90 protein-coding genes and 4 tRNA genes are annotated in these 115,343 nt (G+C 64.5%); 52 read left to right on the plus strand and 42 right to left on the minus strand.

Annotation, left to right across the window (positions count from 1 at the left end):
• Window positions 1-163 precede the first annotated feature (163 nt).
• The 4 genes from H6678_11575 (at window position 164) to H6678_11590 (ending at window position 8,742) form a co-directional block, all read left to right on the plus strand.
• Window positions 164-628, plus strand: coding sequence for a hypothetical protein (locus tag H6678_11575; GenBank protein MCB9474442.1), 465 nt, complete (start codon window positions 164-166; stop codon window positions 626-628).
• A 59-nt stretch (window positions 629-687) separates the two neighbouring features.
• Window positions 688-2,262, plus strand: coding sequence for a hypothetical protein (locus H6678_11580; GenBank protein ID MCB9474443.1), 1,575 nt, complete (start codon window positions 688-690; stop codon window positions 2,260-2,262).
• Between the two features lie 925 nt (window positions 2,263-3,187).
• Window positions 3,188-6,244 carry a hypothetical protein gene (locus H6678_11585; GenBank protein ID MCB9474444.1) on the plus strand — a complete coding sequence of 1,019 codons (3,057 nt, stop codon included), beginning with the start codon at window positions 3,188-3,190 and terminating at the stop codon, window positions 6,242-6,244.
• A 200-nt stretch (window positions 6,245-6,444) separates the two neighbouring features.
• Window positions 6,445-8,742 (plus strand): hypothetical protein, encoded by a 2,298-nt coding sequence (locus H6678_11590; GenBank protein ID MCB9474445.1) that lies wholly within the window; start codon window positions 6,445-6,447, stop codon window positions 8,740-8,742.
• 89 nt (window positions 8,743-8,831) lie between these two features.
• Here H6678_11590 and H6678_11595 read toward each other — a convergent pair whose 3' ends face one another.
• Window positions 8,832-9,248 carry a response regulator gene (locus tag H6678_11595; GenBank protein MCB9474446.1) on the minus strand — a complete coding sequence of 139 codons (417 nt, stop codon included), beginning with the start codon at window positions 9,246-9,248 and terminating at the stop codon, window positions 8,832-8,834.
• Between the two features lie 190 nt (window positions 9,249-9,438).
• Between H6678_11595 and H6678_11600 the strand changes: the two genes are divergently transcribed.
• Window positions 9,439-9,975, plus strand: a complete 537-nt coding sequence (locus H6678_11600) for a hypothetical protein (GenBank protein ID MCB9474447.1) — start codon at window positions 9,439-9,441, stop codon at window positions 9,973-9,975.
• Between the two features lie 125 nt (window positions 9,976-10,100).
• Here the strand turns inward: H6678_11600 and H6678_11605 are convergent, their stop codons facing one another.
• Complete coding sequence (locus tag H6678_11605) at window positions 10,101-13,007, minus strand: carboxypeptidase regulatory-like domain-containing protein (GenBank protein MCB9474448.1); 2,907 nt, start codon at window positions 13,005-13,007, stop codon at window positions 10,101-10,103.
• Window positions 13,008-13,698: 691 nt separating this feature from the next.
• On the opposite strand from H6678_11605, the gene H6678_11610 reads away from it, so the two are divergent.
• From H6678_11610 to H6678_11620, 3 genes are all read left to right on the plus strand, one after another.
• Window positions 13,699-14,889, plus strand: coding sequence for a hypothetical protein (locus H6678_11610; protein ID MCB9474449.1), 1,191 nt, complete (start codon window positions 13,699-13,701; stop codon window positions 14,887-14,889).
• A complete protein-coding gene (locus tag H6678_11615) occupies window positions 14,882-15,571 on the plus strand; it encodes a hypothetical protein (GenBank protein MCB9474450.1) in 690 nt (229 codons plus the stop codon). The genes H6678_11610 and H6678_11615 overlap by 8 nt, the downstream gene beginning before the upstream one ends.
• 71 nt (window positions 15,572-15,642) lie before the next feature.
• A complete protein-coding gene (locus H6678_11620; protein ID MCB9474451.1) occupies window positions 15,643-15,924 on the plus strand; it encodes a tetratricopeptide repeat protein in 282 nt (93 codons plus the stop codon).
• A gap of 26 nt (window positions 15,925-15,950) precedes the next feature.
• On the opposite strand, the gene H6678_11625 is transcribed toward H6678_11620, so the two are convergent.
• The 6 genes from H6678_11625 to H6678_11650 form a co-directional block, all read right to left on the minus strand.
• A complete protein-coding gene (locus H6678_11625) occupies window positions 15,951-16,667 on the minus strand; it encodes a pirin family protein (protein MCB9474452.1) in 717 nt (238 codons plus the stop codon).
• Between the two features lie 249 nt (window positions 16,668-16,916).
• Window positions 16,917-17,420, minus strand: coding sequence for a DUF3996 domain-containing protein (locus tag H6678_11630; protein ID MCB9474453.1), 504 nt, complete (start codon window positions 17,418-17,420; stop codon window positions 16,917-16,919).
• 150 nt (window positions 17,421-17,570) lie between these two features.
• Entirely contained in the window at window positions 17,571-18,050 is a 480-nt protein-coding gene (locus H6678_11635; protein MCB9474454.1) for a hypothetical protein, read from the minus strand.
• A gap of 54 nt (window positions 18,051-18,104) precedes the next feature.
• A complete protein-coding gene (locus H6678_11640; GenBank protein MCB9474455.1) occupies window positions 18,105-18,254 on the minus strand; it encodes a lmo0937 family membrane protein in 150 nt (49 codons plus the stop codon).
• Window positions 18,255-18,391: 137 nt separating this feature from the next.
• Complete coding sequence (locus tag H6678_11645; GenBank protein ID MCB9474456.1) at window positions 18,392-19,255, minus strand: OmpA family protein; 864 nt, start codon at window positions 19,253-19,255, stop codon at window positions 18,392-18,394.
• A 42-nt stretch (window positions 19,256-19,297) separates the two neighbouring features.
• A complete protein-coding gene (locus H6678_11650; protein MCB9474457.1) occupies window positions 19,298-19,681 on the minus strand; it encodes a DUF4398 domain-containing protein in 384 nt (127 codons plus the stop codon).
• 256 nt (window positions 19,682-19,937) lie between these two features.
• Between H6678_11650 and H6678_11655 the strand changes: the two genes are divergently transcribed.
• From H6678_11655 to H6678_11670, 4 genes are all read left to right on the plus strand, one after another.
• Window positions 19,938-21,608, plus strand: a complete 1,671-nt coding sequence (locus H6678_11655) for a sigma-54-dependent Fis family transcriptional regulator (protein ID MCB9474458.1) — start codon at window positions 19,938-19,940, stop codon at window positions 21,606-21,608.
• An 892-nt stretch (window positions 21,609-22,500) separates the two neighbouring features.
• Window positions 22,501-23,142: a hypothetical protein gene (locus H6678_11660; protein ID MCB9474459.1), complete on the plus strand. Its 642-nt coding sequence runs from the start codon at window positions 22,501-22,503 to the stop codon at window positions 23,140-23,142.
• A gap of 123 nt (window positions 23,143-23,265) precedes the next feature.
• A complete protein-coding gene (locus H6678_11665) occupies window positions 23,266-23,967 on the plus strand; it encodes an SDR family oxidoreductase (protein ID MCB9474460.1) in 702 nt (233 codons plus the stop codon).
• Between the two features lie 221 nt (window positions 23,968-24,188).
• Entirely contained in the window at window positions 24,189-25,082 is an 894-nt protein-coding gene (locus tag H6678_11670; protein ID MCB9474461.1) for a T9SS type A sorting domain-containing protein, read from the plus strand.
• Between the two features lie 119 nt (window positions 25,083-25,201).
• Here H6678_11670 and H6678_11675 read toward each other — a convergent pair whose 3' ends face one another.
• The 3 genes from H6678_11675 to H6678_11685 all read right to left on the minus strand — a co-directional run bounded on the left by H6678_11675 (window position 25,202) and on the right by H6678_11685 (window position 29,569).
• The gene (locus H6678_11675) at window positions 25,202-27,964 is read right to left on the minus strand and encodes a T9SS type A sorting domain-containing protein (GenBank protein ID MCB9474462.1); all 2,763 of its coding nucleotides are present in this window, start codon (window positions 27,962-27,964) and stop codon (window positions 25,202-25,204) included.
• Window positions 27,965-28,161: 197 nt separating this feature from the next.
• On the minus strand, window positions 28,162-28,386 hold the full coding sequence (locus H6678_11680) for a zinc ribbon domain-containing protein (protein ID MCB9474463.1): 225 nt from the start codon (window positions 28,384-28,386) through the stop codon (window positions 28,162-28,164).
• A gap of 181 nt (window positions 28,387-28,567) precedes the next feature.
• Window positions 28,568-29,569, minus strand: coding sequence for a hypothetical protein (locus H6678_11685; GenBank protein ID MCB9474464.1), 1,002 nt, complete (start codon window positions 29,567-29,569; stop codon window positions 28,568-28,570).
• Between the two features lie 165 nt (window positions 29,570-29,734).
• Here H6678_11685 and H6678_11690 point away from each other — a divergent pair, with 165 nt between their 5' ends.
• Both H6678_11690 and H6678_11695 read left to right on the plus strand, forming a co-directional pair.
• Window positions 29,735-31,558, plus strand: coding sequence for a hypothetical protein (locus H6678_11690; protein MCB9474465.1), 1,824 nt, complete (start codon window positions 29,735-29,737; stop codon window positions 31,556-31,558).
• A 35-nt stretch (window positions 31,559-31,593) separates the two neighbouring features.
• Window positions 31,594-32,253 (plus strand): response regulator transcription factor, encoded by a 660-nt coding sequence (locus tag H6678_11695; GenBank protein ID MCB9474466.1) that lies wholly within the window; start codon window positions 31,594-31,596, stop codon window positions 32,251-32,253.
• Window positions 32,254-32,363: 110 nt separating this feature from the next.
• Here H6678_11695 and H6678_11700 read toward each other — a convergent pair whose 3' ends face one another.
• Window positions 32,364-34,979: a hypothetical protein gene (locus H6678_11700; GenBank protein MCB9474467.1), complete on the minus strand. Its 2,616-nt coding sequence runs from the start codon at window positions 34,977-34,979 to the stop codon at window positions 32,364-32,366.
• A 488-nt stretch (window positions 34,980-35,467) separates the two neighbouring features.
• Between H6678_11700 and H6678_11705 the strand changes: the two genes are divergently transcribed.
• Together H6678_11705 and H6678_11710 are read left to right on the plus strand one after the other, a co-directional pair.
• Window positions 35,468-36,475, plus strand: coding sequence for an NAD(P)-dependent oxidoreductase (locus tag H6678_11705; protein MCB9474468.1), 1,008 nt, complete (start codon window positions 35,468-35,470; stop codon window positions 36,473-36,475).
• Window positions 36,462-37,778 (plus strand): NAD(P)-binding protein, encoded by a 1,317-nt coding sequence (locus H6678_11710; GenBank protein MCB9474469.1) that lies wholly within the window; start codon window positions 36,462-36,464, stop codon window positions 37,776-37,778. The genes H6678_11705 and H6678_11710 overlap by 14 nt, the downstream gene beginning before the upstream one ends.
• Before the next feature lie 34 nt (window positions 37,779-37,812).
• Here the strand turns inward: H6678_11710 and H6678_11715 are convergent, their stop codons facing one another.
• Window positions 37,813-38,481, minus strand: coding sequence for a sugar transferase (locus tag H6678_11715; GenBank protein MCB9474470.1), 669 nt, complete (start codon window positions 38,479-38,481; stop codon window positions 37,813-37,815).
• A gap of 89 nt (window positions 38,482-38,570) precedes the next feature.
• On the opposite strand from H6678_11715, the gene H6678_11720 reads away from it, so the two are divergent.
• The gene (locus H6678_11720) at window positions 38,571-39,368 is read left to right on the plus strand and encodes a class I SAM-dependent methyltransferase (protein ID MCB9474471.1); all 798 of its coding nucleotides are present in this window, start codon (window positions 38,571-38,573) and stop codon (window positions 39,366-39,368) included.
• On the plus strand, window positions 39,361-40,125 hold the full coding sequence (locus tag H6678_11725) for a hypothetical protein (GenBank protein ID MCB9474472.1): 765 nt from the start codon (window positions 39,361-39,363) through the stop codon (window positions 40,123-40,125). Before H6678_11720 ends, H6678_11725 begins: the two co-directional genes overlap by 8 nt.
• Before the next feature lie 16 nt (window positions 40,126-40,141).
• Here the strand turns inward: H6678_11725 and H6678_11730 are convergent, their stop codons facing one another.
• From H6678_11730 to H6678_11765, 8 genes are all read right to left on the minus strand, one after another.
• Window positions 40,142-40,981, minus strand: coding sequence for a glycosyltransferase family 2 protein (locus tag H6678_11730; GenBank protein ID MCB9474473.1), 840 nt, complete (start codon window positions 40,979-40,981; stop codon window positions 40,142-40,144).
• A 116-nt stretch (window positions 40,982-41,097) separates the two neighbouring features.
• Window positions 41,098-41,382, minus strand: a complete 285-nt coding sequence (locus H6678_11735) for a hypothetical protein (GenBank protein ID MCB9474474.1) — start codon at window positions 41,380-41,382, stop codon at window positions 41,098-41,100.
• A 184-nt stretch (window positions 41,383-41,566) separates the two neighbouring features.
• Window positions 41,567-42,805, minus strand: coding sequence for a T9SS type A sorting domain-containing protein (locus H6678_11740; protein ID MCB9474475.1), 1,239 nt, complete (start codon window positions 42,803-42,805; stop codon window positions 41,567-41,569).
• A 362-nt stretch (window positions 42,806-43,167) separates the two neighbouring features.
• Window positions 43,168-44,160 (minus strand): outer membrane beta-barrel protein, encoded by a 993-nt coding sequence (locus H6678_11745; protein ID MCB9474476.1) that lies wholly within the window; start codon window positions 44,158-44,160, stop codon window positions 43,168-43,170.
• A gap of 8 nt (window positions 44,161-44,168) precedes the next feature.
• Entirely contained in the window at window positions 44,169-45,383 is a 1,215-nt protein-coding gene (locus tag H6678_11750) for an ammonium transporter (GenBank protein ID MCB9474477.1), read from the minus strand.
• Window positions 45,384-45,531: 148 nt separating this feature from the next.
• Complete coding sequence (locus tag H6678_11755; GenBank protein MCB9474478.1) at window positions 45,532-46,185, minus strand: response regulator transcription factor; 654 nt, start codon at window positions 46,183-46,185, stop codon at window positions 45,532-45,534.
• Window positions 46,182-47,303, minus strand: coding sequence for a hypothetical protein (locus tag H6678_11760; protein MCB9474479.1), 1,122 nt, complete (start codon window positions 47,301-47,303; stop codon window positions 46,182-46,184). Before H6678_11760 ends, H6678_11755 begins: the two co-directional genes overlap by 4 nt.
• Window positions 47,304-47,454: 151 nt before the next feature.
• On the minus strand, window positions 47,455-50,250 hold the full coding sequence (locus tag H6678_11765) for a S8 family serine peptidase (protein MCB9474480.1): 2,796 nt from the start codon (window positions 50,248-50,250) through the stop codon (window positions 47,455-47,457).
• 307 nt (window positions 50,251-50,557) lie between these two features.
• On the opposite strand from H6678_11765, the gene H6678_11770 reads away from it, so the two are divergent.
• On the plus strand, window positions 50,558-51,691 hold the full coding sequence (locus H6678_11770) for a hypothetical protein (protein MCB9474481.1): 1,134 nt from the start codon (window positions 50,558-50,560) through the stop codon (window positions 51,689-51,691).
• Between the two features lie 87 nt (window positions 51,692-51,778).
• Here the strand turns inward: H6678_11770 and H6678_11775 are convergent, their stop codons facing one another.
• The 5 genes from H6678_11775 to acnA form a co-directional block, all read right to left on the minus strand.
• On the minus strand, window positions 51,779-55,846 hold the full coding sequence (locus H6678_11775; GenBank protein MCB9474482.1) for a tandem-95 repeat protein: 4,068 nt from the start codon (window positions 55,844-55,846) through the stop codon (window positions 51,779-51,781).
• 170 nt (window positions 55,847-56,016) lie between these two features.
• On the minus strand, window positions 56,017-57,420 hold the full coding sequence (locus H6678_11780) for an MFS transporter (protein ID MCB9474483.1): 1,404 nt from the start codon (window positions 57,418-57,420) through the stop codon (window positions 56,017-56,019).
• A gap of 74 nt (window positions 57,421-57,494) precedes the next feature.
• Window positions 57,495-59,624 (minus strand): adenylate/guanylate cyclase domain-containing protein, encoded by a 2,130-nt coding sequence (locus H6678_11785; protein ID MCB9474484.1) that lies wholly within the window; start codon window positions 59,622-59,624, stop codon window positions 57,495-57,497.
• Entirely contained in the window at window positions 59,617-60,381 is a 765-nt protein-coding gene (locus H6678_11790; GenBank protein ID MCB9474485.1) for a FecR domain-containing protein, read from the minus strand. Before H6678_11790 ends, H6678_11785 begins: the two co-directional genes overlap by 8 nt.
• 222 nt (window positions 60,382-60,603) lie before the next feature.
• Window positions 60,604-63,300 (minus strand): aconitate hydratase AcnA, encoded by a 2,697-nt coding sequence (gene acnA, locus H6678_11795; GenBank protein MCB9474486.1) that lies wholly within the window; start codon window positions 63,298-63,300, stop codon window positions 60,604-60,606.
• Between the two features lie 151 nt (window positions 63,301-63,451).
• Here acnA and rlmB point away from each other — a divergent pair, with 151 nt between their 5' ends.
• The 9 genes from rlmB (at window position 63,452) to H6678_11840 (ending at window position 67,246) form a co-directional block, all read left to right on the plus strand.
• Complete coding sequence (gene rlmB, locus H6678_11800; GenBank protein ID MCB9474487.1) at window positions 63,452-64,246, plus strand: 23S rRNA (guanosine(2251)-2'-O)-methyltransferase RlmB; 795 nt, start codon at window positions 63,452-63,454, stop codon at window positions 64,244-64,246.
• Window positions 64,239-65,141: a nucleoside triphosphate pyrophosphohydrolase gene (mazG, locus tag H6678_11805; GenBank protein ID MCB9474488.1), complete on the plus strand. Its 903-nt coding sequence runs from the start codon at window positions 64,239-64,241 to the stop codon at window positions 65,139-65,141. Before rlmB ends, mazG begins: the two co-directional genes overlap by 8 nt.
• Window positions 65,142-65,211: 70 nt before the next feature.
• Window positions 65,212-65,862 (plus strand): hypothetical protein, encoded by a 651-nt coding sequence (locus H6678_11810; GenBank protein ID MCB9474489.1) that lies wholly within the window; start codon window positions 65,212-65,214, stop codon window positions 65,860-65,862.
• 184 nt (window positions 65,863-66,046) lie between these two features.
• A complete protein-coding gene (locus tag H6678_11815) occupies window positions 66,047-66,295 on the plus strand; it encodes a hypothetical protein (protein MCB9474490.1) in 249 nt (82 codons plus the stop codon).
• A gap of 180 nt (window positions 66,296-66,475) precedes the next feature.
• A complete protein-coding gene (locus tag H6678_11820) occupies window positions 66,476-66,760 on the plus strand; it encodes an HU family DNA-binding protein (protein ID MCB9474491.1) in 285 nt (94 codons plus the stop codon).
• Window positions 66,761-66,888: 128 nt separating this feature from the next.
• A tRNA-Pro gene (locus H6678_11825) sits at window positions 66,889-66,962 on the plus strand.
• 34 nt (window positions 66,963-66,996) lie between these two features.
• Window positions 66,997-67,070, plus strand: a tRNA-Arg gene (locus H6678_11830).
• A gap of 11 nt (window positions 67,071-67,081) precedes the next feature.
• Window positions 67,082-67,157 (plus strand) — tRNA-His (locus tag H6678_11835).
• Between the two features lie 17 nt (window positions 67,158-67,174).
• Window positions 67,175-67,246: transfer RNA gene (locus H6678_11840), tRNA-Glu, on the plus strand.
• A 425-nt stretch (window positions 67,247-67,671) separates the two neighbouring features.
• Here the strand turns inward: H6678_11840 and H6678_11845 are convergent.
• Together H6678_11845 and H6678_11850 are read right to left on the minus strand one after the other, a co-directional pair.
• On the minus strand, window positions 67,672-68,568 hold the full coding sequence (locus H6678_11845; protein ID MCB9474492.1) for a hypothetical protein: 897 nt from the start codon (window positions 68,566-68,568) through the stop codon (window positions 67,672-67,674).
• A gap of 443 nt (window positions 68,569-69,011) precedes the next feature.
• Complete coding sequence (locus tag H6678_11850; GenBank protein MCB9474493.1) at window positions 69,012-69,536, minus strand: ferritin family protein; 525 nt, start codon at window positions 69,534-69,536, stop codon at window positions 69,012-69,014.
• A 263-nt stretch (window positions 69,537-69,799) separates the two neighbouring features.
• Here H6678_11850 and hydG point away from each other — a divergent pair, with 263 nt between their 5' ends.
• The 5 genes from hydG (at window position 69,800) to H6678_11875 (ending at window position 76,141) form a co-directional block, all read left to right on the plus strand.
• The gene (gene hydG, locus H6678_11855; protein MCB9474494.1) at window positions 69,800-71,218 is read left to right on the plus strand and encodes a [FeFe] hydrogenase H-cluster radical SAM maturase HydG; all 1,419 of its coding nucleotides are present in this window, start codon (window positions 69,800-69,802) and stop codon (window positions 71,216-71,218) included.
• 10 nt (window positions 71,219-71,228) lie between these two features.
• Complete coding sequence (locus H6678_11860; GenBank protein ID MCB9474495.1) at window positions 71,229-72,650, plus strand: aspartate ammonia-lyase; 1,422 nt, start codon at window positions 71,229-71,231, stop codon at window positions 72,648-72,650.
• Window positions 72,647-73,867 carry a [FeFe] hydrogenase H-cluster maturation GTPase HydF gene (gene hydF / locus H6678_11865; GenBank protein ID MCB9474496.1) on the plus strand — a complete coding sequence of 407 codons (1,221 nt, stop codon included), beginning with the start codon at window positions 72,647-72,649 and terminating at the stop codon, window positions 73,865-73,867. Before H6678_11860 ends, hydF begins: the two co-directional genes overlap by 4 nt.
• Before the next feature lie 161 nt (window positions 73,868-74,028).
• Window positions 74,029-74,739: a cytidylate kinase-like family protein gene (locus H6678_11870; GenBank protein ID MCB9474497.1), complete on the plus strand. Its 711-nt coding sequence runs from the start codon at window positions 74,029-74,031 to the stop codon at window positions 74,737-74,739.
• A 25-nt stretch (window positions 74,740-74,764) separates the two neighbouring features.
• Window positions 74,765-76,141: a tryptophanase gene (locus H6678_11875; protein ID MCB9474498.1), complete on the plus strand. Its 1,377-nt coding sequence runs from the start codon at window positions 74,765-74,767 to the stop codon at window positions 76,139-76,141.
• A 150-nt stretch (window positions 76,142-76,291) separates the two neighbouring features.
• On the opposite strand, the gene H6678_11880 is transcribed toward H6678_11875, so the two are convergent.
• Both H6678_11880 and H6678_11885 read right to left on the minus strand, forming a co-directional pair.
• Window positions 76,292-76,783 carry a hypothetical protein gene (locus H6678_11880; protein ID MCB9474499.1) on the minus strand — a complete coding sequence of 164 codons (492 nt, stop codon included), beginning with the start codon at window positions 76,781-76,783 and terminating at the stop codon, window positions 76,292-76,294.
• Between the two features lie 25 nt (window positions 76,784-76,808).
• A complete protein-coding gene (locus H6678_11885) occupies window positions 76,809-77,213 on the minus strand; it encodes a PepSY domain-containing protein (protein ID MCB9474500.1) in 405 nt (134 codons plus the stop codon).
• Window positions 77,214-77,340: 127 nt separating this feature from the next.
• Between H6678_11885 and H6678_11890 the strand changes: the two genes are divergently transcribed.
• Window positions 77,341-77,991 (plus strand): DUF480 domain-containing protein, encoded by a 651-nt coding sequence (locus tag H6678_11890; protein MCB9474501.1) that lies wholly within the window; start codon window positions 77,341-77,343, stop codon window positions 77,989-77,991.
• Between the two features lie 39 nt (window positions 77,992-78,030).
• Here the strand turns inward: H6678_11890 and mprF are convergent, their stop codons facing one another.
• A complete protein-coding gene (gene mprF / locus H6678_11895) occupies window positions 78,031-80,631 on the minus strand; it encodes a bifunctional lysylphosphatidylglycerol flippase/synthetase MprF (GenBank protein MCB9474502.1) in 2,601 nt (866 codons plus the stop codon).
• A 370-nt stretch (window positions 80,632-81,001) separates the two neighbouring features.
• Here mprF and H6678_11900 point away from each other — a divergent pair, with 370 nt between their 5' ends.
• Window positions 81,002-81,397: a hypothetical protein gene (locus H6678_11900; GenBank protein ID MCB9474503.1), complete on the plus strand. Its 396-nt coding sequence runs from the start codon at window positions 81,002-81,004 to the stop codon at window positions 81,395-81,397.
• A gap of 36 nt (window positions 81,398-81,433) precedes the next feature.
• On the opposite strand, the gene H6678_11905 is transcribed toward H6678_11900, so the two are convergent.
• Window positions 81,434-81,814 carry a DUF302 domain-containing protein gene (locus H6678_11905; GenBank protein ID MCB9474504.1) on the minus strand — a complete coding sequence of 127 codons (381 nt, stop codon included), beginning with the start codon at window positions 81,812-81,814 and terminating at the stop codon, window positions 81,434-81,436.
• 160 nt (window positions 81,815-81,974) lie between these two features.
• Between H6678_11905 and H6678_11910 the strand changes: the two genes are divergently transcribed.
• Both H6678_11910 and rdgB read left to right on the plus strand, forming a co-directional pair.
• Window positions 81,975-82,331 carry a helix-turn-helix transcriptional regulator gene (locus H6678_11910; protein MCB9474505.1) on the plus strand — a complete coding sequence of 119 codons (357 nt, stop codon included), beginning with the start codon at window positions 81,975-81,977 and terminating at the stop codon, window positions 82,329-82,331.
• Window positions 82,332-82,471: 140 nt separating this feature from the next.
• Window positions 82,472-83,113: an RdgB/HAM1 family non-canonical purine NTP pyrophosphatase gene (gene rdgB / locus H6678_11915; protein MCB9474506.1), complete on the plus strand. Its 642-nt coding sequence runs from the start codon at window positions 82,472-82,474 to the stop codon at window positions 83,111-83,113.
• Between the two features lie 6 nt (window positions 83,114-83,119).
• On the opposite strand, the gene H6678_11920 is transcribed toward rdgB, so the two are convergent.
• The 6 genes from H6678_11920 to H6678_11945 form a co-directional block, all read right to left on the minus strand.
• Complete coding sequence (locus tag H6678_11920) at window positions 83,120-84,670, minus strand: hypothetical protein (GenBank protein MCB9474507.1); 1,551 nt, start codon at window positions 84,668-84,670, stop codon at window positions 83,120-83,122.
• Window positions 84,667-85,371: an SDR family NAD(P)-dependent oxidoreductase gene (locus tag H6678_11925; GenBank protein ID MCB9474508.1), complete on the minus strand. Its 705-nt coding sequence runs from the start codon at window positions 85,369-85,371 to the stop codon at window positions 84,667-84,669. The genes H6678_11920 and H6678_11925 overlap by 4 nt, the downstream gene beginning before the upstream one ends.
• Window positions 85,372-85,757: 386 nt before the next feature.
• The gene (locus H6678_11930; GenBank protein MCB9474509.1) at window positions 85,758-85,952 is read right to left on the minus strand and encodes a DUF2892 domain-containing protein; all 195 of its coding nucleotides are present in this window, start codon (window positions 85,950-85,952) and stop codon (window positions 85,758-85,760) included.
• 57 nt (window positions 85,953-86,009) lie between these two features.
• Window positions 86,010-89,276: an efflux RND transporter permease subunit gene (locus H6678_11935; protein ID MCB9474510.1), complete on the minus strand. Its 3,267-nt coding sequence runs from the start codon at window positions 89,274-89,276 to the stop codon at window positions 86,010-86,012.
• Between the two features lie 71 nt (window positions 89,277-89,347).
• Window positions 89,348-90,430 (minus strand): efflux RND transporter periplasmic adaptor subunit, encoded by a 1,083-nt coding sequence (locus H6678_11940; GenBank protein MCB9474511.1) that lies wholly within the window; start codon window positions 90,428-90,430, stop codon window positions 89,348-89,350.
• A gap of 2 nt (window positions 90,431-90,432) precedes the next feature.
• Window positions 90,433-91,785, minus strand: coding sequence for a TolC family protein (locus H6678_11945; protein ID MCB9474512.1), 1,353 nt, complete (start codon window positions 91,783-91,785; stop codon window positions 90,433-90,435).
• A gap of 167 nt (window positions 91,786-91,952) precedes the next feature.
• Here H6678_11945 and H6678_11950 point away from each other — a divergent pair, with 167 nt between their 5' ends.
• The 7 genes from H6678_11950 to H6678_11980 all read left to right on the plus strand — a co-directional run bounded on the left by H6678_11950 (window position 91,953) and on the right by H6678_11980 (window position 97,681).
• Window positions 91,953-92,351 (plus strand): OsmC family protein, encoded by a 399-nt coding sequence (locus H6678_11950; GenBank protein ID MCB9474513.1) that lies wholly within the window; start codon window positions 91,953-91,955, stop codon window positions 92,349-92,351.
• A 92-nt stretch (window positions 92,352-92,443) separates the two neighbouring features.
• Window positions 92,444-92,917 (plus strand): DinB family protein, encoded by a 474-nt coding sequence (locus H6678_11955; GenBank protein MCB9474514.1) that lies wholly within the window; start codon window positions 92,444-92,446, stop codon window positions 92,915-92,917.
• A 17-nt stretch (window positions 92,918-92,934) separates the two neighbouring features.
• Window positions 92,935-93,609, plus strand: a complete 675-nt coding sequence (locus H6678_11960; GenBank protein MCB9474515.1) for a hypothetical protein — start codon at window positions 92,935-92,937, stop codon at window positions 93,607-93,609.
• Window positions 93,610-94,223: 614 nt separating this feature from the next.
• Window positions 94,224-94,439 (plus strand): hypothetical protein, encoded by a 216-nt coding sequence (locus H6678_11965; protein ID MCB9474516.1) that lies wholly within the window; start codon window positions 94,224-94,226, stop codon window positions 94,437-94,439.
• 102 nt (window positions 94,440-94,541) lie between these two features.
• Window positions 94,542-95,858: a hypothetical protein gene (locus H6678_11970; protein ID MCB9474517.1), complete on the plus strand. Its 1,317-nt coding sequence runs from the start codon at window positions 94,542-94,544 to the stop codon at window positions 95,856-95,858.
• Window positions 95,859-95,908: 50 nt separating this feature from the next.
• Window positions 95,909-97,246, plus strand: a complete 1,338-nt coding sequence (locus H6678_11975) for a saccharopine dehydrogenase NADP-binding domain-containing protein (GenBank protein ID MCB9474518.1) — start codon at window positions 95,909-95,911, stop codon at window positions 97,244-97,246.
• A gap of 72 nt (window positions 97,247-97,318) precedes the next feature.
• A complete protein-coding gene (locus H6678_11980; GenBank protein ID MCB9474519.1) occupies window positions 97,319-97,681 on the plus strand; it encodes an MmcQ/YjbR family DNA-binding protein in 363 nt (120 codons plus the stop codon).
• A gap of 1 nt (window position 97,682) precedes the next feature.
• Here H6678_11980 and H6678_11985 read toward each other — a convergent pair whose 3' ends face one another.
• The gene (locus H6678_11985) at window positions 97,683-98,471 is read right to left on the minus strand and encodes a ferredoxin--NADP reductase (protein ID MCB9474520.1); all 789 of its coding nucleotides are present in this window, start codon (window positions 98,469-98,471) and stop codon (window positions 97,683-97,685) included.
• Window positions 98,472-98,514: 43 nt separating this feature from the next.
• Window positions 98,515-99,060, minus strand: a complete 546-nt coding sequence (locus tag H6678_11990; GenBank protein MCB9474521.1) for a NifU family protein — start codon at window positions 99,058-99,060, stop codon at window positions 98,515-98,517.
• A 141-nt stretch (window positions 99,061-99,201) separates the two neighbouring features.
• On the opposite strand from H6678_11990, the gene pepN reads away from it, so the two are divergent.
• The 3 genes from pepN to H6678_12005 all read left to right on the plus strand — a co-directional run bounded on the left by pepN (window position 99,202) and on the right by H6678_12005 (window position 103,822).
• Window positions 99,202-101,841, plus strand: a complete 2,640-nt coding sequence (pepN, locus tag H6678_11995) for an aminopeptidase N (protein MCB9474522.1) — start codon at window positions 99,202-99,204, stop codon at window positions 101,839-101,841.
• 345 nt (window positions 101,842-102,186) lie between these two features.
• Window positions 102,187-103,146, plus strand: a complete 960-nt coding sequence (locus H6678_12000; protein ID MCB9474523.1) for a T9SS type A sorting domain-containing protein — start codon at window positions 102,187-102,189, stop codon at window positions 103,144-103,146.
• A 265-nt stretch (window positions 103,147-103,411) separates the two neighbouring features.
• Window positions 103,412-103,822, plus strand: coding sequence for a hypothetical protein (locus H6678_12005; GenBank protein ID MCB9474524.1), 411 nt, complete (start codon window positions 103,412-103,414; stop codon window positions 103,820-103,822).
• A 36-nt stretch (window positions 103,823-103,858) separates the two neighbouring features.
• Here H6678_12005 and H6678_12010 read toward each other — a convergent pair whose 3' ends face one another.
• Together H6678_12010 and metH are read right to left on the minus strand one after the other, a co-directional pair.
• The gene (locus H6678_12010) at window positions 103,859-104,734 is read right to left on the minus strand and encodes a chemotaxis protein CheW (GenBank protein ID MCB9474525.1); all 876 of its coding nucleotides are present in this window, start codon (window positions 104,732-104,734) and stop codon (window positions 103,859-103,861) included.
• A gap of 86 nt (window positions 104,735-104,820) precedes the next feature.
• Window positions 104,821-108,480, minus strand: coding sequence for a methionine synthase (gene metH, locus H6678_12015; protein ID MCB9474526.1), 3,660 nt, complete (start codon window positions 108,478-108,480; stop codon window positions 104,821-104,823).
• A 152-nt stretch (window positions 108,481-108,632) separates the two neighbouring features.
• Between metH and H6678_12020 the strand changes: the two genes are divergently transcribed.
• From H6678_12020 to H6678_12040, 5 genes are all read left to right on the plus strand, one after another.
• Window positions 108,633-109,424, plus strand: a complete 792-nt coding sequence (locus H6678_12020) for a thymidylate synthase (protein ID MCB9474527.1) — start codon at window positions 108,633-108,635, stop codon at window positions 109,422-109,424.
• 17 nt (window positions 109,425-109,441) lie between these two features.
• Window positions 109,442-109,921 (plus strand): dihydrofolate reductase, encoded by a 480-nt coding sequence (locus tag H6678_12025; protein MCB9474528.1) that lies wholly within the window; start codon window positions 109,442-109,444, stop codon window positions 109,919-109,921.
• Between the two features lie 295 nt (window positions 109,922-110,216).
• Entirely contained in the window at window positions 110,217-111,557 is a 1,341-nt protein-coding gene (gene gdhA, locus H6678_12030) for an NADP-specific glutamate dehydrogenase (GenBank protein MCB9474529.1), read from the plus strand.
• Between the two features lie 164 nt (window positions 111,558-111,721).
• On the plus strand, window positions 111,722-114,661 hold the full coding sequence (locus H6678_12035) for a histidine kinase (GenBank protein MCB9474530.1): 2,940 nt from the start codon (window positions 111,722-111,724) through the stop codon (window positions 114,659-114,661).
• An 84-nt stretch (window positions 114,662-114,745) separates the two neighbouring features.
• Window positions 114,746-115,297: a DUF4256 domain-containing protein gene (locus H6678_12040; GenBank protein ID MCB9474531.1), complete on the plus strand. Its 552-nt coding sequence runs from the start codon at window positions 114,746-114,748 to the stop codon at window positions 115,295-115,297.
• Window positions 115,298-115,343: the final 46 nt, after the last annotated feature.

A 115,343-nucleotide genomic window follows, 5' to 3' on the forward strand; every position in this document is an offset into this window, starting at 1 on the left:
CTGTTGCCCATTGATGGAGATTCACCAAATGGCTGGCCCGGTTCTTGCGATGAACGCGCGCTTGACTTCCGTCCTGGCGCTCTTCCTGATGGCGCTTCATATGAAACAGTGTGTACGGAAGCTGCACTACCAATCGTGCTTCATTTCCAACGGGGAACGATCCATGAAACCATGCATTGCAGCGCTTCTGCTGCTTGCCGCGCAGCTGCCCGGGCTCGCGGCCACGTCGGCCAGCGAACATTTCACCCTGCAGCAATGGGGCCTGGGTGCCGGCAGCAATCCGGCGAACCCGCCAGTCTCAGCCAACTTCCGGCTCGAAGGCTCCGCGCTCGGTATCCTCTCCGGCGCGGACACGGGCAGCGAGACGGCCACCCTGAAGCCCGGCTATTACCTGGGCGTGCTCGATGGGGACATCCTGCCACCCGAGATCGTGTCCATCACCGCGGACGAGTCCACGGTGTCGATCAGCTGGCTGCCCGTGGCTGGCGCGCACTCCTACCGCGTGTATTCCTCCGCCGAAGCCTACAGCGGCTTCAGCCTCGACACCGGCGGCGCTTTCGACGGCACGAGCTGGAGCGCTCCCGCAGCGGTGGGCAAGCGCTTCTTCTATGTGGCAGCCGTGTACTGAGCCCGCTTCCGCGTCACGGCGGACAGAACGCAACAAGAAGATGTGATACAGGAGAAACGATGACTTCCATTCCAATGACGATCCGATGCGCCCTTGGCGCCCTGCTGCTGAACTTTCTTGCCATGGGCGGGGCGCAGGCGGACGCGCTGACAAAGGCGGACGGCCCTCGGCGCAGCCTGCGGCAGGCCGATTCCCAGGCGGCTCCGGCGTCCGACGCGGGCAGCCTGCGCGATGGCGAGCGCACCGGCAACGCGCCCGACCGGGTCGACTTCCAGGGCCGCCTCGCGGACAGCGGCGGGAGTCCCCTGGATTCCACTCTGTCGATCCACTTTTCCCTGTACGACGTGGAGACGGGAGGCACGTCCCTCTGGAATGAAAGCGTGGTCACGGAGGTCGTCGGCGGCCTCTTCCATGTCCTGCTGGGCGCGTACAGCCCTCTCGACGCCTCGCTGTTCTCCGGCCCCAACCGCTGGATCGGCCTGACGGTGGGCGACGATGCGGAGATGACTCCCCGCGTCCGTGTCGGCGCCGTGCCCTACGCGCTGCAGGCGGGTGCCGGCGACAACATGGGCAACCACACGGCCACGCAGAACATCACTCTGGGCAACCGCAGCATCAGCGGTGACGGGGACAACGAGGGCATCTACATCAGCTCGGAAGGCAAAGTCGGCATCAACATCTCCAACCCGTCGACCGAACTGGGCATCTATTCCCTGAATGCGAACCTGCCGGTCGGGATCACCCAGAATGACCTGGGCAGCGGCTATTCCATGGACCTGACGACCTCCGACGAACTTGGTGAGCAGACGACGCGCCTTGTCCTGGATGGCGGCTACCAGCCGGACGTCTCCTTTTACCGGGGAAGCCATGGATCCGAAGAGTCCACCCTGTTCATCGAAGGATCGAACGGCCATGTCGGCATCGGCACCACGAACCCGGACGCGGCCCTGCATGTTCGAGCCGATTCCGTCGGCGACGCATCGGGACTCAGGATCACCCAGGCGGGCTACAACAGCCTGTTCTACCACGACGAGGTCGGCAGCCTGATCATGCGCAAGTTCAACCAGACCGACCAGCTGGTGCTGGGATCGACCGGCAACGTGGGTGTCGGCACGACCACACCGAACACGAAGTTCGAAGTGGCCGGCACGGCCACGGTGGACGCGCTCGCCTTCCCCGATGGCACGGCACTGGCATCGGCCTCCGGGGTGGTGACCCTGGGCAGCGGCAACTTCATCGCGATGAACAGCAGCAGCACGGTGATCACGAACTATGCCTCGGGCCAGGGCGGCAGCTACATGTCCAGCGGCAACGTTCCGCTGGTGGCGGCCCTCCAGTTGCCGCAGGGCGCGACCGTCACCCGGGTCAAGTTGTACGTCTACGACACCTCTGCGCTCAACCTCAGCGCCATCGTTGCCGGGAAGATCCTTGGCACGTCGTCCAGCGTGACTTTGGCAAACCTGACGGTCAACACGTCTTCGGGGCACGGTTCGGCCGAGACCCAGACCATCAACGAACCCTTGGTGGACAATCTGACGCACCAGTATGTCGTCACGGTCCAGCCCAACGGGAACTGGCCGGCCGGTGGGGTCCTGTCCGTCACCGGCGTGACCGTCGAGTGGGAGATGCAATAGGGAGTCGATCGGACCACGCCGGAAATGCCTGCACCCCGGGCACGAGATTCCGGGCGGATTCCGCGTGCCGAAGTGTGGAGGCGGAGCTGGTTCGCCTGGAACACGCATGCGGCTGTTGAAAGCGCGCACAAGGCTTCAGGCGCTGGCGAAAGCCATGCCGGCGAAGAAGCGTCGCTGATGTTCGCGGAAACCCCCGGGCCAGCCGACCATACCCATCAAGATCTGCAGGAGTCGGAAGTCGGACACCCATGGATCATCGATGGGCTGCCCATCGAGGACAGGGGCACCAGCTGTCGCACACGGGACCGCATTCAAGCCCGATGGCTGAGCGGGCTCAGGTTCCTCATCGCGCCACCACGCGTGCGTGGACAGGAGGAGGTGTGGCCGACACGATGGGACGCTGGACAGGCGGACGCGTGCATTGTCTTGCCATCGCATCGACCTGCCTGCGCTCGCCAGAACCGATGCATCCGGCGTGTCCGGCCACAAGATGCTTCCAGATCGGCAGCGGGCGCGTCCCGGTCGTGACTCTGCCATGATTCACGTTCTGGCGGCGATCCAGCAAGGCGGACCATGGCGGAAGCTTCTGTCCTTCGGGAACGAGACGCGTGGCCTGTCTGCCTGCCCATTCTTCCGCCATCCCGCTTGTGAAGGCCCGGTGAAGACCTCTCCCCAATCGTTCAATCCGCCGGATTCTGTTCGCCCGGACGGATGACCCGGTTCGTGCCGGAGTTCTGAAAGCCCTGTTTATCAAAGGGTTGAATTCTGGCAGCCAGCTCGCCGGTCCGCCATTTTCCAGTGGCACGCCCCTTGCAACCACGCGGCGATCGCTTCCGCCACCCAGACGCCATGGGGCGCGCGGGATGAACTCCGACCACTGCCGGCCCGTGTTCCACGCAGCGCCGGACTTCACGAAAGGCAACCGATGCGCAAGCTGCTGCTGCTGGCGAGTCTGGCTCTGGCCGGCCTTGGCTGGGCCACGGGACAGGCGAATGCCGCCGGATCCGAGAAGACGACCACTCAGTGGACCCTTGAAAAGACACAGGACGCGCTGGCCCGCGCGCCGCGCCTGTCGGACGAGCAGCGGGCACGGCAGGAGGCGGCCTTCCGCACTGAGCTGGCCACCAAGCAGGCTCTCAGCCAGGCATTGTCCTCGCCTGAGGTCGTGCCGGAGCTGCGTCCGGGAGCGGGCAAGGACGAGCGCCTCGCGCGCTGGCGCGAGCTGCCCGCGGAGGAGGCCTACGCCCTGTTCAAGGCCAGCGGGGGCGAGCTGCCGGCCGAGCTGGCCGCGCGCTTCAATCAGAGTCTGGTCGCCATGCCCTTCGATGACACACGCCGCCAGGCGGGAGATTCGCCGCTGACGGCCTTCCTGATCGACGGCACGGCCCCGGGCGACAGCTATCAGGATCACGGCGACACCGCGCTGCTCTCGGACTACCTCCATGGTGTGCCGCTGGCTCTCGACAGGGGCTGCATCAAGACCTCGGAATTCGCCGCCAACGACGCCTGGTATGTCTTCACGCTCAGCGAGCCGACCCTGGTCACGGCCAGCACCTGCGCCGCCACCTTGCATTACGACACACGCCTGGGCCTGTTCAGCAGCAACCTGGATCTGGCGGCGGGCCGCGACGACCTCTGTCAGCAGAATTCCCTACTGTCCACGATCAGCTGCTGCCTCGATCCGGGCACCTGGTATCTGGTGGTCGACGGCTTCTCGACCTTCGCCGGCGAGTATGACCTGACGGTGGACTTCGCCGCCTGTCCGCCGCAGGCTCCCGATCTCACCGGCGGACCCGACGCCTTCGGGCATCGCTGGCGTCATTCCCAGGCCGACGACGGCCCCGACTTCCACTGGCTTGACACGTCAGACGGCCCGGTGCTGACGCTGGGCGACGACGGCGTGTCGGCACCGCTGCCGCTGACCGGCGGCGGTCTGACCCGCTTCGATTTCTTTGGATCACTGCCCGGCTCGCTGTACGTCGGTGCCAACGGCCTGCTGAATTTCGACGGCATCAAGATGAGCGTCTTCGAGAACGGACCGCTGCCCGACGACGGGCCCAGCCGTCCGCGCGGCGTGATCTGCCCCTGGTGGGATGATCTGGACCCCTCGGCCGGCGGTCAGGTGACGTACTGGAATCAGCTGGACATAAACGGGCGGATGATCGTCCAATGGACGGATGTGCCGGCCTTCGGCGGCTCGGCACCGATGAGTTTCCAGGCGATCCTGGCGCGTGGTGGTGACATCCTGCTGCAGTACCTCAACCTCGACGAGAACCGGCTGAACAGCGCCACGGTGGGCCTGGATGACCCCAGCGGCACCGACGGCCTGCAGGTTCTGTTCGACGGCAGCGGGGCACCGCTGGGCGACCAGACGGCCCTCCGTTTCACGCCGCCGCGGCCCGACCAGGGCGGCCCGGATCTCTTCGGTCACACCTGGATCACAAGCCGGATGGCGGGGGGGCCGCTGGCGATCCAGCATTCGATGGACGGCGCGGTCACTCTGAGCCTGGGCGATGACGACATGGCGACCGTGAGCCTGCCCTTCGAGTTCCCCTTCTACGGCAACGCCTACACCAGCATGCAGGTCTGCAGCAACGGCTTTCTGGCATTCACGGCGAACAGCTTGGCCTTCTCGTCCAACGAGCCCCTGCCTTCGCCGCAGGGGTACGGTCTTCACAACGCCGTCTACGCCTTCTGGGACGACCTGGTGCCCGATCTGGGCGGCAGCGTGCTCTATCTGGCCGACCCGTCCCACCAGCGCGCGATCGTGCAGTGGAACCAGGCGCGATTCTACTGGAGCCAGACGGAGACCTGCACCGTGCAGGCTGTCCTGCACGCCGATGGCTCCATCGAGCTGCAGTACGTTGACCTGCCCGAGGCGCAGCTGGCCTCCTGCACCATCGGCATCGAGAACCTGGACGGCAGCGATGGCCTGGAAGTGTGCTACAATGGCCGGGGCGTCACGCTGGAGGATGACTTCGCGATCCGGATCGACCTACCGGCGACCCGTCCCACGCGCGGCGAAGGTGCCGGTCATGCCTGGATCAACTCGCTGGATCCGGCGGGCCCCAGCGACCTCTTCGAGGACATCTCCACCACGGGCGTCCAGCTGGCGCTCAATGGAGACGACCAGACCGTGCTGCAGGCCCTGCCCTTCGCCTTTCCCTTCTTCGGCGTTCCGCAGACGCAGCTCTGGGTCTGCACCAATGGCTACCTCAGTTTCAACGATGAGGCGGCCCAGTACTTCAACCAGCCGCTCGGCGACGGGCAGCCGCCGAACAACCTGATCTGCCCGCTGTGGGACGACTTCAACCTGGCGCTGGGCGGCGCCGTGCACTGGCTGGACGATCCGGCGCACCAGCGGGTCATCGTCCAGTGGACCAATGTCCACCACTACGATGGTATCCGCGGGCCCTACACCTTCCAGGCGCAGCTGAAGGCAAGCGGCGACATCGTCTTCGGCTATGGCCTGCTGGACGACACCGGCAGCGCCACCGCGGGCATCGAGAACGCCGACGGCAGCCAGGCGCTGCAGGTGGCCTTCGACGGCGCAGGTGGCCAGCTGGCTCAGGGCGTGACCAACTGGATCACGACCCGTGATCCGCGGCCGGCGCGGATCACCGACCTGGCGATCACGCCCACCGACTTCAGCAACGGGCACGCCCGGGTGCACATGACCTTCACGCCGGTGACGACGACGGTCAACGGCCAACCGCTTGTCGTCGACCATTACCTGATCATCGCCGTGGAGCAGGATCCCTACAACCTTGTCTCACCCTACATCGACATTCTGCCGCCGGATTACATGGACGGCGAGGGCGGCCTGACCTTCGACGCGCTGGGCTGGCTGGCCAGCGCCTGGCTTCACTTGGTCGCGGTGGCGCCCGACGGCAGCCTGGTCGCCAGCACGGGCGAGCTGCCCTGGCGTCACGAGGCCGAAATCCCGGGCACGCGCGGCGATGGACGGCTGTTCCGGCCCTAGAGCCGTCGCGACGCCGGTGTGGACCCGCCACCAGGTTCGCGCCGTGGTCCGCGACAGATGACTGGACCCGAATCACCCACAGGAACCGTCGCTCAGCCCAGCCGTGCGCGACAGTCCCGCAAGCCATAAGCCTGCCGTTCCTCTGCACGGGGTCCGGAGATTGCCCACACCGCGCCAAGGCGCCCACCGGGAGGAAGCAGATGCACGCAGAACCGATTCGTCACCGCTGGAACAGGACCCTGGCCATTCTGGTCCTGACACTGTGCCTGGGATCGCGCGCCGCGGCCTTCGTTCAGGTGGGCCAGCCCACCGGCTTGCAGTACTACCCCTTCAATGGCTGGGTCAACGATGCCCGGATCCAGTTCATCGTGCCGGGCAGCCAGATCGACGCGGAAGGCGAGCTGGTCACTCTGGACCTGCTTTTCACCGAGGCCAGTTCACCGGACTTCACCTTCACCATGAAGCTCCAGGCCCTCCCTCCAGCGGACAGCTTGCTGACGACCCCTTTCTTCCGCCAGGTCAGCGCTGTGCCGGTCTGGACCACCTTCATGGACCCGGCCGCTCCCGGCTGGCTGACCTGCTACGGCTACGAGGGACTGGCGCTGGCGAGGGGAGAGAACCTGCTGGTGGACATCTGCGTGCACAGCGACACCCCGGCCTTCGCGGACAATGTGCTGGCCTCGTGGACGCGCCCCAACTCGACGATTGTGGCACAAGGCACAACCGCCTGCTCGACCTTTCTGGGAACCGCCTCGTCCGAGCTGCCCGTGATACGCCTGTCGGGCCTGCGGCGCCACGTCTCCGGGACCTGGCTTGCCGATTCCGAGATTCTGATTGACGGGGACCTCCTGGTGCCCGCGGGCGAGACCTTGACCATCGAGCCCGGCGTGCAGGTGACCATGGAAGGCTACCACACGCTGGAAGTCGCCGGCGCGCTGGTCGTCAACGGGCTGGAGCAGTCTCCCGTGCTCTTCACGGCGCTCGACGCGGAGCTGGGCTGGGAAGGCATCTTCGGCGATGAGGGCGCGCCCGTTTCCCTGTCACACACCGTGCTGGCCGGAGCCCGCCACCACGAGATCTATTCGGCGAATCCTCCCGGAACCACGACCGGCGCGATCAGAACGGGCGGTTACGCGCCGGTCGTGCTGCGGAACGTCCGCATCGAGGACTGCCATGGCTCGCACCGCCGGGCCTTTCTGGTCGGCAGCTCCGTCGAGGTGGACGGTCTGGTCTTCCAGGACTGCCCGAGCGAGGGGCTGAACGTTCCACTGCTGTTTGTCCATGCCTCCGAACCTTCCGAGATCTCGGGAGTGTCCGTCGAAGGCGAGGTCTCGCTCGACGCGCCGACCTTCGAACTGACGGGGACGATCAGCCTCCATCATTGCGTCCTGCCTGTCACCGGCATGGGCGGCGCCGATTCCGAGTTCAATGGCGACGTCCTGGTGGACTACTGCACGTTCCGTTTCCTTGACGGGCTCGCGAAGCTGAACGTCCACGGCGCCAGCACCATCCGCAACAGCGTGTTTCTGGGGGCCGACGGGCTCAGCCGCATCCAGCCGGTGAACGCGGAGCTGCTCTACCACCACAACCTGATGAACAGCGCGGTTCCAGTGATCGCAGATCCCAATTCCAGCGTGACGCTGGGCCCTGGCAACCTGGTCGGTGAAGCCCTGCTGCTGGCGGGAGAGTGGCAACTGGATCCCGCTTCCCTTGGCGTGGACGCCGCCAGCTCGCTGGACGGTCTTGACCCGGACCTGACGCGCGTCGACATGGGTGCCGTGCCCGCGGACCAGAGCGTGCCCGTGCTGACCACTCTGCAGGATGTGCCGGGCGACCAGGGACGGCGGCTGCAGCTGGCCTGGCAGGCGGGATCGATGGATGTGGCGGCGCTGGGCGAGTACGGCTTCTATTCCGTCTGGCGTCAGGATCTGCTGGCGGCGAACCGCTCCCTGGGCGGTCCCGTGATCCGGGCCCTGGCGCAGCTCGAGACCGTGACTCCTTCGGCGCGCGAGGGGCTGCGCTGGCAGCGCGACGATGGCAGCGTCTGGAGCTTCGTGACGACCGTGCCCGCGATGCGGATTCCGGGCTATGGCTATGTGGCCGCCACGCTGCAGGACTCCTCAGCCACGGGCGCGCACCCGACCAGCCTCAAGGTCGGCTGGCACTGCAGCAGCCATGTCAGCGAGAGCGCCCCGGATTCGGCCAGCAGCGTCGACAACATTCCGCCGGACGCGCCGACCGGCTTCCACGCGGGCCTGCTGGCGGGCTCCGAGCTGCCGCTGCGCTGGAACCCGGTGACGACGGGCACCCTGGACGGCAACAGCTACCCGGAACTGGGGCTCATCGTCTACCAGCTCTACTACGGCAGCGAGCCCGATTTTCCCTGTGACCCCGCCCATCTGGTCGCGCTCAGCACGGAGCCCAGAGCGCTGATGCAGGTGCCGGAAGGTGCGCCAAAGGGCTTCTGGAAGGTGCGCGCACGGGATGCTGCGGAATAGGTCCGCGCCTGCCGCGGCAATGACACACGGGAGGCGTTCCTCCGGCCGGGCCCGAGGTCCAGCCAGGTGCACGGCACGCCGCTGGCGGGTCAGGGGCTCAGCTCATCCGGTCTGGTGTTGGCCGCCAAACTGGCCGGTCCGGGGCCCGGGGCGACGGGGGGCAGATTCTGGATGGCGGCCAGCAGATCGCGGATCCTCAGGGGCTTGCCCAGCACGGTGTCCACTCCCTGGTTGTGCGCCTGCTGCAGGGTGTCCGCCGAGTGCAGGCCAGAGTACAGGATGGTTCCGATGCGGGGCTGCAGGCCCCGGACCGCGCGGATCAGGCTGAGGCCATCCATCCCGGGCAGGTGATAATCCGAGACCAGCAGATCGAAGCGGCGATGTTGACAGACGCCCAGAGCGCTGGCCGGGCTCTTGTGGGAGTCCACCCGATGGCCTTCCGAACGGAGAAAGCGTGCCAGACTGCTCAGGCTTGGCTCGTCGTCATCGACCAGCAGAATTTCCATGATGCTCCCTCAAGGACTGCGGGCGGTCATGCAGCTTGCATGCCAATCGCGGCCAGCTCCGGCCCGGGGGGCATCCCGTTGTCAATCAAGAGCTTGACTCACGGGGCTGCCTGGGTGGCCCCCGCAGGGGCTTTTGAGGAACAGATCCCGCACACAAGAATCTGAGGATTCGCAGAATCCTGAGAGTTGCTTGGCCCGCCCGGTCACGCCACGGTCGGCGCGTACGCTCTTCGAAAGCGAACTCTTCCGCGGCGACCTTCACTTCCCGCTGAACACCGGCTACAGCCGTGTGCCGCCATTGCGCGAACGCCTGTGTGACATCCTTCCCCTGGCCCGGCTGTTTCTTTGCCAGGCCAACGCCCGCTACGGCAAGTCCTTCGCCAGCATCACGCGTGACACGGTGCATCTGCTGGAAGAGCACACCAGGCCGGGCAATGTCCGGGAACTGAAGAGCCAGATCGATTGCATGGTCCTGAAGCACGATGGCCGGCATCTGACTGCCGGCCATCTCGGCCTGACAGTGGAGCGCGAGAACGACCTGGGCCAGCACGACCGGATTGTGCTGGAGCTGCCCGAGGAAGGCCATCCTCTCGAGGACATGCAGGCCACCATCGCGCGCACGGTACTCAAGCGCATCGACGGCAACATCACCAAGGCGGCCCGATCTCTGGATGTCGCCAGGGCCACGCTGAACCGCATGGCCGGACTGCGCAAGTCCGGCGACTGAGGCCGGTCCGGACAGCGCACCGGCGAGATTCCCGCCACACAGGCCCAGAAGAGCGTTGCCTGCCGAATGGCAGGCAACGTCCCTTGGCCTGAGCGTTGTCGATCAGGACTGTTCGTGGGGGGGGATCAGTTTCCGATGGCGGTCACCACGAAGAATCGCTTGCCTCCTGCCAGCGGCGTGCTCCAGCTTTCGCCGTCGAAGCTGCCCGACTGGTCCTCGCTGAATCCGCCATACGGGTTGCTGGAAGACCAGACCCTGTAGCCGGTCGCATCGGTCACCGGGTCCCAGCTCAGCACCGTGTTGCCACCGAAGACCGAGATGCTCAGGTTCACGGGAGCACCGAAGGGCGGGATGAAGGTGAAGCCCGCCAGCATCTCTTCTGAAGCACCCCAGGCATAATCGGCCACCACGCCGGCGCTGTAGGCCTGGCCCGGGTTCAGGTTCTGGAAGAGATGGCCGGTCTGGCTCTGCCCGCTGGTCTGCAGTGCCTGATCCAGGCTGACCGAGTAGGTTGCCGCCGGGCTGCCGCCGTTCTGATAGTTGAGGTAATTGTCCATGTAGAACAGGCCGTCCTCGGCGAAGCCGGGCCTGGATTCCGCCGACAGGTCGTAGGAACCCAGCGAAATCACGGCCTGCTCGCCCGTGTACGCGTCCAGGCTGTAGGGGCCACTGGCCTGCAGCGATCCGTCCTGCCAGTACTGGACCAGATCGTTGTCCAGATCGGCAACGAGCCTGAAGCTGAACCACTGATCCTGGGGATACGCGAGAGTCAGTTCGTTGCCACCGATCATGATGTTGACGGTGCCATTCGCGCGGTAGAAGATCTCGATCGCGAACATGGCTCCCCAGACGCCTTCCCTGATGATTCCATGATGGGCACAGTGTCCGGATGGCACATACAGCGCGGCTTCGAATACGTACGACCCAACGGTAGGATACGGCCAGCCGAAATCGCAGTAGATATCACCCGGGGTTCCGTCCACCGTATCGATCCTGAGGGACTTGGTTCCTTCGAATGCCTGATCCTCGGTGGTGAACGCATTGCTGTTCGGCCACAAGGGGGTATACCAGTATCTGATGTTGGCCGTCACATCCATGCCCGTCTGGAACTGCTCGTGGTCCTGGAAATAGGCGTTCACGGGCAGCGGGTGGTCCCAGCTGGCCGTGCCGTCCGAGGCCACCGACAGCTGGCGCACGGGGTAGCGGTTCTTCTGCAGTTCGATGGTCAGCGAGGTGGTCTGGTTCTGCAGGAACTCCACATCATCCTGGGTCCAGATCTCGTGTCCCAGGGCCCAGACGCTGACCGTGTAGGTGCCGGCTGTCCAGACTTCGCCCGTGTAACTGCTTTCCCAGATGTCGTACTGTGAGACGCTGCTGTTGTTGCCCACCTTGATCTTGACGGTGGACCAGTCGAAGGTCTCGGGAGAGTCCACGACCAGATCCAGATGGATGTACGAGGGCGCGTTCACGCTCAAGAACTCGATGTCCAGCGGGGTGACTTCCTCGGCCACGACCAGGACATTCTGGACGATCACGTCGTAGCAGTTGCTCTGGGATGCCTGGACCTCGTAGGTCCCCGCGGGCAGAATCAGCTGATAGCTGCCGGCGGCCGTTCCATGGGTCACATACTGGGAGTTTCCGTCCGTGGCCGTGATCGTCGCCTGGGTGAAGGGGTCCCAGTTGTAGATCTGGGTCAGCGTGCCCTCGATGAAGCCGGCATTGGGAATCTGCTCGAGAACGAAGTCCTGGCCCTGGATGGTGGCGCCTTCCGCCACGACCACGCCGCTCAGGGTCTGGCTGAGGTAGCCCGGCAGGCTGGCGCTGATGTCATATGTGCCCGCTCCGATGTCCAGCGAATAGAACCCGCTGGCATCGGGGTGGGTCCCCGTGCTGGCCGCCTGGATCAGTACATCCTCGACGGCGCCAAGGTTGCCATTGAGCGTCACCGTGCCTTCCACATGGCCCAGCTCGGGCAGCGCCAGCACGAATGTCCGCGCCTGCCATCCGGTGGTGATGTACGAGCCCATGACCATGCTCTCGTCATCGGAGACCCAGAAGATCATGTCGGAGTACTGATAGTCCTCGGGATGTACGACACCGAACATGTTGAGCCAGTCGTCGGCCTGCATGTAGCCCATTCCGGGCTTGTAGACGTGCCCCCACTGCCCCCCGTTGCCGAAGTCGCGCGTGACGCCCACGACCAGACCGTCGTTGCTCACGTCCGTGCAAGTGATGCTCATCCAGAAGCTGGGATTCTCCGGCTGGACGACCTCATAGGCCGTGGCGTCCGCGTTCCACAGAGCGCCGAAGCCATTCATGTAGCCGGTCATGTGCTGGCCGTTCTGGCTGAAGGCCCAGACTTCGCCGTTGACCCAGTCGGGGGGCGAAGCGACGGTGGTGTGGCTGACGTTCAGATTCTCGTCCACCGTCCACAGGGTCGGCACCCAGGCGCCATCCATGCTCGCCAGCCAGCCCGCCAGCTGTGTGCCGTCCTCACTGACCGCATTGATCCGGCCATCACGGCTGCTGTCTTCAGGAAACAGGTCCAGCACCTGCCAGTTTCCGGAGCCGTCCTGGTACCACATCACGGGCGTGGTGTGGGAGGTGGAAATCCACTGCAGACCGCCCAGCACCGTGCCGGTCGAATTGCAGCACCAGACATTGCTGAAGAAGTTGTCGCTGTTCTGTCCGTAGGACAGGTGGGGCAGCTCGTGGTAGGTGTTGTTCGTATCCCACCAGCAGGGCAGTTCGTGCCCCAGGTTGGTGTCCAGCCTGGAGCCGAAGATCCGGCCATCGTCGCTGATGTCACCGGCTTCGGCGTCCGTGTCGACGGTCACCAGTCCCTCCGCTTCCGTCCAGTAGACGACTCCGCTCCAGGGATAGTAGTAGGCGGCCACCTTCAGGCCATCCGAGGTCACGCCGGCGACATTGGCTCCGCCCAGGTCGAAGGGCACCATTTCGCCGACGGGATAGGCCAGCAGCAGGCCCGGTGTCAGCCACAGTCCCAGCAAGGCAAGCGCATTTCTTCTCACGATAGACTCTCCTTCTCATGCTCCGTGATCAATCATTGATTTCGTTCAGGGGCTGGCCGGTCGCGGCCACTCGGGGGTCGGGGACGCGGGTCCGCCGCCACGTCGCCAGGGATCGGATCCTGGCCGGTGCCGTCCTCGCGCCGCCCACGGCCCGCGGGACCCGGGGGATTGCCCGCAAGGGCATGACCTCGATTGGCGGCGCTGTCCGGTGTGCACGGGACATGACAATTTCCGTACCAACCCGGGTTTCCCCGGCCTGCGGCAGCTATCTGGCTGTTTTCCAAGGGCCAACGATTTCCGAAGGGGCCCCTGCTGCCCGTAGAATTCTTGCAGGTCACAGATTTGTCATCAAAGAACTGAGTCACGTCGAGAATCGGTGCGCCCGGCTGCGGCCCGGCACCCGGGCTGAGGATCGGTTGCCGCCTCCCGTTGACAGGTCGATTCATGACTGGAGTTTTCGGGCAGAATCCGGTGTTTTGCCCGGGGCGAGGCACCAGGGCCGGAGAGGGCAGGACAGTGAACGGGGCGGAGCGTCGCGGCGGCTGTCCCCTTCAGGACGCGTGACGTTGCGGAGGGGTCAGGGATGCTCGAACACGCGGTCAACGTGCTGCGGGCCGACCATGCCGAGAGGTCGGCCGATCTCGGGCGGCAGACGGCCTGTCATTGACAGAGCTTCTCCCTGATCCTGGGAGTGCTGTTCACCTCGCTGAGCTGGGTTCTGTTCTCGCAAGGCGCGGAAACACCGGTCCATCTGCTGCCCTTCGCGGGCCTGATCATCGAAACCGCGGCCCTGATGCTGATCTTCGTCTACAGATCCAGTGAACTGATGCGCAGCTATCTGATGCGCATCGAGGTGCGCTTCAATGCCCTGTTCAGCCCGTCCTGCGCCCGCCATGTCGTGGACGGCCAGACCGGTCCGACCTTGGCGCTGGGCTGCACGCTGTGGCGACAGGCCTGTTCTCGCAGTGGCCGGGGCCGGCATGGCTTCGTCCTCGCCGCGATCGCAGGGGGACTCGTCACCTCGCTGGCATTGGCTGGATTCGTCTTCGCGGGCCTGGCCAGTCCGGTGCTGGGCGAGTCAACCTTCAGAATTCCGCTGGTCCTGCTGCTGGTGGCTCTTCCGCTGGCTGGGGGGCTGCTCTTCGTCCGCTTGCGGCGCGATGTTCTCGAGGAGCGGGCGCACATGCTGGCAGCGTGTCTGGACCTGAGCCTGCTGAAGGCCAGCGAGAATGAGCTGGGTCCTGGGCTGACCGTGTCACTTCTTGAGACCGACCATGCCGAACGCTGCACGGACTTCAGAACCCATGCGGACAGCTACCCGCGGCTGCTGGTGCTGACGCTGATGCTGCTGGCCAGCTCGGCCGGCATCCTGAACCAGTCGGCCGCCAACCGCTGGATTTTCCTGGTGACGCCTCCGATCCTGCTGGCGCTGACTCTGGCAATGGTCCTGGAATTCAGACGGATCAAGCACATCAAGCGCTATCTGGGCAAATGCGAGTCCTGGATGGATTCCATCGCAAGCTCCGCGCTGGAGCCAGTGCACTCGCTGAGCCACAACGGACGCCGCATCGAGTTCCGCATCGGCTTCTTCCGCATCGTGCGCGAGCGCCGGATCGCCAGAACCTCCGGCGCCCTGAAGGGCCTGCCGGCGGGCAACCTGCTGATCGCCAGCGCGGCACTGCTGACGGTCTTCCTCTTGATTGGCTTTTCGGTCCGCCAGGCCCACCTCTGGGCGTGCGAAGTGCTGCCGCAGCAGGCCACACTTGTCACACTCGGCAATCTGATTCTGCTGTCGACCCTGCTGCTGGCGAATGCGGTCATGTTCCTGACGGCGGGCAGAGTGGGCAGGGATCCCGACACCGCGAGCACAGCGGATGAGTGAGCAGATTCCCCGGATCGTCCTGTTGGCACTGGGCTGGACGGTACTTCTTGAAGGTCTCACGGCCTGGTTGCGATTCGGCCGCAGGCTGAGCATGCGCTCGCGGGCCCGGCGTTTCGGGGCGCTGACGGCCGGCATCCGGATCCACCACGCCTTTCCCGCGATGCTGGCGCTGGCCGCGGTCCCCGTGATCTCACCCTCGACCGGGGTCTTCGTGCACCTGTCCGCGTTCCTCTTCGGAGCGATCCTGTCCGATCTGGTGCACCATGTCTTCGTGCTGCGCTGGAGCACGGGGGATCATGAATTCCATCTGCTCGCCGAGGGCAGGTCCCCGACCGACCTGCGGGCGGAACTTGCCGCCTTCAGCGCTTCGGGCGCGTTGGCCTACGGCCTGTTCTGGGGGGCGTTGATCGAAGCGCTGACCGTGTACCTGCGCTTCGGGCTGCAGCTGCAAAGCCAGCGCGAGACGGCCTTTCTTGCGTCGTTCACATGCGGCCTGAGGGTGCATCATGGCTATCTGGGCCTGATGATGATCCTTTGTTCCATCCTGCTTTCGTCCACGGCTTCCTGGAAATCCAACGCGCTGGCCATCGTGGGCTGGGCATTGCTGTCATCCGATCTGGTCCATCATTTTGTCGTGCTGCAGATGCTGACGGGAGATCCTCAGTTCCATCTCACCTACTGACCGACTGTCGCATCCGTCAGGAGTGTTTCAGTTCGGGGTGACCTCTTTCCTTCGAACTGGGCCATGATCCGTTGTCCCTGGGCACGAAGGACAAGGCAGATGGATTGTTTGCCAGGGCACTGGCGATGAAGGAGGATGCACTGGGCAAGGAGGATCCGGATCTGGTGCGCCATTTGAACGATCTGGCCTGCTTCCATCAGGCGCAGGGGGAGTTCGCGGATGCGCAGGAACCTGCCCGCCGTTCGCTGGCTGTCTGTACGAAGATCCATGGAATGTCACACGCGGAAATATTGGAATCCAGGAAGCTGCTGGATCGGTCGCGGGGTGGGCAGGCGAATGCCGAGGACCGTTGAGTGTGTCGGAGGCGGTCGGCTTCCCGTCACGCCACCGATGGAACGGGACCCAGATCAAGCAGCAGGATCTCGCTCAGGTCCAGTGCGCGGAAGGAGATTGCCGGTTCCAGGGCCACACCGATGCTGTCGCCGGAGTCCAGTACCAGGTCGTCCAGAGTGACTTCGCCACGCAGGATGTGCAGCCAGACCACATGGTCGGGTGAGAGGGCGTGGATCAGGTTGCGCCCCACGTCAAGCGTGCTGGCATAGACGTCCGCGGGCTGTCGGATCTGCAGGGAATCCTTGTGTCCATCCGCGGATGCGATCAGCCGCAGCACTCCGCGGCGAGTGGCGAAGGGAAAGCGCTGCTGTTCGCGGCGCGTGCTCAGCTCGGGTCCCGCTGGCTGCATGAAGAGGCGGAGAACCCGCAGTACCGCTGTCGGTGAGGCGTTGCGTTCTGCCAGATTGGTCTGCGCATCGATGCTCATCCGCTGAAATTCGCCGGTCTGGAGTACACCGGTATGTCCGCTTGCGTCCGCCTGCGCCAGAGTCCCTTCGAGGACATGAGTCAGGATCTCGGCTGGCCCGTTGGCCCAGGCGGGCATGCGGGCACCCGGGGCCAGCAGGACTTCGGCAAGTTTCGGCAGCTCGCCCATGCCCAGCGCCAGAAGAGGGGCAAGGCGCCGGGGATCATAACTGTACCAGGAGTTACGGTCGGCAGTGGTTTCGTGATACCGTTGTTCGGCCCGGCGCAGCATCATCATCGGGGAGCTCCTCGCCGGGGTGCGCGGTTCTGCAGCAGGCAGCCTCCGTGTGAACGAACGTGGGCAACGGGAATCGTCTGGTCGGTCCGAAGGGGCACCTCAGGTTCCAGAGGCCCCGGGGTGTTCGGTGCCGGCGATCGTCCGGCTCGAACTGTGATGCTCATGTCGTGCTCCTGGCTGCAACAGCCGGTGCAGGGTCGGGCGCTGCGCGATTGGGGTCATGGATGGCGGCCCGGAAAGGCCCGTGAATCAGCGGAAATAGTAGCGGAAACCGATCGCGCCGTTGACCCCCACATGAGTATCCGGGGCCAGGTCCAGTACCGGCACGATTTCAAGAAAGAACTCCAGCTGGGCCGACGCGGCCAGGTACTCAATCCCGAACGGCACGCGCACTCCGACCGAGGTTCTGTCCGAGTGGTAGCGTTCATCGTGCCAGTAGCGATAGTTGTCGTTGGCCAGCCTGATCCGTCCGCCAATGCCGTAGTAGAACGGCAACTTCCCCGGTTGGACGCCCGGATTGAACCAGCCGAACGTGTGAATCAGGTAGTCCGCGTGAAACTGGAATCGTTCGTGCTCGGACATCGACCAGGCCGCCGCGGCGTCGAAGGCGCGATCGTTGGTGATCCATTTCTTGATGCTGATGCCAGAAGGCTCGCCAAGGATCAGGCCGACGCCCAATCCGTCAACGGCCCGCGCTCCACTGACGGTGGCCAGAACCACCAGGGCAGTCAGCCAGATTGTTTTGGTGCGCATGTCTTCTTCTTTCGTGCTCAGTGCCACGGCTGGTTCGGCCGCTGGCCGGTTGTTGTCGGGTCTGGATCTCAACGCCTGTCGAAAGCCGGACCCCTCGGTGTCGTGATGCTGGTCGTCCAGTGCACACCGCGGGTGTCCAGCCTCCGCTGATCAGGGTTCGATCGTGTCGCTTATCCACTGGCGAGTGGTCTCGAAGGACGTCTTCAATGCATCATACGAGGTGCTGAAGACCTGCTTCAAGTCGTTCCAGGTCGATTCGTTGGCCGCTTCGGCCTCATCCAGCCGTGCTTGTGCCGCAGTCCACTGCGTGCGCACGGCGGCAAGCTGAGTTTTGGCCGCGGCTTTTTCCGCGCCCGTGGTTGCATCCACTTTGGCTTCCAATCGGTCCAGTTCGGTCTGGATCACGGCCAGTTCCTGCTTCATCAGGGCAATGTATTCGGCCTTCCGCGCATAGGTATAGTCCGCCATGGCCACGTCGGCTTCCTTCTGCGCCTGATTGGCCAGTTCCAGTTTGGAAGCCGTGGTCTCGGGGGGCACGGTGACTGCGCCGGGCTTGCTGTCGCCGGACGAGCAGCCCAGCATGAGTGCCAAGGTAATGCCGAGCATCAGTGCTTGAATCGGGTATGTCATCAGGTTCTCCATTGGTGTGTCGGTTGTGTGCGTGACGGACGGACGCTGCATGAATCAGATCACGCGCCGGCCCTGGATCAGCCGCACGATGATCACGACGAGTGCAGCCACCAGCAACACGTGGATGAATCCGCCAAGCGTGTAGGACGTGATCAGTCCCGTGAGCCACAGCAGCATCAGAATGATGGCGAGAGTCATCAACATGCTTTTCTCCCCGGGTGTCCTGGATCAGGATTGCAGTTCGCGGAGCGCTTGCGTCACCGCGCCGCTGCACCGGAAACCCGGTGCAGCGGACATTTCCGCGGTGCTGACCCGCACGCAGGCGCACGTATCACGCAGGATCAGCGCTGGCTTGTGTCCGGGCGCACGATCACGATTTCGACACGCCGATTGTTGGCACGACCTTCGGCGGTGGCGTTGTCGCCCACGGGTCTGGCTTCGCCCATTCCACTGGACTTGATCAGTGCGGAACGATAGCCGCTCTGTACCAGCAGGTCACGCACGCGGTCGGCGCGAGCCTGAGACAGAGTCTGGTTGTAGCTGTCGCTGCCCTGTGAATCGGTGTGCCCTTCGATGAGCAGGTTGCGCTCGGGTGATTCCAGCAGCACGGCCGCCACCTGCTGAAGGCGAGCGGTCGCCGACGGCAGCAGGGTCGACTGGTTGGTGGTGAACAGCACGCTGCCCGTCAGCGAGATCACCATGCCGCGGGCATCTTCATTGACGGCCGCCAGCTTCGCCAGAGCGTCGGCGGCATTCTGTTCGGCTTCGGTGCGGGCACGACGTTCTGCGGCCAGCGCATCACTGTGCTTCGTGGCTGCCTGTTCGGACTTGACCTGGGCCAGATCCTGCTGCGCGGTTCTGGCGATTTCGCTCTGCGAGGCGAGCAGATCCGCCTGGGCATCGGCCTGGTGTTTCTTCGCGACTTCCAGCGACGCAGTCGCTTCGGCGATTTCCGCGCGACGCTGGGCGATGTACGACAGGTCGCGCGTTTCGGCGGACTTGGGATGATCCTTGAATTCCGCTTCGGCTTTCTGCAGTGCTTCCGCGGCCTGATGCAATTCAACGGGCGCCACGTCGGCGGCCTGGCCATTGCTGGCCCTCAGATTCGCACTGCGGGCGTCCGACAGTTCCTGGGGAACGGTCGCCGCACAGCTGCCAAGCAGAGCGGCGCAAGCGACCATGAGCAAGGTCTTCGAGATATGCATGGGAGTCTCCGTGATGATCTGGATGATGAGTGTCGCACAGGATCAGCGAATGATCGGGGCGAGCTTGTTTTCCTGCCGAAGCTGCCTGACCTGTTCGATCGCGGCGCGGGCTTCTTCCTTCTGGGTGGCTTCAGTTGCCAGCAATGCCGCCAGCTCGGCGTCGACGACGACCCGCTGCAGCATGGATTCCGCCAGCTCTTCCTTGCCTCTGGAGGCGAGGCTGCGAGCCTTTTCAAGTTGTTCCCTGGCCAGCTGCAGGTGCAGTGCGGCCTGCGGAACCGAGGAAGCCCCCACAGCTTCCGCGGCGCTGATCGCCGAGGTGGATTTCTCACTGCGCAGCGGTACGCTTGAGCACGCAGCGAGCAGCCCCACCGCCGCGATGATCAGCGCCAATCGACCGAATCCAGCTTTCCACGTGTGTTCCATGATGTCCTCCTGATGGTTGAGTCAGCCTGTTCGGAAACGATGCGGCCGAAGTGCCGCGTCGTCTTGCCAGCCGGGCTCTCGCTTGGTTGCCGAGTGTCGCGGAGGCTGGTGCACTCGTGCATCACATGCATCAATCAGGCCAAGAGCGTCAGCCAAGCTGATCACGCAACAACTGACGAGATTCAGGAGGGATTCCTGCTCATCTTCATTCATATTGACCGCGGTGGTCAATCAATCTGATGGAAAGGGCCGAGCGATGCGTGTCGAGGAGCTGCACCACAAGGAACTCCTCGAGCTGGATCCCGAGGGCGGACTGATTCGTTTCGCAGGCCAGCGTGCGGTGCTGCTTGATGCCACCGCGATGGGGTTGTTGCGCAAGTATCTGGTTGAAAACTTCGGTGAGACAGCCGCCCGCACGGTGCTGACCCAGTTCGGATTCGCCCAGGGCTGGCGCATGGCCGATGCGATGCGGCGCGAATTCACCTGGACCAGCTCACTGGACTGGAGACGCGCCGGCCCACGACTCTGCATGCTGGAAGGCCTCTTCCAGGTGGAGCATGGCAGCGAAGATCCCCGCAGTCGCGATGGGGCCATGCTGCTCTCATCCTACGAAGCCGAACAACACCTTCTGCACTTCGGGCGAGCGGAGTCGCCCGTCTGCTGGACGATCTCCGGCCTGATGAGCGGATACGCCAGCCACATCGAGGGCGAGGAAATCTTCGTGCTTGAGGATCGTTGCCTGGGACGGGGGCAGGCGGGCTGTCACCTGCAGGGGCGCACGCGCGCGGAATGGGGTGACGAACGACGCGATGAACTGACATTCTTCGAGGCGGGGCGGTTGCAGGATTGTCTTGATGTATCGCTGCACCGGGTGACCGAAACCCTCAAGGCCGTGGAACTGAAGCTCAAGGCACGCCATCGGGCGCTGCGCGGTGTCACTCGCCACGTGGTGGAACCTTCGGGAACCGTTGCCAAGAGCAAGCGCATGCTGGAACTGGTCGACCTGGCTCGCCGCGTGGCGAAAGTGGACGCCTCACTTCTGATCACGGGGGAGAGCGGTTCGGGCAAGGAACGCATCGCGCGCCTCGTGCACGAAGAGTCGACCCGTGCCGCGGGCCCCTTCGTGGCCGTCAATTGTGGGGCGATCACCGAAACACTGCTGGAAAGCGAGCTGTTCGGCCATGCGCGCGGCGCCTTCACCGGGGCCAGCTCGGACCGGCCGGGCTTGTTCGAGGCGGCCAACCGCGGAACTCTGCTGCTGGACGAAATCGGCGATGTGTCACCCGGAATGCAGGTCAAACTGCTGCGCGTGTTGCAGGAACGTGAAATCCGCCGTGTGGGCGAGAACCGCAACCGTCCGATCGATGTGCGCATCGTGGCCGCCACCAATCGCGATCTCTCGCTGAGCGTGGCCGATGGCGCATTTCGCCAGGACCTGTACTACCGGCTGCGAGTCGTCGAGTTGCGGGTTCCGGCCCTGCGCGACCGACGCGAGGACATCCTCCCGCTGGCGCGCATTCTGCTGACAGGTGCGGCGACTCGCCTGGGGCGCAAGATCAGTGGACTGTCCCCCGAGGCCGCCGACCTCTTGCTGAGCTACGATTGGCCGGGCAATGTGCGCGAACTGGAGAATACCATCGAGCGCGCCGTCGCCCTGACCCGGGGCACCCGCATCGGCGAAGAGGACCTGCCCGAGGAAATTCACCAGCGTGATTCACTGATTCACGCCTCGCTGGATTCGGTGCGCCCGCTGGCGGATCTGGAGCGCGATTACATTCTCGCCGCGCTCAAGCACAACGAGGGCAACCAGACACGCACGGCCGCCCAATTGCAGATCGGCTCGGCAACCCTCTACCGCAAGCTCAAGAGTTATGGAGTCGGCCCCGGAGCGCAGGATTCCACCACCTCCGATGCCCCGCTGGGCTGAGACTGTCCGGACACACCATGGTTGCAAGAATGCCTGCACCATTGCCCGGTCCGTCGATCCCCTCGATAGCGTGCTGCTGAGCATCGCGGTCGATCTTGCCCGGGCGTCGGCGTGGCTAGAGTGGACACCCGTTCCCGAAGCTGTCGGATCCCAACTCTTCCGTGAGGGCACTCCCGCACCCGCCACGGGTCTGGTGCTGCTCGGTGATACAGATGCCCGGGCCCCCGGAAGCCTGCCCCCGGACCGCGGGTTGCCTCCCGGGTTGCTTCAGTGCGAGCTCCTGCAATCCTCTACCAGTCGCTGGATTTCGACTGTGGCATTGAGATCTTGATTCCATTCCTCCACAGTGAAATGTACGCCCGACAGTGAGCTATGAGTTCGTGTCGGCAAACACCGCCACCAGCTACCACTTGTGTCGGACAGCCGCAGTCGCAACGGCGGGATCAGTGGTCGTCAGACACAGCGACGGGCATCTGATGCCGGGAGTGGTTCATGGTCAGGTCAGCTGCTCACCGCGTTTCGATCCGTTGTGGAGCTCCGAGCCTGGCATTGATTCTGGTTTACGCCTGACTGCTTGGCTCCTGCGCGCTCCGGGGGGCCGGGGCGGAGAATGATGTTGTGAAACACAGCATTGACGGTTCGAGATTCAAGCAGGAGAAGAGTGGCTCATCCCAGGGATCCGATCGGAGATGACACTCATCGAAGGATACCGATGTGGCCATGCGCCAGTCCGACACTTGGGTGAAACTCAGATTGTTCACGGTGTTCGCCACTGCATTCCCGCGCCGGGGGCTTGTTGACACTGTCCGTCAGGGATGCCGTACGAGTGCGGACACGCGCCATGACCTGTCCGGCAGCCGTGATTCGGTACTCAACTCCGGGAGGAATGATCATGCGTCCCTTCAATCGATGGCTCCTGCTGCTGCTCCTGATCTCCACGTCTGCGGAGTGTTCTGTCCTGCTCTATCCTCTGGCGCGTGCTTTCGGGGGTGCCAAGGAGTCGGAACTCAGGGTCAGCCGGGAGGCCTTCTCCTCGCTGAAGACGGAGATCAAGGGAAGTTCGATTCTGGTCTTCGCCCCGCAGACCAGCCGCGTCGGTTCCGCAGCCAATCCAGACACGCTGGCCTGCCTGGCCGCCGTCGCTTTCCTGCAACACGAGCTGTCTCCCCTGGCCCGTGCGGAATGGGAGATCCCCGATATCCCCTTCGAGCCGATGGGACACAACCAGCTGCGCCACGCGAATCGAAGCGATCGCCTGCATGCCAGATGGGTCCGCGAACACTCGTTGAGCGGTGATCGGTTCGTCTTCATCGAGATCCTCAGGAACAAGGCGGCGACCATGGTCATTGGCGGGCAGATCTGCATCGTCGATCGCGCCGGGCGAATTGCCTACTCACGTCATTACAACAGCCACCAGTTCGACCCGACCGTGATGACGAGCACTGTCCGCTTCACGGACTGGATGCTGACGAGATTTCTCGAGGATCTCACGAAGGACGCAACGGAAATCTTTCCCCCCTGGGGCGTGGGTTGACATGGAGGGCCAGCACTGGAATTGCACCTTGAGTTCTCTCAGGGATCGGCTTCGGTCGGGATTCCCTGCGGGATCCAGCTCGGGATTTCTGTACTTCTGGCACACACAACAGAAAGGCAGATCATGACACTGAAGGATTCCGTGATTCTGGTGACCGGGGGCAGCCTCGGTCTGGGCAAGGCGACAGCCAGGGCATTGGTGGCAGCGGGCGCGAAGGTGCTGATCACCGGGCGTGACGCGGCGCGCGTGACCGCGGCGGCTGCCGACTGTGGCGCCACCGCGATCGTGGCCGATGTGAGCCGGGCCGAGGATGTGGAGAAGACCGTGGCCACGATCCGCGAGCGTTTCGGGCGGCTGGATGTGCTGGTGAACAATGCCGGCATCGGCGAGTTCCGCACGCTGGACGCGCTCACCCTCGAGGACTTCGAGCAGGTCTTCCGGGTCAATGTCTTTGGAGCCGCCCTGATGGCCCAGGCCGTGCTGCCTTTCTTTCGCGAGCAGGGGCGCGGCCACATCGTCAACATCGGTTCCACCGCGGCGCTCAACGGTTTCGCCCGCGGCAGCATCTACGCCGCCAGCAAGTTCGCCCTGCGCGCCATGACCCAATGCTGGCAGGCCGAGCTGCGTCGCGAGAACATCCGCGTGATGCTGGTCAATCCGAGCGAAGTGCCCACCGCCTTCGCCAGTGACGACCGCGTCGAGCGCCCCCTGACGGAGAAGAAACTGACCCCGGACGAAATCGCCCACGCGATCCGCAGCGTGCTTGAGATGGACGACCGCGGCATGATTCCCGAACTCAGCGTCTGGGCCACCAATCCCTGGTAGTGGCCGGGCCGGCGCCTGGTGGGGTTTGTCCCGCTGTGCCCCGGAGTCCGGACCCCGGGTGGCACCGGGCCCCGCGATGGACGAGCGGGTGTTTTTTCAGGACCCAGAAAAAGCTTGCCATTCCTGGCCGAGTTCTTGATCCTGTGCAGGCCTTCACAGGGCACAGCAAGATCAACAACACAGCACAACAACACGAGGCATCAAGGGGGAGACCTATGTCAATGGCCAGCATTCTGGGGCGCGCAGCCGTTCTGTGCCTGATCGGCACCACAGCGGCCTTCGCCACCGAAACCATCACGGTCCGCAGCGGCAACGGCAACATCGGGGAATTTGACAGCCAGGTCAGCCGATTGGTCGGCCCCGCGGATACGGGATTTGCCAATCTCTTCACGGCCGCGGATTTTGAATCCGCACGCCAGGGCAACCCGGGCTGCATCATCGCCAACCACGGGGCCTGGATTTCCACCTTGCCCGCCGATCCGCAGGCACGCTGGATTTCCACCAGTTTCGGTGGGGCCGGTGAAGGCGCAACCGCGCTGTATGCGGTGGAATTCACCGTGTCCACCGCGTCCATCGGCAGCAGCCAGCTGGTGCTGCACTATGCGGTGGACAATACCCTCGGGTGGGGTCCGAATGTGGGAGTGTATCTCAACGAACTGCCGGTCGCCGGCAGCAACGGCGGGGGATTCGGGGGGCAGTTCCAGCACACGCTGGATGTCAGCGGCATGCTTCAGCCCGGCTCCAACTGGCTCTACATCAATGCGGTGGATCTGGGCGGGCCCGGTGGTCTGATCTTCAGCGCGCAGTTCGGCATCGAGCCCGGGGCCGCGGCGGCCACCGAAGATCTGCCGCTGGCCTTCGAGCTGGCTCCCAACTGGCCCAACCCCTTCAATCCCTCGACGCGCATCGACTTCAGCCTGGCCGACACCGGGCCGGCGCGCCTGGATGTGTATTCACTGCAGGGCACGCGTGTGGCGCAGCTGGTGAACGGCATGCTCTCCGGCGGCAGCCACAGTGTCACATTCGATGGCACGGGCCTGGCCAGCGGGATCTACATCTACTCCCTCGAGGCCGGCGGCCAGCGGGAGTCGCGCCGCATGCTGCTGGTCAAGTGACACGCTCAGCGGGGGAGTCCAGATCTCGGTGATTCCCCGGACGATGCGCGGAAAAGACACACGGGCGACCGGTACTGCACCGGTCGCCCGTTTCTGTGTCGAGCAGGAAGAAGCCGGGTTTATTTGAGCAGCGTCATCCGCTGGACCTGGCGTCCGGAGCTGGTCTCGAGGACCGCCAGGTAGATGCCCGAGGCGCGTGAGCCGGCCTGCCAGACGAAGGCATGGCTGCCACTGGCCAGCGGGCCCTGCCAGAGGACTTCCTGCAGGCGGCCCTGAAGGTCGTACACGGCCAGGCGGGCCGAGCCGGCGGAACCGGCGCGGATCACGATCCGGGTACTGGGATTGAAGGGATTGGGCACCACGTTGTCCAGGCGCCAGCTGCCGGGAAGCACGGCGGACTCCACGCCCGTGGCCGTCAGGGTCCAGGCGCAGAGCTCACCATTCTCGTTCACCACGAATTCCCCGTCGGCCAGTTGGGCATGGATCACGCTCGCCCCCGCGGGAAGCAGATCCAGCGGAAACTCCAGGCACTGTCCCAGGTCCTGGGGGAAGAGGCTCTGCTGGGCGAAGGGCTCGCCATCGGCCAGCCAGACCAGCTCCAGGTTGTCGCCATCCACATCCTCGGCCAGAATGCCCAGACCGGACAGTTCTTCCGGAGCCAGCTCGGTGTTGCAGTCCAGCCCGCAGGCCTGGAGCAGGGGGCTGTCATTCACCGCACTCACCGTGACCACCAGCGGGTGCACGGCCGCGTCCTCGCCGTAGCCATCGAACGCCAGCAGCTCGAGAGTCTCCTGCCCGTTCCAGTCGGCGCTTGCCGTGAGTTGCAGCTGCTCACCCACGAGCTGGCCCTGCAGGTTCTCGCTGGGGGATATCTGGAGCGTGAAGCGATCCAGGTCCGCGTCGACCAGGCTGCCGGCGAGGGACAGGAACCCTGTGCCGTCCTCCTCGAAGAACAGTTCTTCGGGGGCGTTCCACTGCGGAGCATGGTTGGCCAGTGTGTTGCGCAGGCGCAGGATGCCCATGCTGACATTGGTACTGAACAGCGTGTGTCCGGACATCGCCACCGAACCGATGTAGGCTTCGGGATCGATCCAGCTTTCGTGCCACACGGGTGCCTGGGGGTCGTTGACATCCAGCAGCTGCCAGCGATGATCAGGGGTATGGATCCAGGCCCAGCCATCGGACAGCGCGACCCGCTGCACGGCGGGTGTGCTGGCGCTGCCCAGTACGACCAGCGCATCGGAGCTGAGTGACACCAGCCGACTCTGGCCATTGGCCAGGGCCAGCAGGGCGGTCTCCCCGTCCACGGCCAGGTCCAGGATCGCACTGCCCAGGGCCAGGCCCAGCGGAGGCAGACTGCCATCCTGCGGATCGAGCAGGAACAGGCTGGACGCCTGCCACACCAGCAGACCTTGCGAGCAGGCCGCGAGTCTTGCGACGCCAGCCAGCGGACGCGCCGCCTCCGGCAAGGCCACAGGGGTCTCGGGGATGCTCAGGTTCCAGATCTGGATCGGTCCGGCGGGGTTCACCGCGGCCAGCCAGTTGGAGCCCAGGGCGATGTCGCTGGGCATCTCGTTCAGGTTCAGGTTGGCCAGCAGCGCGGAGGACTCATCATTCTCGACCCGGAACAGGGCCACGTGCTGGCTGTCGGCTGCCGCCAGCAAAGTCCCGGAGGCCGCCAGCAGGGGGGCGCAGGAGAAGCCCGTCAGGCGCTCGCGGGCCGCCAGGGCGTCGGGGCTGTCACCCTGCAGCAGGCGCACCGTGCCGCCCTGGTAGGAAGCGGCCAGCACCGGACCGCAGAGGGCCAGCTCGCGGGCCGTGCCACCCCCGTGATCCACCAGATGTGTCACCTGGGGCGATGAGGGCTGGCTCACGTCCAGGATGGCCAGGTCACGGCTCTGGGAGGAGAGCGCCAGGCGCTGGTTTTCCCAGGAGACCGAGATCGCCAGAATGGGATCGGTGCCCAGCGGCGGCAGGGACTGGATCGCGATGGGATCGCTCACATCCAGCAGCCTCGCGCCGCTGAGATAGTCATTCAGCAACACCAGCGGCTGGTCGGGCGCGGCATTCACCATGTAGCTCATGCTGCCCAGCGGCAGGCTGCCGATGGCCTGGAACTCGCCCGGCTGGCTGATGTCGTAGCTGGTCAGGGTGAGGCCAGCCAGCGAGAACAGAATCGAGTCACGCAGACAGAAACCCTGCAGGTTGGCCGGATCGGTCAGGATCATGCCCAGAGGTTCCGGGTCCAGCGGATTGCCCAGATCAAAGGAAGACAGCCCATACTGGTTGCCTTCGAGGCGACCTTTGACGAACAGGGTCTGGTCGCCGACTTCCAGGTCAAAACAGGGCTGGCCACCGTGGAGTGTGGTCACCAGCGCAGGGGACTGCAGATTGCCGATGTCGTACACATCCACACCATTGTAGGTGGCCAGGTAGAGCGCGTCGTCGTGAACCTTCATGGTGAAGGGGAACCCGCTCCAGTTTTCCAGCACGCCCTGGCGGGGAAAATTGGGGGCCTGGTTGCGCAGCAGCTGCACGGTGCTGAGGGTCTTCACCACCAGCAGGTCCCCGTCCAGGATCAGTTCGCGAATGCCTTCCTCGAACTGGCGGCTGCCCAGCACCTGGTTGTCGCCGTTCGCGAGCAGGAGCCTGACCTCGAGCACCTTGCCACTTCCATAGTAGAGGGTGTCGCCCTGAAGCAGTACCGCCATGCATTCGTCGCGTGCGTACTGCCCGGTGAGGGCAAGATCCGTGTCCCGCAGGGGTCGGGACTCCTCGAGGATCTGAAGGCTCAGTGCCGACGCGGAAGAGGCTCCAAGCAGCAGGCAACAGGACAACAGGCCAAGCGGGGGGGAGATCCGGGTGGGACGGATGCGAAACATGGGACACTCCTTTCTGCAGGCCCTTCATGGCTGAAGGGAGGCTTTCGTCTGTGAAAGCCTGTCCGCAGTATCGGAGGATCGGGAGCTGACTTTGCCGACACCTGTGACAGGTGGCACCTGGTGGGAGTTCGCCGCGGCAAGGAATGGTGTGATGTCCGGAGAGTGGAGCAGAGCGCCCGACGGGCGCCGTCTCAGCCTCAGGAGAATCCGCTGGGACCGCAGGATCCGGAGCCCGAGCTGCCGGACGTGGTGAACATGGGAATGCTGAAGACCCGCTCCACGGGACTGGTCTCCGGAGTGTCCCCGGGATCTTCACCGGCCATGCGGGCCAGCTCGCCCCAGGTGTCCAGGTGCTCGCTCATGGCATGGCTGACTTCCAGCGTGCGGCCGTTTTCCGGGCAGACATAGTCGTATCGAGGCATGACACATCCTGGTTGGGGCCTCTCCCGTCAGAGGCCGCCTACTATATGACTATTCAGTGATTCAGGCAAGTGCTGTCCGTGCGCATCGATCCGCCCGGTCCGGTCAGATATTCCTGCGGGCAGGCAACCGGCCCCGGGCTGGATCGGGCGTGTGCCCGGGGCCGATGACCTGTACCAGGAATCAGTGATACAGTCCGATCGCACGTGCGGCAATGTCGTTGGCCGCCACCCCGGCCCGCAGGATCTCGGTCGTCATCACCTGCCTGTCGGGCTGGATCACATACTGACCCTTCTTGCTGGAAATGGACCCGGATGAACTGAGCGCACTCAACGCGGCACTGAGGGCGTTGGCGAACTCGGGTGAGGCATCCTTCTGCTCGACCAGGACTCCCGCCTCCGGATTCAGCACCTGCCAGATTTCCTTTCCGTAGATCGCACCGCCCGCGTTCTTCGGATTGAGGAACGCGTACGAGGCATTGGCCAGAATCAGTTCCGGGGCCACGCCCGCACTGGCGCTGAGCGACGAGTAGCCGCGCTCGGCACTCAGCTGCAACTGGGCCGGGTCGAAACCCAGAGTGGGCAGCACCAGAGTCGCGGATTTCTGCGCCGCCAGTTTCTTCAGCTTGAAAAGCGGGCCGGTCAGATTGTTCTCGAACACGGGGAAGCCTTCGGGAGCAAAACGCAGGTACTCCTTCTTCGTGATCCCGTCGGTCCACTTGACCGAGGGCTCGCCGAAGTCCTTGTCCGGCGTGTGCAGTTTCATCTTCTGCACGATCGGGTCGTCCTTGACGTCTTCCTGGGTGTAGACGGTCCAGCCCTGGGCGCGCAACTGGGTCACGAAATCGTCGTAGAGCTGGCTGGCCAGCTGGCGGTAGAGCGCACCATCCAGCGGAATGATCGCCTCGGCCGTGGCCTTGACCGTGCTCTGCTCTTTCCCGCGCATGGCCTGCAGGCCCGAGGTCTCGGCTCTGGCCGTGCCTTTGCCATAGGTCAGAACGTCCAGGTACAGAGTGGGCACGATCAGTGCCTCGCCCTTGCTCAGGTACTTGAGATTGATGAACTCGAACTGCTTGTCCGGCTTGTCGAACAGGTCATTGCCTGTCAGGTCCTTCTCGGGATTCTTGGCGCCGGCGAAGGATGCACAGCAGAGCAGGCACAACAGCAGCAAGGATTTGGGTGACATGGGAGCATTCCTTTCGATCGGGTGTTCAGAAGCATTCGAGAGGGCTGGCCCACTCGCTGTTTTCAGCTTTGGCCAAACCTAACTCCCGGGCGATTTCCGCAACATTCGGCAGATGGCGTATTCTGGGCGCGGGCCTCGCTGGCTGGATTCGATACCTTGCCGCGCATGAATCGAAAATCTTCCGGAACCCTGTGGCTGGCATTGACCGGATTCTGTCTGCTGGCCGGGTCCCTTGCCGCACAGCCCTCCCGCCAATTCGTGGATTCCTGCAATGCCCTGGGTGCCGAGCGGATCTTCGCCCGGATCGTGCCCTCGATCCAGCTGTATCGTTCCGTGGTGCAGCAAAGCCGGGAGCTGGGTTATCCTGAAGGCGAGGCCCGGGCACTGGAGAGTCTGGGGCTGGCCCAGCGGCTGGCCGGGCAATTGGACGCCAGTGTGGAGGCGGAACTGCAGGCGATTCGACTGTATGAACAGCTCGAGGATCGCCACGCGCTGGCCCGCATCTGGGGCTCACTGGGTTACGGTCAGAAGCAGCGGGATCTGCCGCGGGCACTGCAGTACATGAGCAACGGAATCCGGATCGCCGAGCAGGATCGGGATTCCCTAGCCTTGGAAGCCCTCTACAACAACTACGGGGTACTGCAGGAAATGCAGGGCGACCTGGACAGCGCACGCGTGTTCTATCAGCGCGCGCTGGACCTGGCCACTCTGCGCCCGGACTCGAGCGGCGTGCCCTTCTGCCTGAATCACCTCGCCGGCCTGGATGCGCTGGCCGGTGACTTCGGCATGGCCCGGGCGCGTCTGACCCGGTCCGACCGCCTGCGCCGGGGTGAATCCGGCCAGTATGGACGCATCGAGAACACGGTACTCTGGGGTGACACCTGGCTGGCCGAAGGCCAGCCGGACTCCGCGCTGGCGCGCTACCGCGAGGCGATCGCCATTCCCGGGGCCAGCGAACAGAAATACCTGATGAGCTACTGCTACGGTAAAATGGCGGAGATCCATGAGCAAAAAGCAGACTATCGCGAAGCGCTGAACAGCCAGCGAGCCTTTCAGGTCTGGCGTGACAGCATGCAGACCCTGGAACGTGACACCCGGATATCTGCCCTCGAACTGGAATTCGAGACCGAGAAGAAGGACCGCCTGCTGGCCGAGAATACTCTGGCGCTTGCCCGGCGCGATCGTCTGCTGGTCAGTCTGGTCAGCCTGCTGTTATTGGGTGTTGTGCTGCTCCTTGTCGGGCTCTGGCAGTTGAAACTCAAGCGTGAGCGACAGCGGCAGGCCCTGGCGTTCAGGGAGCAGACCCGCAGGGCCGAGAATGAGCGCAGACTGGCGGCCGAGCGCCTGAGAATTTCCCGCGAACTGCATGACAACATCGGCTCACAGTTGACCTTTCTCGTGGGCACGCTGGATACCCTGGGGTGGCGCATGCCCGCTGACCCACTCGCGAAACGCCTGAAGGAGCTGAGCACCTATGGGCGTCACACACTGGCGGAACTGCGGGGAACCGTCTGGGCCATGCAGCGGGAACACACCAGTCTGACCCAGGTCCGCGATCGGCTGGCCGAGCTCTTCCAGCGCTCCGACCGTGATGGCCTGACCCGGATCGAGCTGGCCGAGCCGGAGCTGCCGGAGTCGTTGGACGACTGCGAGATCGGCGCGGCTCAGGCGCTGACCCTGCTGCGCGTGGCCCAGGAAGCGGTTTCCAACGCCCTCAGGCACGCGCACGCCACCAGGATCCGACTGGCGCTGGGCAGCGACACCCAAGGCATCTGGCTTGAGGTATGCGACGACGGCAGCGGCTTTGACCCGGGACTCAGCACCCAGGGCAGTGGTCTGATGAGCATGCGCGCGCGCTGCGAGGAACATGGCGGGCAGTTCCGGCTGACCAGCGATGCCGACGGGACCCGGATTCGGTGCGTGTTTCCCATCGTATGGGGCAAGCGGCGTATTGATCGGGAGCGGGCAAGACCGGAAGTTGACCTGTGACGCACTCTGTCGGCAAACAAGCAGAAGGACCCACGGTGAGCCACCCATTGCGCATCGCACTGGCCGAAGACAATTCCAGTCTGGCGGCCCTGATCCTGGAGAAGCTGGCGCTGTTTCCCGAACGGCTGAACTGCCTCTTTCATGCCGCCAATGGAGCCCTGCTGCTGGAGCGCCTGGCCGAGCATGCCGCCGTGGACGTGGTCTTGATGGACATCGAAATGCCCGTGCTGGATGGCATCCAGACCACCGAAAAGCTTGTGGCACGCCACCCGCACATCCGGGTGCTCGTGCTGACCGTCTTCGATGATGAACGCCGCATTTCGGAGGCCGTGCGCGCGGGAGCCGCAGGCTATCTGCTGAAGGACGAACCGCCGGATCGCCTGCTGGAGGCGATCGAAGCGGTGGCCCGCGGCGAGGGCGCCCTCTCGGCGGCCGTGACCGGACGCACCCTGGCGCTGTTGCGTGATCCAACGCGCGTGCCGACCGGGCAGTCTGCCGACACGTCCATCCTGAGCCCGCGCGAACTGGCCGTGCTGGCCCAGTTGGCCACCGGCCTGACCCACCGCGAGATCGCGTCAAACCTGTTCATCGCGCCCGCCACCGTGCGCAAGCACATCGAAAACCTCTACCGCAAGCTGGAGGTCAGCGGCCGGATCCCCGCCATCGACAAGGCCCGCAAGCTGGGCCTGCTCTGAGCTGGATGCCGTCTCCGCGCGTGGAACGTTCTGGATCACAGCAATCGTGGCAAATCCGGTGCTCATTCGATGTGCGGCAGTTCGTTGTGATGCATCCGTGATCGCTGAACTCAGGGTGCCAGAACGCTGGTATAGGGCGGGATCGAGATCCTGACCGATTCGGGGCCGCCGATCGCGTTGACGATGCGCACCTCGTCGAAGCCCGGATGGGACGGCACACGCACGAACTCGGAATCCGGCCGGTTGAGCTGGGAGTTGACGATGGATCCCGGATTCCAGGACTGGAGTTCGGCCCAGAATTGGTTCTGCTCGGCCAGGGTGTAGGAGGGGTAATCCATGTTGCAGGTGTCCTGACCGCGTACCAGGAGGGACTGATTGTCAATCAGCGGCAGGTCCTCGCGGCCGCCGAGATTGCCCTTGTTGCCCCTGAAGCTGAAGCCCGAGTGCTCCGGGGCATCTGGGAGACTGCATTCGGGCAGCGGCCCTCGCAGAGGATAGCCGATGTTGAAATGCTGCTGGGCCAACGAGCTGGAGGCGTGGGGGTCATCGTCCAGATTCCAGATGAAGAGATTGTTGCGAACCGTCAGGTTGGAGAAATCACAGACGGTGGGCATGCCGGTATCAATGGATCCATCGAAGATGCCCAGTTTGAAGGCCGGCAGGTAATGCGTCTTGGTGGGAGTCCGGGCCGGCAGGGAGTGCCCCTGGATGTTGTGGAACACATTGTCGGCGCAGTTCAGATTGCGCATGTTGGGGACATGCCCCGACAAGTTGATGTAGGTCGCGAGCGCGAGGGCGCATGTGACACCATCGACCAGGTTGTCACGGATCTCCGAATAGGACACGCCATCCATCTGGATGCCGATGCCCCCCACGTACCAGTCCTCTCCATGCGAGCGAATCACATGGCCATTGTGGACCCGGTTGCGCAGGATGCTGACATCCTGGGCGTCACTGACCCAGATGCCGCGCCACTCCGAGAAGGTCATCCGCAGGCTGTCCTGGCATTGGTTGTCGACCACGTAGTTGCGGATGTAGGGTTCGAGCGTCACGTCGATGATGTTGTCGTGGATCTCCAGACCCAGCGGAATCTCATTGGGCTCGAGACCGTGTCCCTCGACCAGAATGGCCGTCGCCGCCCGCTGGATCACGTTGTTCGCGATTCGCACATGCCGGGTCCCATCCTCGGACGGGACGACGATCAGGCAGGAGTTCTGGAACAGTGCATTGAAGGTACGTGGAGTGCCCGAAGAATCGCAGCCCCAGCGATCGAGCAGCCGCTGGTAGAGCTCGGGGTCGATGGCGCTGATGATCGTGTTCCCCGATACCTCGGTATTGCTGCTGATCACACGGATGGAAGAATTCAGTGCATCACTGATCAGATTTCCGGATACGATGTGGGCATAGGTTCTCAGGGTCTCCGAGACGCCGCATTGCATGTTGATGGCCATGCCCGCCGAGCGGATCACGCTGTTGTCCGCGATCCGCGAGGATGCGGTACCCGACCCCGTGATCAGAATCGCCGTCTGCTCGTAGAACAGGTTCGTCAGCGCGTTTTCCGCCTGATCATCGTTGACATGGTTCTGATGATACTCGGCGAACAGGTTCTCGATCGCATCGGGATTCCAATGGCCGGCATTGACCTTGCGGATCTCGAATCCGGAGGGCAGCGATACGTCGGCATCGGTCACGCCGAAGTCGGTGATCACATTGTTCAGCACCAGGGCGTTCACGCAATCATTCTGGTAAACCGCGCACTCGGCCACGGCATGGAATCGGCAGTACTGCACCTGCCCTTCCTCGAGGCTGGAGAGCGACACCGCACGCACCATCGACGCGGGCAGATCGGGTGCCAGCTCCCCGACCGGAAGACCTTCGAAATCACAGCCCAGGATCCATGCGGAGCCCAGCCCCAGCTGATTGATGTAGACAGCGTTGGCGAAGAATCCACGGAAGACATTGTTCATCAACGCCAGCTGCCGTGGCACTGCGCCGTATGCATAGATGCCCGTGATCGGCTGAAGTCTTCCCGGAGAGCGCAGCTGCACGGTGAACTGGCAGTTCTGGATCTGGGTACGCCGGAGGCTGGATTCGGTGCTGGTGCCCGAGAAGCGGATCATCTTGATTGATGTCTCCGGGTCCAGGCAATCGAATGTGCAGCCGTTGATCGAGAGTTCCGTGTCGGCGTCCTGGGCATAGATGCCGTTGGCGCTGAACCCGGTGAAATGGCAGTTGAGCACCTGAATCCGGGCGAAGGGATGCACGGCCGCACGGACCAGCAGCCCCACGGGCACCGGAAAGTCGTCACGACCGAAGCCGAGGTTCTTCACCATCAGCACCCGGTTGGCCGGAGCGACCTCCGGGGGCGTGGAGAGGCGCAGCAGCTGACCATCGGGAAACCCGGGCGCGGGGATCAGAGCTCCGATGGAGTGCCCTTCGAAAACCAGGTCCATGTTGAGCTTGCCCACCCGCACATCCACCATTGACTCGATGAGCTCTTCATCCAGGACTTCGATCAGGGCTTTGCTTGCGCCGGCCGGGGCCGTGGCGTAAATCGTGTTGCCTGAATAGGAGTAGGTGAACAGGGAGTTCAGGGTGCCAACGACGGGCGTTCCCAGCGTCTGGCCCATGGAGTTGGTGAATGTGATCCGGGAGAGACTGTGGCCCGGAACCGTGATGAAAATCAGCAGCACAATCAGACTGGCAGTGCGTGTCAGCAGTGTCATGGAGTCTTCCGGATTTGTGTGTGTCTGGTTGGGGACTGCAAGATAGCCCGGTTATCATGATTCGCAAGTCCCACGCTCCCTTCTCGCGGAAGTGACTGTTGAAGACCGTTCAATGGACAAATTTCCGCCCGAATCGATGACAGACAGTTCGATATTCCGGATAATGCTGACCACTGGCATGTGTGTCCCACACGCTGACCGGGAGCGCGGGCTGACTCAAAGTGCGGTGGTCGGAGTCCGGACACGCTGTGAGACGGCGAACTGTCTGTGGAAGTACCGCACGAATCGGCCACGCGAATGTCCGGAGTCGGCAGCGGGGACCTTGGCCCGACCCTGTTGAGCAGTCCCGGCGATCAATCTTCTGGCCTTGCGGTTTCTCTTTTGTCAAAGCGATCAGGATGCGTACCATATGGTCTCGAGTCCCGGCCCCGATTCTTGAGCACGACGGACGGCGGCAGGGCCCCAGTCGCGATCCTGCTGGAGACTGCATGAAGATCAACGACCGTGCATTGGTGACCGGCGGCGCCGGTTTCCTTGGACGCCATCTGAGCCGCGCGCTCGCCGAGGCGGGCTGGCAGGTCACGGTACTCGACGATCTGTCGGCCGAGAGCAGCCGCTTCGATGTGCCCGAACTGGATCACGCGGGCATCGACTGCATTCGGGGATCCACGCTTGACCGGGAACTCTGCCAGTCCCTGGTGAGGTCACACCATGCCATCCTGCATCTGGCCAGCGTGGTGGGCGTGGAGCGGACCATGAGCCAGGTCGTGCCGACCATGCTCAATCTTCAGGGGACCCTCTGTGTGACGGAAGCGCTGTCGCCGTCACAGGTGATCCTCTTCACCTCCTCGGCCGACATCTATGGGCTGCATTCCCGTCTGTACTCGGGACCGATGGAAGAAGAGCAGCTGACGGTCTATGAGCATCCTCTGGTCAACCGCTGGATCTATCCCAAGATCAAGGCGCTCGAAGAAAATCTGATCGCCCTTGCCGCCTGCCGCAGAGTCATCATCCGGGTCTTCAACTGTTATGGCCCCGAGATGGACATTCCCGGCCCGCGCCGCGTGGTGCCCCAGTTCATCGAGAACATTCGCCACCGCGAGCCGATCCGGCTGCACGGTGGCGGCGATCAGATCCGGGCATTCTGTCACTACTCCGACACCATCCGCGGCATTCTGCTGGCGCTCGAGCATGCCCGCAAGGGCTCCGCGGATCAGCCCTGGGTCTTCAACATCGGCGGGGAAGACGGCCTCAGCATCCGCCAGCTCGCGGCCCGGCTGATCCGGATCGCGCAGGAACTGGACTGCCTCGAGTCGGCCCTGCCGATCGTGGAGTGCCCGGACTTCTATTCCTGCGCATTCGACGACACCTGGCACCGCACGCCGGACCTGAGCCGGGCGAAGAAGATTCTGGGCTACCGACCACACGTCGGCCTGGACGAGGGTCTGCGTGCCACGATGATCCAGCAGCTGTCGCTCAGTCATGACATCCACTGATGTCCTGATCGTCGGAACCGGCATCAGTGGGCTGGGTTGCCGCGCGCTTCTGCAGGATCAGCGGGATGTCCTCACGCTCGAGGCGGCCGATCGTCCGGGCGGGTTGACCCGTGTGTTCCGCGTGGGTGAGTTCATCTTCGATTCGGTCGTCCATGTGCTGCGCTTCCGCGATCCCGAACTCTGGCGATTCGCGCAGTTGCTCTGTCCGGACGGCTTTCACCACTTCCCGCGGATCAACCATGTCTGGCAGGCCGGAGTCCAGCTCGACTACCCGTACCAGTATCACGCGGGGCAGTTGCCCGAAGCCATCCGCAAGGCCTGCCTGGAGGGGTACATCCACAACCCCTGGGCGACCGCCCAGGATACCAGGACCTTTCGAGACTGGTTGCTGAAGAACTTCGGTCCCGGTTTCTACGAGCACTTCTTCCACCCGTACAACCTCAAGCTCTACGGGGTGGGGCCTGAATGCCTCGAGGGCGAGAGAATGACCTGGCTGATCCCCGATGGCGATCGCGAGCGGGTGCTGGAAGGCAGCCGAGACACGGTGGCGGCGGGTGCGGCCGGAAGCCAGCTGGCCTATCCCAGAGGCACCCTGGGCATCGAGACGCTCTGCCACGGGGCGGTCGGGCTTGCCGAGTCGCCGATCCTCGTCAACCAGCAGGTGGTCCACCTGGACCTGGCTCAGCGAGTGCTGCAGGTGAGCTCCGGCCAGCGCTATGCCTATCGGGAGCTGGTCAGTTCGATCCCTCTGCCGGGCTTGCTGGCGCTGATTCCGGATCTGGATCACGAGATCGCGGCCCTGGGGCGCAGCCTTAAAGCGGTGCCCCTCCAGGTGGCCGAGGTGGGCATCGAGGGCGAGGAACATGCCCTGGCCGGCCAGTGGAGCTACTTTCCCGACCCCGACATTCCTTTCTATCGGCTGACCCGGCTGGAGCATGTCTCACCCGAGCTGTGCCCGGCCGGGCATTCGGCCTTGCTGCTTGAAAGCTCCGCGGCCCAGCCTCTTGTCAGGGACGAGGTCGAAGGGGCGCTCAGGCGCGTGGGGATGCTGGCCGGCACCCGGGTGGTGCATTACCGTGTCCGCCGGATTCCCGCGGGCTATGTGCTCTTCGAGCCCGGCGTCGTGGCCAGGGTCCGGCGGATTCTTGAGCATCTGCGCGAGAGGCACGTGCATCCGATCGGACGTTATGGACGCTGGGATTACATGGACATCGAAGGCGCGCTGGCCACGGGGCTGGAGACAGCGGCCTTCCTGCGGGGCGGCCAGCTGAGGAGTCTGCTGGGCAGCGTGCCGGGCATGTGATGGGCGCTGTGCTGCGTGCACCCGGCGAGGCGGGTCAGCTCACTCCTCCCAGTCGGAGCATGGCCAGCGGAGTCCGGCAGAGCAGTTTCAGATCGGTGGCCAGGGAGAGGGTGTCCACATACACCAGATCCAGCTCGGCCTTTCGGCGTGACTGGTCGATCGTGCCGAACTCCAGATAGCGTGGCGACAGCTGGCAGAGGCCGGTCAGGCCGGGCCTGACGAGATGGCGACGGGAATAGCCAGGGATCTGGGCGGAAAGCGCACGGGCGATCTCCCATGGCTCGGGGCGCGGCCCGACCAGACTCATCTCACCTCGGAGAACATTGAACAGCTGGGGCAGCTCGTCCAGCCGGAAGCGGCGAAGGAAACGGCCGCAGCGTGTGATCCGTGGATCCGCGTGGTAGGTCCAGCCCTCGAAGAGCGCGCCCGGCGGCGCGCTCACGCCGGCGGTCATGGTGCGCAGCTTGAAGAGAATGAAGCGCCTGCCCTGATGTCCCATCCTGGCCTGGCTGTACAGCACGGGCCGGCCGCTGTCAAGCAGCACCACCAGGCCCAGCAGACACAGCAGGGGCAGCCAGAGCGGCAGGGTCAGCAAGACCAGCAGGCTGTCCAGGGTCCGCTTGCCCCAGTGGAAGTACCAGCCCGAAGGAAGCGGCACGACCTGGGGCGCGGCGTTGGAAAGATCCGATTGATGAACAGCCATGGGGCCCAAGATGACAATTCGTGAGCGGGATGCCAGCGGTGGCATGATCCGTGTCACAGATCCCTCATCCTCTTCAGGAGAATCTCCGCATGGCGAACACCCGCAGTGAAGATGCAGGGGCATTGCGCACCCGGGCCAGTCTGAACGAGACACGGGGCAACCTGGACCTGGGACAGCACCTCCGTTCCCAGCTTGCCCTGAAGCCCACCAGCCGATTGCTGGATCTGGGGTGCGGAACCGGGCATCTGCTGCGTGCCTGCTGTCGGGACCTGGGCGTGGGCGGATGCTGCTGGGCACTTGATCTGTCACGCGAAAGCCTGAATGAGCTGGAACGCACGCTGGTGCCGCAGTTTCCCATGATCAGGCCGCTGGTACTGTCCATGGACCGCCTGGTCGACCCGGCCTGCCAACCGGAGCTCCGCGAGCTGACCCATCTGGTTTCAGCTTATGCGCTGTACTACAGCGAAAACCCCGACGCACTGCTGGACGCACTGCACTCACGGCTGGCGCCCGGTGGACTCCTGCTGGTCGCGGGACCCTGCAAGGGCAACAATCGCGAGTGGTTTCAGCTGCTGGAATCCGCAGGACTGGAGATTCCCGAAGGCATACGTCGGATCACGGAAGAGTTCATGGACCGCCGTCTGCCCGTCGCGGGGCGCAAGCTGTTCGCGACGGTGGAAGAGCACCGCCTGTCGAATCCGGTGGTCATTGGCGATGCCGACAGCCTGCAGGCCTACTGGCGCAGCAACATCTATCATGATCCAGACCGCGATGCGCAGGTCTGCCGCTGCATCCGCGAGCACTTCCGCAGCAACTCCGACTTCACCATCACCAAGCGAATCTCGGTGATCCGAATGATCAAATCCCAAGGAGAACCAGATGGCTGAGGGATTTCCCTGGTTCAGTCCGGACGGCTATCGACGCATTCTTGAACGGGCACTCGAGCTGGGTTATCGGATCCAGTGTTTCCGCGATTTTCTGCCCGGCCGTGATGCGCCCCGACTCCTGTTGCGTCACGATCTGGATCACAGCATCCGCGCGGCCCTTGTCAGTGCCGACACCGAAACCCGATTGGGAGTCTGCTCCACATACTTCGTGCAGGTTGAGTGCAGCTTCTACAATCTGCTTTCGGCGGAAAGCCGCGAGTTGGTTGCCGAACTGGTGTCCGGAGGGCATGAAATCGGTCTTCATTTTTCGGCCGGACGTTATCGTGGGGAACAGGGTGCCAGACGCTGGCGACTGGATCTGGCGCTGCTTGAAGATCTGGCGGGGCATCCGATCCACACCGCCTCACAGCACCTTCCCAGTTCCACCGAACGCTTCGATCCGGGCGACCTGATCAGGCGGGAAGCCTACCGCGAGCCCTTCATGGGAAAGGAAATGGGCTACATTTCCGATTCCCTGATGGCCTGGAGACAGGCCACTCCCCTCGAGTGGATCGAGGAGAGGCGCAGCTTCCAGTTTCTGACTCACCCCTTGACGTGGTCCCATCAGGTCAACGATCTGGACCAGGCTCTGGACCTGGCGGTAGCGGAAGAAGTGCAGCAGCTGCGAGCGGAATTGGCAAGGACACGCACACTGTACCACGACCTGCTGGCCGCACGCGAGCGGCTGGACGCAGAGTTCCGCAGGTCCCGCGGCTGAATCGGGACAGGCCCGCTCAGCCTGGCGAGTCGGTTGGTGGAGCCAGTTTCCGAAAAACCTGGTCGTAGTCCGCCGGGGCGTGTGCCCGCAGTCGCTGCTCTCCTCGCCGCATCACCCCGGCGACGAGCCAGGCAAGAAACCCGCAGCCGGCCTTCGGAGGAGACAGTGCCAGCTCCTCCCGAAGGATCTTCCACTGCAGACGGTACCTGAGCAAGCTCGACCGACTGATGGCACCGGGGCGCTGTCGGTAGCCGTACAGCGAATGGCGAATGCCGCACACGCTGCCACCCGCGGACAGCAGGCGAAGCCAGAGTACGTAGTCCGCTCTGGCTGGCCAATCCGGATACGCCAGGTCAGGATATGCCGCCGCCCTGAGCATCACCGTGGCACTGGCGATGCGATTGATCCGTGTCAGATCCCCATGGACGACACGCTCAGCTGGCAGAATGGGCAGGCTCCAGAGTCCAAGGTCCTCCGAACAGCGATGGTGGCCGGTCTGCGAAAAACTGCAGCCATGGGCGAGCATGTGTTCCAGCTGCAGTTCCAGCTTGCGGGGATGATACACGTCATCGCTGCCCAGGAAGCAGAGAAACTCCCCGCTCGCCAGCGTGATCCCATGGTTCATGGTGGCGGCGGCACCCAGGCGTGAGCCATTGCGTGCCCAGCGCAAGCGGGCATCCCGCCTGGCCCAGGCTTGGGCCAGCTCGGCCGAGCCATCGGTGGAGGCATCATCCACCAGAATCAGTTCCCAGTCCGGGCAAGTCTGAGCCACGACCGAGGCGATGGCCTGCTCCAGAAAGGGCCGAGTGTTGTGAATGGGCATGATCACGCTGATCAGTGGGCGTGATGGCAGCATGGGGCAAGGTGTCCGTTGATTGGCTTCGGCCCGAAACGCGGGAGAAGGCCAGGAACCTTCCCCGGGGGCGTGCATCACATCTGCAGGGTCATCCGGCCTGTATTCCGCGCGCCGGCTCACTCCCCGAGCGTACAGGCAGCTGTCGCAGACCAGCGGGCCGGCATCGCTGCGGCCTTCGTGCACGCCCGTGGTCCCACATCCATCGTGCGCCGTGCGCGACCCCGCAGGTCTGGCAGCAGGATCCGTGCCAGTCCCGGGCCAGAATGTGGATTGTGTTCGCCCTTCACCAGCAGCATGGCCTGCCTCTCGACCGGGTGCCGGTCGGTCCCTCCGGGCATTGCCCGCAGCGGGAGAGCGGCCAGCAGGCTGACCAGAGCCAGCAGTGAGAACGCGGTCGTCATGGGAGTCTCCTGTTGGGGCGCACAAGAGTATCATTCCCGCAAAACGGTTCCAACCGAAAGGATGGATGAAGGAACTCGGCACCACGACAGGAGTGATGTCAGGTGAGAGCCCGGGCAAGGCTCCCGGTGGGCTGTCCGGAGAGAGACCGCCCGGAATGCGGCAGGCATTCCGGGCGGTCGGCGTTCATTTGACGATGGTCATGCGGCGTGTGTCACGCACGCGCTGGTTCACTTCGAGAGAGTAGAAATAGGTTCCGCTGGGCAGCGCACCGGCATCGAAGGAGAAGCCGTGCGGACCCATGGCCTGGGGCCCCCGGTCGATGACGCGCACTTCGCGTCCCAGCAGATCGTGCACGAGGATCCGCACCTGCCCGGCCTGTGCCAGCGAGTAGTCGATGCGGGTGCCGGGATTGAAGGGGTTGGGAAAGTTGCCCAGCAACCTGTAGTCCAGGGGGCCGGCCAGCAGGTGGTCCGCGATGTCGCTGAGATTCTGGATCTCCTCGCGGAAGACACCGCCGCTGCGGGTGCCCACGTAGACATGGGTTGTGGTCATGGCGACACAGGTGATCGGGCCGCCGCTGACACCGCTCATGTCCAGAGGGTTGTAGGTGAAGAAGTCATTCGCCTGATAGCCCGCATCTCCGAAGGCCAGAGCCATGCCGGAGAAGGGATACAGGGCGACCGTGAGAAACACGCCGGGATTCTCGACGAGGGAATACCAGGTGATGCCGTAGTCCGGTGTGGCGATCAGGCCGCCATCGGTGGCCGCCATGATCAGAGTGCCCAGAACAACCACCCGGTGCGCCTGGAGCTCGGCTCCGCTGAGTCCGTCATTGATGTCGGTCCAGCTGGCCATGTTGTCCATGGAAAGAAAGATTCCTGCATCGGTCGCGATCACGCGGGGACTGATCTCGTCGTCATCGTATCCGCTGAGGTCGTTGACGAAGAGCGCATCGCCACTGAGACCATTGTTGAAGGCCGTCCAGGGACCATCTACCTCCGGACCGGCAAAGACCCCCTGCCCTTCGGTGCCCAGAGCCCAGTTGAATTCCTCGCTGTCCGCGCCGAACCAGAAGTAGTTGATCGCGCCGCTTCCCGGGCCGCTGCTGGCGCAGGGGAAGTACTCCTGCTGGTCCTGGGTGAAGTACGCGCCGGAGTCCGTGCTGGCCCAGATCACGCGAGGTCCACCTCCGCCCCTCAGGTCGCGGATGCTCGTATTGCCGATGTTGCCGTTGATCGCGCTCCAGGAGGTGCCATCCTCGCTGCGGAAAATGCCGCTGGCCGTGCCGGCCATCACGGTGTCCTGATAGGCGAAGATCGAACGGACATCCATGCTGCCCAGCCCGGTGTTCACTGCCTGCCAGCTGGCCAGGGCCGGAAGGCTGCCCGCCAGCAGCAGGAAGAGGATCGAGGGTCGTTTCATGCGCACGTTCCTTTCGGTGTGGTGTCGGGAGTCCTGTACCCGACAGAGCGATGGGCTGCCCGCAGGCAGGGTATGCGACAGGACGCTCCCGGGGAGCGCGGAGCAGACGGATCGGGTCTTTGCTGTGGTGTTTGTTCTTTGCCGTGTGGTCCGGTTTATCGGACACTCGCGCCGCGAAGTTCAGGTTCGCGCCAGGGGCGCCTGCAAGGTAGGAACGATCCAGCGGAAGGGCGATCGGCAATCACCCCTCTGGAAAATGGCGTCGGGGCTGCCTGCACAGGAGCAGGAAAGCCGGTCGACCGGGCTGGAGACAGAACACCCGCCCAGCTGGACGGGTGTTCGCAGGTTTCGCTGGCCAGGGGTCAGAAACCGTAGGTCATTTCGGCGGCAATGGCGAAACGGGAGTCGGTGGCCGCGCCGTCCTCGTCCAGCCAGATTTTCTGATCCACGCTGTCCAGGCGGAATTCGAGCACCGCGCCCAGCTTTTCGCCAAGAGTGAATGTGGGAGCGATGGTGAGCGAGCTGCGCGTCACGCCCGAAATGGCGCCGCTGACCGGGTCGATGAAGGCCTCGCCCAGACGCAGCATGTCGGCGTCGTCGAACTGGTCCACCCGCAGGGTCAGGCCCAGTGTCTCATTGATGGTCCAGTGACTCATCAGCAGAAAGCCGGTCCAGCTGCCATCGTTGCCTGCGGCATCGGTGTAGCTGCCCGTGTTGACTTCCAGTCCCAGCAGCCAGGCTCCGTGTTCCCAGCGGGCGTCCAGATCCAGCACCAGCTGGCCATCGTCGCCCGTGACTTCCGGGTCGGCAATCCACGAGAAGCCGCCGGAGAAGTCTCCCAGCTGGCCCCCCAGGCGGCCCGCGAAAGTTTTCTCCATGTCGGTTTCCGTGTTCGCATCCCAGCTGTTGGCCAGTATCAGCACCAGATCCAGCCCGGGGCGCAGCTGCAGATCGGTGCGCGCTCCGGTGAAGTTGGTGGGTAACCCATAGTCGAAGACGAGAGAGTGGCTGTACTGGTACATGTCCGGGGCATCCAGCGATTCGAAGCCAATGGGTGCATTGAAGCGGCCCAGACTGAGGCGGGCGTCCCAGGATCCGGGAAGTCCCAGGGACAGGTATCCCTGTTCCACGGCGGCGGCCCAGCCCCCGGCGCCATCATCGCTGAAGTCCAGATCGGCACGCAGCAGGACACCATCGTCCGACTGGCGCACCAGGTCCAGTTCCACCTGATCGGTACTGAAGGCCAGGGCCCGGGGATCGGCATCGTAGCGCAGGCTGGCGTCCACGAAGCCCGACAGGTCCACCTGGGCCAGGGCACTTCCGGCGCAGAGGCTGAGAAGCAGCAGGTTTCTCATGGTGTCTCCTAGAGGGTGTTGGTTTCGTAGGCCTTTTCGCCGTGCAGGGACTCGTCCAGCAGGCTTTCCTCGACTTCGGTGGTCCGTACCGGAGTGACGAGATTGATCAGCCAGAGCATTCCCCAGGTGAACACGAAGGCGTACACGCTGGAGATCGCGATCGCGGCCAGCTGTTTGCCGAAGAAGGCACTGCCACCGTAAATCAGGCCGTCGGCGCCATTGGGATTCACCACGGTGCTGCCCAGAATGCCCAGCATCACGATGCCCAGGGCACCGCCCATGCCGTGCACGCCCCAGACGTCCAGCGCGTCATCCCAGCCCAGCCGGTTCTTCAGGCCCACGGCCGCGTAACACACCAGGCCGGCCGCCACGCCTATCAGCGCGGCGTGTCCGGTTGAGACGTATGCCGCCGCCGGGGTGATGGTGGCCAGGCCGGCGACCGCGCCGGTCAGCAGGCCCACGAAGCGCGGCTTGCGCGTGGAGGTCCATTCGACGATCAGCCAGGTGATGGCCGCGAAGGAGGCGGCGATGTCCGTGTTGAAGAAGGCCAGGGCCGTGAAACGGTCCACCGCCAGTTCGCTGCCGGCGTTGAATCCGTACCAGCCGAACCAGAGCAGGCCCGTGCCCAGCGCCACCAGCGGAATCGAGTGGGGCTGGGGATCTTCGACCCGGCGCCGACCCACATAGAGCACCGAGGCCAGGGCCGCCATGCCCGCGATGTTGTGTACCGCGATGCCGCCGGCGAAGTCCAGCACGCCCCAACTGGCCAGCAGGCCGCCGCCCCAGATCATGTGCACGAAGGGGAAGTACACCAGCAGCAGCCAGAGCACCAGGAAGATCAGGTAGGCCGGAAAGCGCACCCGGTTGGAGAAGGCGCCCGTGATCAGGGCGGGCGTGATGATCGCGAACATCATCTGGTAGCCCACGAAGACCAGCATCGGGATCGCCCCATTGCCGTATGCCGTGGTGGAGTCGATGCCCTGCAGGAAGGCCATGTCCAGGTTGCCGATGATGCCGCCCTCTCCGCCACTGAAGCAGAGCGAGAAGCCCACCGCGTACCACAGGATGGTGGTCACGCCCATCGAGACGAAGCTCTGGATCATGATGCTGAGCACGTTGCGCCGTCCCACCAGGCCGCCGTAGAAGAAGGCCAGCCCGGGAGTCATCAGCATCACGAGGGAAGTTGCCACGAGCATGAAGCCCGTGTTGCCGGTGTCGAACATCCTCGCTCCTTGGTGATTTCCGGCCCGGGGGGTCCGGGCTCATGGATGCCCCAAGGTCCGGCAGCGCAGCCTGCCTGCCCATCGGGGATTTCCTGAAAGGAGGGGAGGGAATTCCTTGTTGGCGCGTGTCGGCGCGCTGGCGGGGCGGCTAGAGCTGGGTCAGGCCTTCGCGGATGGCGTATTTGGTGAGTTCGGCCACGCTGTGCAGATCCAGCTTGTCCATCAGCTGCTTGCGGTGGCTTTCCACGGTCTTGGCGCTCAGGTTGAGGGTCCCGGCCATCTCGCGCGTGCTGCGGCCTTCGGCCAGCAATTGCAGCACCTGGCGTTCGCGTGCGGTGAGAATCTTCCAGGCTCCCTCTTCCGGGGTCGCCACCGGATGCAAGAGCTCCTCGACCAGCAGGGTGGACACGCCACTGGAAACGGCCTTGTTGCCGCGGTGCACCTCGCGGATCACGCGGGCCAGCTCCTCGAAGCCGGCATCCTTGAGCAGGTAGCCGTCCGCGCCCGCGCGCAGGCTCTCGAGCACGAAGGTGCGCTCGCCGTGCATGCTCAGCATCACGATGCGCAACGCGGGGCAGCATTCCCGCAGACGGCGGGTCAGTTCGATGCCGTTCAGCCCGGGCATCGAGATGTCCAGCAGGGCCAGGTCGGGCGGGTCGGCGCGCAGTGCGTCCAGCGCCTGCAGCCCATCCTCGGCCTCGCCCGTGATCACCACGTCGCTCATGCGCTCCAGCAGCAGCCGCAGACCTGTCCGGAAGAGCCGGTGGTCGTCGGCCATGAAGATCCGGATCAACGCTTTCATGCCGGAGTCTCCTCAAGAGGCACCCGCAGCGTGGCCAGGCAGCCGTGTCCGGGGCGGCTCTCCAGCTCCAGATCGCCACCCAGGTCACGCAGGCGCGTGCGGATGCTGAACAGGCCGAAGGCATCCTGGCGCTGGATGTGGTCGGGGTCGAAACCCTGGCCGTCGTCACGCACGCTGAGCAACAGGTTGCCCGCGTGTGTCGCGAGGCTCAGCTCGACATGTGTCGCCCGTGCGTGTTTCCAGCAATTGGTCAGCAGTTCCTGGGCGGCCTTGAACAGCGACACCCGCACTTCCTCCGAGACACCCGGAACCGGGGTCGTGCGACAGCTGACCGCCAGACCATGGCGCTGCTGGAACTCCTCGGCCAGCCAGTCGCACGCGGGTGCCAGCCCCAGCTCGTAGAGCACGGGGGGGCTCAGGGTGGTGGTGAGGTGGCGTGTGGTGCGGATCGCGCGGTCAACCAGTGCCTGCAGGGGCACCAGCTCGTGATCCAGTCCGCTGAAGACCAGGTTGCCACGGGCTTGCCCCAGCTTGAGCCGGAGCAGGGCCAGGGTCTGGCCCAGTTCATCGTGCAGGTCGCTGGCGATCTGCCGGCGCTCGCGGGCTTCGGTCAGGCACAGCTCACGGGCCAGCCCGCGCAGGCGGGCGTTGGCTTCCTGCAGTTCGCGCGTGCGTTCGCGTACCGTGTCTTCCAGCCAGGCGACCCCGTCCTGGAGAGCGGCTTCCGCTTCCCGGCGCTGGGCCCAGCTGCCCAGCATCTGGGCCAGGGATTGCACCAGCTCCCGCTCTTCGTCCAGAAAGAGCGTGTCCCAGCCGGTGGCCTCGCCATGCCAGCTGCGGATCTCGATGCGGCCTGCGCGCCGAGTCTGGGTTCCGAACCCGGCCGCGAGCAGCGCCCCCTCGTCCCGGTCTCCGGTGCTGCACCAGCGTGTGCCGTCCAGCACGATCCGGGCGGAGGTCTCCAGCGGATACTGCATCGCCTCCGGCAGCAGATCCACGACCGTCTGCAGGATCAGCGCGGGCGACTGCCCGTCATCCTGAAGCAGCAGGGCCGTGCGGTGCAGGGCACGCAGTTCCTTGATCCGTTCCTGCAGTCTGTATTCGAGCGTTTGCGCCATCGTTCTCCCGGTTTCGGCGGCCAACAAGATGTGGACTGCGGAGCTGGGGCGGGCCGACATGGATCAAACCATGCACAAGGGGACGGACTCCCGGATGGATTCCGTCCCCTTGCCTGATTCCTGGAGTCCGGGCCTGGCCGGCACTCCCGGGTCAGTTGAGCGCGATCACCCGGAACAGGCCCACGCCCGCCGTCAGTGCCACGCTGTGCCCGGGTGCGCCCACGGTCGCGATGGGCGTCCAGGGGCCCGTGGGATCCGTGGCACCTTCCACGCGGTACTGCAGGGCGCCGCTCACGGGGCTCCAGCTCAGCAGCAGGTAGTTGGTCTGGTAGGCGATCTGCAGGTCGGTCACGGGGCCCAGCACGGTGGCCGAAGGCAGCAGGCCGGTGGTGAAGAGCAGGGCCAGCCCATCGGCGATGGCGGGATTGCTGGCCGGCAGCGCGCCGCCCGGGTTGCCCACACCATCGGAGCGGCCGTAGAAGTACTGCAGGCCGTCGGTTCCAGTGGGGTCTTCGATGCCCACGGTGGTGTTGTCGGTTTCACCCACGGTCTGGTACTGGAACACGATCGCCCCGTCGCCGCTTTGGGTCGGGTGTGACACGGGATCCAGCAGGATCACCTGGAAGCTCTCGAAATCCGTGGCGGGCGAATACTGGCGAATCGAGTGATACTCGATGATGAACCGTCCGTTGGCCGCGTCGTGCCACCAGGACACGTTGCCGGAGGCGGCCTGCTGGGGACTGAGGTCCTCCCAGAAGGGCGCCAGCACCGCATTGGGATTGTCGGCCAGAGGAATCGCCTGGCCGCGCCATTCGGTGGCACTGCTGGTGCCCAGCGCGATCCAGCCGTTGCCGCAGACCGAGAGGCTCGAGAAGGGCAGTCCGTAGTACGGGAAGTCGAAAGGCAACGCCAGGGGCAGGGTCTGGTCGTCATCGGTGAAGTTCAGCGCCGTGCCCGGACCGCCCTGCTCGGGGTCGATGGGGGTCCAGTCGTACACCACCCGGTTGTGTCCCTGCAGCACCAGCACATGGCCTTCGGAGCCCATGGTGAACACGCTCTCGGTCCAGTCCGCATCGCCGGCATCGAAGGCGCGGTAGCCATGGCCGTCGGCGGCCTGCGGCTCGTGGATCACTCCCGGGGCGCCGCGGCTGACCACCGTGTACTCAGCACCCACGGGCAGCATGAAGGAGAATCCGCCATCCATGCCGGTCAGCTGGGCGGGCAGGGGCACATCCAGCACCTCGACCTCGGCACCCGCGAGCGGCAGTCCGGCGCCGTCCAGCAGAGTCCCGCTGAGCAGGGCGACATCTCCGGGCTGCAGGTCGAAGTTCTGGATCACGGTGCCGTCCTCGGGCAGCACGACCGGCAGACTCAGCGCGGCGTATCCGAAAGCCTCGGCACTCACGGTCCACAGGCCCGGCTGCAGCGCCAGGCTGTAGTGTCCCGCTTCGTCGGTCAGCGTGCCGTGATCGCCGGGCTGGGCCACGACACTGGCTCCGGCCAGAGGGGCACCGCCGTTGGCCGCGCTCACCGTGCCTTCCAGCAGGGCACCGCCGATCTGGGAGATCAGCTGGGCCGCGGAGAACAGGTTCAGCCGGCCTCCGCTGACCGTGATCCCGGCCAGTGCGGGCAGTGGATCGACGCTGTCCATGATGATCTGCTTGAGCTGCAGCGCGCCCGCACCAGGATCGGCTGCGTACGCCGCCGTGAATCCGGGGCCGGCCACGCTGTGCAGGAAGGCCACTGCGCCCGCCAGATGGGGTGTGGCCATCGAGGTGCCGGTGAGGGTGGCCGTGCTGTTGCCCGTATACGTGGAGAGCACGTTCGTGCCCGGTGCGCCCAGATCGATGGTGGTGGCGCCGTAACCCGCCCCGTTGTACTTGGTGTCGGTGCGCGTGGTATTGGTCACCGAAATCAGCCAGGGGCTGGAACAGCTGGTGGGCACATCGCCCTGGGTGTCCACATTGTAGTTGGCATTGGCCGTGGCGGCCGCGCTGAGAATGCCCACGGCGCCCATGGCATCGTAGAGATCATTCCAGATCGGGTAGCTGCCCGAGGCGCAATTGGCCAGGTCCACTCCGAAACTGCTGTTGGTGGAGACCACATTGGCACCGCCGCTGCCGCCACTGGAAATCCAGAGGGTCTTCTGGTCCAGCACGTAGCCATAGCCCACGCTGATCACCGAGGTGCTGCCGCTGCTGGCGGCCACCGCCATCAGTTTCACGTTCCAGTTGATGCCCGTGACCTGGCTGTTGTCATTCCCGCGGGCGCCCACGGTGCCCGCCACGTGGGTGCCGTGTCCGTCGCTGGGGATCGTGCCGTCGTTGCTGTAGCCATCCCAGCCGTTGATGTCATCCACATAGCCGTTGCCGTCATCGTCCACTCCGGGGGTGCCCGATGCTTCGGCCGCGTTGATCCAGAGGTTGGGGGCAATGTTGCTGTGAGTCAGTTCCATGCCGCCGTCGACGATGGCCACCACGATCTGGTTGCCATTGCCATCCAGCCCGCCGGTGCCCAGGTCCCAGGCTTCGGGCATGTCGATATCGGCGTCCACCGTGCCACCCGACTGCCCCGTGTTGTGCATGTCCCACTGGGTGCCGAAGCTGGGGTCATCGGGAAAGGTCTGGCGCTTCTCCAGAATGTGATCGGCCTGGGCCCAGCGCAGACCCGGGCTGCGCTCGAGGTCCAGCAGGGCTTCGCTCACGCTCCACCCGGGTTCCAGGGTCGCCAGCCAGATGTCCAGCCGCGGCACCAGTGGCTTGAGACTGCTGATGCGTGGCTCGTTCAGCAACCAGCGGCCTTCGCTGTCGCTGGCGACATGGTGATCGAAGCGGAGCAGGACCTGTCCCGCCTGACAGGGCGTGGTTCCAGGGCTCCAGGCGAGCAGCGCGGGTGCCAGGGCCAGCAGGCCTCCGGCAATGGTGAGAAAGGACAGAGCCTTGGACATGGACGACTCCTTGGCAGGTACAGGATTGGATGGTTGTTGGTCGGCAACGTGGTTGGGTCTTGCCGGGATTGAAGCTACCAAAGCCACAAGCGTGCCGGTAGCCCGGAATGCGGGTCCGCACGAATTGCGGTCCGGACCGTCAAAAGTCCTTTTTTGGCCATTCCATCCTGACGATACTCCCTGCGTCGATCGTCGCCCGGTGGGATCGGACCAGCGTTTTCATGCACTTGCACTCTCCTGGATGCGCCGGAACGTCCTCGTGGGAAGAGTCGCCAATCAACCTGTTTCACGGAAAAGCGGAGGCTTCATGCAGCCAGAATCGAAAATGATGCGCCCCCTGGGGTGGTTGGCCAGCGCAGGCCTGCTTGCCTTGCTCGTGTGCCCCCGGTCGCAGGCGGCCGAACCGGGCAGTCTGGAGGAAACCCTTGAGACCCTTTCCGCGGATGCGGCGGCCTCCTATCTCTCGCCGATCAGTTCGGCTTTCGGAGCCAACCTCAATTCGGGCTGGTTCCGTCGGGCGCCCCAGGCCAAGAAGCTTGGTTTCAGTTTCGAAGCGGGCATGGTGCTGATGGGATCCTTCTTTCCCACGGACGCCGGCCACTTCTCGGTCAATGGTGATTTCCGGCTGAGCTCTTCGGAGGCCAATTTCCTGCTGGATGAGATGGAGAACCAGCAGGGTGGAGCTTTGCCTTCGTTCGTGCGGGATGCATTGATCGAGGAAATCACCAGCCAGTACACGTCGGTGGGGATTTCGGGAGCCACGGTGATCGGCGCGGCCAGCGACAGCGTGACCATCGCCTTTCCCGGAGCCACCTATTCCGCCTATGGGCTGGATTACGATGTCCCGGCGGCCGCGGTCAAACTGCCCTTCGGTGGCTTTGGCGATCTGGCCGATGTGCCGTTGCTGCCCCTGACCGTGCCCCAGTTCTCGGTGGGCACCTTCTACGGCACCAACTTCACGGTTCGCTGGTTGCCCGCGGTGGAGCTGAGTCCCGAGCTGGGTGACTACAAGTATTCGGGCTTCGGCATCCAGCACAATCCGGCCATCTGGATGGACCGCAAGCTGCCCGTGGATCTGGCGCTCAGCTTCTTCACCCAGAGCATGAAGGTGGGCAACCTCTTCGACTGCAAGGCCACCGCCTTCGGGGTCACGGCCAGCAAGCAATGGGGCTGGCGCTTCCTGAATCTCACGCCCTATGCGGGTTTCCTGCTCGAGTCCGCCGAAATGGGCGTGACCTACGACCTGATGGTGCCGGTACCGGTGAGCGCTCTCTACCCGGATGGCGTGTACACCGAGAAGGTGGACATCACCCTCGAAAGCGAGAACAGCTCGCGCCTGGTGCTGGGCACCAATCTGCGGCTGGGCATCGTCAACTGGAACCTGGACTACAGCCTGGCCAAGTACTCGGGTTTCAGCACGGGCATCTCGCTGGCCTTCTGACCGGCGCGCTGGCGCCTCACAGTCTGGAATCGCACAGGGGGCGTGTCCGCGGACACGCCCCCTTGTTGTGTGAGTCAGCTCCGGGGCTCAGCGCACCAGCAGCATCTTCTGACGCTTGATGCCGTCTTCGGTGGAGAGCACCAGCACGTACATGCCGCTGGCGGAATCGCCGGCGTTCCAGATCATCCGATGGTTGCCCGCGGGCAGCGGCCCGTCCTGCAACACGGCCACGCGCTGGCCGCGCAGGTTGAAGACTTCGGCCCGCAGGCGCATCTCGCGCGGCAGACCGAAGGAGATGGTCGTGCTGGGGTTGAAGGGATTCGGGTGATTGGGCGACAGCTGGAAGCGGTCGGGCAGAGCCGCATCGGCCAGATCGAGGAAGCCCAGGAACCAGCTGCAGTCCACACCGCCGGCGTTGACCACCGTGCTGTCATCGTGCACTTCGGCGTACACCGTGATGTCCTGCGGGTCCTCAATCCAGGGCGTCAGGTCCAGACAGAAAGCTGCGCAATCGGCTGTGCTGTCAAAGGCCTGGGTGCACACCATCTCGTCGTTGACGAACCAGACCACGCTCAGGCTGTCGCCGTCGATGTCGTTCAGCGTGATGCCCGCGCTGGCGAAGGCGGTGGCGAAGGCTTCCAGGTCCTCGATCTCGCCGCAGTCGATGCCGCAGAGACTGTACTCGGGCGCGTCGTTCACGGCCGTGACCAGCAGATCGAAACTGCCCTGGTCACTGCATTCGCCACTGGTGATCGAATAGTTCACGGCCAGGGTGCCATTGAAGTTGGCGGGCACGTTCACCGAGACGTCGTCGGCATTGATCACGTCCCCGTCGGGGTCGATGTAGTGGCTGATCAGTTCGGCACCGGTAATCGTGTACACCATGTCCTCATCGGGCTCGGGCATGCTCACATCCTCGAAGGGAGTGACCAGCACCGGGCAATCGTTCTGGTTCAGCACGGTGATCACGACCCAGGCCAGATCCGACTGGGCCAGACCATCGTCGGCCCGGAAGCTCAGGGAGTCCAGTCCGAAGAAGTCCAGCACGGGCGTGTAGTTTCCGCCGAGGAAACTGCCGTGCTGGGGCATGTCCACGGTGACGAAGGTCAGTTCGTCGCCATCCACGTCGCTGCCGCTGAAGGTGATCGCCAGGGTCGTCTCCTCGGGCGTCTCCAGGACCTGGGAGTCGGCCAGCGGAGCATCGTTCACCGGGTTCACGGTGAAGAAGATCCAGGCGGTCTCCGAATCCAGTTCGCCGTCGTTGGCGTGGTAGGACATGGAGTCACTGCCGAAGAAATCGGGGGCAGGCGTATACGTGCTGCCGGCGAAGAGGCCATGCAGTGGGGCGGTGTCGATCGTGACGGTCAAGGGCGAGCCTTCCACGTCGGCGATCGGCAGGGTCACGTCCAGCGCGGTGTCCTCGTCGGTGTCCAGGCTCAGGCTGCCCGCGGTGGGGGCGTCGTTCACGGCGCTCACGCTCACGTGCAGGGTGTCACTGGCGACCAGGCGCAGGGCGCGGTCGTCGATGGTGAAGGTCAGCGTCTCCTCGCCGGACCAGTTGGCGGGCGCGCCCACCACCACATCGTAGCCCGTGATGTTCACGATCAGATCGGTGGGGGTGGCCACGCTGATCACCAGGCTGTCCATGTCCACGTCGGACATGAAGTCGGTGAAGTCAAGCACCAGCGAATCGTCCTCGGCCATGGTCAGGCTGGCGGGCAGGTCGAGCAGCGGGGCGTCGTTGATCGGCTCGATGTTGACCTGGATGGCCGTCCAGAAGGACCAGACCGTGCCGTCGAAGGCGCGATAGGCGAAGGCATCGAAGCCGTTCCAGTCGGGGAACGGGATGTAGGTATTGCCTTCGACGATTCCATGGGCGGCACCGAAGGTCTCGTAGGTCAGCTCATCGCCGTCCACATCCTCACCTTCCCAGGGAATGGTGGCGGGCGTGTCTTCCGGTGTGTACATGTTGAACTCGCTCACCGTGGGTGGGTCGTTCACCGGCAGCACCGTCAGGGTGAAGGTTTCCGAGGTCTCGAGCAGCTCGGGGTCGGTCAGGGTCACGGTGATGTGCGCCGTGCCGTTCCAGTTGGCCACGGGGCTCAGGGTGAGCCACTGGGACTCACGCAGGGTCAGCCATTCCGCCACGACGCCGCTGGTATCGGAGGAGACGTCGAAGGTCAGACCCGCTTCTTCGGGATCATATCCGGTGACCACGAAACTTGTCTGGGTGTCTTCGTTGGTCTGGCGCGCGCCGATCGGATTCAGGATCGGAGGCTGGTTCTCGAGATCATAGGTGAAGGAGAACACGCTGGTGGCCCAGACCGGAGCGCTGTTGCCGTCGTCGGCCTTGACGGTCCACCAGTAGGTGGCACCGGGCGTGCCGCCCACGGTCACGCTGGTATCGAACAGACCACCTTCCACGGGGCTGGTGGTGACGGACTCGGGATCTTCGGCGACGTATACCGTATAGGTCACGGTGTCTTCAAGGTCGGGGTCCACACTTTCTTCCCAGCTCAGAGTGGCGGGGAAGGCGACCATGGTGGCCTCATCCGCTGGGGCCAGCAGGTCGAAGGCCTGGGGGGCATCGGCGGTGGGGCTGACGGTCACATGGAAACTGATGCTGTCTTCCAGATCGGTGAGGTCGGTCACCGTCACGGTGACGTCCGCCTCGCCATACCAGTCGGCTGCGGGGGTCAGGCTGATCAGGCGTGAGTCGCGCGCGGGCACCAGCTCGACCACCAGATTGGGGTCGCTGCTGGCGAACTGGAACTCCAGCGTGGGTGAATCGGGGTCGGTGGCGCTCACCTCAAGGTCCACGCCGGTGTCCTCGTCAAAGACCTGGTCGTCCACGGCGTCAAGCACTGGCGGCAGATTGCGGGTGAAACTCCAGACGGGGCTGTCGGTCTCGCTCTCGCTGGAGTCGTAGGTGCGCACACCCCAGTACCAGGGGCCCGGGCTGAGGATCTCGTGGTACAGGGTGGTGTCGGAAATCCAGCTGGCCACCTCGTTCTCGACATCCCAGACCGTGTTCTCGTCGGTGGAAAGGAACACGCTGTAGTAGAAGTCGTCCACGGGATCGGGATCGGAGCCCGACTGCCAGAGGAGCTGGGCCGTGGTCACGTTCAGCACGGCCTCGTCCTCGGGCAGCAGCAGGCTGAAAGCGCTGGGCGGATCGTTCACATTGTTGACCGTGAGCAGGAAGGAGCCCTGGTCCGTGTTGCCGTCGCTGTCGGTGACGCTCAAGGTGATGGTCACCTCACCGTAGAAATCCAGACCGGGAATCAGCGTCAGGTTGCAGTCCTGATACTCCACCGGTTCTTCGATCTGCAGCGACACGCGCGGATCGCTTGAACTGGCTTCGAAGTCCAGGAAATCACCGTCCTCGTTGTCGCTGGCGGACACATAGATCTGGAGCGGTGTCTCCTCGAATGTGGACTGGTCGTTCACCGGATTCAGCAGCGGAGGCGTGCCCGGATCGAAGAAGGTGAAACTGAAGGTGCTGTCGGCCCAGACCAGGTGGTCGGCCGTGTCCTCCACGGAGACGGTCCAGTAGTAGGTGACACCCGGATCACCGCTGAAGCTATAACTCAGCAGGTCGATGCCCGAGGACACGGGAAAGCCGTCGAGCCCATCGGGCGAGGTGGCAACGTATACCGTATAGGTCAGGTCCTCCATCTCGAAATCGCTGCTGGCCTGCCAGCTCAACGTCACGGGGCTGGCCTGATCCACGCTGCCGTTGGCCGGGCTCAGCAGATCGAAGCCCATCGGGGGCAGGTTCACCGCATCACAGTGCATGGTGGGAAAGCTGGTCGGTCCCGAGGGCGGATTGGCCGGACCCGGGATGTAGAACACCGTGAAAGGGTTCAGGGTGAGCGTTTCGGTGCTGCACCCATAGTCAATGGTGATCGAATTGATCGGAGCGGCATTGAGAATCTCGTCGTCACGCGTCCAGACCGCGTGGTACATCAGGGGAAAGCCTGAGGGACCACTGAGATCGGCCTCGTAGTCGACGCCCGTGGGAAAACCGATGTTCGCATAGACGTGCGCGGGTGCCGCGCTGCCGGTGAACAGATTCGGATCGAAGTCGATCTGATGTTCGGCGTGGCTCACTCCAGCCAGAGCAAGCAGCAGGGGTATCATCCATTGTTTCATGCTGGACTCCAGGTAACAGGTGGATTTCAGAATCGCGCAATAGTACGAATCGGCAATCAGCGGGGCCACTGGAGCCCGCAAGCAATTGCGAATGCGTGCCTTGCAACTTGCTTCGGCCCGGTTCCGGCCTCTGCCGGCACGGACGCTTCTGCGTCCGGGGTCTCCGGGACTCAATCGCGAACCGACCCTTTCCTGCGGGACGGTTCCTTCTCGAGCGGTCTCCGCCCGATGAGGTCGAATATCAGACCTGCCTGGGGAAGCATGCGTGTCACGCGCCACACCAGCGGTGTGGCCGCCCCATCCGGGATTCCGCTGGAATCCAGCAGGCGGGGCAGCAACAACACGGCGATGGCCAGGCGCACAAGCCCCGAAATCAGGAACAACCAGACCAGCGGACTGGCAACTGTCCAGTGCAGCCCGGCCAGCCCGATCGAGACGGGAAGCCAGTCCCCCAGCCACCCGCCCAGCAGAGCCCCCAGAAACATCGCCAACCCGCTGGCCATGCCGTGCAGGGCCATCAGGACCACCCGGCGTTCGGGCGGGATCAGATCATAGACGAAGTTGCCCGCGCTCAGCGAGTATCCGGCCCAGACCGTGCCGCTGAGAGCCTGGACCATGATCAGGTATATCGGGTGACCAGAAAAAAGCCAGAGCGCGGGCAGCAGCGGCAGCAGGATTCCGGTGCCCAGCAGGATCCTGCGGTTGCCCAGTGAGTCGCTGAGCTGACCCCAGCGGTTGAGGGTCAGAAACTGCACGAACACCGACACGGCACTGACGATCATGAAGGTACGGTAGCTGAATCTCAGGTCGCGCAGCATGAACAGCACGAAGAAGGGCGAGGCGATGCCCACCCCGAACTGCATGGCGGAGAAGAAGAGCGAGAATCGCGCGAAAGGCGAGGACTTGACCCGCTGCCAGAGCTGCCCCAGGGGAGGCAGACGAAGCGCGGCCACCGAGCCGGGCGGGTCATGCATGCGGCTGAGATGCCAGATCGAGATCAGCCGCGCGCTGAGCCCCGAGGCGAAGATCAGCAGAAAGCCGACCGTGGTCAGCTGCCAGCGGGTGAATTGGTCCAGGGTCAAGCCCGAAATGGCCAGGGCGCTGAAACCGGTGATCGAGCAGAGGCGCGTGCGCATGCCGAAATAGCGGCCACGGCGGTCTTCGGGCACCAGGTCGCCCATCAGGCTGCTCCACTGGGGCGAGGCCATGTTCACGCCCCCGAAGTACATCACGGCGCTCAGGATGATCAGGGGCACAGCGTGCGCGGGCAGCAGCAGGGGCAGCAGGGCCATCGGGACCAGTGCAGCGGCCTGCAGACCGGCACCGGTCAGTATGATCACCCGGCGACGACCGGCCCGTCGCCCCAGCCAGGCCCCCAGCAGCTGGCTCAGGCTGCCGAGCAGGGGAGGCAGCGAGGCCAGCAGTCCGATCTGGGAGGCCCCGGCCTGGAAATGCAGTGCCCAGGCCGAGAACCAGCTCTCCGTGCCACCACTGAGCACCGTATACGCCACTCCGTCCTTCACGGAGTGTTGCAGCGAGCGGTCGATGATGGGGTCTTCAGCATGCCGACCCATGGGTTCTCCAGCTGGGAAATGCGAGCGGGCAGGACTCCGGGCGTACAGCGTGTGACGGTCGGATGGAATCGGTCCTACTTGCGGTCCATCTGCCAGGCCCCGTCCCAGTTGGGGCGCGGACTGCCCACCAGAATCCGGCAACGCTGGCGCAGGGTCGCACCGGGGCCGTCAGCCGGCCAATCCTCCACATGGCGTTCGAACAGTGCCAGGGCGCTGGAGAAGTCTCCCTGTTCGTACAGGTCCCAGGCGCGCTGGTAACTGTCCCTGCAGGCGAGATCCGGAAACTGGTGTGGCAGGTAGAGCGCATGGATTTCCACCGGGTCCTGCTTGCCCATCACACGGATCCGGTCCAGCCGCCTGGAGGCGAAGACCCCGCCGGTGGCATCCAGTGTCTGGCGTGAGACCAGGATCCCGGTGCCGTAGGCCTTGGTCAGCCCTTCCAGGCGGCTGGCCAGATTCATGGCATCGCCGATGGCGGTATACGAGAAGCGCAGTTCCGACCCGAAGTTGCCCACCAGAACCGGCCCGGTATGCACGCCGATGCCGATGGCGATATCGGCGAATGCGGTTCCCGCCAGCTCACGCCGCAGTTCCACCAGGCGGAGCTGCATGTCCAGGGCCGCCTGGCAGGCCCGGCGCTCCTGATTCTCCAGAGGCAGGGGGGCACCGAAGATGGCCACCACCGCATCGCCGATGTACTTGTCCAGAGTGCCGCCGTGGTCCAGCAGCACATGGCTCATCGCGGTGAGATAGCGGTTGAGCAGGCCACCCAGCTCCGACGGATTCAGGCCTTCGCTCAACTGGGTGAACGAGCGGATGTCGGAGAACAGCAGGCTCAGGGAGCTGCGCTCGCCGCCCAGCCGGAGACGGTCGGGATGCTCAAGCAGCTCCGTGAGCACGTCGCTGGACACATAGCGCGAGAATGCGTCGGTGATGAAGTGCCGGTCATTCACTTCGCCGCGCAGCCGGAACAGCACCACTCCGCCACCGGCCAGCAGGGCAGCCAGCAAAGGCAGCAACAGCGGCAGCAGCAATCCCTGGCTGCGCAATGCCAGCAGGGCCAGGATCCAGATCGCGGCCAGAACCATGCCCAGCACCAGACTGCCCACCCAGAGACGCTTCTGGGCGAAGCCCGCCCCGGAGATCAGCGCTGGCAGAGCCAGCAGCCAGGCCAGCCCCTGGCCGCCCAGGTGTTTCACCGGGTCCCCGTTGAGCAGGTTGGAGATGGCGGTGGCCTGGATTTCCACTCCGGGGAAGGAGTCTTCAAGCGGGATCGGTTTGAGGTCCAGGCCCGGCAGCGAAGAACCGATCAGCACGAGCTTGTCCTTGAGGTATTCCGGGTCCAGTCGCCCTTCCAGCACATCGTAGAACGAGACGCGCCGGAAGGTCCACGAAGGGCCGCGGTAGTTCAGCACCAGCATGCCTTCCCGGTCCAGCTGCACCGCCAGGCTGTCGCCCGTCCCCGAGAACATCGTCAGCTGTCCCGGGTCCCGGCGGATGCCCAGCTCGGGCCAGCCCAGAGTCTGGGCGGTTGCCGCCAGGGCCAGCGAGGGGTAGACCCCTCCCGCGAATTCAACCAGCAACTGGCTGCGCCGGAACACGCCTCCCGGGTCAGGAGTGCCGTTGACGAAGCCCCAGGCCGCACCCGCCGCCAGCAGTTCGGGCATCCCGCATTCCACCCTGTCCAGAGTCCAGAGTGCGTCTCGAGGTCCTTCGTAGGAGAGGCCCGCATCCTGCCGCAGCTCGTCGGGCATGCGATCCATCGGGTAGAGGAATGCACTGGAATCCGCATTGCTGAACTGGCAGGCCAGCACCACGTTGCCGCACTCCCGGGCCGCGTTCACCAGGGGATTGTCCGCTTCCGGCTCGGGGCTGGGATCAAAGAGCATGTCCAGAACCACCGTGCGGACGCCGGCATCCTTCAATTGGTGGAGCAGAGTCGCCATGCGCTTGCGGGGCCATGAATGGTAGCGTCCCAGCCGGTTGATGCTGCGCTGGTCGATGTCCACGATCAGGATCCGCTGGTCGGATGGGCGGGGATTGGCAGGCAGGGCGCGCCAGAGCAGGTCCTGGAGAGGGGCTTCCCAGTTGCTGAAGAGACGCGAGCTCAGGGGAATCCAGTCAAGCAGCAGGCAGGCCAGCACGGCGGTGGCCGCGATCGCCACCACCCAGCGAGGATGGGTCCAGCGCCCCTTGTCAGTCACGGGGGAGGGTCAGGTCGCGCTCCTCATTCCAGCGGACCCACTCCGATTCCCGGTCCTTGACGCGGTCGATGGTCTGCAGGGTGGCCCGGCCATCGGGGTGTACCACAAGCTGCATGCCTTCGCGGATCTGGATCCACTCCTTCAGGCTCACCGACTTGGGACCCGCCACGGACTTGGGACCGCCCTTGGACTTGGGAGGACCGTTGGAGGCCCTGGGAGCCATCACGGGCGGCGGCACCGCCGAACCGGGGTCGCCATTGACGTCCACCTGGCCTTCGTAGACCCAGACCGAGAGATCGCTGGACTGGCCGGCTTCGGCACGGAAGGTGGTGCCGCGAATCGCCATGACCGCGTTGGAACTGCGGACCCGCACACCGGCACCGCTGAGATTCTTCCAGACCGTGTAGACGCTGCCTTCGATCAGCTGCAGCACACCCTCCAGGAGTCCGTCCTCGGAGGTGTCCAGCTCGGCCAGGCTGATTTCGGTCATCTCATTCAGGCGCTGGACACTTTCCAGCACTTCAAGTTCGGCCCGGCTTTCCTTGCCCGTGCGCAGTTCGAAGTTGCGGGAAAGAGGCATGTTGGCCTGCACCGGAGTCCAGTCGCTCTGACCCTTTTCCCGGTAGTAGACATCGCCCACGGACCAGCTCAGGCGTCCGAAGACCGCCTCATCGGGGGCGGCCAGGGCCGAGGGCAGGACACCCAGTCCCAGCAGGACGAACAGCAGCAGGGCGGTCAGAGCGGACAGCCTGGACATGATGGATTCCCTGGATTGTGACGTGTCGCGACCGGTTGGCGCCCCGGCGGCTGCGGGCCGCTCTGGCACTCGACGTGCCGTGCCAACCTAAGCAGAAAGTGCTGGAATTGGAAGCCGGATCTGCGGGCTCTGCCGGCAGTCCGGCACGCGGAGATGCCGAATGGCAGAAACCGGAGCCCGGCCAGGCCGGACTCCGGTTCCAGAATCGACAGTGGACCTGGCTCACTCCGCCAGGAAGTTGCGCAGCACCGTCTGGAGGATGCCGCCGTTGCGGTAGTAGTCCACTTCCACGGGCGTATCGATGCGGCAGAGGGTCTCGAACTCTCCACTGCCCTTGCCTTCGGCACAGACCCATTTGACGGTGACTTTCTGGCCAGCCTTGAGCTGGTCGGTCAGCGGGATGGTGAAGATTTCGGTGCCGTCGAATCCCAGACTGGCCATGCTCTGGCCGTCGAGGAACTGCAGGGGCAACACGCCCATGCCCACCAGGTTGCTGCGGTGGATGCGTTCGAAACTTTCGGCGATCACGGCGCGCACCCCAAGCAGGAAGGTGCCCTTGGCGGCCCAGTCGCGGCTGCTGCCCGTGCCGTACTCCTTGCCGGCGAAGATCACCAGGGGAGTGCCGCTCTCCTTGTACTTCAGGCTGGCGTCATAGATCGGAATCACCTCGCCGTCGGGGAAGTGTCTGGTCCAACCGCCTTCGGTGCCCGGGGCCAGCAGGTTGCGCAGGCGAATGTTGCCGAAGGTGCCGCGGGTCATCACGCGGTCGTTGCCGCGGCGAGCGCCAAAGCTGTTGAAGTCCTTCTTCGTGACACCGGCGGCCTTGAGGAAACGACCGGCGGGCATTTCCTCGGGAATCGCGCCCGCAGGGCTGATGTGATCGGTGGTCACGCTGTCGCCCAGCCAGGCCAGGGTGCGCGCATTCTCGATCGAGCCGATCGGGGATGTCTCACGCGGCATGTCAAAGAAATCCGGCTCCTGGATGTAGGTCGAGTCCGGGTTCCAGTCGTACAGGTCTCCGCCGCTGACCGGAATCGCGTTCCAGTCGGCGTTGGATGCGCCCACGCCCGAGTAGATCCGGCGGTAGGTCTCGGGGTCCATCGCCTGTCCCAGCAGCTCGTCGATTTCCTTGTTGCTGGGCCAGATGTCCTTGAGAAACACTCCGCGCCCATCGCTGCCGATGCCCAGAGGCTCGGTTGCCAGATCCAGGGACACGCTGCCCGCCAGGGCGTAGGCGACCACCAGCGGAGGACTGGCCAGATAGTTGGCCTTGATCCGGGCGTGGATCCGGCCCTCGAAGTTGCGGTTGCCCGAGAGCACGCCGGCCACCACCACATCGCTGCCCGCCAGTGCGCTTTCAATGGCGTCGGGCAGAGGGCCCGAGTTGCCGATGCATGTGGTACAGCCATAACCGACCACATTGAATCCCAGCTTTTCCAGGTAGGGCAGCAGGCCGGTCTTGCCCAGATAGTCGGTCACCACGCGGCTGCCCGGAGCCAGGCTGGTCTTGACATGGGACGAGACCTTGAGCCCGGCCTCGACGGCCTTCTTGGCCAGCAGGCCCGCGGCCAGCAGCACACCCGGGTTGGAGGTGTTGGTGCAACTGGTGATCGCGGCCAGCACCACGTCGCCGTGTGTCAGATCCTTGCCGCCGGACACGGCGGCCCGGGCTTCCAGGCGCGCACCGTCCAGGCCGAAACCCTGGGTGCCCGCGGGTGCCGAGAGACTCTTGCGGAACTCCTGTGCCACATGATGCAGGCTGACCCGGTCCTGGGGCCGCTTGGGCCCTGCCAGGCTGGGTTCCACGCTGGACAGATCCAGTTCGAGGGTGTCGGTGTACACGGGGTCGATGCTGCCTTCCATGCGGAACAGGTTCTGCTCCTTCATGTAGCGTTCGACACACTGCACCAGTTTTTCCTCGCGGCCCGACTGGCGCAGGTAGCGCAGGGTGCCGGCATCCATGGGGAAGAAGCCCATGGTGGCCCCGTATTCGGGGGCCATGTTGGCCAGAGTGGCGCGGTCGGGCAGGCTCAGGTGATCCAGACCGTCGCCGAAGTACTCGACGAACTTGCCGACCACACCTTTGCGCCGCAGCATCTGGACGGCCCAGAGGGTGATGTCCGTGGCCGTGACACCTTCGCGCGGGATGCCCGTGAAGCGGAAGCCCACCACTTCGGGGATCAGCATGTAGATCGGCTGCCCCAGCATCACCGCTTCGGCTTCGATGCCACCCACGCCCCAGCCCGCGATGCCCAGACCATTGATCATGGTCGTGTGACTGTCGGTGCCCACGCAACTGTCGGGGAAGATCACCGTGCCGCCGCTCTCGGGGCGCTCGAGCACGCCCTTGGCCAGATACTCGAGGTTCACCTGGTGTACGATGCCCACGGCGGGCGGCACGACCTGGAAGTTGGCGAAGGCCTGCTGGCCCCAGCGCAGAAAGCTGTAGCGTTCGAGATTGCGTTCGAACTCGATGGTCGTGTTGGCGGCCAGGGCGCCCGCGTTGCCGAAGTGATCGACCTGGATGCTGTGGTCAATCACCAGGTCCACGGGCACGATCGGGTTGATGCGATTCGGATCGCCGCCCATGCGCTGCATGGCGCTGCGCATGGCGGCCAGGTCGACCACGCAGGGCACGCCGGTGAAGTCCTGCAGGATCACACGGGCCGGGCGGTAGGGAATCTCGGCCGCCTCGGGCCGGGCGGGATTCCAGCCGGCCAGACGCCGCACGTCCTCCTCGCGGATCACGTAGCCATCGCAGTTGCGCAGCACGCTTTCCAGCAGGATGCGGATGGAGTAGGGCAGGCGGCTGACCTGGCCCATGCCGGCACGCTCGAGGGCGTCCAGTCGGTAGATGTAGGCAGGGCCGGAGCCAGTTTCGAAGGTGTCCCGGGCGCCAAGGGTGTTCAATTTCTGCATGAGATCCCCACAGGTATGGTGGCGGTGTTGGTTTCAGTGGGCTTCAATATAATGCAAGCCGGCTGGCCTGTGGATCGGCAGTGCGCGCATCGACCTTGCGCTGCCCCGACCCCGGGTTCGCCCCCACACGGCCACTGCCGGGAAAGGATTCATGAACGACGAGACGAAAATTGTCCGGGAAAGCATCTGGATCACGGGGCGCAATCCTGTGCTGGAAGCATTGCAGGCCGGACTGCGAGCCGAGGAACTGCTGTTGCGCAAGGGTCTGGCCGGCGCTCAACCCGAGAAGGCCCGCCGGATGGCCCAGGTGCGCCACATTCCGGTGCGCGAACTGGACGAAGGCGGCATGGACCGCCTGCTGAAAAGTCCCGAGCATCGCGGCATGGCGCTGCGCCTCGAGCTTCCCAGCCCGCTGAGCTGGGATGAATTCCTTTCCCGTCATCAGGAATCCGGCGGACAGCTGGACCAGCTCTGCCTGGTGCTGCTCGATGGAGTGCAGGATCCCCACAATCTGGGCGCGATCCTGCGCACGGCGCACTCGGCGGGCGTACACGCGGTGATTCTTCCCGAACGCGGAGTGGCGCCACTGAGCGCGGCCGTCTTCCGGGTCTCCGCCGGTGCCCTGGCCTGGCAGACTCTGGTGCGCGTGCCCGATGCGGCCTGGTTCCTGGATCGTCTGGCGCCTCTGGGGTTCAACCGGATCGGACTGGACAGCCACGCCGGCCCCTTTCTGAATCAGACACCGGCCAGCTTGCCGGTCTGTCTGGTCCTGGGCGGAGAAGGTCGCGGCCTGGCCCATCGGGTGCAGGAGAGACTGGACAGCCTGGTCCGGATTCCCATGCGAGGCCGTGTGGACAGCCTGAACGTGTCGGTGGCGGCGGGCATCGTGATCTATCATTTCATGGCTGAAACGGAAGCCATCGGGGAGGAGGGGCCCCATGTCTGAGTTCGCCAGTCCGGATGGACACGCCGCACGATTCGCGCGGCTGTCTTCCGAAGAGCAGGCCCAGGTCACCCGCGCGGCCGGGGCCTGTGCCCGCCTGATGACGATTCTCAAGCTGCTGCGTGCCCCGCAGGGCTGCCCGTGGGACCGGGAGCAGACCCACGAGAGCCTGAAGCCCTACATGCTGGAAGAGTGCCACGAGGTGATGGCGGCCATTGATTCGGGAGACCCGCGGGAACTTCGCGAGGAACTGGGCGACCTGCTGCTGCATGTGCTCTTCCAGGCCGAGATCTCGGAAGAGAATGGGGAGTTCGACAGCGCGGATCCCATGGATCACATCGCTGAAAAGCTGGTCCGCCGGCACCCCCATGTCTTCGGGGATCTTGAGCTGAGCACCAGTGCCGAGGTCGAACGCAACTGGGAGGCGATCAAGTTGCGCGAGAAGGGGCACAAAGGCCAGGAGCGCTCGGTCCTCGATGGGGTGCCGCGCACCCTGCCCGGCTTGCTGCGCGCGCAGCGCATCCAGGAAAAGATGGCGGGCGTGGGCTTCGACTGGGCCGATGCCTCCGGGGCGCGAGCCAAGCTCCAGGAGGAAACGGGCGAGTTGCTGGAAGCCCTGGACCAGGGACGGCTGGCCGAGGCCCGTGGGGAATTCGGGGACTTTCTCTTTTCCGTGGTCAATCTGGCGCGCTTTCTGGACATCCACCCTGAAGATTCCCTGCGTCTGACCAACGACAAGGTCACACGGCGCTTCCAGCATGTGGAGCGCCGTCTGCGCGAGAGCGGCCTGGATGCCGCCTCGAGCGACCTGGCCACCATGGATCGTCACTGGGACGAGGCGAAGGCACTGGAACGTTCAGGTGGCAATGGAGACGCACACGACTCGTCGGCAGGCTGAGCCCCGATCGGGCGACCCGATCTTCCTGCTGAAACGGGACTGGCTCAATGCCCGGAGCGACCGGAGTCCCGTGCGACATGGCCTGCAGTTGCGGGAGTGGCGAGGGGCCCAGGCTCTCTGCTGGGGCGGTCTGGCCCATCTGACGGGCGAAGCGCCCGCGGATCTCAGCGAACTTGCCCGCGAACTGTTGGGCTGTGGGTGCCGCCAACTGCTTGCAACACGCATCCCGGAACAGGCTCTCGAGTCCGCCGGCTGGATTCCCGCGCCCGGGAAACCCTGGCGGGCTTTTTTTCGTCCAGCGAACTCAACCCAACTGAAGATTCCTGCAAGCACCGACGATAAGCTGCTTACTGCCGGTTCTGTCAGAACCAGCTTTGAAGCTCCCGAAGCCGCTCTGCTGCATTACGGGCAGGAACTGGCGGAGCTGATGACGGCTGTCGGTGTGTGGCATTCGCTGTGGACTCCGGACTCGTGCCGGGCCTGGATGCTGGAAGCCTTCAGCGGCGACCATGGCTGCCTGCTGGAAGCCCTGCGGGTTCAGCCGGCGGACCGGCACAAAGGGTGCGCCGGTCGTCTTGTGACCGCAGCGGCGCCCAGGCAGCGCGATTGCTGGCTGTTGGCTCAGGAGTCGACCACCACACGCGAGTTCTGGAACCGCCATGGTTTCCTGCCCGCGGGTGTGTACGGACTCTTCCAACCGACTTTCTCCGGCCTGGACTGACGCTCCAAGCTGCTGTTTGTGCTTGAATAGCTGCGTTTGCGGTCGTATTGTGAACAGGCGTCCAGACGGGATGATCCCCGAGCGCGTCTCACACGGCTCGACCCATGGATGCCGCACTTCAGAACTCGTGTCCACCTTGTTCCGCAGCGGCGGAATGGAAATCTGAACTACACCTGGAGGGGCCATGTATTCTTACAAGGTTGTCATTGAATGCGAATCCCTTGACAAACGTTTCCGGCTGACCGCTGGAGAGGTGGTCTCGGGCAACGGCAACTTCGTGGGCAAGGTCGGGGTGCTCAAGGACGGAAAGTGGGATCTGGTCGACCGTGAAAGTCTGGAACGGGTGCGCTCCGGCGCGGAACGCCGGCGTGGTCCGGATGACCGCCGCAGCGGCACGGATCGTCGCGACCTGATGGAAGAAGCGTCCCTCTGAAGCCACTTCCGTGGTGTTTCACGCTGGAGAGGCCCCTCCACAGCGGCTTCCGGGCGTGTGACGAGCGTTTTTTCCTGATTTTTCGCTTGCAAAGGGCTCGCACGGTCGTCTATATTGGGGCCGATTGACACCAGGTGGTGTCGAAATGCCCCGTATTCACTCATTCCGGAGGTGATCACCATGGCTGAAGCCAAAGGGCCATTCAACAAGGGTGACCTGATCGACTTTGTTGCCAAGAAGACCGAGCTGACCAAGACCGACGCGAAGAACGCGGTCGAGGCGGTGCTGGAAGGCATCAAGAAGAACACCAAGATCGGTGTACGGTTGGTCGGGTTCGGAAGCTTTGACACCCAGAAGCGCAAAGCCCGCAACGGCTTCAACCCCCGCACGGGCGAGAAGATCAAGATCAAAGCCTCCAAGACGGTCAAGTTCCGTCCCGGCAAGGCTTTCAAGGAAGGTGTCTGATCCTTCCCCGCAGGCTCATCATGGGGTGTCCTTCACGGGACACCCTTTTTTGTGCACGCTCCCGGGGGCTGGGCGTTGCAACTCTTGCGATCCGCCTTTATATTCGCTGCTCTTCGATTCGGCATCAACGGGGCGTTGCGCAGCCCGGTAGCGCGCCTGCTTTGGGAGCAGGAGGTCGTAGGTTCAAATCCTATCGCCCCGATCACGGGCACGACGTCGCGCACACCCTGCGTCATGCGCCCGTAGCTCAACCGGATAGAGCAACGGCCTTCTAAGCCGTAGGTTGAAGGTTCGAGTCCTTCCGGGCGCGGTTGAAATCCTGGTGGATGTAGCTCAGTCGGTTAGAGCGCCTGGTTGTGGCCCAGGAGGTCGTGGGTTCAAGTCCCATCTTCCACCCTTGTGCATTCTCGAGACGGCCCCATCGTCTAGCGGTTAGGACTCAAGATTTTCATTCTTGCAACAGGGGTTCGATTCCCCTTGGGGTCATCAACGGCGCTTCGGCGCCGTTGATCTTTTGTGCCGGTGCCCATGGACAGGCTGGTCCTGGGTACCGGGCACCCTCTGCAGTGGAGGAGCAAGCCTTTCTGCCTCCGCAGGGGGCACTTTTGATTTCAGGTCGTATATTCGCCTGTCCTGCAACTCAGGCCACAAGACGCGGAACTTCCCCAGGCCCCTGGCTTCGGGAAGGAATGCACTGAAGCTCCCTGCGCTCTCCCTTCAGCAGGGAGCTTCTGCTTTCAGGCACTTCCCTGAGAGCGGAACCCCCCGCCAACTGCCGTCGACGGGGGGGAATGCACTGAAGCTACCTCGGCTCTCCCTTCCTCAGAAGCTTCCGCGATCCTGGACAGTTTCAGTCCCGCAACATGAAACCGCCAGTTCCAGGATGATGTTCAGCGAACACAGTCCCGCGCTCAGACGCGCGAGCGCGAGAGATTGATGTGGGTGACCGCACCCGGTTCCTTGCCGTTCTCTCTTGGAATCACGAATCCGGACTGACGCTCCCACTCTTCCAGCCCAAGGGCCCGGGCCCAGACACTCTCGAAAAGCATGATGCATGCGGTGGCGAAACCGGGGTCTTCCAGCACGACCATCGAGAAATCCCCCGATGGTTGTCCGGGCACCACGGGCAGCGCCAGCATCACCCGGCGCCGGTCGAACACGAACATCTTCACCGGCAGGTCGTCGACCACCCGGATGTCCCGGATGCCCATCGCGAGCATCTGGCGGATTCCGGGATAGAGCCAGGGCAATTGATCCGGCTCCATCATGTTGAGCGTGCGAAAACGCACACCGCGCGCCACACAGGATTCGCTGGTTTTCTGTTGCTCCTCGTGGAAGCCGGGATCGCCTGCCGAGTAGGGAGTACGGTTGAAACAGAGGATCTCTTCGCGGGCCTCGCGGATCAGACGCAGGAAGCTGCGATTGATCTGCTCCTTGTTGTGCAGGACCTGGACCCGGTCGGCGCCATGCTCCTCGTCGCGGCCCTGACTGAAGAGTTCCTCGAGAACCCCGTAGGTCTCCCGCGCGGACTTCTTCTGCTGCTCCAGCTCCTTCTCGGCGCGCTCGAGCAGCTGCAGGGGAGGAATCGCCGAGTAGTGGCGGTGCTTTTCCGCCAGGCGCTCGCGCACCAAGCCCCGGCCCAGCATTTCCGTCAGGATGGCGTAGGTCCTGGGCCGATTGACACCCGTCAGGCGATGCAGTTCACCCGCGGTCAACTCCGGCCGCTTGACCAGCTCCAGATAGAAGCGGGCTTCGTTTTCCTTGATGCCCAGGCGAGTCAGGGCAAGTGTTATATCCGTGTCGGACATCGGCCTCTCTTTTGTTGTCAGGGCGCAGGATAACAGAATCAGATTCTGTTGTCAACAGGGTGACAACAAATTTTTGCGAATGGGCGGTGGCGGAGAACTCCCATCGCTGGCCTCATGGGAGAGCTCCTCGGAGGACCGGAGGTGAGCGTGGTTCTGCTGGTCACCGAGTTTCGGCGGGGCGCCAGGGATCGGAATGTGGAGCGAGGGCCGCGACGGGATGTGGGATCGGACCGCCTGCCATGGATCACGTGGTTGGCGCAGAGGCTCAACGCTCCGGAGTTGACCCGGCGCTTGCGCTCCTGTCGGCCGTCAGATCCGATCGTGTCATGCCTGGTTTTCAGGGAGAGTCTTCAGGGCTGCGGTGGAGGCGACAGAGAACACCCCCGGCCGGGGCAGGGGGTGTATTGTGCAACGATCAGATCCCGGGGGTACGGGACACGTGATCAGAAGGGCCAGAATCCATTGTCGTGCCAGTAATCCTCGCGCAGACTGTCATTCAGTTCGACCATGTATCGGTAGTGGTCGTCTTCCCAGGTGGAAAGCCAGTTGAGGATTTTCTTGAGCTCCGCGTCTTCCACCTTGGTGGCGGCTTCCTTGTAGAACGCGCTGGCCTCCTTCTCGAGCACGATCGCGATGTCCACGGCCGTCGTGTCGAAACTGGAACTGGCCAGACCCTTGCGGATCGCCTGTCCGATGATCGGATCGTGAATGTCGAATCCGGGAGTGCGTTCCTCCTTCAGCAGACTCTCATTCCAGTTGCCCTCACGGCGCCAGCTCTTGTACAGTTCCGCCAGAATGCGCTTGTGCTCGCGCTCTTCCTCGGCGAACTCGTTGAAGAACATCTTCGCCGTCTCGTTGGTCATGCGCTCGGCCGCGTTGGTGTAGAATTCGTATCCACGATTCTCGACCATGATGGCGTACTTGAAGACGTCTTCGATGGACTTGAAGTCCAGTTCCTTGATGGCCATGTCGCCTCCTGCTCGCGCCAGACCGATGAGATGTGGCTGACGATGTTTGGTCCGAAATGATGCCGCAAGGTATGCCAGCGGAACAGTCAGAGGCTTGTTCTGTGTCAAACAGCGTCATGACGCGCGTCAGGCAGCGGAGAGTGTTTGGCAAGACAGGAATGGCAAGTCTTGCCAAAGGTTTGCTGCGCACTTGATCTGAAACAAGACTCCGGAATGAAATGTCAATAATTTAACAGGAAAATCGACAGATCATCGGAGGTCCCATGAAAGCGCGTGTGCTGTCCAAAGGTGCCAGAGATTTCGTGGACGATTCCCGTCTTCAGGCACTGCTGAATCAAACGGGGGAGCCGTCGCCCGCGCAGTTCAGAGACGTGCTTGACCGCAGCCTCGCGCTTCAGGCACTGGAGCCGGAAGAGACCGCGGTCCTGCTGCGCACCACCGATCCAGAGCGTGTCGAGGAGATTCTGGCGGCCGCACGCCAATTGAAGCACCGCGTCTACGGTGACCGGATCGTGCTGTTCGCGCCGCTCTACGTCGGCAATCGCTGTGTGAATGACTGCAGTTACTGTGGATTCCGGCGCAGCAACACCGATGCCCTGCGCGTGACTCTGGACTCCGCGGATCTGGTGAAACAGGTCCAGGCTCTCGAACAGCAGGGGCACAAGAGACTGATTCTGGTTTTCGGCGAACACCCCGACTATGATGCTGGAATGATCGCGCGTACGGTTCGCGAGGTCTATGCGATCCGCAACGGTGCCGACCAGATCCGCCGGGTCAACATCAACGCCGCTCCGCTGGACGCTGCCGGCTTCCGTCTGGTGCACGAGGCAGGCATTGGAACCTACCAGATCTTCCAGGAGACCTATCACCACGCGACCTACTCCCGCGTGCACCCGCCGCATACACTCAAGGGCGATTATCTCTGGAGACTGGACGGCCTCAACCGGGCCTTCGAAGCCGGCTGTGACGACATGGGCATCGGCGCGCTGTTCGGACTGTACGACTGGCGCTTCGAAGTGCTGGGACTGGTGAATCACAGCCGCGAGCTCTTCGCCCGCTATGGTGTGGGGCCGCACACCATCAGTTTTCCTCGCCTCCAGCCGGCTTCGCATGTCACCCAGGTCTGGCCATGGCAGGTCAGCGACCATGATTTCAAGCGTCTGGTGGCCATTCTGCGACTGTCCGTGCCCTATGCGGGCATGATCCTGACCGCGCGCGAAACCGAAGAGATCCGCAACGAGCTGATGGATTTCGGTGTCTCACAGATCGACGCGGGCACCCGTCTGGAACTGGGCGGGTACACCGAGGCTGCCGACGCCGAGAATCTGGAGCGCGAACAGTTCGCCCTGGGAGATCATCGCGAACTGGACCAGGTGATTGCCGGTCTGCTGGAGCAGGGACACATCCCCAGTTTCTGCACGGCCTGCTATCGGGTGGGGCGCACGGGCGAGCAGTTCATGGAATTCGCGATTCCCGGCTTCATCGAGCGTTTCTGCACACCCAATGCCTTGCTCACGCTCTGCGAATACCTGATGGATCACGCCAGCGAACCCACGCGGCAAACGGGTCTGCGCCTGATCGAACGGGAACTGGACAAGCTGCCCGAGAGCGGGCAGAAAGCGGTTCTGGTGGAACGTCTTGGGCGGATTCGCAGCACGCCCGAACGCGACCTCTACTTCTGAGGACTGCACCATGAAGACGAGGACCGAAGAGGACAGTCTGGGCAGTCGCCAGATTCCCGCCGAGTCCCTGCTGGGCATTCACGGAATCCGGGCGCTGGAGAACTTCGGCCCCTCCGGGAGAGCCCTGAATCCGGCCCTGCTGAAGGCTTTCGCACGGGTCAAGCAGGCCTGTCTGCGCGTCAACCATCGATTGACACCCTGGCCCGACCAGCAGATTTCCGCGATGGAACAGGCCTGTGAGGAGCTGTCCGCCGGGCGCCACCTGGACCAGCTGCCCCTGGATGCGCTTCAGGGCGGAGCGGGCACCAGCACCAATCTGGCGGTCTGCGAAGTGCTGGCCAATCGGGCCCTCCAGATCCTGGGCCTGCCCGCGGGCAGCTACGACACGATTCATCCGAGCGAGGACTTCAACCGGCACCAGAGCACGAACGACACCTTTCCCACGGCCGTGCGTCTGGCCGCGCTCTGGAAGCTGCAGGCTCTGGAACAGACACTCGGTCGTCTTTGTGACTCAATCAGCCAGTGCGAGCATCGTTTCGCGGGCGTGGTCCGCATGGGGCGTACCCAGTTCCAGGACGCCGTGCCCCTGAGTCTTGGCAAGGGCATCGGCGCGTGGGGCGAAGCGCTGGGCCGGGATCGCTGGCGTCTGCAGAACGCGGCGGAGCGGCTGCGCGTGATCAATCTGGGCGGCACCGCCATCGGCACGGGGGCTGGCGCGCCACGTGAATACATCTTCGCGGTGGCCGCAGAACTGAATCGGCTGACCGGCCTGGGGCTCTGCCGGGCCGAGAACCTGTTGGAGGCGACCCAGAACGTCGACAGTTTCGTCGAGGTCTCCGGTCTGCTCTGTGCGTGTGCCACCACCCTGCAGAAAGTCGCCGGCGACCTGCGTGTGCTCTCGGCACGCCGGGAATCCGGTCTGGCCGAGCTCTGGCTTCCCGCGTTGCAGGAAGGCTCGTCGTTGATGCCGCGCAAGATCAACCCGGTGATTCCCGAGGCCGTGATCCAGCGCAGTCTGACCGTGCAGGCCAACCACCAGCGGATCTGCGGAGCCGCCGCCCTGGGATCCCTGGAACTGAATCCCTTTCTGCCCCTGATTGCCGACGCACTGCTGGAAAGCATTGAGCTGCTGGACTGGTCGTGCTCCGCGCTGGACGCACGCGTGCTGCGCGGGCTGGAATGTGATCCGGGTGCCTGTGCCCGGGGGCTGGAAGGCTCCACGGCGACACTCACGGCCCTGATTCCCCGGTTGGGACACGACGGCGCCATGCGTCTGGGGCAGCTCTGGCAGGAACAGGGTGGCAGTCTGAAGCAGTGTTTCCTGGACCTGCCCGGGATGAGCGAACAGGATTGGGACGACCTGCTGGGCGAGGAAGCCGTCACCCGGCTGGGATGGCTGGACGCCGGGCCAGAGGGGAGGAGAGTCCAATGAGGTCCACACCTGCGGGCCTGCGCCTGCGCATCGGACTGCTGGGACGGCGAAACGCGGGCAAGTCGGCCCTGTTGAATGCCCTCGCGGGGCGCGAGTGCTCGCTGGTCAACGAGCAGCCGGGCACCACCACCGATCCCGTGATCAAGGCCATGGAATGGCGACCGCTGGGACCCGTGCAGTTGATTGACACCGCCGGTCTGGACGACACGGGCGAACTGGGCGGCGAACGAGTGCGGCGCACGCGCCAGATACTGCCCCGGCTGGACCTGGCGCTCCTGCTGGCGCCTGCCGGATGCTGGGAGCAGCCCGAGAAGGATCTGCTGGAGGAGCTGCGTCGTCTCGAGCTGCCGCTGCTGGTGCTGTTCAGTCAGTCTGACCGGGCTCAGCCCGATCCTGGCGTGTTGCTAAGCCTTCGAGAAGCGGGCCTGAGCTGCATCGTGTGTTCGGCGCACAGCGGCGAGGGGCTGGATGCGTTGCGCCTGGCAGTGACAGAGACGCTGCTGCCACGGCGCCCCCGGGGTGTCAGCCTGCAGGATCTGGTGCCGCCCGGCAGGCTGGCCCTGCTGGTGGCCCCCATTGATGAAGAAGCTCCCGCCGGGCGCCTGATCCAGCCTCAGGTCCAGATTCTGCGCCAGCTGCTGGACCAGGGCTCGCTGGCGATGCTCGTGCGGGAGCGGGAGCTGCGTCCCGCACTGGCGGGATTGAGCACGCCCCCCGCGCTGGTGATCACCGATTCGCAGGCCTTTCTGAAGGTGGCTGCCGACACGCCCGAGGATGTGCCGCTCACCAGTTTCTCGATCCTGTTCGCCCGGGAAAAGGGTGACCTGCGCTCGTTCGTTCAGGGAGCGCACGCCATCGGGGGGCTGCGCCCGGGCAACCGCGTGCTGATGGCCGAGGCCTGCGCGCACCATCCCGGGGGCGAGGATATCGCCCGGGTGAAACTGCCCCGCTGGTTGCGCACCGTGGTGGGAGGCGAGCTGGAGTTCACCCACGTCCGGGGCCACGACTTTCCGGCGCAGCTGGATGGATTCAGTCTGGTGGTGCATTGCGGAGCCTGCAGTTTCGGCCGCAGCGAACTGCTCTCCCGCGTGGCTCTCTGCCGCCAGCAGGGCGTGCCGATCACCAACTTCGGTGTGGCCATCGCCTGGTCGCTGGGCATCTTTCCCCGCGCGCTGGCCCCATTTCCCGAAGTGGCCGACCTGCTGCCCCCCGTCTGAGAGGCCCCGGACGCGGCGTCAAGCCGCCGCGCGCCATGACCCGGATCAACCCACGTACGGGGGCGCAGCCCGACCTTCGGCCATCTGTCAGGCCCCCATCCGACGGATGCCAAGTCACCCGCCGCGGCCCGATGGAACTTCGGCCCGAAGGGAGGATTCCCATGCATCACAAGGATCTGAACCTGGAAGCCCTGGTCCGTCGCCAGGCCCGCCTGCTGGAACTGCAGGATTCCCTGCGCGCGCAGGGAGTGCAGAATGCCCGTTTCATCACCATTTCCCGCGAGTTCGGTTGTGCGGGAATCCGTCTGGGACTGGGCCTTCAGGAAGCATTCAACGAAGGCCGGCCCGAGAGCGCCCAATGGGCCGTGTACGACCGCAAGGTCTTCGAGGCCATGGAGGGGGACCCGGAACTGACACGGCGCCTGTTCGAAGACGCCATGCATGAACGCCCCCAGATCGAGGCCTACCTGTACACGACCTTCGGGGTGCGTCCGGAAGATCTGTTCCTCTTCCGGCGCTGGTCAATGGCGATCCGGCGTCTGGCCGAGGCCGGCAACTGCATTCTCGTGGGACGGGGCGCGCACCTGGTGACCCGCGACCTGCCCGGCGCCCTGCATCTGCGGGTGGTGGCCCCCTTCGACTGGCGTGTCCGCCAGGTCCAGGAAAGCCATCACCTCGATCCGACACTGGCACACGCCCTGACCCGCCGACGCGACAAGGAGCGGCGCCAGTACCTGGAGCACTACTTTGACCGCACCGACCTGGACCTCTCCGACAGCGACCTGGTGCTCAACAACGCCCGGGTCAGTCTGGAGGAGATGATCACGCTTCTCCTGTCCCTTTGCCGCAGCCGCGGGCTGCTGGCCGACTGAGATCCACGCGCAAACTGGAGCCCGCATGAAAACCGTGTTCGAACCCTTCCGCATCAAATCGGTCGAGCCCATTCGCCTGAGTACGCCCAGCGAGCGGGAGGTCTGGATCCGGGAAGCCGGATACAATCCATTCCGTCTGCATGCCGACCAGGTGCAGATCGATCTGCTGACCGATTCGGGCACCGGTGCGATGAGCACGGAGCAATGGGCCGGGATCATGCGCGGCGACGAATCCTACGCGGGCGCACGCAGCTTCTTCCGTTTCGAGAGCGCGGTCAAGGGCATCTTCGGACACGCACACGTGATTCCAACCCATCAGGGACGCGCGGCGGAGAAGCTGCTCTGCCAGGCCTGCCTCGGACCCGATTCCGTGGTACCCGGCAACACGCACTTCGACACCACGCGAGCCAACATCGAGTTCACGGGGGCCCAGGCGCTGGACATGCCGATCCCCGAAGCCCGCGAGATGGGCAGCGAGCATCCCTTCAAGGGCAACATCGATCTGGATCGCCTGCGTGAGACACTGGGCCGTTACGGAGCAGCGCGGATACCCTTCGTGCTGATCACCATCACCAACAACAGTGGCGGAGGCCAGCCGGTCAGTCTGGCCAATGTGCGTGCCGCGCGCGAACTGTGTCTGGCGGCCGGAGTGCCCTTGCTGATCGACGCGGCACGTTTCGCCGAGAACGCTTGGTTCATCAAGCAGCGGGAACCGGGGCAGGCGGAGCGCAGTCCGCGCGAGATCGCGCGCGAGCTGTTCTCGCTCTCCGACGGGGCCATGATGAGCATGAAGAAGGACGCCTTCGGCAACATCGGTGGCGTGTTGACTCTCAACGACGAGGAGCTGGCGGGCCGGGTGCGCAATCTGCTGATTCTCACCGAAGGATTTCCCACCTACGGCGGGTTGGCCGGGCGCGACCTGGACGCGCTGGCAATCGGGCTGGAGGAGATTCTGGACCCGGATTATCTCGAGTATCGCATCAAGAGCACGGCCTATGTGGGCTGGCATCTGGATGCGGCGGGCGTGCCTCTGCTGAAGCCCTTCGGCGGACACGCGATCTATCTGGATGGCCGCCGATTCTGCGATCATCTGCGCAACGAGCAGCTGCCCGGCTGGGCGCTGAGTGTGGCGCTGTATGTGCATGCGGGCGTGCGGGCCTGCGAGATCGGCAACGTGATGTTCGGTCACCCTCACGATCCGGACCCGGCCCTGCGCTGGCCCGCGATGGACCTGGTGCGGCTGGCGATTCCGCGACGCGTGTACACCCAGAGCCACATGGATTTCGTGATCGAAGGCATCACCGAGCTGCATGCCATGCGCAAGCAGATTTCCGGTCTGCGTTTCGTGACCCGCCCCGCGGTACTGCCGCACTTCACCGCGGAGTTCGAACCGATCTCCTGAACCGCGCTCACCCAGGAAACATCCAGACGCCGGTGCCTGCACCGGCGTTTGCCATCGGGGGGGCAAGAGGCATGCCGGGCCGGGCGGAGCACAAAAGAACAGCGCCGGTGCAGGGCACCGGCGCTGACGTTTCGTGCGTGCAAGCGACGCTTACTTGCGGTACTCGACACCCGTGGCGAAGAAGGTGATCTCGCCCAGGGTCTTGGTGCCTTCGGCGGCGGCGGTCTGGGTCACGGCGGGTCCCGCGCAGGTCTTCCCGTCGGCGGCGTGCTCTTCCTTGGCCTCTTCGCCGGTCTTGGCCCTGTCGGCGCAGCCGTCGATCCACTGGCCCACCGCGAAGCCCTTGAGGGCCACGGTGCCGTCGGCCTTGGTGTCAAACTTGAAGGCATCATCCTTGGCGCGCACCAGGATGTAGGGATCGCCTTCATGGTAGGTGCCGTTGGCCAGCCAGAGCTTGCAGCCGCTCTTGCAGGTGCTGATCACGGTACCCACCAGGGTGATTTCCTGCTTTTCCAGGCTGTTGAATTCCTGGGTCAGCTGGGACAGCGTGTACTCGCTGGTCTGCGGTGTCTCGCTCGCCCACACACTGGTGGCGCAGAACAGGGCCAGCAGCAGGGCCAGGCCATTGCGGAACAGTTTCATCTTTCACTCCTTCGACTGTGACGGTTCAGAACCGGTGTTTCCTGCGGATCTTGAAATAGAGCACGATCCCCGTGAGCGAGAGCACACACAGGGCAAGCGCGATGGCGTCGTAGAAGAAGCGCCCCCAGGGTTCCCCGAAGAAACTTCCGTTGTGCAGATCGATCACCAGCCACATCACGGGCACGCTGTGCGCCTCTTCGGGAAACAGATCCCCCAGCCCCTGATTCTCGCGGGTACGGTCCAGACGATCCTGGTAGCCGTCGGGCAGGATGCTGGTCGGGACGCGCAGCGAGTTGAGGAATTTCAGGTCGTGGTGATGGTTGTACAGGATGCCCGTCAGCGAAATCACCAGCATCAGCACGCTGATGAAGAGGCTGATCGCCTTGTAGTAGCCAAAACTGTACAGATGTACCTTGCGCCACGTCTTCATTGGATTCCGTCAGCTGGTGGTCACGGTGCCGTGCAACGGGGCGAATGTCAGGTTCGAGGTGCCGTGATGGCATGATCTGCATCAAACGGCAGACAGCTTCCCGCAGAATCCCCAGGAAAGGAACAGCATGAGCACTCCACTTCAGTCGGTTGAAATGCGCATTCTCGGAGCTCTCATCGAGAAGCGTCTTTCCACACCCGAGTACTACCCGCTGACCGCCAACAGTCTGCAGGCGGCCTGCAACCAGAAGTCGAACCGGGATCCCGTTCTGGAGCTGGATGCCACCCAGGTGGAGCAGGGGCTCGCATCCCTGCGCGCCCGCCAGCTGGTGAGCGCGGTCAGCGGAGCGGGCCAGCGCTCCGGCAAGTACATGGAGACCTTCTGCGAGCGCAATGCACTCAATCCGCGCGAGCAGGCCCTGCTGGCCGAATTGCTTCTGCGTGGCCCCCAGACTCCCGGTGAACTGCGCTCGCGTTCCTCGCGCATGGCCGAATTGGGCAGTCTGGACGAGGTGCACGCGCTGCTGGACTCGCTGGCCAATCGGGACATACCCTTCGTGCATCAGATGGATCGTCTGCCCGGCAAGTCCGAACGCCGCTGGTGCCAGCTGCTGGGTGGAATGGTGGAGGAGGCTGGAGCCAGCGACCCGCCGGCTCCCGCGCTGGGGGCGCCCTGGACCGAGGAGCTGGACGAGCTGCGCTCGCACGTGCAGGATCTGCAGCAGCAATTGGCTGCGCTGCGTGACGAGTTCGCCCGATTCAAAGTGCAGTTCGAGTAGCGGGAGCAAGCCGACGGGACCCGGAAGGCCCGCACACGGTCAGTGGAAGATCCGGGTCAGGCCGCCAGCGGACAGGGCCGCGATGTCCGTGAGCACCAAGGGCAGGGCCAGTCCGCCCGGGTAGGCCAGATAGCGGGCTTCCCACTCCGGGTGGAACTTCTGCTTGTAGGCCCGCAGGCCTTCGAAATTGTAGAAGGCGTCGCCGTGCCGGTAGACGAAACGTCCCGCGGGCGACCACAGTTTCGAGAAGGGCGAGGGTTCCAGCCCCGAGAGTGGGGCCATTCCCAGATTGAAGACCCGGTATCCCCGGGCCTGGCTCCAGAGCATCAGGTGGGCGAACAGGGCGTCCATCAGTCCATTGGGGGCATCGTCGGCAAAGCGCATCAGATCCACGGACATTTCTTCGTGATCCGCGCCCGGAAGAAGATTGCTGAAGGCCAGGATCCGGCCCTCCTGCTCCAGGACGGCCACCGGCAGGCGGGTGAGGTAGTCCCGACTGAAACACCCCAGCGAAAAGCCCTTTTCGCTTGCCGATTTCCGCGTCAACCATTGTGAGGACACGCTCTCCAGGGCATCCAGCGCCTCAGCGACTTCCGACTCAGGAATCACGCGGAATCCAATGCCCAGGCGTTCGCAGCGGTTCAGCACCGTACGCAACTCACGGTAGCGTCCACCCTGCAGGGTAAAACCCTCCAGCGGCACACGGGCTTCGTCCCCCAGTTTCACCAGCGCCATGCCCAGGTCCGCGTAATGCGAGAGTCGGGAGCCCTGGACCTGGTAGAACACAGGGCGTCCGCCCCAGTCATGGACCTGCTCCACGAAGGCCCGGACCAGAGCGGGAGCCGATTCCAGTGGGCCGACCGGATCGCCCAGTGCGGCCCAGGTTCGGCCGTGCACGCCATACATCACGAAGGCATCCTGATTGGGGCTGAAGAGCAGAGCCTTGTCGCGCACCAGCGCCAGCCAGCCCTGTGTGCCCGACTGAGTCTGGATCACGGCGCGCGCGCGGTCCAGCTCCGCGTCGTCCGGCAGGCGGATGACGCGCTTGAGGGGGCGCAGCAATCTCCAGCTCGCGAATCCCAGCAGGGTCACGGCGGCTCCCACGCTGGCGCGCAGGAATCGGGGCGCGTCCTGGTCCAGGGCGACCTTCCACCAGAGCGTGTCACTGTACTCCACGTGCCGGTAGGCGAAGGCCCCCAGCCAGAGCGAACTCAGCAGCGCGCCGCCGATGGCCAGGATCCAGGCCCGGGTGAAGCGGGTTTCCGCGATGTCCGCCCTGCGGTCGAAGAAGGCCCGGCTTGGGATGAAGGCCGCCAGCATCAGTCCCAGCAACACAGCCTCTTCCCAGTCGCCCGCCTTGAGCAGGGACATCACAATCCCGGCCGCCAACAGCGCGATCGCCAGGAAATAGGCACTGCGCAGCCGCCTGGAGACGGCCTGGGCCAGCAGAAGAAGTCCCACACCCAGGATGCTTGCCAGAAAGTGTGACAGATCCAGCAGCTCTTCCGGCAGCAGCCTGGACATCGCCAACAGGCGCGAATGCTCGGCTGGGGTGGCTCCCGAAAGCAGCAGAATGAGCCCGGCGGCAAAGCAGAACACGGCCAGCACCCGGGGGGCCAGCAAGGCGGAGGTCTGCCCGAGCGAGCGCCCCAGAACCGCCAGACGGGACCGGTGCTGGCGCAATTCGTCGCTCAGCAGCACCAGCAATGCGGTGGCCAGAGGCAAGGCGTAATACACCAGCCGGTAGAGCAGCAGCGAGGCCAGCAGGCTTTCGCTGGGCACCTGCGACCCCAGCAGGGCCAGCAGGCTGCCTTCGAAGACGCCCAGCCCTCCCGGCACATTGCTGGCCACACCAAGGAACTGCGCGGCCAGAAAGGCTCCCAGAACCGTCGTGAATGGCGGCCCCCCCGCGGGAAGCAACGCGGCCAGCACCGACGCCGCCAGCAGCCAGTCCGTCGAGGAGAGCGCCAGTTGAGCCAAAGCTCGCGGCAGCCCCGGAAGGCGCACGCGAAAGGAACCGATCACCAGCTCTTCGCGGCGAGTTGCGTTGACCGCCAGGTAGGCTCCCACGAGTGCCAGCATCAGCAGCCCCAGAAGACGAGCGCTCAATTGGCCCAGGCCTTCTTCGAGCTGAAGGGAGGAGTGGAACAGCAGACTGATGCTTCCCAGACTCAGCAATCCCAGCCAGTATCCCGCGGAGTTGAAGGCCACCAGCCAGGCCAGGTTTCCGGCTCCCAGGCCCCAGCGCGAGAAGAAGCGGTGTCTCACGGAAGTGCCCGAAAGCAGGGCGAAGCCCACATTGTTGCTGATCGAATAGGCAACCAGCGAGGCCAGCATCACGCGCCAGCGGCGCACGCGCAGACCCAGCCAGCGGGTGCCCAGCAGGTCATTGCCGGACAGCACGAGGTAATTGAGGGCCGTCAGCAGCAGGGCGAGCCAGAGGGCACGGGCTGGGATCCGGGTGAGTGCGGTGTGCAGATCGCGGTAGTGCAAACCCTGCAGTGTGCGATGGAGGACGCCGGCGGCAAGCAGGAAGAGCAAGAGGGCCAGAAGGGGTGGACCGGCACTCCGCAGAATCGCCATGAAGGCCATCAGCGGTCCTGGTGTCGCCCGCCGGGGCTCGGACTGGTCCTGATTCACGCCTGCCCTCTCCTGCTTGTGCGTCACGCGGTACTCGACCGGATCGGTTCTGGTTACGCAGAGTCCGCTAGGTCGCAGTGCCCGGCCCCGGTTCCCTGCACCAAGTGAGCAATGGCACGCGCCGCATGCAAGTCCACCCTGGACCACGCGCGGTTTCCTGCCCGGCTCATGTCCTTCGCAATCCGGGCACATCCACGTTATATTCCGTCCCGCTGCCCAGCGAGGACTTGCCGGGCAGGCACCGGTTCACGCTTGCACGCCTGACCGCCGCGAGGCGGACACCCACAGCCGATCCAATACACAACGCGGATGCCCCGGGCCTGAGGTCAGGCAGCGTCGGGGACCATCCTGTCAATGGAAGGAGACCTTGATGGAAGGAACAACCGGCCCGAACGGTCCGTCGCCATCCGTGACGCTTCAGCTCGAATCCCTGCTGAGCATGCAGCGCGAAGGCAGGTATGAGGATGTGCAGAATCGCTGCAAGGCACTCTACGAGTCCGAGAAGCACCAGATGGACAACGCCGCCGCGATCCTGAAGTGCTGGGCCAATGTGCTGGTCTGCCTGGGCACCTACGACGTGGCCATCGGGCACTTCAAGCAAGCGTCCGAGCTGTTCGCCAACCGCGGCAACAACCAGGAATCCTGGTACTGCGCCGACGCCGCCCGCACCGTCCAGGAGCGCGAAAGCCTGCCGGTTGAGTTCGTGGAGTTCGTGCGCACGACCAGTGGTGGCACCCTGGACTACCCGCGCAATTTTCCTCAGTAGAATCCGGGGCAACCCGGCCGTTCGTGACCGCGTCCCTCAGGCCCCGTGCATCGTTTCCAGAATCCGGGACAGACTGCCCGACACCTTGCGGGCCACGTTTTCCAGCGTGGCATTCTGGACGAACCGGCTCATCATCAGCGGTTCCATGGCGGCCACGACACAATGATCCTCTTCCTGCCAGATCACCACGTTGCAGGGCAGCAGCACTCCGATCAGAGGTTCCACCTCCAGCACCTGGTGGGCCAGCGAGGGGTTGCAGGCACCCAGAATCAGGTATGGGGCGTGATCCAGATCCAGCTTCTTCTTCAGGGTCGCCTGCACATCGATCTCGGTGATCACACCGAAGCCCTCCTCCTGAAGCAGCTCGGTGACACGGGCAACGGCCTGCTCGAAAGGCAGCCGCGTGGTACTGCGCATGGCGAAGGGCGGAGTGGAATGGGACATCGGGGCCTCCGGAGAATGGACGATTCGGCTTGCATTTTACATAACCGAACAGTAATGTAGTGCCGGTCAGGGGCAAGCACAAGCCGATTTTCTCCGGACTTTGCTGGCCACCGCAATGCTGCAAGGACACCCGATGAGCAATTCAACCCCAGCCGATTCCGCGGATTTCTACGAGAAGATCTCGGTGGTGCTCAAAGCCATGTCCGATCCTTTGAGGCTCAAGCTGCTGCACTGCCTGAAACAGGGCGAGTGCTGTGTGTCCGATCTTGTCGACCAGGCCGGAGGCTGCAGTCAGGCCAACGTGAGCAAGCATCTTGCGGTACTGCGCACGGCGGGTCTGGTCAAGGTGCGTCGCGAGGGACTGAACAGTTACTATTCGATTCGCGACCCGATCGTGTTCCAGATCTGCGATGCGGTCTGTGATTGCCTGCGCCGCCAGGTGGACAAGGATTCGGCCATGCTGGGAGCCATTCAGGGCCTGGCTGGTTGAGAGGACTGGTTGAAGACCGGTCCGGTCTTCGACGGAAGAATCCCCCGGGCGGGTGCCGCCTGAGAGTGCAAGCCGATGTGATGTGATGAGTCCTGCGGCTCCCTTTCCGGATGGAGGGGAGCCATTTTCTTGGAGACCCGATGATCGATCTGCAGATCGCCACGTTCAATGCCGACAAACTGCGCGAGTTCAGCAACCTGCTGGAACCGGCGGGTTACCGTGTCCTGGGGGCCTCAGCCCTGCATGGATACAACGCCCCCGAAGAGACCGGCGCCACCCTGGCGGAAAACGCTCTGATCAAGGCGCGTGCCCTGCATCTCCGGACGGGGCAGATTGCCATTGCCGACGACACGGGCCTGTTCGTGGACGCGCTGGATGGCCAGCCGGGCGTGCATGCGGCACGTTTCGCCGGCCCCGGCTGCAGTTACGAGGACAACGTCCGCCTGCTGCTCGAGAAGCTGGTGGAGGTGCCCATGGACGAGCGCACCGCCCGCTTCGAAACGGTGATCGCCGTGGTGGGGCCCGAGATCGAGCATCTGCTGGTGGGTACCTGCGAAGGGCAGATCACGGAAGACGCCCATGGCACGCAAGGTTTCGGCTACGACCCCGTGTTCCAGCCCGATCGTCAGCAGCACACCTTCGCCGAGATGACTCTGGAGCACAAGAACTCGATCAGCCATCGCGGGCTGGCGCTTCAGGCCCTGCGGTCCTGGTTGATCACGCAGCGCCCTCCCGAAGACGTGGCCGGCGAAGACGCACCCGCAGAAGACGTGGCCGGCTGAGCCTTCTCAGCTCCTGCGTGGATCCGGTCCGTGGGCCTTGCCGAACAGCGGATTGGTGAGCGCGAAACCCTCGTCACAGGCCATTCTGGCCCGCAGCCAGCCCCGCTCGGGAACCACGGGCAGTGGACAGCTCCAGCGTTCGCTGTGGGGACGATGGCGCTGGATCACGCGCTCGCCTTCCGGCCCACCTTCCAGCAGCTCCACACAGCGCACGAGTCCCAGACGACCGCCAGCCAGTGCCAGCAGCTCCCTGGGGCCGGCCTCCGTCGTGAACACGGGCGTGCCGTGTCCGTCCTGAAAACAGAGCACGGGCCCGTTGCCCAGCAGCACCCGCCCGGCACGCAATTCCTCCAGCACACGGTCCGGTGTGGGCTCGTCCGTCAGGATGCCGCTGCGGTGCCTGCCGAAGAGATGTCCGCGATGGCTTCGCACGCCCAGCAGGGGCAGGGTCAGTTCGCGTCCCAGTGCGAAGTTGCCGTGGCTGTCGTTGCCGGCCAGCAGGACCCCCCGCCAGCCCTCGCTCCACAGCTTGCGCGCCTTGTCCAGACCCGCGGCCAGGCTTTTTCCATCCAGTCCATTCAGGGCCTGCCAGTGGCCCAGTTGGCGCAGTTCGGCCAGCGACCAGTCCCGGCGCCGCAGGAGCAGACCCTCGAGACGCCCGGGGGCTTCGCCGGGATGGGAGGCGACTGCCAGCCCATGGTCCCCCATGGCCTCCAGGGCATCCAGCAGACTGTGTTCCGCACGGCGGAAGGGCAGGCCCTCGCCGTTGTCGCTGCTGCCGGCCAGGGGGCGGGGAGGAGCCAGCAGCAGCAGGTGCAGGATGCCCCCTTCCAGGCCGCCACAACTCAGTTCCTCGCCCAGCAGGATCCGTGCTCCACCCTCTGAGTTGAGCTGGAGTATCTCCCGCCGCAACCGGTGCCAGCGCGGCCAGGCGGGATCGCTGCCCATCCCGGGGCCCTCGCGATCGTCCAGATCATAACTGTGGTCCGTGACACAGAACCAGTCCAGGCCTCCCGCCCGGGCGGCGGACTTCAGCAGGGGCAGTGGCGGACCGAATTCCACCGGGTCGCGCGTGGCCGCACTGTGTACCTGCAGATCGCCCCAGGCCAGTCCGGGCAGGCGAGGGTCGGGGCCGGGCGCCACCGTGATCCGCAGGGGATGCTCGGCGAAACCACGGGCAAGCTGGTTGCAGAAAGAGCGGGTCCGGCCGTGGCGCTCGGCCACGCCGTCGATCCAGAGGTCCCAGGTTCCGGGCTGTTGCGGCCGGAAGTGGCCCAGTTCCACGCCCGCCAGTTCCTCGCTCAACGACCAGTCGCCCCCGAGGGCCTGTTGGCCCGGGCGACCGTCGGGGTCCAGCCAACGCAGTCTGAGCGAGTGGATCCGGCAGGGAAAGAGGTGTGCATCACGCCAGACCATGAACAGGGGAAGGGGCTCGTCGGGCAGCAGCAGCCAAGGGGCATCGAGGTAGACTTCGGGCCAGTCCTGCCAGACCCGGCTGAATGCCGGACCCACGGGCGCATAATGCAGTTCGGCGTAGTGGTGGGGGCCGCCCCTCATCGCGGCAGGATCCGGGCCAGCAGCCGTCCCAGCCAGTTCGCGGAGCCCGCCGTGGCCGCTGGTGTGTCGTGCGTCGAGAGCAGGCGGGCCCAGGCGTCCGCGGCCATGGTATCGGGGTCGCCATCTCCGCGCCGTGGCCAGCTGGCGATCCGCACATCCTGCCCGGCGAGTTCCTCGTTCAGCTGGATCACGAAACGCTCGATCCAGTCCTGCCCAGCCCGGGCCAGTACCTGCCTGGAATCGCTTGCCCCGGGCTCGGGCACGATCGCCAGAATGCGGGCCCAGCCGTGACCCACCATCGCCGGCCCCAGGCCGCGGCACAGCTGCAGCAGGCTGAGCTGGTTCAGTTGCAGCCAGTCGGCCTGGGTGATTGGGTCCTCGTCCAGAAAGGTGCCGTCCAGGCGGGAATTGGCGGCGTGGACCAGCAAGCGCACTCGCAGCGAGCGCTCGCGCAGATCCTGGAGCAGCAATTCGGCCCCGTTGGGCGACGCCAGATCCACGGGCAGCACCAGACAGCGTTCCCCGCACAGCTCACGAAGTTCCAGGGCCAGTGCATGCAGGGCGGGCTCGTCGCGCGAGGAGAGCAGCAGGCCCAGCCCGGCGGCAGCGGCCTTGCGGGCCATGGCTTTGCCCAGAGTGCCGCTGGCGCCCGTGATCAGGGCCCAGTCCCGGTTGTCGAAGACAGGTGGCGTGTGGTTCATGCGGGCGAAGCTAATGGATTGCAGGCGCAAAGAGAGACAGCGGAGTGCTGGATGTCGCGGCGAGGATGTCCCGGGGCTCGCGGCCCCGGGACATCCCGTATCCGTTCAACTGCCCGGGCTTTCCGCTTTCTCAGTGGCTTGCGAAGCGGGCGCCTGTGTCCGGAAGTCCACGGCCGTCCAGCCTTCGGCAAGCGGGGACGCGCAGTCATCCGCGCGCGAGTCGTTGATGGCACAGTCCTGCTTCCCACCGGGAAGCATCGGGGAGCCTCAGGTGGGCACCCCCAGTTTCGGCAGCAACCAGCGCTGCAGGAACAACCAGGCAGCGATGATGATGAGGATTTCCAGCAGGTCTTTCATGCGGTTCCTTGTGATTCGGATGCGCAACATCAACGGTCCTCACGCAGCCCCAGCTTGAGGAAGAACCAGATCGCCGGGCAGTTGCGTGAAAACGCGCTCTGCAGCAGATTCACACCCACGAAGATTCCCAGCCAGAAGAATCCGGGGTGTACATAGCGGCTCAGCAACAGGCTGAGCAGAACCATCGAGCCGGCCAGCAGACGCAGGGCCTGATGCATTCCCATGATCGTATTCCTTTTGCATGGGCGTGGCACGGCTCCCGCCATGCCACGCCCGGTTGTTCAGTCTTCCTGTGAATTCTCGTCGGCCATCGCGGTGCTGCCCATCACCATTGCCGTGCCCACCGTGCTCAGGTACATGTAGTACATCAGTGGAATCACGATCAGGGTCAGCAAGGTGGAAATCATCACTCCGCCGATCAGCGACACAGCCAGACCCTGGAAAATCGGGTCCAGATAGATCACGCCCGCGCCCACCACCAGGGCCAGGGCGGTCAGCAGGATCGGCCGGAAGCGCACACTGCCCGCGGAGAGCACGGCGTCTTCCAGGCTGCGGCCTTTGCGCAGTTCGATGTTGATGAAGTCCACCAGCAGAATCGAATTGCGCACGATCACTCCGGCCAGGGCGATGAATCCGATCATGGACGTGGCCGTGAAGAACACGCCCAGAATCGCGTGACCGGGCAGGATGCCGATCAGGGTCAGCGGGATCGGGGTCATGATGATGATGGGGGTCACGAAGGACTTGAACCAGCCCACCACCAGCAGATAGATCAGCACCATCACCACCGCGAAGGCCAGACCCATGTCGCGGAAGACCTCGTAGGTGATGTGCCACTCGCCGTCCCACTTCAGAGACCAGGCCTGACGGTCCTGGGGCAGGTGGGTGGACATCACGTTCAGCGGGGTGCCGTCGGGCGTGCTCACATCGGCAATGGCTTCCTTCATCTGCAGAATGCCGTAGACCGGGCTTTCTTCGGTGCCGGCCAGCTCGGCGGTCACATAGGTCACCGGTTGCAGGTTCTTGTGGTAGATGTAGCGCTCGGCGGGCAGCGTCTCGCGGCGCACCAGCTCCGACAGCGGGACCATGGCGCCGTTGGCCGCGTGCACACGCAGGCGCAGCAGGTCATCCACGGAGCTGCGCTGCTCGCGGGCAAGGCGCAGCACGATGGGCACTTCCTCGCGGGAATTCACCACGTGCAAGCGGCCGGCTTCGGCTCCGGCGGTGGCCAGACGCAGGGTGCGCACCACCTGTTCGACGCTGATGCCGTGGCGGATCGCCTTTTCGTGATCCACGTGCAGTTCCTCGCGGGGCACGGCGTCCTCGACCATCCAGTCGGTATCCACGATGCCCTGGGTGCTGGAGAAGATCGAGCGCACCTGTTCGGCCACCGACAGACGACCTTCGAGGGTGGGGCCGTAGATCTCGGCCACCATCGTGGACAGCACGGGCGGCCCGGGCGGCACTTCGCTGACCTTGATGTTCACCCCGTGCCGTTCGGCGATGGGCAGCAGCAGTGGGCGCACCGACTTGGCGAAATCGTGGCTCGCCTGGTCGCGGTCTTCCTTGTCCAGCAGGTTCACCTGGATGTCGGCCTGCCAGGGGCGGTCACGCATGAAGTAATAACGCACCAGCCCATTGAAGTTGAAGGGCGAGGAGCTGCCCACGTACACCTGGTAGTCGGTGACCTCGGGCAGGTCGCGAAATACGGCGGCCAGTTCGCGGGCCGCGGCGTTGGTGCGCTCCAGCGGATAGTTCTCGGGCGCGTCAATCACCACCTGGAGCTCACTCTTGTTGTCGTAGGGCATCATCTTCACGATCAGCCAGTGGCTGGGAATCGTGAGAAAGGACAGCAGCAGCACCCCGAAGACACCGCCCAGCACCAGCCAGCGTTTCGGGCGGCTGGCGATCAGGGGCTTGAGGGTGGCGTGATACAGGCGCCGGATCCACTCGGGGCTGTCCTCGTGCTCGTGCGTGTCGGGCAGGTGGTGTCCGTCGGCGGGGGTGACCTTCTCGTTCTTGAACAGGCGATAGGCCAGCCAGGGAGTGATGATGAAGGCCACCAGCAGGCTGAAGAACATCGCGGCCGAGGCGTTCACCGGAATCGGGCGCATGTAGGGACCCATCAGACCACGCACGAAGGCCAGCGGCATCAGGGCCGCGATCACGGTGAAGGTGGCCAGGATGGTCGGGTTGCCCACCTCGTCCGTGCCCAGAATGGTGGCACGGATGGGATAGCGCGGGTTGAGTTTCGTGTGCCGATGGATGTTCTCGACCACAACGATCGCATCATCCACCAGAATGCCGATCGAGAAGATCAGCGCGAACAGCGTGACCCGGTTCAGGGTATAGCCAAAGGCCCAGCTGGAGGCCAGGGTCAGCGCCAGGGTGACCGGCACGGCCACCAGCACCACGGTGGCTTCCTTGCGTCCCAGCATCAGCCACATCAGCAGCACCACCGAGAGGGTGGCCAGCAGGGTGTGAAAGATCAGTTCATTGGACTTCTGTCCAGCCGTGAAGCCATAGTCGCGGGTCTTGGTGATGGTGATGTCACCGGGGATCAGAGTGCCGCTCAGCCGGGCCACCAGGGCGTCGATCTCCTGGACCAGTTCCACCGCGTTGGTACCCGGTTTCTTGGCCAGCGCGATCGTCACCGCGGGTGTATCGACACCCGGCCGCAGGCCCGGCTTGTGTTCGGCGCCGGGGCCGCTGCCCATCCAGACATAATTCTCGGCTTCGCCCGGGCCATCGGTGATGGTGGCCACGTCGCGCAGGTAGACCGGACGTCCGCCGTATACGCCGAGCACGGTACCTTCCACATCGGCACGGTCGCGCAGAAAGCCGCCCACGCTCAGTTCCATGCGTGTGTTCATGCTCTCGACACTGCCCGCGGGCAGGCGCCAGTTGGCACCTTCCAGGGCTTGCCAGGCCTGCAACAGGCTGCTGTTGTAGGCCGCCAGGCGTGCCGCATCGAAGGCCACGGTCACCGTGCGTGTGTCACCGCCAATGGTCCAGGCCTTGGCGATGCGTGGATGACGCTTGATCTCCGCCCGCAGTTCCTCGGCGGCGGCGCGCAGTTCCGCGGGGGACTTGCCGTCGCCCCAGAGGGTGTAGGCCAGTGCGGGCACGTCGTCGATGGTGCGCAGTTTCACCAGTGGTGGCATCGCCCCTTCGGGCATGGCGTCCATGGTACCGGCCAGCTTGCTGTGGATGCGTTCCACGGCCGCGTCGGGATCGGTGCCCACCTGGAAGCGCGCGATGATGATGCCGCCCGAGGGCTGGCTGATGGAGTAGAGGTACTCCACACCATTGATCTCGTACAGCAGCTTTTCGGCGGGGTCGACCAGGCGTTTTTCGATCTCGGCGGCGCTGGCCCCGGGCATCCCGAACTGGATGTCGACCATGGGCACCTTGATCTGGGGCTCTTCTTCGCGCGGTGTGATCATGACCGCGAAGAATCCCACGAAGAGCGAGGCCATGATCAGCAGCGGGGTCAGCTTGGAGTCCATGAAGGCCGCGGCGATCCGTCCCGCCAACCCGGTGCGCATGTTCACCGGGCTGTCCTTGGGCAATACCGGGCGGGGCAGCCGGTGATCGCTGTCGTTGAAGTTGAGGGGGCTCATTCGGCGCTCTCCCGGATGGGTGTGCCTTCAGGAATCAGCTGGGTCAGCTGTGCCACGACGCGCTGCCCGGCATCGAGGCCGGCCAGCACATCCACCAGACCGTCGTGTGAGTCGCCCAGACTGACCGCACGGCTGCGGGCCAGGCCTTGTGCGTCCACGACGCAGACCAGAGCCAGGCCACCACTGCGATAGATGGCGGATTCGGGAACACGCAGGCTGGGATGTTCGCCCGCGGGCAGCCAGGCCTTGCCCGTGATCCCGGGGCGCAACCCGTCGTCGGGCAGACTGAGCCGCACGGAAACGCTGTGGGTGGCCGGATCGGCCATGGGTACCACCTCCTTGACCGAGCTTGCCAGCCGTCCCAGTTCGGGGCGAGAATCGATGGCCACCTCGACCTCCGTGCCACGCTGCAGGCTGCCGGCTTCACTCTCGGGGACCGTGATCCAGAATTCGTTGCCTTCCAGACTGTGCAGCATTACCAGGGGACGCCCCGGAGCGGCCAGATCTCCGATCTCGACCATGGTGTCCACCACCCGGCCAGCGAAGGGGGCGCGCACGTCCGTCTCGTCGGAGACACTGCGCGCGCTGGCAACGGCACCGCTGGCCTGGGTCACGGCACCGGCTGCCTGGTCGCGCTGCATCAGAGCCGCATCCAGTTCCAGCTGCGAGCAGGCGTTCTTCTCGAACAGACGGCTGAAGCGCTGATGGTTCTGTTCGGCCAGAGTGAAGGCGGCCTTGGCCTGGGCCAGCGCACCTTCGGCCTGGTGCAGCATGCCCTCGTTCATGTCCTTCTCGATCTCGAGCAGCAACTGTCCCTTGGCCACCCGATCCCCGGGGGAGACGTGGATCGCGGTGACCGGTCCGCTGGAACGCCCCATCAGGGCACTCTGCTGGCGTGGCTGGACCATGCCACTGACTTCCAGCATGCGTGTGACGGGACGGCTGTCCACGGATACCAGACTCGCCCGGACCTCGGGCAGGGACTCCGTGCCCCCGGACCCATCGTGTGAGCCACAACCGGCCAGGACCAGACCGAGCGCCAGCAGGGGCAGGACTCGACGTGCAGGAATGCGCATCATCTCTATTCTCCTTCGTTGTTGACGGGGTTCAGGCTGGCACCACTGAGAAGTTCCAGACTGCGGGCGGCCACGAACGCATCGTGACGGGCCACCAGTTCGCGGATTTCCAGTTCACGCAGGGCCGTGCGGGCATCCAGCACATCCAGTGTGCCTGCAACGCCCTGGGTGAAGCGCTCTTCGAGGATACGCAGGTTCTCGCGACCGGAGTCAAGGGCCAGAGCCGCGGTGCGCTGCTGGTCCAGGGCCAGACCAAGGGCGCTGTGTGCCTGGCGCACCTGCAGGCGAACACCCTCCTCGAAGCGGCCGATGTCCGCCGTGTACGCGCGTGCCTCGTGGCGCGCGGCCTGCCAGGCCGAGACCTCGCTGCCGCCCAGATTCAGTTTCCAGCTCAGGGCGGCCAGCACGGACCAGGAGGAGGCATTGCTGCCCAGCGGGTCCTTGTCGAACATGTCGTACCGCGCCACCACACCCGCCGAGGGCAGCAGGGCGCCCAGGCTGGAGCGGCTGGTGAGACGTCCGGCTTCGGTACGCTGGCGGGCGGCATCCAGATCACCGCGCGACTCCAGTGCGCGGGTCACCAGTGCCTGCAGCTCGGGGACCTGAACCGGCAGAGGAGGAGTCTCGCCCAGTTCCCAATGGGTATCCTGGTCCAGTCCCAGACGCAGATTGAGCGCGGCTTCGGCCAGCAGGGCCCCTTCGCGGGCGCTGTTGAGCAGGTCGCGGACTTCGGCGAGGTAGACTTCGGCCCGCAGGACTTCGCTGCGCACCAGGAAACCTTCTTCCTCGTAGGCGCGCGCCTTGTCCACGTGGGCCACCGTGGTGGCTTCGGCCTTTTCCAGCAAGGACACCATTTCGCGCACCTGGTCCAGATCGAACCAGCTGCGCATGGCTTCCAGGCGCACTTCCTCAAGAGTGTGACGCCGCTCGGACTCACCGGCGGTCGCCATCAGGCCCGCCTGCTTGATGCCCGTGACCATGCGCCCGCCCACGAAGAGCGGCAGGCGTGCTTCCACCCGGGTGATCCAGGTATCCAGAGCGTCGGGGTGATTGACCTGATCGGGAAATGCCATCACGGCCGGATCGAATTCTTCCCGGCTGAGTTGCATCCCGAAGTTCTCGAGCGGGCTGGTGGTGCGGTTGAAGACTTCCGACACTTCCAGGCTGGGCAGCAGTTGTCCCATGGCCTGACGATATCTTGCCCGGGCGGCCAGCGCACGTTCGGATGCGGCTTCCACGCGCGGGCTGTTCTGTTCCGCGATGCGGACGGCCCCGTCCAGGCTCAGGGTCTCGGCAGCCAGGGAAGGCAGGGCTGCCAGCAGCAGGGGAATCAGGATTCGCAGGCGTTGGTGCAGCATGTATCCTCCGTTTGCTTGTTTACTTCATAACTAATCGGTAATCTAATAACCGAAATGGAATATGCAACCACCGGAAACGTTTGCCGCCATGCATTCTTTGGTCTTTGATCCAAGGCTCGTGGCAACGATGAAACTATCGCAACACTTTGATTGAAAAGGAGTTCCAGATGAAACTGCAGATTCGCCTCGGGGAAGGCAAGAGGGTTTCCACCGAGATTCGTGGCCACCAGATCTGTTCGGATCAGCCCGTGGAAGCGGGAGGTGACGACAGCGCACCGGCACCCTACGAGCTGTTTCTGGCCTCGATCGGGACCTGTGCCGGGTACTATGTAAAGGCCTATTGTGACGCCAAGGGCTATTCCGCCGAGGGCATCGAACTGACCCTCGAACTGGAGCGTGATCCGGAGACTCGCGCCGTCAAGGCCTTCCGCACGACGCTGTACGTGCCCTCGAGCCTGCCCGGGAAGCTGCACCCGGTTCTGGAGAGGGTGGCGGCCCAGTGTGCGGTGAAGAAGACCATCATGGCCTCTCCCGAGTTCATCATGCAGACCCGTGTGAGGGATTGATCCCCGGGCCGCGCCCTGCTTCGGATTCCCGCCCGGAAGTCGTAGAATCCTGCGTCGGCGCAAAGTGCACCGGCACAAGCGAGGAGTGCGCGATGATACCGCAGATCATGCAGCAGGTGCTGGGGTTCAATCACATTCTGATCACAAGGAACACGGCGGGCGTCGATCATGCGGCCAGCCTTGTGACACACGCGGGCAGCAATTGCGCCAACTGGATTCTGGGGCACATTCTCTGCATCCGGGTGGATCTGATGACCCAGCTGGGCCTCGAGCGTCTGCTGGACGAGATGGAGCAGGCTCGATACCAGCGAGGCAGGTCGGGACAGGATCCGGACTGGCTTCCATTCACCGTGCTGCTCGAGCGTTTCGAGCTCTCGCAGCAAGCGCTGCTGAAGCAGATGCCGCTGATGGATGCGGCTCATTGCGAGAGTCCGGGCAGCCTTGGCCCCTATCAGGACCGGCCCATGCGGGAAGTGCTGGTGGGTTTCGGACAGCACGAGGCGTACCACGCGGGCCAGTTGGGAATTCTGCGACACTCGATGGGGCTGGAACCCGCATTCCGCTGAGCCGGCAAGGAGTCCGCATGAGTGACACAACGACTATTGCCCCCGACGATACCCCAAGACTGGCCCTGATTGGAGACCTGATCGCCTCGCGACGCCTTGAGGACAGGGCCGCCGTACAGGAGGATCTGATCCGGCTGCTGGCCGATTGCAACAGCCGGTATGCGGGCTGGCTGATCTCGCCCTTTCGGATCACGCTGGGGGATGAGTTCCAGGGGCTGGCAAGCAGTGGATTTCCTTTCAGCGACTTTCTCTTCCGCATCAACCATGGCCTGCGTCCCCGGGTCGGTGTGCGACTCGGACTGGGGCTGGGGCGTGTGACGACCTCGCCCAGTGATGTGGTCAGTGATCTGGACGGTCCCTGTTTTCACAGTGCGCGTGATGCCGTGCAGGATGCCCGCGACCGGCAGGCCCTGCTGGCGGTCAAGTCGGCCAGCGGCGAACGGGACAGTCGCTGGCTGCAATCCAGCCTGGTGCTGATCGAGGGGCACCTGCGTCAATTCAGTCTGGTGCGCTGGCAGACCGCCGCCCTGCTGCTGGAATTGAAACATCCGACCGAAGTCGCCCGCGCCCGCGGTGTCACCCGCCAGTCGGTCGAGGACGTGCTGAAGGGCGCACAGATCCACGCAGTCGTGGCCGCCATCGACGCGTTCAGTGAATCGATTGACCGATTGCTTGCAGGCCAATTCGCCTGAAATCGCTTGAATCAGGCAAATCAGCCTGAAACTGTCAGGGCAGGTACCAGCACCCCATGCATCCATCTCCATCTGACTTGCTGCCTGCGGGCCTGCACCTTCCTCCGGATCTGGCCGCCGCGTTCATCCAGCTGTGGCTCGTGCACCTTCTGCTGGGCTTTCTGCTGGAACGCCCGGCAGATGATGACCGGTCCGAGGGCACATTCACTCTCTGGCTGGGCCTGGTGCTCTTCCTGCCACTCGCGGGCTTCTGGCTGCCGGCCCGGGGCTGGCTGGGTTGGGCTGCGCTGGCGGGTCTGGCCCTCTGGCGTCTCGTGGCTCATCTTGCCGAGACCCGCGCTCGCCGGATCGCGCCCGGCAGCGGACTGGCCCTGCTGCTGCTGTATGAAGCGGGTTTCGTGATCCTGAGCCTCTGGCTGCTGATCAAATTCGAACTGCCGGGGCTGGGCTGTTCCGATCGCACTCCCCTGCTGGCCTGGGGAGTCGCCTGGATGCTGCTGTTTCCCGTGGGAGACCGTCTGGTGCGCGTGCTGCTGGCCAGTGTGCGCCACGATGCCACCGGCGACGAGTTGCCGACAAGTGCGGAGAAGACCCGTTCGGCTCGGGTCGGGCGTCTGATTGGCTGGATGGAACGCCTGTTGATCTTCGGTTTTGCCCTGGGCCAGCAGTACGGAGCAATCGGATTCGTGTTGGCCGCCAAGTCCATGGCCCGCTTCCGCGCGCTGGATGACCGCGACTTCGCCGAGAAGTACCTGCTGGGCACCCTGCTGAGCACACTGGTCGCCCTGGGCACGGCCCTGCTTGTCGGTGGCTGGCTGCGGGGGCAATGAAGCTGCCGGATGCCGGCCGAAGCTGTCTGACCGGTCACAAATGCTAGATTCGCGAGCCTGTCCAACCGGGACCGAACCTGAATCAATCTGCGGGAGATCACCATGCGCATCGGCATTCGACGCGAAGACAAGAGCCGCTGGGAGCGCCGGGCGCCCCTCAGCCCGGATGTCGTGGCCGAACTCAGTTCACTCAGTGGAGCCCGCTTCGTGGTGCAACCCTCGGCCATCCGGATCTACTCCGATGGCGAGTACCAGGCGGCGGGTGCCGAGCTCAGCGAGAACCTGCGAGACTGCGACATCCTCTTCGCGGTCAAGGAAATCCCCCTTGAAATGATCTATCAGGGCAAGGTGCTGCTCTTCTTCTCCCATACCATCAAGGGCCAGTCCTACAACATGGGCCTGCTGCGCCGGATGGTCGAGCAGGGTGTGACACTCATTGACTACGAGCGCATCGTGGACGACAAGGATCGTCGTCTGGTGTTCTTCGGGCGCCATGCGGGCTACGCGGGCATGCTCGATGCCCTGGCCGCGCTGGGCGAACGCCTGGACATGGAAGGTCATGACGGCCCGCTGGACGAGATCCGCAACGCCTGGCAGTACGACAGCCTGGATGCCGCCCGTCACGAGTTGCGCGGCATCGGCAAGCGCATCCGCGAGCAGGGGCTGGGGCGCGAACTGGGGCCCGTGGTGATCGGGTTCACCGGCTTCGGCAACGTGTCACAGGGGGCGCAATCGCTGCTCTCCGAACTGCCCGTGGAAAAACTGGACCCCGAGGCGCTGCCCGGCCTGGTCGACAGTGGCTGGAGCGACCGAGTGCTGTACTCGGTGGAACTGCACCAGAAGCACATGTTCCGGCGGTGCGACGGCCAGGCCTGGATCGAAGAGCGCTACTGGAGCAATCCCGAGGAATACGAGAGCAACATGGACCGGATCCTGCCCCACCTGCAGCTGCTGGTCAACGGCATCCTCTGGAATGCGAAGTACCCGCGTCTTGTCAGCCGCGACCTGTTGGCCCGGCAATGGCAGGAATCCGCGGGCGTGCAGCGCCCGCGTGTGATCGCCGACATTTCCATTGACATCGAGGGCAGCATCGAGTGCAGCGTGAAAGCCACCCACTCCGACGAGCCCTGTTACACCTACCACCCCGAAACCCGCACCGTGCGCGACGGCATCCACCGCACGGGCGTGGTGATCATGGCGGTGGACAACCTGCCCTGCGAACTGCCGCGTGACAGTTCCGAAACCTTCAGCGCGGCGCTGGCCCCGCTGGTTCCCTACCTCACCCGGGCCGATTTCTCGCGCCCCTTCGAGGAACTGGATCTGCCCGCACCCCTGCGCCGGGCCGTGATCCTGCACCACGGACGATTCACTCCCGACTATCACTACATGTCCCGCTTCATCAACGGAGCCGGGGCCTGACGCGGCACGCCCGCTGGCGTGTGTGACATTTTCCATCCGGGAATCCTGTCATGAAGCACATACTTGTCCTGGGGGCGGGGATGAGTTCTCCCTGCCTGATTCATCATCTGCTGGAGGAGGGGGCCCGCAAGGGCTGGACGGTCACGGTGGCCGACCTGGATCAGCGGGCCGCCGAGAAACGCGTGGGCGGGCATGCCGCCGGGCGTGCGCTGGCCTTTGATGTGCGCGATCTGCCCGGCAGGCGCCGGATGATCGAGCAGGCCGATGTGGTGGTGAACCTGCTCACCCCGATGTTCCAACCCGAACTGGCCGCCGAATGCGTGGAAACCGGCACCCATTTCGTTTCCGCATCCTATTCCAGTCCCGAGGTGCGTGCCCTGGACCGGGAAGCCCGCGACAAGGGGCTGCTGGTGCTCACCGAATGCGGACTGGACCCGGGCATCGATCACATGAGCGCCATGCAGATGATCCGCCGCATCCAGGGTGAAGGCGGTGTGATCCGCAGTTTCTGGAGCTATGGCTCGGGCGTGCCCGCCCCCGAGACCCCCGCCAACCCGCTGAAGTACGTGATCACCTGGAACCCGCGCAACGTGGTGCTGGCGGGCCAGAAGGGGGCCCAGTATCTGGAAAAGGGCCGCCAGAAGATCGTGCCCGGCCTGCGCATGTTCGAGAACACCTGGCCCGTGGACGTGCCCGGCGTGGGCGGCATGGAAGCCTATCCCAATCGCGATTCGCTGCTCTACCCCGAGCTGCTGGGGCTGAAGGACCTGCACACCATGGTGCGCGCCACACTGCGTCACAAGGGCTTTGCGGCCGTGTGGCACCAGATCGTGCGCCTGGGGCTGAACTCGGAACATGTCAGCATTCCGGGGCTGTCGGGGCTGACCTTCGCCGAGGTCACCCGGATGTTCCTGCCGCGCAGCATGGACGGCTGCGAGCTGGAGCAGGGCGTGGCCAACCTGCTGGGCATCAGCCCCACCGGAGTGCAGATGGACACGCTGCGCTGGCTGGGTCTGTTTTCCGATGAGCTCATTGGCGGCACGGGCGAGTCCCCGGCGGACATGATGGTCGGACTGCTGCAGCGCAAGCTGGCCCTGGAAGGCCAGACCCGCGACATGGTGATCCTGCAGCACGAGATGGATGTGGAACAGGATGGCCGCACGCATACCGAGCGTGCCACGCTGGTTGTCAAGGGAGATCCGGGCGGATTCACGGCCATGTCACGCACGGTGGGGCTGCCGGCCGCGCTCAGTGTCTGCCTGCTGCTCGATGGCAAGCTTGAAGAGCGCGGCGCGCTGCTGCCCATCACCGCGGCGATCTACGACCCGGTCATGGCTGCACTGGCCGAGCAGGGCATCGTGTTCCAACACGATCGCCTGGGTGCCTGAACGAATACACTGTCATGCGGAATCTGGAAGCGGGCGGTCACACCGCCCGTTTCCTGTCGGAAAGGATCTGGAATGGATGGCAAGGCACTGCGGACCTTCTGTCTGAACCTGCCGGGCACCAGCGAAGACCTGCCCTTCGGGGAGGATGTGCTGGCCTTTCGTGTTCTGGGCAAGATCTATGCGCTGCTGTTTCTGGGAGGAAGTACCCTGCGGGTCAACCTGAAATGCGACCCCCACTGGGCCATCCAGTTGCGCGCGGAGCACACGGGCATCACGCCGGGTTACCACATGAACAAGCGCCTCTGGAACACCGTGATCCAGGACGGCAGCGTCGACGACCGCCTGCTGGAGCGCCTGATCGAGCACAGCCGTGAGTGTGTGCTGGCTGGCTGCAGCAAATCCCAGCGGGACGGCCTGCTGGGCAAGAGTGTCTGAGCTACCAATAGCGCTCGTAGTGCAGGCGCCCGGGACTGGCCTTGCGGTGCACACCGAAGCCGTCCTCTTCCAGGCGCGCCGAGAGTTCCATGATCATGGCGGGATTGCCGCAGAGCATCACCCGATGGGTTTCGGGCCGGAGTGGCTGCCCGGTGAGCTGCTCGAAACGAGCGCTCTCCATCAGTGAGGTCACCCGCCCGCGCAGGCCCGTCCAGTCGCTGTCCAGATTCTCGCGCGAGAGAATCGGCAGGTAGATGAAATCAGGGTTGCGTGAGGCCAGGGCCAGCAGTTCGGCCTCGTAGCCCAGCTCTTCACGCGTGCGCACACCGTGCAGCAGCACGACCTTGCGGATCATCTGCCGGCCCTCGTACTCGCGCACCATCGAGATGAAGGGCCCCAGCCCGGTACCCGTGGCCACCATCACGATGGTGTCACCCGTACAATCCAGGCCTTCGAGACTGAAGTGCCCACGACCGCGATTCTCCAGCATCAGCCGGTCGCCTTGCTTCAGCTCCCAGAGCATGGGCGTGAGACGCCCGCCATTGACCAGCACCACGAAGAATTCCACATGGGTGGCGCCCGTGGGAGCGCTGGCGATGGAATAGGCCCGTTTGAGCGCGCGCGGCTCGCGCTGCTCGGAGAGGGCTGCAGCGGCATCCTCGGGATCGGGCAGCCCGGCCATCATGAACTGGCCGGGCAGAAAGGGAACCAGCGGGTCGTCCGGGCGCACATGCAGGATGCCCAGGCCGGGGGCCAGGGTCTGGTGTCTGATCAGGGTGGCGTTCAGCAAGGGAGCTCCTGGAAGAGATGAGGCGTGGTGAGCCTGGCTGCCTTCAGACCGGCACGACCTGGATATCGTCGCGGTACTCGCTGCGCAGCATCCGTTCGATGGCCATCAGGGTGCCGCTGGTCGCGCTTGGACAGGAGCCGCAGGCTCCTTCATAGTGCACCTTGAGCACGGCCCCTTCCAGCCCCAGCACCTGCAGGTCGCCGCCATCGCCCTGAAGAGCGGGCCGCACGTAAAGGTCCAGAATCTCCTCGATCTTCTGCAGTTCAGGGGATTCCTGCGGGGTGTTGGGATCCTCGGGCAGAGTGAATCCGGCATCGTGGGCGGGAAGCAGCTCGCGCACGATGCGGTCCACGTCGCGGATGACCGTGCTCCAGTCGACGCGACTTTCCTTGGTCACGGTCAGGGCGTTCTCGAAGAAGTGCAGCTGGGCCACGCCATCCACGGCCAGCAGGGCCGTGGCCAGCGGGACATCGACACATTGCTCGGGCTTGTAGAAGGTGGCTTTGCCCTCACGCTTGAAGGACTGTGCCGAGAGGAATCTCAGGGCATTGGGATTGGGGGTCGGCTGGTATTGCAGGCTCAGTTCCATGGGATCTCCTGGGTTGAGGGCGGCGGGCCGGCTGTGCGGATCGGCGGTCGCGCTGCGCGAAAGTGACTAATACCGGGGGAAAGCTCCAGTCCTTGCTTTCCTACCTTGCACGCCGCCCCAAGTTCCAACCACGAGGTCTCCATGGCAACCAGCGTGACCACCCTGAAACGCGACGACTACCGCCCCTTTCCCTGGCAGATTTCCCATGTGCGGCTCGAATTCGAGCTGGACCCCGTCTGTACCCGCGTCCAGAATCAGCTGGAACTGTCTTCGCCGACCGGAGGCGACCTTGTGCTGGACGGCCGCGCGCTCGAACTGGAAGGAATCTGGCTGGATGACCAGCCCCTGCCCGCCGGGCGCTGGACGCACGAGCCCGAGCACGATCGGCTGACCCTGCATGGGCTGCCGCCACGCTGCACCGTGCGCATCGTGAGCAGCTGTCGGCCCGAGGCCAACACCGCCCTGGAAGGGCTCTACTGGTCCGGCGGCAAGCTGGTGACCCAGTGCGAGGCCCATGGCTATCGCTGCATCACCTTCCACCCCGATCGCCCGGATGTGCTCAGCCGCTATACCGTGACTCTGCGTGCCAGTCGTGAGCGCTTTCCGGTGCTGCTGAGCAATGGCGATCCGGTCTCGGCGCGCGAGCTGCCCGAGGGGAGGCACGAGGCCGTCTGGCAGGACCCGCATCCCAAACCCTGTTATCTCTTCGCGCTGGTGGCCGGTGCTCTCGAGTACCAGGAAGACCACTTCACCACGGCCAGTGGCCGTGATGTCTGCCTGCGTGTATACGTGGAAGAGCACAACCTGGGCAAGTGTCAACACGCCCTTGAGAGCCTGAAACTCTCGATGGCCTGGGACGAGAAGGCCTGGGGGCGCGAGTACGATCTTGCGCGCTTCAACATCGTGGCCGTGGCCGACTTCAACGCCGGGGCCATGGAGAACAAGGGGTTGAACATCTTCAACGCCAGCGCCGTGCTGGCCAGCCCGGATACCACCATCGACGATCGTTTTCTCTACATCGAGCGGGTGGTGGCGCACGAGTACTTCCACAACTGGAGCGGCAACCGGGTGACCCTGCGGGACTGGTTCGAGCTGACACTCAAGGAAGGTCTCACCATTTTCCGCGACCAGGAATTCACGGCCGACACCCATTCCCGCCCGATGAAGCGCATCGACGATGTGCAGACCCTGCGCGAGCGCCAGTTCCCCGAGGACGCCGGCCCGCTGGCGCACCCGATCCGCCCCTCGGCAGTTGCCGACATCGACAATTTCTACACGGTCACCATCTACGAAAAGGGCGCGGAAGTGCTGCGCATGCTGCACACCCTGGTCGGGCCGGAGGCCTGGCGGGCCAGCATGGATGAGTACTTCAGGCGCTTCGACGGTCGGGCGATCAGCTGTGACGACTGCCTGGACGTGATCCAGGACGTGTCGGGACGATCGCTGGAGCAGTTTCGCCGCTGGTACGATCGCGCCGGGACGCCCCGCGTCTCATGCCGCCGCGAGTGGAATGGCGACACGGGGGAGCTGACGCTGATCTTCAGCCAGAGCATGGCCGCACACCAGGGGGGCACGAGCCTGCCGCCCCTGCTGATTCCCGTGCGGCTGGGCGTGTTGTCCCCCGAGGGCGAGGAACTTCCGCTCCCGGTCAGCGGCGATGGCGTCCAGCAACCCGACCTGGTCGAGCTGGATCGTGACGACCTGCGTGTGATCCTCAAGAGCCTGCCCCGGGGCACGGCCGCTCCGGTGCCCAGTCTGCTGCGCCAGTACAGCGCACCCGTGCTGCTCGAGGACGACCTCAAGGATTCCGAGCGCCTGCTGCTGATGGCACACGACAGTGATCCCTTCAATCGCTGGGATGCGGGGCAGCGCCTGGCCAGCGACTGGATCCTGGGAGTGGAGCAGGCCCTGCGCGAGCAGCGCCCGGTGCCGGCCAACCCGGAGTATTCGCGCGCCCTGGGCAAGGTGCTCGCCGATGGGCGGCTGGACCCGATGATGAAATCGGCCTTTCTGACCCTGCCCGGATTCGAAGCCCTGGCCCGCCATTGTCGGCCTCTGGATCCTCTGACGCTGTTCGATGCGCGGCGCCACGTGATCCGCGAGCTGGCCTCGGATCTGCGCGGACAGCTGCTCGAGCTGTATCACTCCCTGGCCAGCGACGCAGCCTGGCGCTTCGATTTCGCCGAGCACGGCCGTCGCACGCTGCGCAATGCCTGCCTGGGCTGGCTGAGCCGTCTGGATGAGGAAGAGATCCTGCAGCTGGCGCGTGACCAGTACTGGAGCGCCGGCAACATGAGCGACCGTCAGGCCGCCCTGGCCCTGATCGCCGAGCAGACGGGCGACTGGGTTGACGAGATCACCACGGACTTCCATCAGCGCTTCCGCGGACACGCCGAAGTGGTGGATTCCTGGTTGGGGATCCTGGCCCGCAGCTCCGCTCCCGGCGGGCTCGAACGCGTCCAGCGCCTGCAGACGCACGAGGCCTGGCAACCGGCCAATCCCAACAGGGTGCGCGCTCTTGTGGGGGCGTTCGCCAGCAATGTGAGCCAGTTTCATGGGGCGGGCGAAGCGGCCAGCCGCTGGTACGCCGAGCAGACCGTGGCCATCTCCGCGATCAATGCCTATGTGGGGGCCGGGCTGGCCCGCAGTCTGGGCAACTGGCGGCGATACCAGCCGGACCGCGCGGCCATGCTGCGTGCCAGCCTGGAATGGATACGTGCCAGCGAGGGCTTGCCGGCCAAGGTCGCCGAGGTGTGCGACCTGGCCCTCAAGGACGCCTGAGTCCAGCTTGGATCACATCCGCTGACCGACCCCGATGCGCCAGATGTGTCGGGGTTTTTCTTTGGGCAAAATTTGTCCTCGAACAGGAATTGAACAGCACGGTGAATGATCCTGAACAGAATTCCGACCACCCCGGGTTCCATCTCCGATCGCGAAGAGTCGTTTTGCACAGCAAGTCAATGTGAATGTGGCAGATAGCTGTGTGCCAAATTTTGCAAGGTTGTGGTACGGTTGTTGCTTTTGGCTTGCCATTCGCGGTTTGTGCCCTCAAACCCACTGACAGCATCAGGCTTCATCCAAGGAAAGAAGGAGATCTCTATGGCTCTCATCCGGAAAACTGTTCTCGTGAGTGCAGTCATCGCCACGGCTTTTGCCAGCCGGCCCGCTGCGGCGATCACATTCACGGGGGACGCCCTCGCCGACTTCAGCGGACCTGGAGTGGCGGTTTTCACCGACCCTGTCGGTGACGTGGGCATGCCCTTCAATGCGCCGGCCATGACCATCAGCGGTTGGGACTACCAGGCGGTGGCCTTCCTGCTGGACGAAAACACCGACATGCTGCACGTGGGCATCGACTTCCACGGTATCGGCGGCGATGTGGACGGCAATGGCGTCGATGGTGTCTCGGCGTCCTGGCTGCTGACCAACAACGGCCACGACTACGCGGGCATGGATCACGGCGAATCCGTGGTGGTGGCCTTCGACTTCGACCAGAATGGGTCCTTCGACCTGCTGGCCGGCGTCAATGGTTTCAACACCCTCTACAACGTGGCCCTGCACAATGGCATTCCCAGCCTGCCCTATGGCTTCGGAGCCTCCATGCCGGGCTTCGACGGCGGTCATTTCTGGGATCCCGTGAACACCCCGGGTGACTACGAGCTGAGCATCGCCAACTTCAGCATGCTGGACATGCCCGTGGGCGACGAACTCTGCTTTGATGTGATGGTGTTCGCCGGTTCCATCGACGACGACGGTGTGGGCGAGGATTTCGACAGTTTCGAGATCTGCCTCAGCTCGCGCAGTGGCGCCACCGAGGAACTGCCCGTGAGCTTTGCCGTGGGCAACTACCCCAATCCCTTCAACCCCACCACGACCATTGCCTTCAGCCTGCCCGCCACGGAGATGACCGAACTGGCCGTCTTCAATCTGGCCGGTCACAAGGTGGCGACCCTGGTGGACGGAATCCTGGCCGCCGGATCCCACGATGTGGTCTTCGATGCCTCGGGCCTGGCTTCCGGTCTGTATGTCTACACCCTGCGCAGCGGCAATCTGGTCCAGTCGGGCCGGATGATGCTGACCAAGTAAGGGCGACCGCCAGCCTCTTTCGGAACGGCCCGGATGTCCGGGCCGTTCCTTTTCCATTTCTGGCGGCGCGCTTTGCCGTTGGATTGGCTTCCCGCTTTTGTCAGACTGCTCCCGTCATTCGTTCCCCGTTCCGCCAGACATTCCCCGACCGGAACGCAGCCTTGCCCGGGTGCCCTCCGGCCAGCCAGCGCAGCCATGGCACGCATGTGCCCCCAGGATCCGCCAGGAACTGCCGGCGTGATGCGCGGGGCAGGAAGGACACAGAATGATGCTCACCCAGAACCGATTCCGCTTGATGCGCGTCTGGACGACCCGGCTGATTCTGGCCCTGGGTCTGTTGCTGGGGTGCGACGAGGAGACGTTTCCCATTGACGAATTCCAGCACGCCGCGATCTACGAGGTGGAGTACCGCATCCAGGCCGAAGGAGGTGCCAGCGGCGCGTTGTATACGAGTTTTCTTGCGGATGATCTGCGGCTGGAATCCGCGGGCCGGATCCGGCCGCCCTGGAGCGAGCATGCCTGGGTGCCCAGTGGACGCGAGGCACGCTTGCGGGGCTGGGGGCTGAGTGCCAGCAGGAGCGTGCTGCTGGAGATTCTGGTGTACGATACGGTGCAGGCCCGGGTGCGTCTGAGCCCCGGGGGTGACCTCAAGGAAGTGCGTTTCCGTCTGCCCTGACCGGGCACGCGTGATACTCCGGTCGTGAGGATTGGCTCAGCAGGCCGCTTCCAGTTCCTCGACGGGTTCATGGTGAGTGCCCACCATGCGCAGCAATTCATCCAGATTCAGAATCTGCACCAGACTGTCCTCGCGCGCACGCCGGGCCACCGAGCGAATCAGGGGGCTGGCGGGGGTGCCGCCCAGTTCCAGGTCCTGCAGCGTTCCAGGACGCAGACGTTCCACCGCGACCACCGCGTCCACCCCCAGCGCCACTTTCGATCCGGCCAGACGCAGTACCACCGCGATCTCACGACGGGTTTCGCGGAAGATCACCCTCAGCTCGGCGAAGAGTTCGATGATGCGGCTCAGGCTGATCTGGCGGGTCTGTTCGATCAGGGTCTTCGCCTCATCCTCGCGCCCCGCCTGAACCGACTCGATCACCTGCGTGGCCACCGCATGCAGGGACGCATGGGCCGAGCGGATGCGCTGCAGCTGGGTGCGCACGGTCAGCTCGCGGGCTTCAAGACTGTTGAGCCAACGCCCCAGCTTGCAGAGGTTGGGGTCCAGCGCGCCCGTGAATGCGCGCTTTTCCAGGACCGAAGCCTCCAGCTCGCCCAACCAGTTGCGATGATCCTGGATCCGCTCTTCCAGCAGGGTTTGCAGGGCAAGGTCCTGCTCGCTCGAGGTTTCCAGATTCGCACAGCGGCGCAGGTCAACCAACGGAATCACCTTCTCGCGGAACTGCATCAGGCCGCGCATGCACGCGCCCTGTCCGGGTACGGGAGTCAGCCCCGGCAATTGCATCATGGCTTCCACCAGATCCGCGGGGACCGCGAACAGGCGCTGTTCCAGGCGGATCAGGATGCACAGTGAATTCTCGTCGATGCGTTCCTGACACTCCGCCGCATTGCCCAGTCCGTGCTCGTCCATCATGCCTCCCTGGCGCTGCCCTGTTGCACTTGGGTCGGGGACCCGTTGGGCATATCGGGAGATGGGCGCCGCGGTTTCAGCGGGCCTCAGGACTCCAGATTCGACGCCAGCCAGCGTTCCATGGTCGCCGGGGACACTCCCTTGCGCTGTGCCAGGTCGCGCACCTGGTCACGGCCCAACCGTCCCACGCCGAAGTAGCGGCTCTCGGGGTGGCTGAAGTACCAGCCACTGACCGCTGCGGCCGGACTCATGGCCATGCTTTCGGTCAGCGTGATGCCTGCCCGGTTGGGCACATCCAGCAGCCGGAAGAGGGTGTCCTTTTCGGTGTGATCCGGGCAGGCCGGATAACCGGGAGCCGGGCGGATGCCGCGGTAGGCCTCCTTGATCAGGCTCTCCTGGTCCAGTTCTTCCCCGGGGGCGTAGCCCCAGTGTGTCCGGCGAATCTGGGCGTGCAGATATTCGGCAAAGGCTTCGGCCAGACGGTCGGCCAGGGCCTTGGCCATGATCGCCGAGTAACTGTCGTGCTGAGCTTCAAAGGAAGCCGCCAGTGCGTCACAGCCGTGTCCGGCGCTCACGGCAAAAGCGCCCACCCAGTCGGGCTTGCCACTGTCGCGCGGGGCTACGAAATCGGCCAGACTCAGGCAGGCCCCGTCGCCACTGCGGTCGAATTGCTGGCGCAGGCAATGGATCACGGCCAGGCGGTTCTCGCGCGTGTCATCGGCAAAGACCTCGATGTCGTCGCCCGTGCTCCAGGCGGGAAAGAGGCCCCAGACGGCGCGGGCGGTCAGCAGTTTCTCCTCGCGGATCCGCGCCAGCAGAGCCAGGGCATCCCGATGCAGAGAGCGGGCCTCGGGGCCCTTGCGCGGGTCATCGAAAATCGCCGGATAGCGACCGGGCATCTCCCAGGTGGCGAAGAAAGGGGTCCAGTCGATCCAGTGCTCCAGTACCGCCAGATCCATCTGGGCGATCTGCTGCACTCCCGGCTGGGCGGGCACGGGCGGCGTGTAGGCGTTCCAGTCCAGACGCAGCCCCCGGGAGCGGGCCGCGGACCAGGGCAGCAGGGCGGGGCGATTCTCCTTGTTGGCGTGCTTCTGGCGCAGACCCTCGTAATCGGCGGCTTCGTGGGCCAGCCATTCCTCGCGTGTGGGGCCCAGCAGCGCACCTGCCACACCCACGGCGCGCGAGGCGTCGTGTACATGGATCACGGGGGCCTGACGGCAGGGGGCGATCTTCACCGCGGTGTGGGTCCGGCTGGTGGTGGCCCCGCCGATCAGCAGCGGCTGCTCCAGACCCGCGTGCACCAACTCGGCGGCCACGTGACACATCTCGTCCAGCGAGGGCGTGATCAGGCCCGAGAGGCCGATCAGATCCACCCGGTGTTCGCGGGCCGCCTCGATGATGCGCGCGGCGGGCACCATCACGCCCAGATCGATGATCTCGTAGTTGTTGCAGCCCAGCACGACGCCCACGATGTTCTTGCCGATGTCGTGCACGTCGCCCTTGACGGTGGCCAGCAGGATCCGTCCGCGGCTGCGGTCACCCGCCTTGCGATCGGCTTCGATGAAGGGCACCAGATGGGCCACCGCCTGTTTCATCACCCGGGCGCTCTTGACCACCTGGGGCAGAAAGAGCTTGCCCGCGCCGAACAGCGTCCCCACCGTGTCCATGCCCGCCATCAACGGTCCTTCGATCACGTCGATGGGGTGGGCCACGGCCTGGCGGGCTTCTTCGGTATCGGCCACGATGTGCTCATTCAGACCGTGCACCAGGGCGTATTCCAGTCGTTTCTGCACGGGCCAGGCGCGCCAGGCTTCCTGTTCGCGCTGGCTGCGTTTGTGGCCCTTGACGCCTTCCGCGAGCGTGGTGAGGCGCTCGGTGGCGTCGGGGCGCCGGTCGAAGAGCACGTCCTCGACGGCCGTGCGCAGCTCGGGATCCAGATCCTCGATCAGGGGCAGCTGGCCCGCGTTGACGATGCCCATGTCCATCCCGGCCTGGATCGCGTGATACAGGAACACGCTGTGCATGGCGGCGCGCACGGTTTCGTTGCCACGGAAGGAGAAACTGAGATTGCTCACGCCACCGCTGATCCGGCAATCGGGAAACTCCTGCTTGAGCTGGCGGCAGGTCTCGAGGTAGTCGATGGCGTAGCGGTTGTGGGCCTCGATGCCCGTGGCCACCGCGAAGATGTTGGGATCGAAGAGGATGTCCTCGTCGCGGAAGCCTTCGCCGCGCAACAGTCCGTGGGCGCGCCGCAGGATCTGCAGGCGGCGCTCGATCGTGTCGGCCTGGCCCTGCTCGTCAAAGGCCATCACGATCACGGCCGCGCCGTGCCGGTGTGCATCCCGGGCCTGTTCCAGAAAGAGCTCTTCGCCTTCCTTCATGCTGATGGAATTGACGATGCAACGCCCCTGGGCATTGCGCAGGCCCTCGCGGATCACGCTGTAGCGCGAGGAGTCGATCATCAGCGGCACCCGGCTGATCGCGGGTTCGCCGGCCAGCAGGCGCAGGAAGCGGCGCATGGCGGCTTCGGAGTCCAGCAGGCCTTCGTCCATGTTGATGTCCAGGACCTGGGCTCCGTTGTCCACCTGCTGCAGGGCCACGGCCAGGGCATCGTCGTAGCGGTCTTCGCGGATCAGGCGCGCGAACTGCCGGCTGCCGGTGACATTGGTGCGCTCCCCGACGTTCACGAACAGGCTTTCGGGTCCGATCACAAGGGGCTCCAGGCCCGAAAGTCGCGTGCGCGCCCGGCGGGGCGCGGGTTGGCGGGGAGCCATGCCACGCACGGCGTCATGGATGGCCCGGATGTGTTCGGGAGTGGTGCCGCAGCAGCCACCCACCAGATTCAGCAGCCCTTCGCCGGCCCATTCCCGGATCAGCTCGGCCATCTCGGCCGCGCTCTCGTCGTACCCGCCGAAGGCATTGGGCAGCCCGGCATTGGGGTGGCAACTCAGGCGCACGTCGGAGGCCCGGGCCAGCTCGACCAGGAAGGGCCGCATCTCGCGGGCACCCAGGGCACAGTTGAGCCCCACGCTGAAGAGGCCAGCATGGCTCACCGAATGCCAGAAGGCTTCGGCGGTCTGCCCGCTGAGGGTGCGACCCGAGGCGTCCGTGATCGTGCCCGAGACCAGCAGGGGAACCCGGCTGCCCCGTTGCTCGAACAGGCTCAGAATGGAGTAGAGGGCCGCCTTGCAGTTGAGGGTGTCGAAGACCGTTTCGACCATCAGCAGGTCGGCGCCACCGTCCAGCAGGCCGCGGGCCGCCTCGCCATAGGCCTGCACCATGTCCTCGAAATCGCAGGCGCGGAAACCGGGGTCCGACACGTCCGGACTCAGGCTGAGAGTCTTGCTGGTGGGGCCAAGGATGCCGGCCACGAAGCGTGGCCGCTCGGGTGTGCGCGCCGTGAACTCCGCGGCCGCCCGCGCGGCCAGTGCGGCACCGGTCCGGTTCAGTTCGTAACACAGATCCTGGGTGCCGTAGTCAGCCTGCGACATGCGCGTGCTGTTGAAGGTGTTGGTTTCCAGAATGTCGGCACCGGCTTCCAGATAGGCCCGGTGGATGCCCGAGATGATCTCGGGCTGAGTCAGCGACAGCAGATCGTTGTTGCCGCGCAGCTCGGAGGGATGGTCCAGGAAGCGCGTGCCGCGGAAGGCGGCTTCATCGGGACGGTGGGCCTGGATCATGGTGCCCATGGCCCCGTCAATGATCAGGATGCGCTTCGCGGCAGCCTGTTCCAGGGAGTGCGTCATCGGAGTCGTGCTCACTTTTTGTAATCTGGTGCGTGCGTCGCCGCGATCGCTGGTGGCTCGCTGTCGCCAGCGGCCTTGCGCGGCCGGGGAGCGGAACCCCACTCCCGGGTTCCCAAGGTAACAGGAAACTTCACTCCCGAAAGGGATTCGCCATGCGCGCCTATCTGGATCTGCTGGCCGACGTGCTGGACAGCGGCGAGACCCGCAGCGACCGCACCGGGACCGGCACCCGTGGACTCTTCGGTCGCCAGCTGGTCTTCGACCTGGCCGCCGGCTTTCCGCTGGTGACCACCCGCCGGATTCACACGAAAAGCGTGATCCATGAACTGCTCTGGTTCATTTCCGGGTCCACCAGCGTGCGCCCGCTCCAGGCCGCCGGCGTCAGCATCTGGGACGAATGGGCCGATGCGGATGGAGAACTGGGGCCGGTCTATGGGGCCCAGTGGCGTCACTGGCGCGGCCCCGAGGGCGAGATTGACCAGATCCGCGCCCTGGTCGCGGGGCTGCGTACCACGCCTCATTCACGTCGCCACATCGTGAGCGCCTGGAATGTGGGCGAGCTCCCGCGAATGGCCCTGCCGCCCTGTCATGTGCTGTTCCAGTTCCATGTGGCCGGAGGGCGGCTCTCCTGTCAGCTCTACCAGCGCAGTGCGGACATCTTCCTGGGCGTGCCCTTCAACATCGCCAGTTATGCCCTGCTCACCGAAATGCTGGCCCAGGTCTGCGGGCTGCGCCCGGGCCGCTTCATTCACACCTTCGGGGACCTGCATCTCTACCTGAATCACGTGGACCAGGCCCGGCGTCAGCTGGAACGCGAGCCGCGCCCCTTGCCGCGTCTTGAGCTGGACCCGTCGATCCGCGAACTGGACGGGTTCCGTGCGGAACACATCCGCATCACGGGCTACGAACCCCATGGCCGGATCTCGGCTCCGGTGGCCGTATGAAGACACCTGAACTCTGGCTGGTGGCCGCGCTGGGCCGCAATCGGGTGATCGGACGGGCCGGCGCCCTGCCCTGGCATCTGCCCGTGGATCTGGCGCATTTCAAACGCCTCACCCGCAAAGGTGTGCTGCTGATGGGGCGCCGCACCTGGGAATCCATTGGCTGCCGCCCCCTGCCCGGGAGGCGGATTCTGGTGCTCAGCTCGCGGTCAAGCCTGCCGGGCCAAGGCGCCGAACAGGTGGCCAGCCTGGACCAGGCTCTCGAGCTCTGCCGCGGACTGGAGCGGCTCTGGGTCGCCGGGGGGCAGGCGGTGTACGAAGAATGCCTGCCCCGGGCCACGGGTCTGGAACTGACCCGCGTGGAGCTTGCCCCCCCCGGGGATGCGTTCTTTCCCGAGTTCGACGAACGCCAGTGGGTGCTGGAAGAAGAGCGTCCGCATGCTGCGGACGAAAGGAATCCTCTGGATTGCCGCTTCCAGCGCTGGCGCCGTCCTGCTTGATCCCACTCACGCGGCGACCTGATCCGGAGCATGGCGCACTGCGCGGAGGTCCCGGGCAGCGGCACGCCGACAGCACGCCTCATCCCGGTTTCAGCAGTCCCGTGTGCGGGCGAGCAGAAATCCTGCTCAACCCGCCCGCACAAAGGCCAGAAAGCCCCATTGAAGGACGCCCGCAGGGTTGGAATGGCCATTTTGATGCAGTAGTTTGCGCGCTCGAGATCCGTGTTCACTCTCTGATCTCCGTGGGCCCCCCGGGGCGAAGTCATTTGCGGTTTCCAATCGAAAGAATGGTGCCATGAAAGAATACATCCAGTCGGTGGTCGCCTCCGTGCGTGCCAAGAACCCAGCGGAACCGGAATTCATCCAGGCCGCCGAAGAAGTCCTTCACAGCCTCACGCCCGTGCTCAAGCGCTATCCCGAGTATCGCGCCAACTGCATCCTCGAGCGTCTGGTCGAGCCCGAGCGCGTGATCAGCTTCCGTGTTCCCTGGGTGGACGATCAGGGCCGCATCCAGGTCAACCGTGGCTATCGGGTGGAGTTCTCGAGCGCACTGGGTCCCTACAAGGGCGGGCTGCGTTTTCACCCCAGCGTGACACAGGGCATTCTCAAGTTCCTGGGCTTCGAACAGATCTTCAAGAACAGCCTGACCACGCTGCCCATGGGCGGCGGCAAGGGCGGCAGCGACTTCGACCCCAAGGGCAAGAGCGATCACGAAGTGATGCGTTTCTGCCAGTCCTTCATGACCGAACTTTCCCGCCACATCGGCCCCAACACCGACGTGCCCGCCGGTGACATCGGAGTGGGCGGCCGCGAGATCGGCTTCCTCTTCGGCCAGTACAAGCGCCTGCGCAACGAGTTCACCGGTGTGCTCACCGGCAAGGGCCTGGGGTGGGGCGGCAGTCTGATCCGTCCCGAGGCCACCGGTTACGGCGTGGCCTACTTCCTGCAGGAAATGCTGGCCACCCGCGGCCAGAGCCTGGAAGGCAAGACCATCACCATGTCGGGCTACGGCAACGTGGGCACCTACTTCGTCGAGAAGGTCAACGAGCTGGGCGGCAAGGTGGTCTCGCTGGGTGACGAGTACGGCTGCGTGCACGACCCCGACGGCATTTCCGGCGACAAGCTGAAATTCATGTCCACCCTCTGGAGCGTGTACCGCAAGAGCGCACGCGAGTACGCCACCGAATTCGGCGTCAAGTGGATCGACGGCGGACGCCCCTGGCAGATCCCCTGCGACATCGCCGTGCCCAGTGCCACCCAGAACGAACTGAACGCCGAAGATGCCCGCACCCTGATCCAGAACGGCTGCCTGGCGGTGGTCGAAGCGGCCAACATGCCCAGTACGCCCGAGGCTGTGGACCTGATCCTGGAGAAGGGCCTGCTCTTCGCTCCGGGCAAGGCGGCCAATGCCGGAGGTGTGGCGGTGTCCGGCCTCGAAATGAGCCAGAACAGCATGCGCCTCAACTGGAGCCGCGAGGAAGTGGATGGACGCCTGCAGAAAATCATGAAGGAAATCCACCAGGCCTGCCACCAGTCCGCCGAGGAGTTCGGCACCCCGGGCAACTACGTGAACGGGGCCAACATCGCCGGTTTCATCAAGGTGGCCAATGCCATGCTGGACCAGGGTCTCGTCTAGACTCCCTGACCCTCCCGATTCTCCCTCGCGCTCCCGGTCCTGTACCGGGAGCGCTTTTTGTTCCGGGCCGCGCGGCGATTGGCTATCTTGCACGCCTGTCACACAACCACGGAGAACGCATGCACCGCGGCTCATTCGATCTGATTGCCGGCTTCCAGAACCTGATCCAGCGCCGGGTGAACGAGATCCTGCTGGTGGCCAGCGAGTACGACGCCTTCATTCTGGCCCAGGACGGACAGCTGCAGGACCTGATCCTCAGCGAATTCGTCAACATGAATCTGTACCACGCCCCCAAGATCACCCGGGTGGCGCGGGCCAGCCGGGCCCTGGCCATGCTCTCCGCGGGGCGCGAGACGCGCGAGCCGGAAGAGGAGGACAGCGCCTCCAGCGGCACCTACGACCTGATTCTGATGACCACCAACGTGGGCGACATGCACGTGCTGGAGTTCGCGCGCAGCCTGCGCAACTCGGGCGTGCAGGTGCCCGTGATCCTGCTGGCCTACGAGAACCGCGAACTCGAGGAGCTGCTGGAACGCAGCGAGATGGAGTACGTGGACCAGGTCTTCGTCTGGCAGGGGGACTTTCGCATCCTGCTGGCCATCGTGAAGTATGTCGAGGATTTCTGGAACCTCGAGCACGACACCAAGGTGATGGGCGTGCAGGTGATCATCCTCATCGAAGACAACATCCGCTTCTATTCCAGTTTTCTGCCCAACATCTATACCGAAGTGGTGAAACAGTCGCAGCGGCTGATCTTCGACGGCCTCAATCTGGCGCACCGCATGCTGCGCCAGAAGGCGCGCCCCAAGATTCTGCTCTGCACCGATTACGACCAGGCCTGGACCTTCTTCGAACGTTACGCGGACTTCGTGCTGGGCATCATCACCGATCTGGAGTACCCCAAGGGCGGAGTGAACATCCCGGATGCGGGGGCCCAGTTCGCCCGCCAGGTCCGCGGCCGATTTCCCGACATGCCCGTGATGATCCAGAGCAGCCAGCCCCGCGTGATGGAGTACGCCGACCTGCTGAACACGGCGGTGGCCCGCAAGGACTCGCCGACCCTGCTCAAGGAACTGCGCACCTTCATGCAGGAGAATTTCGGCTTCGGAGACTTTGTCTTTCGCCTCGAGGACGGCACCGAGATCGCGCGCGCCCGTGACCTGCAGACCCTTGAGCGGATTCTGACCGAGATTCCCGATGCCACCCTCGAGTATCACGCCAGCCGCGACCATTTCTCCAAGTGGCTCAAGGCCCGCACCGAGTTCGGGCTGGCGCGCAAGCTCCAGGCCCGCAAGGTGGACAGTTATCCCAGCATGGACGATCTGCGCAACGACCTGATCGCCTGCATCCGCAACTTCCGTCTGGACCGCACGCGTGGCGTGATTGCCGAGTTCAAGAGCGACACCTTCGATCCCACCAACAGTTTCGCCCAGCTGGGGCAGGGATCCATGGGCGGCAAGGCCCGCGGTCTCAGTTTCGTGCGCCATCTGATCAACCGCCACGAGCTCTGGAACAGCGTACCGGGAGTCTGCATCACGATTCCGCCCGCGGTGATGCTCAACACGGGTGTCTTCGACGATTTCATGGAACTCAACGGGCTGGAAGAGTTTGCCGTGAGCGAACCCGACGACCAGAAGATCCTGGCCCGTTTCCTGGATTCGGAATTCCCGCCGGCCTACATCGACTCGCTGAAAGCCATCGTGCAACTGATGGACTATCCGCTGGCCGTGCGTTCGAGCAGCCTGCTGGAGGACAGCCAGTACCAGCCCTTCGCGGGTATCTACCGCACCTGCATGCTGCCCAACAGCAGCCATGATCCGGAAATCCGGCTCGAATACCTGCTGCGCGCGATCAAGATGACCTATGCCTCCACCTATTCGCGTGAGGCCAAGGCCTACATCGATTCCACGCCCTATCGTCTCGAGGAGGAGAAGATGGGCGTGATCATCCAGAAACTTGTCGGTCAGCGCCACGGCGACCGTTTCTACCCCAGCATGGCCGGAGTGGCGCGCAGCTGGAACTTCTATCCCAGTGGCCCCATGAAAGCCGAAGACGGGGTGGCCAATGTGGTCCTGGGGCTGGGCCGGATGGTCGTGGACGGCGGCAGCAGCCTGCGCTTCTGCCCGCGTTATCCCCAGCACCATTCGCAGTTCGGCACCATGCGCGACTATCTGGACTACTCGCAGAAGGTGTATTACGGGCTGGATCTGGGGCACACGGGAGAAGGCGTGGTGGACGACAACAGTCTGCCTTCATGGAAGGTGGCCGAAGCGGAGAAGGAGGGCACTCTGGGGCCGGTGGCTTCGGTATTCTCACCGGAGAACAACGCGGTCTACGACGGCCTGTCCCGGCCGGGCGTGCGGCTGGTGACCTTTGCGCCCATTCTCAAGCACAGCCTGTTCCCGCTGCCGGAAGTGCTTGTGAAGGTCCTCAAGCTGGGCACTCGCGGCATGAGTCGCCCGGTGGAAATCGAATTCACCGCCCAGCTGGGTGTCGAAGGGGATGAACTGCCCGAATTCAATGTGGTGCAGATGCGGCCCCTGGTGCTGACCCGGGAAGTGGAAGAGATCCATCTGGAGCAGATTCCCGAAGCCACACGTCTGTGTTACAGCACCCAGGTGCTGGGCGCGGGCAATCTGGAACTGAACGACATCATCTGCGTGAACTACGCCAACTACGAACGCCGCCGCAGCAAGGACGCCGCGCTCGAAGTGGGCAAGCTGAATGCGCGCCTGAAGCAACTCAAGCGTCGCTACCTGCTGATCGGCGTGGGGCGCTGGGGTTCCAGCGATCCCTGGCTGGGCATTCCCGTAAGCTGGGACCAGATCAACGGCGCCAGCGTGATCATCGAGTCGGGTTTCAAGGATTTCATCGTGACCCCCTCGCAGGGCTCACACTTCTTCCAGAATCTCAGTTCACTGGGCATCGGCTATTTCACCGTGAATCCCGACGAGCACGATGGCAGCCTGGATTGGGAATTCCTGGCGACCCATCCCGCCGAAGAGGAGGGCGAACTGTTCCGTCACCTGCACTTCCAGCATCCATTCACGATCCGCATGGACGGACGGCGCGGCTGTGGAGTGGTGATCAAGCCGGAGGCCTGAGTGCGGCGCATTCCGTCACTCAGAGTGCGCAGCACGTGAAGACTCGTCACCCGGCAGGAGCCGGGACAATCTGGAGGCAAGGTGATGAAGGCCGCTGAACGCAAGGCACTGCTCGGCATCCTGGCTGAGCGCTTCGAACGACATCCGGCCCGGCATGCGGGCATCCCGTGGTCCGCGGTCCGGGCCCGCCTGGAGGCCGATCCCGCGGCTCTTGAGGTCCTGCAGCGGATGGAGCAGACCGGTGGAGAGCCGGACCTGATCGGCCAGGACGGCAAGACACGCGACTACATCTTCTGCGATTGCGCGCCCGAGAGCCCCGCGGGCAGGCGCAGCCTGTGTTACGATCGCGCGGCCCTGGACGCCCGCAAGCAGAACAAGCCCGCGGGCTGCGCCATGGAAATGGCCGAAGAAATTGGAATCCAGCTTCTGGACGAGGACCAGTACCGCCAATTGCAGACACTGGGCGAGTTCGATCGCAAGACCTCGAGCTGGGTCAGCACACCGGCGGAAACGCGCAAGCTGGGTGGCGCCCTGTTCTGCGACCGGCGCTACGACCGGGTCTTCGTCTATCACAATGGTGCGGAGTCATACTACGCGGCGCGCGGCTTTCGTGGCCAGCTGCGGATCAAGGGCTGAGAGCATCCGGCACGCAGGGCGCATCGGAAGCAGAGGACAAAAAAAG

The organism is Candidatus Delongbacteria bacterium, assembly GCA_020634015.1.
Classification (GTDB): Bacteria; CAIWAD01; CAIWAD01; order CAIWAD01; family CAIWAD01; genus JACKCN01.

Excerpts from the sequence above, each read along its gene's own strand:
- H6678_11625 (MCB9474452.1), bottom strand. The coding sequence starts at position 16,667 with ATGATGATGCTGCGCCGGGCCGAACAACGGTATCACGAAACCACTGCC.
- H6678_11960 (MCB9474515.1), top strand. The coding sequence starts at position 92,935 with ATGAGTGACACAACGACTATTGCCCCCGACGATACCCCAAGACTGGCC.
- gdhA (MCB9474529.1), top strand. The coding sequence starts at position 110,217 with ATGAAAGAATACATCCAGTCGGTGGTCGCCTCCGTGCGTGCCAAGAAC.
- H6678_11790 (MCB9474485.1), bottom strand. The coding sequence starts at position 60,381 with ATGTCCAGGCTGTCCGCTCTGACCGCCCTGCTGCTGTTCGTCCTGCTG.
- pepN (MCB9474522.1), top strand. The coding sequence starts at position 99,202 with ATGGCAACCAGCGTGACCACCCTGAAACGCGACGACTACCGCCCCTTT.
- H6678_11745 (MCB9474476.1), bottom strand. The coding sequence starts at position 44,160 with ATGAGAAACCTGCTGCTTCTCAGCCTCTGCGCCGGAAGTGCCCTGGCC.
- H6678_11655 (MCB9474458.1), top strand. The coding sequence starts at position 19,938 with ATGCGTGTCGAGGAGCTGCACCACAAGGAACTCCTCGAGCTGGATCCC.
- H6678_11775 (MCB9474482.1), bottom strand. The coding sequence starts at position 55,846 with ATGAAACAATGGATGATACCCCTGCTGCTTGCTCTGGCTGGAGTGAGC.
- H6678_11690 (MCB9474465.1), top strand. The coding sequence starts at position 29,735 with ATGAATCGAAAATCTTCCGGAACCCTGTGGCTGGCATTGACCGGATTC.
- H6678_11920 (MCB9474507.1), bottom strand. The coding sequence starts at position 84,670 with ATGAGGGGCGGCCCCCACCACTACGCCGAACTGCATTATGCGCCCGTG.
- H6678_11645 (MCB9474456.1), bottom strand. The coding sequence starts at position 19,255 with ATGCATATCTCGAAGACCTTGCTCATGGTCGCTTGCGCCGCTCTGCTT.
- H6678_11705 (MCB9474468.1), top strand. The coding sequence starts at position 35,468 with ATGAAGATCAACGACCGTGCATTGGTGACCGGCGGCGCCGGTTTCCTT.
- H6678_11945 (MCB9474512.1), bottom strand. The coding sequence starts at position 91,785 with ATGCTGCACCAACGCCTGCGAATCCTGATTCCCCTGCTGCTGGCAGCC.
- H6678_11870 (MCB9474497.1), top strand. The coding sequence starts at position 74,029 with ATGCATCACAAGGATCTGAACCTGGAAGCCCTGGTCCGTCGCCAGGCC.
- H6678_11715 (MCB9474470.1), bottom strand. The coding sequence starts at position 38,481 with ATGGCTGTTCATCAATCGGATCTTTCCAACGCCGCGCCCCAGGTCGTG.
- hydG (MCB9474494.1), top strand. The coding sequence starts at position 69,800 with ATGAAAGCGCGTGTGCTGTCCAAAGGTGCCAGAGATTTCGTGGACGAT.
- H6678_12005 (MCB9474524.1), top strand. The coding sequence starts at position 103,412 with ATGATGCTCACCCAGAACCGATTCCGCTTGATGCGCGTCTGGACGACC.
- H6678_11770 (MCB9474481.1), top strand. The coding sequence starts at position 50,558 with ATGCAGCCAGAATCGAAAATGATGCGCCCCCTGGGGTGGTTGGCCAGC.
- mazG (MCB9474488.1), top strand. The coding sequence starts at position 64,239 with ATGTCTGAGTTCGCCAGTCCGGATGGACACGCCGCACGATTCGCGCGG.
- H6678_11735 (MCB9474474.1), bottom strand. The coding sequence starts at position 41,382 with ATGACGACCGCGTTCTCACTGCTGGCTCTGGTCAGCCTGCTGGCCGCT.
- H6678_11925 (MCB9474508.1), bottom strand. The coding sequence starts at position 85,371 with ATGAACCACACGCCACCTGTCTTCGACAACCGGGACTGGGCCCTGATC.
- H6678_11760 (MCB9474479.1), bottom strand. The coding sequence starts at position 47,303 with ATGGCGCAAACGCTCGAATACAGACTGCAGGAACGGATCAAGGAACTG.
- H6678_11780 (MCB9474483.1), bottom strand. The coding sequence starts at position 57,420 with ATGGGTCGGCATGCTGAAGACCCCATCATCGACCGCTCGCTGCAACAC.
- H6678_11700 (MCB9474467.1), bottom strand. The coding sequence starts at position 34,979 with ATGACACTGCTGACACGCACTGCCAGTCTGATTGTGCTGCTGATTTTC.
- H6678_11930 (MCB9474509.1), bottom strand. The coding sequence starts at position 85,952 with ATGGGAATGCATCAGGCCCTGCGTCTGCTGGCCGGCTCGATGGTTCTG.
- H6678_11685 (MCB9474464.1), bottom strand. The coding sequence starts at position 29,569 with ATGTCACCCAAATCCTTGCTGCTGTTGTGCCTGCTCTGCTGTGCATCC.
- H6678_11750 (MCB9474477.1), bottom strand. The coding sequence starts at position 45,383 with ATGTTCGACACCGGCAACACGGGCTTCATGCTCGTGGCAACTTCCCTC.
- H6678_12040 (MCB9474531.1), top strand. The coding sequence starts at position 114,746 with ATGAAGGCCGCTGAACGCAAGGCACTGCTCGGCATCCTGGCTGAGCGC.
- H6678_11720 (MCB9474471.1), top strand. The coding sequence starts at position 38,571 with ATGGCGAACACCCGCAGTGAAGATGCAGGGGCATTGCGCACCCGGGCC.
- H6678_11585 (MCB9474444.1), top strand. The coding sequence starts at position 3,188 with ATGCGCAAGCTGCTGCTGCTGGCGAGTCTGGCTCTGGCCGGCCTTGGC.
- H6678_11820 (MCB9474491.1), top strand. The coding sequence starts at position 66,476 with ATGGCTGAAGCCAAAGGGCCATTCAACAAGGGTGACCTGATCGACTTT.
- H6678_11675 (MCB9474462.1), bottom strand. The coding sequence starts at position 27,964 with ATGTTTCGCATCCGTCCCACCCGGATCTCCCCCCCGCTTGGCCTGTTG.
- H6678_11890 (MCB9474501.1), top strand. The coding sequence starts at position 77,341 with ATGAGCACTCCACTTCAGTCGGTTGAAATGCGCATTCTCGGAGCTCTC.
- H6678_11680 (MCB9474463.1), bottom strand. The coding sequence starts at position 28,386 with ATGCCTCGATACGACTATGTCTGCCCGGAAAACGGCCGCACGCTGGAA.
- H6678_11955 (MCB9474514.1), top strand. The coding sequence starts at position 92,444 with ATGATACCGCAGATCATGCAGCAGGTGCTGGGGTTCAATCACATTCTG.
- H6678_11730 (MCB9474473.1), bottom strand. The coding sequence starts at position 40,981 with ATGCTGCCATCACGCCCACTGATCAGCGTGATCATGCCCATTCACAAC.
- H6678_11755 (MCB9474478.1), bottom strand. The coding sequence starts at position 46,185 with ATGAAAGCGTTGATCCGGATCTTCATGGCCGACGACCACCGGCTCTTC.
- H6678_11990 (MCB9474521.1), bottom strand. The coding sequence starts at position 99,060 with ATGGAACTGAGCCTGCAATACCAGCCGACCCCCAATCCCAATGCCCTG.
- H6678_11615 (MCB9474450.1), top strand. The coding sequence starts at position 14,882 with ATGAGTGAGCAGATTCCCCGGATCGTCCTGTTGGCACTGGGCTGGACG.
- H6678_11815 (MCB9474490.1), top strand. The coding sequence starts at position 66,047 with ATGTATTCTTACAAGGTTGTCATTGAATGCGAATCCCTTGACAAACGT.
- H6678_11950 (MCB9474513.1), top strand. The coding sequence starts at position 91,953 with ATGAAACTGCAGATTCGCCTCGGGGAAGGCAAGAGGGTTTCCACCGAG.
- H6678_11875 (MCB9474498.1), top strand. The coding sequence starts at position 74,765 with ATGAAAACCGTGTTCGAACCCTTCCGCATCAAATCGGTCGAGCCCATT.
- H6678_11660 (MCB9474459.1), top strand. The coding sequence starts at position 22,501 with ATGCGTCCCTTCAATCGATGGCTCCTGCTGCTGCTCCTGATCTCCACG.
- H6678_11580 (MCB9474443.1), top strand. The coding sequence starts at position 688 with ATGACTTCCATTCCAATGACGATCCGATGCGCCCTTGGCGCCCTGCTG.
- H6678_11980 (MCB9474519.1), top strand. The coding sequence starts at position 97,319 with ATGGATGGCAAGGCACTGCGGACCTTCTGTCTGAACCTGCCGGGCACC.
- H6678_11935 (MCB9474510.1), bottom strand. The coding sequence starts at position 89,276 with ATGCGCACCGGGTTGGCGGGACGGATCGCCGCGGCCTTCATGGACTCC.
- rlmB (MCB9474487.1), top strand. The coding sequence starts at position 63,452 with ATGAACGACGAGACGAAAATTGTCCGGGAAAGCATCTGGATCACGGGG.
- H6678_11595 (MCB9474446.1), bottom strand. The coding sequence starts at position 9,248 with ATGGAAATTCTGCTGGTCGATGACGACGAGCCAAGCCTGAGCAGTCTG.
- H6678_11740 (MCB9474475.1), bottom strand. The coding sequence starts at position 42,805 with ATGAAACGACCCTCGATCCTCTTCCTGCTGCTGGCGGGCAGCCTTCCG.
- H6678_11860 (MCB9474495.1), top strand. The coding sequence starts at position 71,229 with ATGAAGACGAGGACCGAAGAGGACAGTCTGGGCAGTCGCCAGATTCCC.
- H6678_11850 (MCB9474493.1), bottom strand. The coding sequence starts at position 69,536 with ATGGCCATCAAGGAACTGGACTTCAAGTCCATCGAAGACGTCTTCAAG.
- H6678_11670 (MCB9474461.1), top strand. The coding sequence starts at position 24,189 with ATGGCCAGCATTCTGGGGCGCGCAGCCGTTCTGTGCCTGATCGGCACC.
- H6678_12020 (MCB9474527.1), top strand. The coding sequence starts at position 108,633 with ATGCGCGCCTATCTGGATCTGCTGGCCGACGTGCTGGACAGCGGCGAG.
- H6678_12010 (MCB9474525.1), bottom strand. The coding sequence starts at position 104,734 with ATGGACGAGCACGGACTGGGCAATGCGGCGGAGTGTCAGGAACGCATC.
- rdgB (MCB9474506.1), top strand. The coding sequence starts at position 82,472 with ATGATCGATCTGCAGATCGCCACGTTCAATGCCGACAAACTGCGCGAG.
- H6678_11885 (MCB9474500.1), bottom strand. The coding sequence starts at position 77,213 with ATGAAGACGTGGCGCAAGGTACATCTGTACAGTTTTGGCTACTACAAG.
- H6678_11640 (MCB9474455.1), bottom strand. The coding sequence starts at position 18,254 with ATGTTGATGACTCTCGCCATCATTCTGATGCTGCTGTGGCTCACGGGA.
- H6678_11710 (MCB9474469.1), top strand. The coding sequence starts at position 36,462 with ATGACATCCACTGATGTCCTGATCGTCGGAACCGGCATCAGTGGGCTG.
- H6678_11905 (MCB9474504.1), bottom strand. The coding sequence starts at position 81,814 with ATGCGCAGTACCACGCGGCTGCCTTTCGAGCAGGCCGTTGCCCGTGTC.
- H6678_11630 (MCB9474453.1), bottom strand. The coding sequence starts at position 17,420 with ATGCGCACCAAAACAATCTGGCTGACTGCCCTGGTGGTTCTGGCCACC.
- H6678_11590 (MCB9474445.1), top strand. The coding sequence starts at position 6,445 with ATGCACGCAGAACCGATTCGTCACCGCTGGAACAGGACCCTGGCCATT.
- acnA (MCB9474486.1), bottom strand. The coding sequence starts at position 63,300 with ATGCAGAAATTGAACACCCTTGGCGCCCGGGACACCTTCGAAACTGGC.
- H6678_11650 (MCB9474457.1), bottom strand. The coding sequence starts at position 19,681 with ATGGAACACACGTGGAAAGCTGGATTCGGTCGATTGGCGCTGATCATC.
- H6678_11845 (MCB9474492.1), bottom strand. The coding sequence starts at position 68,568 with ATGTCCGACACGGATATAACACTTGCCCTGACTCGCCTGGGCATCAAG.
- H6678_11575 (MCB9474442.1), top strand. The coding sequence starts at position 164 with ATGAAACCATGCATTGCAGCGCTTCTGCTGCTTGCCGCGCAGCTGCCC.
- H6678_11880 (MCB9474499.1), bottom strand. The coding sequence starts at position 76,783 with ATGAAACTGTTCCGCAATGGCCTGGCCCTGCTGCTGGCCCTGTTCTGC.
- H6678_11665 (MCB9474460.1), top strand. The coding sequence starts at position 23,266 with ATGACACTGAAGGATTCCGTGATTCTGGTGACCGGGGGCAGCCTCGGT.
- H6678_11910 (MCB9474505.1), top strand. The coding sequence starts at position 81,975 with ATGAGCAATTCAACCCCAGCCGATTCCGCGGATTTCTACGAGAAGATC.
- H6678_11940 (MCB9474511.1), bottom strand. The coding sequence starts at position 90,430 with ATGATGCGCATTCCTGCACGTCGAGTCCTGCCCCTGCTGGCGCTCGGT.
- H6678_11970 (MCB9474517.1), top strand. The coding sequence starts at position 94,542 with ATGCGCATCGGCATTCGACGCGAAGACAAGAGCCGCTGGGAGCGCCGG.
- H6678_11725 (MCB9474472.1), top strand. The coding sequence starts at position 39,361 with ATGGCTGAGGGATTTCCCTGGTTCAGTCCGGACGGCTATCGACGCATT.
- hydF (MCB9474496.1), top strand. The coding sequence starts at position 72,647 with ATGAGGTCCACACCTGCGGGCCTGCGCCTGCGCATCGGACTGCTGGGA.
- H6678_11900 (MCB9474503.1), top strand. The coding sequence starts at position 81,002 with ATGGAAGGAACAACCGGCCCGAACGGTCCGTCGCCATCCGTGACGCTT.
- H6678_11975 (MCB9474518.1), top strand. The coding sequence starts at position 95,909 with ATGAAGCACATACTTGTCCTGGGGGCGGGGATGAGTTCTCCCTGCCTG.
- metH (MCB9474526.1), bottom strand. The coding sequence starts at position 108,480 with ATGACGCACTCCCTGGAACAGGCTGCCGCGAAGCGCATCCTGATCATT.
- H6678_11765 (MCB9474480.1), bottom strand. The coding sequence starts at position 50,250 with ATGTCCAAGGCTCTGTCCTTTCTCACCATTGCCGGAGGCCTGCTGGCC.
- H6678_11635 (MCB9474454.1), bottom strand. The coding sequence starts at position 18,050 with ATGACATACCCGATTCAAGCACTGATGCTCGGCATTACCTTGGCACTC.